Annotated in this window: 109 protein-coding genes, 1 tRNA gene and 3 pseudogenes (1 of these 113 running past the window's edge); 62 read left to right on the forward strand and 51 right to left on the reverse strand. The window is 54.7% G+C overall.

Features of this window, described 5'->3' with window-relative positions:
- A partial coding sequence (locus tag GGR95_RS18815) for an Arm DNA-binding domain-containing protein (protein WP_221384833.1) occupies positions 1-200 on the reverse strand: 200 nt, incomplete at its 3' end.
- A gap of 150 nt (positions 201-350) precedes the next feature.
- A tRNA-Ser gene (locus tag GGR95_RS10160) sits at positions 351-441 on the reverse strand.
- A gap of 146 nt (positions 442-587) precedes the next feature.
- Here GGR95_RS10160 and GGR95_RS10165 point away from each other — a divergent pair.
- From GGR95_RS10165 to GGR95_RS10205, 9 genes and pseudogenes are all read left to right on the forward strand, one after another.
- Positions 588-1,430 (forward strand): DUF2059 domain-containing protein, encoded by an 843-nt coding sequence (locus GGR95_RS10165; protein WP_184565461.1) that lies wholly within the window; start codon positions 588-590, stop codon positions 1,428-1,430.
- Positions 1,431-2,237, forward strand: a complete 807-nt coding sequence (locus GGR95_RS10170; RefSeq protein WP_184565463.1) for a DUF2059 domain-containing protein — start codon at positions 1,431-1,433, stop codon at positions 2,235-2,237.
- 262 nt (positions 2,238-2,499) lie between these two features.
- Positions 2,500-3,207: a 50S ribosomal protein L21 gene (locus GGR95_RS10175; protein WP_184565465.1), complete on the forward strand. Its 708-nt coding sequence runs from the start codon at positions 2,500-2,502 to the stop codon at positions 3,205-3,207.
- Positions 3,208-3,218: 11 nt separating this feature from the next.
- Positions 3,219-3,488: a 50S ribosomal protein L27 gene (gene rpmA / locus GGR95_RS10180; RefSeq protein ID WP_184565467.1), complete on the forward strand. Its 270-nt coding sequence runs from the start codon at positions 3,219-3,221 to the stop codon at positions 3,486-3,488.
- A 258-nt stretch (positions 3,489-3,746) separates the two neighbouring features.
- Positions 3,747-3,878: pseudogene (locus tag GGR95_RS10185) on the forward strand (LysE family translocator); the annotation flags it as partial.
- 1 nt (position 3,879) lies between these two features.
- On the forward strand, positions 3,880-4,413 hold the full coding sequence (locus tag GGR95_RS10190) for a GNAT family N-acetyltransferase (RefSeq protein WP_184565469.1): 534 nt from the start codon (positions 3,880-3,882) through the stop codon (positions 4,411-4,413).
- Positions 4,414-4,429: 16 nt separating this feature from the next.
- A complete protein-coding gene (gene obgE / locus GGR95_RS10195) occupies positions 4,430-5,464 on the forward strand; it encodes a GTPase ObgE (protein ID WP_184565471.1) in 1,035 nt (344 codons plus the stop codon).
- Entirely contained in the window at positions 5,452-6,558 is a 1,107-nt protein-coding gene (proB, locus tag GGR95_RS10200; protein ID WP_184565473.1) for a glutamate 5-kinase, read from the forward strand. The genes obgE and proB overlap by 13 nt, the downstream gene beginning before the upstream one ends.
- Before the next feature lie 10 nt (positions 6,559-6,568).
- On the forward strand, positions 6,569-7,834 hold the full coding sequence (locus tag GGR95_RS10205; RefSeq protein ID WP_184565475.1) for a glutamate-5-semialdehyde dehydrogenase: 1,266 nt from the start codon (positions 6,569-6,571) through the stop codon (positions 7,832-7,834).
- On the opposite strand, the gene GGR95_RS10210 is transcribed toward GGR95_RS10205, so the two are convergent.
- Positions 7,831-8,424, reverse strand: coding sequence for a histidine phosphotransferase family protein (locus tag GGR95_RS10210; protein ID WP_184565477.1), 594 nt, complete (start codon positions 8,422-8,424; stop codon positions 7,831-7,833). The genes GGR95_RS10205 and GGR95_RS10210 overlap by 4 nt on opposite strands.
- 33 nt (positions 8,425-8,457) lie before the next feature.
- Here GGR95_RS10210 and GGR95_RS10215 point away from each other — a divergent pair, with 33 nt between their 5' ends.
- The 5 genes from GGR95_RS10215 to tsf all read left to right on the forward strand — a co-directional run bounded on the left by GGR95_RS10215 (position 8,458) and on the right by tsf (position 12,304).
- Positions 8,458-8,640 (forward strand): DUF3553 domain-containing protein, encoded by a 183-nt coding sequence (locus tag GGR95_RS10215; RefSeq protein ID WP_184565479.1) that lies wholly within the window; start codon positions 8,458-8,460, stop codon positions 8,638-8,640.
- Between the two features lie 146 nt (positions 8,641-8,786).
- Positions 8,787-9,551 (forward strand): L-ornithine N(alpha)-acyltransferase, encoded by a 765-nt coding sequence (olsB, locus tag GGR95_RS10220; protein ID WP_184565481.1) that lies wholly within the window; start codon positions 8,787-8,789, stop codon positions 9,549-9,551.
- Entirely contained in the window at positions 9,548-10,381 is an 834-nt protein-coding gene (gene olsA / locus GGR95_RS10225; protein WP_184565483.1) for a lyso-ornithine lipid O-acyltransferase, read from the forward strand. Before olsB ends, olsA begins: the two co-directional genes overlap by 4 nt.
- 171 nt (positions 10,382-10,552) lie before the next feature.
- Complete coding sequence (gene rpsB / locus GGR95_RS10230; protein ID WP_184565485.1) at positions 10,553-11,338, forward strand: 30S ribosomal protein S2; 786 nt, start codon at positions 10,553-10,555, stop codon at positions 11,336-11,338.
- Between the two features lie 90 nt (positions 11,339-11,428).
- Entirely contained in the window at positions 11,429-12,304 is an 876-nt protein-coding gene (tsf, locus tag GGR95_RS10235; RefSeq protein ID WP_184565487.1) for a translation elongation factor Ts, read from the forward strand.
- 130 nt (positions 12,305-12,434) lie between these two features.
- Here the strand turns inward: tsf and GGR95_RS10240 are convergent, their stop codons facing one another.
- On the reverse strand, positions 12,435-14,057 hold the full coding sequence (locus GGR95_RS10240; protein ID WP_184565489.1) for a thiamine pyrophosphate-binding protein: 1,623 nt from the start codon (positions 14,055-14,057) through the stop codon (positions 12,435-12,437).
- A gap of 471 nt (positions 14,058-14,528) precedes the next feature.
- On the opposite strand from GGR95_RS10240, the gene GGR95_RS10245 reads away from it, so the two are divergent.
- Together GGR95_RS10245 and GGR95_RS10250 are read left to right on the forward strand one after the other, a co-directional pair.
- Positions 14,529-15,719: a TAXI family TRAP transporter solute-binding subunit gene (locus tag GGR95_RS10245; protein ID WP_184565491.1), complete on the forward strand. Its 1,191-nt coding sequence runs from the start codon at positions 14,529-14,531 to the stop codon at positions 15,717-15,719.
- A 77-nt stretch (positions 15,720-15,796) separates the two neighbouring features.
- Entirely contained in the window at positions 15,797-17,755 is a 1,959-nt protein-coding gene (locus GGR95_RS10250) for a TRAP transporter permease (protein ID WP_184565493.1), read from the forward strand.
- Positions 17,756-18,050: 295 nt separating this feature from the next.
- Here the strand turns inward: GGR95_RS10250 and GGR95_RS10255 are convergent, their stop codons facing one another.
- The 10 genes from GGR95_RS10255 to GGR95_RS10300 form a co-directional block, all read right to left on the reverse strand.
- Positions 18,051-18,806: a helix-turn-helix transcriptional regulator gene (locus tag GGR95_RS10255; protein WP_184565495.1), complete on the reverse strand. Its 756-nt coding sequence runs from the start codon at positions 18,804-18,806 to the stop codon at positions 18,051-18,053.
- A complete protein-coding gene (gene aroQ, locus GGR95_RS10260; RefSeq protein WP_184565497.1) occupies positions 18,803-19,243 on the reverse strand; it encodes a type II 3-dehydroquinate dehydratase in 441 nt (146 codons plus the stop codon). Before aroQ ends, GGR95_RS10255 begins: the two co-directional genes overlap by 4 nt.
- A gap of 113 nt (positions 19,244-19,356) precedes the next feature.
- Entirely contained in the window at positions 19,357-20,841 is a 1,485-nt protein-coding gene (locus tag GGR95_RS10265; RefSeq protein ID WP_184565499.1) for an inorganic phosphate transporter, read from the reverse strand.
- A 60-nt stretch (positions 20,842-20,901) separates the two neighbouring features.
- On the reverse strand, positions 20,902-21,363 hold the full coding sequence (locus GGR95_RS10270; RefSeq protein ID WP_184565501.1) for an NUDIX hydrolase: 462 nt from the start codon (positions 21,361-21,363) through the stop codon (positions 20,902-20,904).
- A gap of 166 nt (positions 21,364-21,529) precedes the next feature.
- A complete protein-coding gene (gene phoB / locus GGR95_RS10275; protein ID WP_184565504.1) occupies positions 21,530-22,219 on the reverse strand; it encodes a phosphate regulon transcriptional regulator PhoB in 690 nt (229 codons plus the stop codon).
- Between the two features lie 4 nt (positions 22,220-22,223).
- Positions 22,224-22,934 carry a phosphate signaling complex protein PhoU gene (gene phoU / locus GGR95_RS10280; RefSeq protein ID WP_184565506.1) on the reverse strand — a complete coding sequence of 237 codons (711 nt, stop codon included), beginning with the start codon at positions 22,932-22,934 and terminating at the stop codon, positions 22,224-22,226.
- A 269-nt stretch (positions 22,935-23,203) separates the two neighbouring features.
- On the reverse strand, positions 23,204-24,271 hold the full coding sequence (locus GGR95_RS10285; RefSeq protein WP_184565508.1) for an ATP-binding protein: 1,068 nt from the start codon (positions 24,269-24,271) through the stop codon (positions 23,204-23,206).
- Positions 24,272-24,275: 4 nt separating this feature from the next.
- Positions 24,276-24,797, reverse strand: a complete 522-nt coding sequence (locus GGR95_RS10290) for a gamma carbonic anhydrase family protein (protein ID WP_184565510.1) — start codon at positions 24,795-24,797, stop codon at positions 24,276-24,278.
- Positions 24,794-25,435, reverse strand: a complete 642-nt coding sequence (gene gmk, locus GGR95_RS10295) for a guanylate kinase (protein ID WP_184565512.1) — start codon at positions 25,433-25,435, stop codon at positions 24,794-24,796. Before gmk ends, GGR95_RS10290 begins: the two co-directional genes overlap by 4 nt.
- Positions 25,436-25,438: 3 nt before the next feature.
- Entirely contained in the window at positions 25,439-26,329 is an 891-nt protein-coding gene (locus GGR95_RS10300) for a YicC/YloC family endoribonuclease (RefSeq protein ID WP_184565514.1), read from the reverse strand.
- Between the two features lie 278 nt (positions 26,330-26,607).
- On the opposite strand from GGR95_RS10300, the gene GGR95_RS10305 reads away from it, so the two are divergent.
- Entirely contained in the window at positions 26,608-27,336 is a 729-nt protein-coding gene (locus GGR95_RS10305; protein ID WP_184565516.1) for a PAS domain-containing protein, read from the forward strand.
- A 69-nt stretch (positions 27,337-27,405) separates the two neighbouring features.
- On the opposite strand, the gene GGR95_RS10310 is transcribed toward GGR95_RS10305, so the two are convergent.
- Positions 27,406-28,776: a class II 3-deoxy-7-phosphoheptulonate synthase gene (locus tag GGR95_RS10310; protein WP_184565518.1), complete on the reverse strand. Its 1,371-nt coding sequence runs from the start codon at positions 28,774-28,776 to the stop codon at positions 27,406-27,408.
- 185 nt (positions 28,777-28,961) lie between these two features.
- On the opposite strand from GGR95_RS10310, the gene GGR95_RS10315 reads away from it, so the two are divergent.
- The 8 genes from GGR95_RS10315 to GGR95_RS10350 all read left to right on the forward strand — a co-directional run bounded on the left by GGR95_RS10315 (position 28,962) and on the right by GGR95_RS10350 (position 36,952).
- Positions 28,962-29,966, forward strand: coding sequence for a GlxA family transcriptional regulator (locus tag GGR95_RS10315; RefSeq protein ID WP_184565520.1), 1,005 nt, complete (start codon positions 28,962-28,964; stop codon positions 29,964-29,966).
- Positions 29,963-31,060: a hypothetical protein gene (locus GGR95_RS10320; protein WP_184565522.1), complete on the forward strand. Its 1,098-nt coding sequence runs from the start codon at positions 29,963-29,965 to the stop codon at positions 31,058-31,060. Before GGR95_RS10315 ends, GGR95_RS10320 begins: the two co-directional genes overlap by 4 nt.
- A gap of 180 nt (positions 31,061-31,240) precedes the next feature.
- A complete protein-coding gene (locus tag GGR95_RS10325; protein ID WP_184565524.1) occupies positions 31,241-32,434 on the forward strand; it encodes an ABC transporter substrate-binding protein in 1,194 nt (397 codons plus the stop codon).
- A 110-nt stretch (positions 32,435-32,544) separates the two neighbouring features.
- Positions 32,545-33,327 carry an ABC transporter ATP-binding protein gene (locus GGR95_RS10330; RefSeq protein WP_184565526.1) on the forward strand — a complete coding sequence of 261 codons (783 nt, stop codon included), beginning with the start codon at positions 32,545-32,547 and terminating at the stop codon, positions 33,325-33,327.
- A 68-nt stretch (positions 33,328-33,395) separates the two neighbouring features.
- Entirely contained in the window at positions 33,396-34,142 is a 747-nt protein-coding gene (locus tag GGR95_RS10335; RefSeq protein ID WP_425506396.1) for an ABC transporter ATP-binding protein, read from the forward strand.
- A 4-nt stretch (positions 34,143-34,146) separates the two neighbouring features.
- Positions 34,147-34,605: a GNAT family N-acetyltransferase gene (locus tag GGR95_RS10340; protein ID WP_184565530.1), complete on the forward strand. Its 459-nt coding sequence runs from the start codon at positions 34,147-34,149 to the stop codon at positions 34,603-34,605.
- Positions 34,605-35,615, forward strand: coding sequence for a branched-chain amino acid ABC transporter permease (locus GGR95_RS10345; protein ID WP_184565532.1), 1,011 nt, complete (start codon positions 34,605-34,607; stop codon positions 35,613-35,615). The genes GGR95_RS10340 and GGR95_RS10345 overlap by 1 nt, the downstream gene beginning before the upstream one ends.
- Positions 35,615-36,952 carry a branched-chain amino acid ABC transporter permease gene (locus GGR95_RS10350; RefSeq protein WP_184565533.1) on the forward strand — a complete coding sequence of 446 codons (1,338 nt, stop codon included), beginning with the start codon at positions 35,615-35,617 and terminating at the stop codon, positions 36,950-36,952. Before GGR95_RS10345 ends, GGR95_RS10350 begins: the two co-directional genes overlap by 1 nt.
- Positions 36,953-37,040: 88 nt before the next feature.
- Here the strand turns inward: GGR95_RS10350 and GGR95_RS10355 are convergent, their stop codons facing one another.
- The gene (locus GGR95_RS10355) at positions 37,041-38,627 is read right to left on the reverse strand and encodes a helicase HerA-like domain-containing protein (protein ID WP_184565535.1); all 1,587 of its coding nucleotides are present in this window, start codon (positions 38,625-38,627) and stop codon (positions 37,041-37,043) included.
- 471 nt (positions 38,628-39,098) lie between these two features.
- On the opposite strand from GGR95_RS10355, the gene GGR95_RS10360 reads away from it, so the two are divergent.
- The gene (locus GGR95_RS10360) at positions 39,099-39,734 is read left to right on the forward strand and encodes an invasion associated locus B family protein (RefSeq protein WP_184565537.1); all 636 of its coding nucleotides are present in this window, start codon (positions 39,099-39,101) and stop codon (positions 39,732-39,734) included.
- A 53-nt stretch (positions 39,735-39,787) separates the two neighbouring features.
- On the opposite strand, the gene GGR95_RS10365 is transcribed toward GGR95_RS10360, so the two are convergent.
- Genes GGR95_RS10365 through GGR95_RS10385 form a run of 5 tightly spaced genes read right to left on the reverse strand, consistent with a single transcriptional unit; the run spans position 39,788 to position 44,435 of the window.
- Complete coding sequence (locus GGR95_RS10365; RefSeq protein ID WP_184565539.1) at positions 39,788-40,189, reverse strand: VOC family protein; 402 nt, start codon at positions 40,187-40,189, stop codon at positions 39,788-39,790.
- 1 nt (position 40,190) lies between these two features.
- Positions 40,191-41,399 (reverse strand): beta-ketoacyl-[acyl-carrier-protein] synthase family protein, encoded by a 1,209-nt coding sequence (locus tag GGR95_RS10370; protein ID WP_184565541.1) that lies wholly within the window; start codon positions 41,397-41,399, stop codon positions 40,191-40,193.
- Complete coding sequence (locus GGR95_RS10375; RefSeq protein WP_184565543.1) at positions 41,396-41,659, reverse strand: acyl carrier protein; 264 nt, start codon at positions 41,657-41,659, stop codon at positions 41,396-41,398. Before GGR95_RS10375 ends, GGR95_RS10370 begins: the two co-directional genes overlap by 4 nt.
- 35 nt (positions 41,660-41,694) lie before the next feature.
- Positions 41,695-42,786, reverse strand: a complete 1,092-nt coding sequence (gene lpxD, locus GGR95_RS10380; RefSeq protein WP_184565545.1) for a UDP-3-O-(3-hydroxymyristoyl)glucosamine N-acyltransferase — start codon at positions 42,784-42,786, stop codon at positions 41,695-41,697.
- Positions 42,787-42,815: 29 nt separating this feature from the next.
- Complete coding sequence (locus GGR95_RS10385) at positions 42,816-44,435, reverse strand: L,D-transpeptidase family protein (protein WP_184565547.1); 1,620 nt, start codon at positions 44,433-44,435, stop codon at positions 42,816-42,818.
- A gap of 362 nt (positions 44,436-44,797) precedes the next feature.
- Between GGR95_RS10385 and mepK the strand changes: the two genes are divergently transcribed.
- From mepK to GGR95_RS10400, 3 genes and pseudogenes are all read left to right on the forward strand, one after another.
- Entirely contained in the window at positions 44,798-45,343 is a 546-nt protein-coding gene (gene mepK, locus GGR95_RS10390) for a peptidoglycan L,D-endopeptidase MepK (protein ID WP_184565752.1), read from the forward strand.
- 218 nt (positions 45,344-45,561) lie between these two features.
- Positions 45,562-46,194 carry a LysE family translocator gene (locus GGR95_RS10395; RefSeq protein WP_184565549.1) on the forward strand — a complete coding sequence of 211 codons (633 nt, stop codon included), beginning with the start codon at positions 45,562-45,564 and terminating at the stop codon, positions 46,192-46,194.
- Positions 46,195-46,499: 305 nt separating this feature from the next.
- Positions 46,500-47,755, forward strand: a pseudogene (locus tag GGR95_RS10400) (cation:proton antiporter).
- Between the two features lie 23 nt (positions 47,756-47,778).
- Here GGR95_RS10400 and pgi read toward each other — a convergent pair.
- Genes pgi through zwf form a run of 3 tightly spaced genes read right to left on the reverse strand, consistent with a single transcriptional unit; the run spans position 47,779 to position 51,505 of the window.
- Positions 47,779-49,368, reverse strand: a complete 1,590-nt coding sequence (gene pgi, locus GGR95_RS10405) for a glucose-6-phosphate isomerase (RefSeq protein WP_184565551.1) — start codon at positions 49,366-49,368, stop codon at positions 47,779-47,781.
- Complete coding sequence (gene pgl, locus GGR95_RS10410; protein WP_184565553.1) at positions 49,365-50,039, reverse strand: 6-phosphogluconolactonase; 675 nt, start codon at positions 50,037-50,039, stop codon at positions 49,365-49,367. The genes pgi and pgl overlap by 4 nt, the downstream gene beginning before the upstream one ends.
- Complete coding sequence (gene zwf, locus GGR95_RS10415; protein ID WP_184565555.1) at positions 50,036-51,505, reverse strand: glucose-6-phosphate dehydrogenase; 1,470 nt, start codon at positions 51,503-51,505, stop codon at positions 50,036-50,038. Before zwf ends, pgl begins: the two co-directional genes overlap by 4 nt.
- A gap of 245 nt (positions 51,506-51,750) precedes the next feature.
- Here zwf and GGR95_RS10420 point away from each other — a divergent pair, with 245 nt between their 5' ends.
- The gene (locus GGR95_RS10420) at positions 51,751-52,698 is read left to right on the forward strand and encodes a radical SAM protein (RefSeq protein ID WP_184565557.1); all 948 of its coding nucleotides are present in this window, start codon (positions 51,751-51,753) and stop codon (positions 52,696-52,698) included.
- Positions 52,699-52,924: 226 nt separating this feature from the next.
- Complete coding sequence (gyrA, locus tag GGR95_RS10425) at positions 52,925-55,687, forward strand: DNA gyrase subunit A (RefSeq protein ID WP_184565559.1); 2,763 nt, start codon at positions 52,925-52,927, stop codon at positions 55,685-55,687.
- Between the two features lie 107 nt (positions 55,688-55,794).
- Here the strand turns inward: gyrA and GGR95_RS10430 are convergent, their stop codons facing one another.
- The 4 genes from GGR95_RS10430 to GGR95_RS10445 all read right to left on the reverse strand — a co-directional run bounded on the left by GGR95_RS10430 (position 55,795) and on the right by GGR95_RS10445 (position 60,078).
- Positions 55,795-56,415 carry a YdeI/OmpD-associated family protein gene (locus GGR95_RS10430; protein WP_184565561.1) on the reverse strand — a complete coding sequence of 207 codons (621 nt, stop codon included), beginning with the start codon at positions 56,413-56,415 and terminating at the stop codon, positions 55,795-55,797.
- 237 nt (positions 56,416-56,652) lie between these two features.
- Positions 56,653-58,128 (reverse strand): carboxypeptidase M32, encoded by a 1,476-nt coding sequence (locus GGR95_RS10435; protein ID WP_184565563.1) that lies wholly within the window; start codon positions 58,126-58,128, stop codon positions 56,653-56,655.
- A complete protein-coding gene (gene ctaA, locus GGR95_RS10440; protein ID WP_184565565.1) occupies positions 58,125-59,276 on the reverse strand; it encodes a heme A synthase in 1,152 nt (383 codons plus the stop codon). The genes GGR95_RS10435 and ctaA overlap by 4 nt, the downstream gene beginning before the upstream one ends.
- Positions 59,277-59,331: 55 nt before the next feature.
- A complete protein-coding gene (locus GGR95_RS10445; protein WP_184565567.1) occupies positions 59,332-60,078 on the reverse strand; it encodes an RNA methyltransferase in 747 nt (248 codons plus the stop codon).
- Between the two features lie 132 nt (positions 60,079-60,210).
- Here GGR95_RS10445 and GGR95_RS10450 point away from each other — a divergent pair, with 132 nt between their 5' ends.
- From GGR95_RS10450 to GGR95_RS10465, 4 genes are all read left to right on the forward strand, one after another.
- A complete protein-coding gene (locus GGR95_RS10450) occupies positions 60,211-60,834 on the forward strand; it encodes a thiamine phosphate synthase (RefSeq protein WP_184565569.1) in 624 nt (207 codons plus the stop codon).
- Between the two features lie 167 nt (positions 60,835-61,001).
- Complete coding sequence (locus tag GGR95_RS10455) at positions 61,002-61,886, forward strand: PfkB family carbohydrate kinase (RefSeq protein WP_184565571.1); 885 nt, start codon at positions 61,002-61,004, stop codon at positions 61,884-61,886.
- Positions 61,883-62,794 carry a pseudouridine-5'-phosphate glycosidase gene (locus GGR95_RS10460; protein ID WP_184565573.1) on the forward strand — a complete coding sequence of 304 codons (912 nt, stop codon included), beginning with the start codon at positions 61,883-61,885 and terminating at the stop codon, positions 62,792-62,794. The genes GGR95_RS10455 and GGR95_RS10460 overlap by 4 nt, the downstream gene beginning before the upstream one ends.
- Before the next feature lie 87 nt (positions 62,795-62,881).
- On the forward strand, positions 62,882-63,622 hold the full coding sequence (locus tag GGR95_RS10465; RefSeq protein WP_184565575.1) for a DUF502 domain-containing protein: 741 nt from the start codon (positions 62,882-62,884) through the stop codon (positions 63,620-63,622).
- On the opposite strand, the gene GGR95_RS10470 is transcribed toward GGR95_RS10465, so the two are convergent.
- Both GGR95_RS10470 and GGR95_RS10475 read right to left on the reverse strand, forming a co-directional pair.
- Complete coding sequence (locus GGR95_RS10470; RefSeq protein ID WP_184565577.1) at positions 63,619-64,653, reverse strand: patatin-like phospholipase family protein; 1,035 nt, start codon at positions 64,651-64,653, stop codon at positions 63,619-63,621. The two genes, GGR95_RS10465 and GGR95_RS10470, sit on opposite strands and share 4 nt — an antisense overlap.
- 27 nt (positions 64,654-64,680) lie before the next feature.
- Positions 64,681-65,466, reverse strand: coding sequence for a 3-hydroxybutyrate dehydrogenase (locus GGR95_RS10475; RefSeq protein WP_184565579.1), 786 nt, complete (start codon positions 65,464-65,466; stop codon positions 64,681-64,683).
- Positions 65,467-65,814: 348 nt separating this feature from the next.
- Between GGR95_RS10475 and GGR95_RS10480 the strand changes: the two genes are divergently transcribed.
- Positions 65,815-67,635: an extracellular solute-binding protein gene (locus GGR95_RS10480; protein ID WP_425506391.1), complete on the forward strand. Its 1,821-nt coding sequence runs from the start codon at positions 65,815-65,817 to the stop codon at positions 67,633-67,635.
- A 7-nt stretch (positions 67,636-67,642) separates the two neighbouring features.
- On the opposite strand, the gene GGR95_RS10485 is transcribed toward GGR95_RS10480, so the two are convergent.
- The gene (locus GGR95_RS10485) at positions 67,643-68,266 is read right to left on the reverse strand and encodes a helix-turn-helix domain-containing protein (RefSeq protein ID WP_184565581.1); all 624 of its coding nucleotides are present in this window, start codon (positions 68,264-68,266) and stop codon (positions 67,643-67,645) included.
- A 65-nt stretch (positions 68,267-68,331) separates the two neighbouring features.
- On the opposite strand from GGR95_RS10485, the gene GGR95_RS10490 reads away from it, so the two are divergent.
- From GGR95_RS10490 to GGR95_RS10505, 4 genes are all read left to right on the forward strand, one after another.
- Entirely contained in the window at positions 68,332-69,837 is a 1,506-nt protein-coding gene (locus tag GGR95_RS10490) for a class I adenylate-forming enzyme family protein (RefSeq protein WP_184565583.1), read from the forward strand.
- Positions 69,834-70,472 carry a DsbA family oxidoreductase gene (locus tag GGR95_RS10495; protein ID WP_184565585.1) on the forward strand — a complete coding sequence of 213 codons (639 nt, stop codon included), beginning with the start codon at positions 69,834-69,836 and terminating at the stop codon, positions 70,470-70,472. Before GGR95_RS10490 ends, GGR95_RS10495 begins: the two co-directional genes overlap by 4 nt.
- Before the next feature lie 269 nt (positions 70,473-70,741).
- The gene (locus tag GGR95_RS10500) at positions 70,742-71,161 is read left to right on the forward strand and encodes an adenylyltransferase/cytidyltransferase family protein (RefSeq protein ID WP_184565587.1); all 420 of its coding nucleotides are present in this window, start codon (positions 70,742-70,744) and stop codon (positions 71,159-71,161) included.
- 90 nt (positions 71,162-71,251) lie between these two features.
- Entirely contained in the window at positions 71,252-72,472 is a 1,221-nt protein-coding gene (locus tag GGR95_RS10505; RefSeq protein ID WP_343042204.1) for an MFS transporter, read from the forward strand.
- A 52-nt stretch (positions 72,473-72,524) separates the two neighbouring features.
- On the opposite strand, the gene mfd is transcribed toward GGR95_RS10505, so the two are convergent.
- Together mfd and GGR95_RS10515 are read right to left on the reverse strand one after the other, a co-directional pair.
- On the reverse strand, positions 72,525-76,022 hold the full coding sequence (mfd, locus tag GGR95_RS10510) for a transcription-repair coupling factor (protein ID WP_184565589.1): 3,498 nt from the start codon (positions 76,020-76,022) through the stop codon (positions 72,525-72,527).
- Positions 76,023-76,055: 33 nt separating this feature from the next.
- A complete protein-coding gene (locus GGR95_RS10515) occupies positions 76,056-76,598 on the reverse strand; it encodes a component of SufBCD complex (protein ID WP_425506392.1) in 543 nt (180 codons plus the stop codon).
- A 117-nt stretch (positions 76,599-76,715) separates the two neighbouring features.
- Here GGR95_RS10515 and hemB point away from each other — a divergent pair, with 117 nt between their 5' ends.
- From hemB to GGR95_RS10530, 3 genes are all read left to right on the forward strand, one after another.
- Entirely contained in the window at positions 76,716-77,720 is a 1,005-nt protein-coding gene (gene hemB / locus GGR95_RS10520) for a porphobilinogen synthase (protein WP_184565591.1), read from the forward strand.
- Complete coding sequence (locus tag GGR95_RS10525; protein WP_184565593.1) at positions 77,717-77,926, forward strand: hypothetical protein; 210 nt, start codon at positions 77,717-77,719, stop codon at positions 77,924-77,926. Before hemB ends, GGR95_RS10525 begins: the two co-directional genes overlap by 4 nt.
- A gap of 129 nt (positions 77,927-78,055) precedes the next feature.
- Positions 78,056-78,622 carry a lipid-binding SYLF domain-containing protein gene (locus GGR95_RS10530; RefSeq protein WP_184565595.1) on the forward strand — a complete coding sequence of 189 codons (567 nt, stop codon included), beginning with the start codon at positions 78,056-78,058 and terminating at the stop codon, positions 78,620-78,622.
- 74 nt (positions 78,623-78,696) lie between these two features.
- On the opposite strand, the gene GGR95_RS10535 is transcribed toward GGR95_RS10530, so the two are convergent.
- Positions 78,697-79,581 (reverse strand): NAD(P)-dependent oxidoreductase, encoded by an 885-nt coding sequence (locus tag GGR95_RS10535; RefSeq protein ID WP_184565597.1) that lies wholly within the window; start codon positions 79,579-79,581, stop codon positions 78,697-78,699.
- 101 nt (positions 79,582-79,682) lie between these two features.
- Between GGR95_RS10535 and GGR95_RS10540 the strand changes: the two genes are divergently transcribed.
- Both GGR95_RS10540 and GGR95_RS10545 read left to right on the forward strand, forming a co-directional pair.
- Complete coding sequence (locus GGR95_RS10540) at positions 79,683-82,151, forward strand: penicillin acylase family protein (RefSeq protein WP_184565600.1); 2,469 nt, start codon at positions 79,683-79,685, stop codon at positions 82,149-82,151.
- The gene (locus tag GGR95_RS10545; protein ID WP_184565602.1) at positions 82,148-82,714 is read left to right on the forward strand and encodes a pseudouridine synthase; all 567 of its coding nucleotides are present in this window, start codon (positions 82,148-82,150) and stop codon (positions 82,712-82,714) included. The genes GGR95_RS10540 and GGR95_RS10545 overlap by 4 nt, the downstream gene beginning before the upstream one ends.
- 112 nt (positions 82,715-82,826) lie before the next feature.
- On the opposite strand, the gene hflX is transcribed toward GGR95_RS10545, so the two are convergent.
- The 9 genes from hflX to dusB form a co-directional block, all read right to left on the reverse strand.
- Positions 82,827-84,125, reverse strand: coding sequence for a GTPase HflX (gene hflX / locus GGR95_RS10550; protein ID WP_221384837.1), 1,299 nt, complete (start codon positions 84,123-84,125; stop codon positions 82,827-82,829).
- A complete protein-coding gene (gene hfq / locus GGR95_RS10555) occupies positions 84,122-84,361 on the reverse strand; it encodes an RNA chaperone Hfq (protein WP_007119530.1) in 240 nt (79 codons plus the stop codon). Before hfq ends, hflX begins: the two co-directional genes overlap by 4 nt.
- Before the next feature lie 125 nt (positions 84,362-84,486).
- Positions 84,487-86,022: a TrkH family potassium uptake protein gene (locus GGR95_RS10560; protein WP_425506393.1), complete on the reverse strand. Its 1,536-nt coding sequence runs from the start codon at positions 86,020-86,022 to the stop codon at positions 84,487-84,489.
- A gap of 10 nt (positions 86,023-86,032) precedes the next feature.
- Positions 86,033-87,409 (reverse strand): Trk system potassium transporter TrkA, encoded by a 1,377-nt coding sequence (gene trkA, locus GGR95_RS10565; protein WP_184565604.1) that lies wholly within the window; start codon positions 87,407-87,409, stop codon positions 86,033-86,035.
- Between the two features lie 276 nt (positions 87,410-87,685).
- Positions 87,686-89,086 carry a nitrogen assimilation response regulator NtrX gene (ntrX, locus tag GGR95_RS10570; protein ID WP_184565606.1) on the reverse strand — a complete coding sequence of 467 codons (1,401 nt, stop codon included), beginning with the start codon at positions 89,084-89,086 and terminating at the stop codon, positions 87,686-87,688.
- A complete protein-coding gene (locus GGR95_RS10575) occupies positions 89,083-91,293 on the reverse strand; it encodes a sensor histidine kinase NtrY-like (RefSeq protein WP_184565764.1) in 2,211 nt (736 codons plus the stop codon). Before GGR95_RS10575 ends, ntrX begins: the two co-directional genes overlap by 4 nt.
- 129 nt (positions 91,294-91,422) lie before the next feature.
- The gene (locus tag GGR95_RS10580; RefSeq protein ID WP_184565608.1) at positions 91,423-92,790 is read right to left on the reverse strand and encodes a response regulator; all 1,368 of its coding nucleotides are present in this window, start codon (positions 92,788-92,790) and stop codon (positions 91,423-91,425) included.
- A 3-nt stretch (positions 92,791-92,793) separates the two neighbouring features.
- Positions 92,794-93,933, reverse strand: coding sequence for a two-component system sensor histidine kinase NtrB (locus GGR95_RS10585; RefSeq protein ID WP_184565610.1), 1,140 nt, complete (start codon positions 93,931-93,933; stop codon positions 92,794-92,796).
- Positions 93,930-94,907, reverse strand: coding sequence for a tRNA dihydrouridine synthase DusB (dusB, locus tag GGR95_RS10590; RefSeq protein ID WP_184565612.1), 978 nt, complete (start codon positions 94,905-94,907; stop codon positions 93,930-93,932). The genes GGR95_RS10585 and dusB overlap by 4 nt, the downstream gene beginning before the upstream one ends.
- Before the next feature lie 207 nt (positions 94,908-95,114).
- Between dusB and GGR95_RS10595 the strand changes: the two genes are divergently transcribed.
- The 3 genes from GGR95_RS10595 to GGR95_RS10605 are packed head-to-tail and all read left to right on the forward strand — an operon-like array spanning position 95,115 to position 97,205.
- Positions 95,115-96,245, forward strand: a complete 1,131-nt coding sequence (locus tag GGR95_RS10595; protein ID WP_184565766.1) for a bifunctional 2-C-methyl-D-erythritol 4-phosphate cytidylyltransferase/2-C-methyl-D-erythritol 2,4-cyclodiphosphate synthase — start codon at positions 95,115-95,117, stop codon at positions 96,243-96,245.
- A complete protein-coding gene (locus GGR95_RS10600; RefSeq protein ID WP_184565614.1) occupies positions 96,242-96,739 on the forward strand; it encodes a phosphatidylglycerophosphatase A family protein in 498 nt (165 codons plus the stop codon). The genes GGR95_RS10595 and GGR95_RS10600 overlap by 4 nt, the downstream gene beginning before the upstream one ends.
- On the forward strand, positions 96,729-97,205 hold the full coding sequence (locus GGR95_RS10605; protein WP_221384839.1) for a CinA family protein: 477 nt from the start codon (positions 96,729-96,731) through the stop codon (positions 97,203-97,205). The genes GGR95_RS10600 and GGR95_RS10605 overlap by 11 nt, the downstream gene beginning before the upstream one ends.
- 4 nt (positions 97,206-97,209) lie before the next feature.
- Here GGR95_RS10605 and GGR95_RS10610 read toward each other — a convergent pair whose 3' ends face one another.
- Entirely contained in the window at positions 97,210-98,481 is a 1,272-nt protein-coding gene (locus GGR95_RS10610; RefSeq protein WP_184565616.1) for an MmgE/PrpD family protein, read from the reverse strand.
- 20 nt (positions 98,482-98,501) lie between these two features.
- Positions 98,502-98,945 carry a type II toxin-antitoxin system RatA family toxin gene (locus GGR95_RS10615; protein ID WP_184565618.1) on the reverse strand — a complete coding sequence of 148 codons (444 nt, stop codon included), beginning with the start codon at positions 98,943-98,945 and terminating at the stop codon, positions 98,502-98,504.
- 68 nt (positions 98,946-99,013) lie between these two features.
- On the opposite strand from GGR95_RS10615, the gene hpt reads away from it, so the two are divergent.
- From hpt to GGR95_RS10635, 4 genes are all read left to right on the forward strand, one after another.
- Positions 99,014-99,559, forward strand: coding sequence for a hypoxanthine phosphoribosyltransferase (gene hpt / locus GGR95_RS10620; protein WP_184565620.1), 546 nt, complete (start codon positions 99,014-99,016; stop codon positions 99,557-99,559).
- A gap of 3 nt (positions 99,560-99,562) precedes the next feature.
- On the forward strand, positions 99,563-99,739 hold the full coding sequence (locus tag GGR95_RS10625) for a hypothetical protein (RefSeq protein ID WP_184565622.1): 177 nt from the start codon (positions 99,563-99,565) through the stop codon (positions 99,737-99,739).
- Positions 99,740-99,843: 104 nt separating this feature from the next.
- Positions 99,844-100,320 (forward strand): c-type cytochrome, encoded by a 477-nt coding sequence (locus tag GGR95_RS10630; RefSeq protein WP_184565624.1) that lies wholly within the window; start codon positions 99,844-99,846, stop codon positions 100,318-100,320.
- Between the two features lie 3 nt (positions 100,321-100,323).
- On the forward strand, positions 100,324-101,202 hold the full coding sequence (locus tag GGR95_RS10635; RefSeq protein ID WP_184565626.1) for a c-type cytochrome: 879 nt from the start codon (positions 100,324-100,326) through the stop codon (positions 101,200-101,202).
- A gap of 4 nt (positions 101,203-101,206) precedes the next feature.
- On the opposite strand, the gene lipA is transcribed toward GGR95_RS10635, so the two are convergent.
- The 3 genes and pseudogenes from lipA to GGR95_RS19165 all read right to left on the reverse strand — a co-directional run bounded on the left by lipA (position 101,207) and on the right by GGR95_RS19165 (position 103,371).
- On the reverse strand, positions 101,207-102,160 hold the full coding sequence (gene lipA / locus GGR95_RS10640) for a lipoyl synthase (RefSeq protein WP_184565628.1): 954 nt from the start codon (positions 102,158-102,160) through the stop codon (positions 101,207-101,209).
- Positions 102,161-102,277: 117 nt separating this feature from the next.
- Positions 102,278-102,889: pseudogene (locus GGR95_RS19160) on the reverse strand (DUF6456 domain-containing protein).
- Positions 102,890-102,909: 20 nt separating this feature from the next.
- On the reverse strand, positions 102,910-103,371 hold the full coding sequence (locus tag GGR95_RS19165) for a helix-turn-helix domain-containing protein (protein WP_425506394.1): 462 nt from the start codon (positions 103,369-103,371) through the stop codon (positions 102,910-102,912).
- Positions 103,372-103,607: 236 nt separating this feature from the next.
- On the opposite strand from GGR95_RS19165, the gene GGR95_RS10650 reads away from it, so the two are divergent.
- The gene (locus GGR95_RS10650; RefSeq protein WP_184565630.1) at positions 103,608-103,913 is read left to right on the forward strand and encodes a DUF6477 family protein; all 306 of its coding nucleotides are present in this window, start codon (positions 103,608-103,610) and stop codon (positions 103,911-103,913) included.
- A 24-nt stretch (positions 103,914-103,937) separates the two neighbouring features.
- Here GGR95_RS10650 and GGR95_RS10655 read toward each other — a convergent pair whose 3' ends face one another.
- Positions 103,938-105,476, reverse strand: coding sequence for a trimethylamine methyltransferase family protein (locus GGR95_RS10655; RefSeq protein WP_184565632.1), 1,539 nt, complete (start codon positions 105,474-105,476; stop codon positions 103,938-103,940).
- A 210-nt stretch (positions 105,477-105,686) separates the two neighbouring features.
- Here GGR95_RS10655 and guaA point away from each other — a divergent pair, with 210 nt between their 5' ends.
- The 9 genes from guaA (at position 105,687) to GGR95_RS10700 (ending at position 114,213) form a co-directional block, all read left to right on the forward strand.
- The gene (gene guaA / locus GGR95_RS10660) at positions 105,687-107,264 is read left to right on the forward strand and encodes a glutamine-hydrolyzing GMP synthase (protein WP_184565634.1); all 1,578 of its coding nucleotides are present in this window, start codon (positions 105,687-105,689) and stop codon (positions 107,262-107,264) included.
- A complete protein-coding gene (locus tag GGR95_RS10665) occupies positions 107,255-107,545 on the forward strand; it encodes a putative quinol monooxygenase (RefSeq protein ID WP_184565636.1) in 291 nt (96 codons plus the stop codon). Before guaA ends, GGR95_RS10665 begins: the two co-directional genes overlap by 10 nt.
- Entirely contained in the window at positions 107,542-108,405 is an 864-nt protein-coding gene (locus GGR95_RS10670) for a DMT family transporter (RefSeq protein ID WP_184565638.1), read from the forward strand. Before GGR95_RS10665 ends, GGR95_RS10670 begins: the two co-directional genes overlap by 4 nt.
- Positions 108,406-108,539: 134 nt before the next feature.
- Positions 108,540-109,667 carry an OmpP1/FadL family transporter gene (locus tag GGR95_RS10675; RefSeq protein ID WP_184565640.1) on the forward strand — a complete coding sequence of 376 codons (1,128 nt, stop codon included), beginning with the start codon at positions 108,540-108,542 and terminating at the stop codon, positions 109,665-109,667.
- 173 nt (positions 109,668-109,840) lie between these two features.
- Positions 109,841-110,689: an ATPase gene (locus GGR95_RS10680; RefSeq protein WP_184565642.1), complete on the forward strand. Its 849-nt coding sequence runs from the start codon at positions 109,841-109,843 to the stop codon at positions 110,687-110,689.
- Between the two features lie 117 nt (positions 110,690-110,806).
- Complete coding sequence (locus GGR95_RS10685; protein WP_184565644.1) at positions 110,807-111,724, forward strand: homoserine O-succinyltransferase; 918 nt, start codon at positions 110,807-110,809, stop codon at positions 111,722-111,724.
- Positions 111,699-112,685 (forward strand): alpha/beta fold hydrolase, encoded by a 987-nt coding sequence (locus GGR95_RS10690; protein WP_184565646.1) that lies wholly within the window; start codon positions 111,699-111,701, stop codon positions 112,683-112,685. The genes GGR95_RS10685 and GGR95_RS10690 overlap by 26 nt, the downstream gene beginning before the upstream one ends.
- Before the next feature lie 48 nt (positions 112,686-112,733).
- Complete coding sequence (gene ppk2 / locus GGR95_RS10695; RefSeq protein WP_184565648.1) at positions 112,734-113,603, forward strand: polyphosphate kinase 2; 870 nt, start codon at positions 112,734-112,736, stop codon at positions 113,601-113,603.
- Positions 113,596-114,213, forward strand: a complete 618-nt coding sequence (locus GGR95_RS10700) for a TetR/AcrR family transcriptional regulator (RefSeq protein WP_184565650.1) — start codon at positions 113,596-113,598, stop codon at positions 114,211-114,213. Before ppk2 ends, GGR95_RS10700 begins: the two co-directional genes overlap by 8 nt.
- Positions 114,214-114,225: 12 nt before the next feature.
- On the opposite strand, the gene GGR95_RS10705 is transcribed toward GGR95_RS10700, so the two are convergent.
- Positions 114,226-115,209: an LLM class flavin-dependent oxidoreductase gene (locus GGR95_RS10705; RefSeq protein WP_184565652.1), complete on the reverse strand. Its 984-nt coding sequence runs from the start codon at positions 115,207-115,209 to the stop codon at positions 114,226-114,228.
- A gap of 133 nt (positions 115,210-115,342) precedes the next feature.
- Position 115,343, reverse strand: a 1-nt sliver of a protein-coding gene (locus GGR95_RS10710; RefSeq protein ID WP_184565654.1) for a hypothetical protein. Its footprint extends 386 nt past the window's final position; only 1 of the gene's 387 nt is visible here; its start codon lies off the right edge, out of view; only part of the stop codon is in view: it crosses the right edge, with 1 base visible at position 115,343.

The following is a 115,343-nucleotide window of genomic DNA, read 5'->3' on the forward strand; positions in this document are numbered from 1 at the left end:
ACAATATCTGCACCGCCAAGCCCAAAGTCCGTGCGCAATGGCGCGCCCTTTTTATTCTTCTGGCCTTTCACGACCACGCGTACAATCCAACGGCGCGCACCTGAGGGATCGACTACCAAATATAGACCATTCCCGTCGCCATGTCGCCCAGCGCCAAGATTTTCGACCAGCTTCTTTGTTAGTTTGCCGGATAGCGCCATCTAAAAGTACCACATTCTATACCACTCAAGGAATGATAATAGACACAATTCGAAGAAACTCAAGGTGATCGAAATCTTCCGGTAATCTCATGAAAACAAATTGAAAAGTCGATCTAAGGTAACCTATGCAAACTCAATAAAAAGGTGTGATGGCGGAGAAACAGGGATTCGAACCCTGGGAACCCTTTAGAGGCTCAACGGTTTTCGAAACCGTCCCGTTCGACCACTCCGGCATTTCTCCGCGGGGATCTTGGATGGGTCGTTTAGTCGTGTTTTTGGAGCAGAGCAAGAGCTTGCCTGCGCTTCTTTGCTGGTCACATGAATTTTCTTTGCAGTGCGCAACGGAACGGTTAGTTTGCATTTGAAAAACCAGAAAAAGGATACTCTATGTCGTTGATCCGTCAGGCCCTTATGATACCCGTTGCCGTGGTCATGCTTGGGGTTGGTGCTGTGGCTGTGCAAGCAGAAGCTCCGGCGCGGCAGGATGTTGAGTCATTTTTGGAAGTGACAGGATTTGATGTCGCATTGGAGAGCATTCGTCTCTCGGCTGATGCTGCGCCGCAAATGCTGGGGCTAGAGGCCAAGGATTTTGGGTCGGAATGGCAGCGTTTGGTCGGTGAAGTGTTTGAGAAAGAGCTCATGCATAACATGGCCCTTAACATCCTAGAGAATACACTCACGGATGAATTGCTGACCCATGCAGCGGATTTTTATGCCTCTGATCTGGGGCAGCGTCTGGTTCAGGCTGAAAACAGTTCGCATTTGATCGAAGAAGACGGGGTTAAATCCGAAAGCGGTGGCCAGATTGTTGAAGGGCTTAAGGGCATCAACTCACCGCGCGTGGCGATCTTGGAACGGCTTAATGCGGCCAGCGGTAGCGAAGACAGTTCTTTACGTTCTATTCAGGAGGTGCAGATACGCTTCTTGATGGCGGCGGCTTGGGCTGGCGTTGTTGAGCTGCAAATGGATGAGCCTGATTTGCGAGAAGCGATGCGATCGCAAGAGGCGGATATTCGCAGCAACCTGCGCCAAAGTGCGCTGGAAGGGGCCGCATATACCTATCAGGCGTTTTCTGACGCAGAAATGGAGGATTACGCGGCCGCGTTGGAACATCCTAAAATGAAGAAGGTCTATGAGTTAATGAATGCGGTGCAATACGAAGTGATGGCGGATCGTTTTGAGGTGGTGGCAGGACGTTTGCGTGAAATGCAACCAAGTCAGGACCTATAAATGCGTAAACTACTTGCCGCGCTGATGATTGTTGCGACCGCGCTACCGCTTTGGGCGGGCGCGCGGTTGACGGTTTTGATGGACGTTCTCGACATTCGCGAACTCAGTGGGATTTTACAAGATGAAGGGCTTGAATTCGGGCGCACGCTGAATCGTGACTGGCTTGACGACGAAGGGGGCGCCGTGTGGTCGGGGCAGGTGCAGCGCATTTATGACGCTGAGCGTATCACCGAAAGCATCCGCGCGGGGTTGGAACCTGCTTTGGATGGTGAATTACTGGAAGATGTCATTGCATTTTATGGCTCTGAGCTGGGCGGCAAAATTGTGCAATTGGAAAACTCGGCGCGCCGTGCCATGTCCGACCCCGCGGTAGAAGAGCAAGCCCGTGCCCAATATGCCAGCCAAGACCAAGATGACCCGCGGTTGATCCTAATCGGGCAGATGATCAAGGCGGGGGATCTGGTGAACCGGAACGTTACATCGGCCCTTAATTCGAACTATCAATTCTTGCGGGCCTTGGTGGACGGGGATGTCTACGTGATGAGTGAGGATGAAATCCTTTCCGATGTACTGGCTGAGCGTGACGCGATCACAGCAGATACAACCAACTGGTTGGGCGCATTTTTATCGCTGGCTTACAGCCCTCTCACGCTGGAAGAACTGACATTGTATGCTGAATTTACCAGCAGCCCGGCAGGCAAAGCCCTGAACAGCGGCTTTTTCGCAGGGTTTGATCCACTTTATGAGGATATCTCATATGCGTTGGGGCGTGCTATGGCATTGAACATGGTTGCAGAAGAGCTGTGATCAGGCCGTTTGCTCCGTTACACGTGGTGCATCGCCGATAAATCGGTCTGCTCAACGCGAAAATTGGCTAAACCATGGGCAAAGCACCTTGACTTGTAGGGCTTATACGCCGATAAGCCGCCATCTCGACAGGTGTTACCTGTATCGGGACTATTTTTAATGACGCCCTAAGGGCGCGCTGTTCCAGGTGGATGCGGGCAATGTTCCGATCCAAAACACCCGATACGGGGGCCAAAGAACGCGACCAAGTGAAGGAAGACCTATGTTTGCGGTCCTGAAAACAGGCGGTAAGCAATATAAAGTTCAAGCGGGCGATATGCTCCGTGTGGAACGTATTGCGGCATCTGCCGGTGAGACAGTTCAATTCAACGAAGTGCTGATGCTGGGTGGCGATAACCCAACTGTTGGCGCGCCAATGATCGAAGACGCCGGCGTTCAAGCCGAAGTGGTTGATCAGATCAAAGGCGAAAAAGTCATCCACTTCGTTAAACGTCGTCGGAAGCACTCTTCCAAGCGTACAAAAGGCCACCGTCAGAAGCTGACATTGGTTAAGATCACCGAGATCCTCGCATCTGGCGCAGGTAAATCCGGCGTTGCAGCTGCAATCGGTACAGGTTCCGTTTCTGCGGCAGCCGTTGCTGCGATCACCGGTAAATCCGTTGACACGACACCCGTGAAAAAAGCCAAAGCAGCCAAGCCTGCTAAAGCCGAAGCGCCTAAAGCAGAGAAAGCTGAAAAGCCTGCCAAAGCGAAAAAAGCTGCTAAAGCTGAAGGCGATGATCTGTCCGAAATCTCTGGCGTTGGTCCAGTTATCGTGGGCAAACTGAACGATGCGGGTATCACCACATTCGCTCAGATCGCTGCATGGACTGATGCAGACGTAGAAGAGATCGAAGAGAAACTGTCGTTCAAAGGTCGTGTCGGTCGTGAAGACTGGATTGCACAGGCCAAAGTTCTGGCAAAAGGCTAAGGAGAGACCTAATGGCACACAAAAAAGCAGGCGGCTCATCCCGTAACGGACGCGACTCAGCTGGTCGTCGTCTTGGCGTTAAAAAATACGGCGGCGAAGTTGTCGTTCCCGGCAACATCATCGTGCGTCAGCGCGGCACTACATTCTGGCCAGGCCAGAACGTAGGCATGGGCAAAGATCACACGATCTTCGCAACTGTTGACGGCAATGTTCAGTTCCACAAGGGCCTGAAAAACCGCACGTTCATCTCCATCGTACCGGCGGCAGAAGCTGCTGAATAAGCCGTACCTGTAAGATGACAAAAAAACAGGGATCGGTGGAAACGCCGGTCCCTTTTTCACGTGTGTTGGTCTTTAAATCCAGAAGGAGTGGTAAATGATTTATGCTAAAGCCACCCATCTGGCGGTTCAACGCTGGAGTGTCCCGTGAGCATTGCCTTTTGTCGTTGGTATAGCACTGGCAACAGTGGCATGGATGATATTTATGGCGGGAAATACGTTTCGACGGCGTATATTCTCTGGCTCGCGTGGACCGTCGCGATCTTGCACCTTTTGTGGGCCTTGGGTGGTCAGACTGTTGCAGGGACCCGCGCAGAACTCTATCTAATGTGGATGCTCGCCGCGCTGATTGTGGCATCCGTTCTTTTTGTACTTTTCGCGGGAGGCGCGTAATATGGACGTATCTTTGCAGCAAAAAACTCTGATGACAGAGCGGTTTTCGCTCCGTCCAGTACGTGTTTCAGATCTGACGCGGATCGAGCATTACGCAAGCGACAAACGTCTGGCGATGAACACGCCGCGCCTGCCACATCCTTTGCCGCCGGGCCTGATTGCAGGCTTCATCGAACGCGCCATGGCGCCTGACCGCGACGAAGACGTCTGGGTGATGGATGAAGGCGGCGAACACGGCGGCGAGGTCATGGGCGTGATCACACTGACGCGTTTGGACCGCAATCAATCCGAAGTGGCCTATTGGGTTGCGCCGCCATTCTGGAACACGCATCTGGCTTCGGATGCGGTTCAGGCATTGGTGTCGGGCAATCCGTTGGATAACGACGCAATGTTCGCATCGGTCTTCCATGATAACCCTGCTTCTGCCAAAGTGCTCACCAATGCGGGCTTTGCCTATTTGGGTGATGCCGAAACCTTCTGCCTTGCGCGCAACGCAACTGTGCCGACTTGGACCTATAGTCTCAAGCTGCGGTAAACCCTTAGGATATAATATGAAGTTCCTCGATCTCGCCAAAGTTTACATCCGCTCCGGTGCCGGTGGCGGCGGCTGTATCTCGTTTCGGCGGGAAAAATACATCGAATACGGCGGCCCTGATGGCGGTGATGGCGGCGGCGGCGGCACAGTTTGGGCTGTGGCTGTGGACGGTCTGAACACCTTGATCGATTTTCGTTACCAACAGCACTTTTTTGCCAAAAACGGTCAGCCGGGCATGGGTAAGCAGCGTACAGGTAAAGATGGCGATGACATCATCTTGCGTGTTCCTGTAGGCACCGAAATTCTGGACGAAGACCAAGAAACCGTTCTTGCCGATATGACCGAACTGGGCCAGCGCGTAGAGTTGGCACGTGGAGGCAACGGTGGTTGGGGTAACCTGCACTTTAAATCCGCCACCAACCAAGCGCCACGCCGTTCTAACCCCGGTCAAGACGGGGTCGAGCGGACGTTGTGGCTGCGGCTCAAGCTGATTGCGGATGTGGGCCTGTTGGGCCTACCCAATGCCGGTAAATCAACCTTTTTGGCAGCGACTTCAAATGCACGGCCTAAAATTGCGGATTATCCGTTTACCACACTTCACCCGAACTTGGGCGTGGTAGGTGTTGATAACACTGAATTTGTTGTTGCCGACATCCCCGGTTTGATTGAGGGAGCCCATGACGGGCGTGGACTGGGTCATCGCTTTTTGGGCCATGTTGAGCGGTGCGCCGTGCTGTTGCATTTGGTCGATGGAACATCCGAGACGATCACCGAGGATTACCAGACCATCATCGGTGAACTGGAAGCCTATGGCGGAGAGTTGGCCGACAGGCCCCGTGTGACGGTCTTGAACAAGATTGATGCTCTGGATGAGGAGACGCTGGCAAGTGCTTCTGCTGAATTGAGAAAAGCGTGTTCTGGAGAAGTGATGTTGATGTCGGGCGTGGCCAAGACAAACACCGTCGAAGTCCTGCGTGCCCTGCGTGCCGAGATCGACGACAACCGTCTTCGCCAGACCAAAGGCGAGGAGGAAGCGCCTTGGCAACCTTAACCGACGCCAAACGGATCGTCATTAAAATCGGCTCTGCATTGCTGGTGGATCGCGCCACCGGCAACTTGCGGGCCGATTGGCTGGGCTCATTGGCGCAGGATGTTGCATGGCTCAAGCAGAATGGTACGGATGTTGTGTTGGTCTCGTCGGGGTCCATCGCATTGGGGCGCGGAGTGCTGGGGCTTGGCTATAATACCTTGGCGTTAGAACAGTCACAGGCCGCTGCCGCTGTGGGGCAAATTCGTCTGGCACGCGCCTATGAAGAGGTGCTTGCGCCGCATGGGATCACAACAGCGCAGGTTTTGGTGACGCTGGAAGACAGCGCCAACCGCCGCCGTTATCTTAACAGCCGCGCTACCTTGGAAACCTTGTTGGGGCTTGGCGCAGTTCCTATCGTCAACGAAAACGACACGGTGGCGACCGATGAAATCCGTTTCGGCGATAACGACAGGTTAGCCGCACAGATTGCAGTGACCGTTGGCGCGGATCAATTGATCCTTTTGTCTGATGTTGACGGGCTCTATACGGCCAATCCAAACGAAGACCCAAGTGCGACGCGGTTTGATGTCATCGACCACATCACACCTGAAATCGAAGCTATGGCGGGAGATGCGGGGTCGGGTCTGAGCAAAGGCGGCATGAAAACCAAAGTGATGGCGGCAAAAACCGCTGTGTCCGCAGGCTGTGCCATGGCCATTACTGAAGGCTCGGTTATGCGGCCGCTGACGGCGTTGGAGCAAGGCGCCAATGCCACATGGTTCACCGCGCAAACCGATCCGCAAGCCGCGCGCAAAGGCTGGATTGCGGCAATGAAGCCGATGGGCACCGTGATGTTAGATGCAGGAGCTGTTGCAGCCCTGAAGCGTGGGAAAAGCCTGCTTCCCGCTGGTATCACTGCCGTTTCTGGGGATTTTGAGCGTGGCGATGCCGTGGCACTTGTCGGGCCAGAGGGGGCTGGTATCGGCTCGGGGCTTGCGCGCTATTCCGCGGCTGAATCCGACTTGATCAAAGGCCACCAAAGCGCTGAAATAGAAGCGCTTTTAGGGTATCCGGGGCGAGCAGCCCTCATTCACCGTGACGATATGGCGCTTTAAGGAAAACATGATGACTGATCTGACTGACATTCCCGCAGTGATGGCTGATATTGGCGCACGTGCCAAAGCGGCTGCTGCAACTTTGGCGACGGCCACAGCCGAGCGTAAACATGCTGCGCTCATCTCCGCTGCAGATGCTGTGTGGAGCCGCCGTGAAGAAATTTACACCGCCAACGCCCAAGACATGGCCTATGGCACCGACAAGGGCCTGAGCCCCGCCATGCTGGACCGCCTGAAGCTTGATGATGCGCGTTTGCAAAGCATCGTGGATGGGCTGCGTGCGATTGCCGAACAACCTGATCCCGTTGGTGAGGTTATGGCCGAATGGGACCAGTCCAGCGGCATTCACATCGCTCGCGTGCGCACGCCTTTGGGTGTCATTGGTGTGATCTATGAATCGCGTCCGAATGTGACGGCGGATGCGGGCGCGCTCTGTCTGAAGGCGGGCAATGCTGTGATCTTGCGCGGCGGCTCTGAGAGTTTTCACAGCAGCCGTGCGTTACATGCCTGTTTGCAGCAAGGTCTGCGCGATGCCGGTTTGCCCGAAGATGCGATCCAGCTGGTGCCGACCCGTGACCGTGCCGCAGTGCAGGCAATGCTAACCATGACTGATACAATTGATGTGATTGTGCCGCGTGGGGGCAAGGGCTTGGTCGGGTTGGTGCAGCGTGAAGCGCGTGTGCCTGTATTTGCCCACCTTGAAGGCATTGTGCATATCTACATCGATAAAGAAGCCGACCCTGAAAAAGTGCTGAAGGTCGTACTTAACGCCAAGACGCGGCGCACAGGTGTTTGCGGCGCTGCTGAATGTTTGTTGATCCACAAGGATGTAAGCCAGACAATCGGCAAAGGCGTGATCAACGCGCTGATGGCCGCAGGTGTCGAAGTACGTGCCGATGGGGGATTGCAGCGGATTGAAGGTGTGGTTGCCGCGCAGGATGATGATTGGGGCCGCGAATACCTTGATATGATCATTGCCGCGCGTGAAGTGGACAGCCTTGAGGATGCAATTGCGCATATCAGCCAATATGGTTCCAACCACACGGATTGTATCCTGACCGAAGATTTGGCTGCCGCTGAGACCTTCATGAATAGGCTCGACAGTGCAATTGTGATGCACAATGCTTCTACCCAGTTCGCCGACGGCGGAGAATTCGGCATGGGTGCGGAAATCGGCATTGCCACGGGCAAGATGCATGCACGCGGCCCCGTCGGGGCGGCGCAGCTGACCAGCTTTAAGTATAAGGTAACTGGCAACGGCACGATACGCAGTTAAAAGCGGATGATGACGGGGGTGGCGTTGGTGGATGTATGAACGCTGCGCCCGTCTTCTGCTGCGAATGTCGGAAGCAAGCCGAACTGTACATGCGACGGGCTCAGGTCTGTTGGGTGGTTTCCGTTGACCAGCTGTGACCAAAGCAGGTCGTCAACGATATATTTGTCTGCGTGACCTGTAAGGGTGATTTGGTCATCATCCTCCGAAACCTCAATACGCCCGCCAAAAGGCATCGATGTTTCCATACATAGCAAAGCCAGAAATGTGAGCCGAACAATATTGCGCGGCTGGCTGTCTGTGATGTTCCATGTGACAGAAACACGTGAAGTGCTGTAATAGCCATCTAGGATTGTAGATACCTCGGTCTGGCCAATCATTTGGTCGCTGGCTGCGCCAAAAGCGATGCGAAACAAACGGATACGGGCGCTGGCGCTGGCCACGCTGTCGGCAATCAGCGCCATCTCTGGACTTGTTGAGGCGCTGCTCATCGCGACGAGTTCAAGACCATTGTTGATCGCGCCTATGGGCGATATTAAGTCATGACAAATGCGGCTGCCGATGAGCGAAGCAAAATTGGGGGTTTCGGGCATTATAGCGGGATCCTCATAAAAATAGGGTAAAGAATGGACGATTTGAATGCAATTCTGACGCCGGGTATGTTGGTGCGGCATCCGGGGATGCCTGATTGGGGGGTAGGGCAGGTGCAAAGCAACATCGGCGGCAAACTCACTGTGAATTTCAGAGAAGCAGGTAAAATTGTGATCGACAGTTCACGCATCGGTTTGCTTCCTGTATTTGATGGTTAATGGTGGCGACTTATACTTAACAATTGGTAACTATTTGCTCATTCGTTAAGAAATAGAAGATTTGGCTTGTCACTTGTAACAGGTCGATACGTTGCTAATTTGCATCGGAGCACGTATCCAAGCACAGGTTCAGGGTAGGAAGTGGCATGAGTAAAATGGGCAGGCCAGAGTTCACAGTGAAATTGGCCGAGACTGACGCAGAGCTACGCGCGGCTCAGCGCTTGCGCTATGATGTATTTGTACGCGAATTGGGCGGCGGTGGTGAATTGGTTGATCATGTCGCGGGGTTGGAGCGTGACCGGTTTGATCCCTATTTTGATCACATGATCCTGACCGAAACGGGGTGTGATGAAGTCATTGGTGTTTACCGCTTGCTACGGTCAACAGCAGCCCAAGCTGCGGGCGGTTTTTACTCCGAAGGAGAGTATGACCTGAGCGTGCTCAAAGCATCTGAGCGCCGGTTGCTGGAGTTGGGACGGTCGTGTCTGCACCCTGATTACCGTGGCGGAACGGCCATGCACCGACTTTGGCAGGGACTGGCTGATTATGTCCTAGAGCACCGGATCGAAATTCTCTTTGGTGTGGCCAGTTTTCATGGCACCGATATTGACGTGTTGGCTCAGCCGCTTTCACTTTTGCATGAACGCCATCTTGCGCCGCCTGAACTTAGGGTGAAGGCCCATCCTGCAGCTTTCCAGAGAATGGATATGATCGCGCCAGAGAACCTCGATCGGCGCCAAGCAATGGTGCAAGTGCCAAGCCTGATCAAAGCCTATCTGCGGTTGGGCGGCTGTGTGGGCGAGGGGGCTTATGTGGACCACGTCTTTAATACGACCGATGTGTTTTTGATCATGGATACGGCGCAAATGAACGAAAGACAGGCCCGAATATACGGGGGAAATCGTCAGTGAGGGCAGGCTGGGACAATGGAGAGGAACCTAATCTGCCACAAGTAGCGGGCCTTGGTTGGGTACGTGTTGCGCTGCGGGGGCTGATCCTCGCTGGGTTGGTTTTTGGCGGTTTGGTTGTGCTACTGCTGTGTCGTCTGATTGAGCGCCCCTTGTACGGCCAGCACAGGCCCGCCACGCCCTATATTACACAGTTTGTCTGTCGTAATGCGCTGCGGGTGATTGGCTTGCGGTTGCGGGTGACGGGCACGCCGATGACTGCACGTGGGGTTGTTGTGGCCAACCATTCCAGTTGGCTGGATATATTTGTGCTGAATGCGGCAAAACGGGTCTATTTTGTCTCCAAATCCGAAGTCGCATCTTGGCCGGGTATTGGTTGGTTGGCGCGGGCAACTGGCACGGTCTTTATTGAGCGCACCCCAGCCCTTGCGCGGATGCAGACGGAATTGTTCAAAGAACGGCTGTTGGCAGGGCACAAGCTGCTGTTTTTCCCTGAAGGAACCAGCACAGATGGGCTGCAAGTCATTCCCTTTAAAACAACATTGTTTCAGGCTTTTCTGGACCCCGACCTAAAGGAAGAGATTTACGTCCAGCCTGTCGCGCTAAATTATCATGCCCCTGCGGGTGTGGATGCACGGTTTTATGGCTGGTGGGGGGATATGGAGTTTGCGACGCATCTACTTGCTACATTGGCGCCCAAACGATCGGGCGCGGTTAATGTGACCTATTGCCCCCCTTTGCGCGTGGCAGATTATGACAGCCGAAAAGCACTTGCCGCGGCCTGTGAAAGCGCCGTGAGGCAGGCACATGGTGCGAACTTGTCCATAAAATAGGGATATGCGGTATTTTCGCTTGCGATACCCGTAATCCTGATGTACCTGCGCCCTACTTAATCCCGCAGTCGGGGATGGGACCAATGGGGAGAAATCCCAAAGGTTCCGCCGGTTGGTACACATTCTGTGTATCATTCCCCCGATGAGGCTAAACCGGAAAGGTATAAAGACATGGCTCTTCCTGAGTTCTCCATGCGCCAATTGCTCGAAGCAGGCGTACACTTTGGTCACCAGACACAGCGCTGGAACCCACGCATGGGCCCGTACATCTACGGCGCGCGTAACGGCATTCACATCATGGATTTGACACAGACCGTCCCAATGTTGGAAGACGCTCTAAAAATCATCCGTGATACAGTCGCCAAAGGCGGCAGCGTTCTTTTCGTTGGTACCAAGCGTCAGGCTGCACAGCCGATCGCCGAAGCCGCCGAAAAATGCGCACAGTATTACATGAACCACCGTTGGTTGGGCGGCACGCTCACAAACTGGCAGACTGTTTCTAAATCCATCCAGCGTCTGAAGCACATCGATGAGCAATCTGAAATGGGTTTCTCTGGCCTGACGAAAAAAGAACGTCTGGGCATGGAACGTGACCAAGGCAAGCTTGAAGCTTCCCTCGGTGGTATCCGCGAAATGGGCGGCCGTCCTGACTTGATCTTTGTCATCGACGTTCGCAAAGAGCAGCTGGCAATCGCAGAAGCCAACAAGCTGGGTATTCCAGTTGTGGCCGTGGTTGACACAAACTGCTCACCAGACGGCATCGATTACATCATTCCGGGCAACGATGACGCGGCACGCGCTATCGCACTCTACACCGATCTGGCAGCACGTGCTGCTCTTGACGGTATGTCCGCACAGCTGGGCGCCGCTGGCGTTGATCTGGGCGCGATGGAAGAAGCGCCAATGGAAGAAGCACTCGCTGAAGAAGCGGCTGCAGAAGCTCCTGCCGCAAGCTAAGCGCACTGTCGCTGTCATAGGCTTGTAACACGGGGCAGGGATAACCTGCCCCGAACGCATATAAAACTTCAGAATGGGAGACCCATAGCGATGGCAATTACAGCATCCATGGTCAAAGAACTCCGCGACACGACCGGCGCGGGCATGATGGACGCCAAAAAGGCACTGACAGAAAACAATGGTGACATGGAAGCCTCTGTTGACTGGCTGCGCACCAAAGGTTTGGCAAAAGCCGCCAAGAAATCCGGCCGTACAGCGGCAGAGGGTCTTGTAGCTGTTCAAGTTGAAGGCGGTCGCGGTGTTGCGGTTGAAGTTAACTCTGAAACCGACTTTGTTGGTAAAAACGCTGACTTCCAGAAAATGGTTGCTGGCATTGCCAAAGTTGCTGTTTCCGCAGCAGATATCGACGCGTTGAAAGCAGCAGACATGGGCGGCAAAACTGTCGAACAGACTGTTACAGATGCCGTAGCCGTTATCGGTGAAAACATGTCCGTACGTCGTATGAACTCTATCGAAGGTGACTTGGTTGTGTCTTACGTTCACAACGCAGCGGCACCTGGCATGGGCAACATCGGTGTTCTGGTCGCAATGACCGGCGGCGACGAAGCCTTTGGTAAACAGATTGCGATGCACATTGCTGCAACCAACCCTGCTTCCTTGTCCGAGGAAGATCTTGATCCAGCCGTGATCGAGAAAGAAAAGCAGGTCCAGATCGATATCGCTAAGGAATCAGGCAAGCCTGACGCCGTGATCGAAAAAATGATCGTTGGCCGTATGCAAAAGTACATGTCCGAAGTGACACTGGTAAACCAAGCATTTGTGATCAACCCTGACCTGACAGTTGCAGCAGCAGCCAAAGAAGCAGGCGCGACAATCACTGGGTTTGTACGCCTTGAAGTCGGCGAAGGCATTGAAGTTGTGAAAGAAGATTTCGCAGCTGAAGTTGCAAAAGTTTCTCAAGGCTAAACCGTCTTAGGTTTAGATGTGAAAAAGGCGAGGAGCTTCCCTCGCCTTTTTTGTTTTTATAGAATGGGTTAGGTTGCGTCCTTGATGTCGGGTGTCGAGTTGAGGCGCGGGGCGTGCACGCCCCTTGCTGTCAGATGCGCATGCGCGGCACATCCATCGGATCAAGCCGAAGTTCAATCAGGATCGGGCCCTTGCGGCCCCCAAGTGCCTCTATAGCTGTTTCAAGCTCTGCGTTTGAGCGTACCTCAATCCCTTGACCACCCAGCGACGTTGCGATCTCGGCAAATGAGGGCCAGTGAAATTCCGTCAGGCTGGGGTCCATCTTGCGGTCGATAAACTGGATGTGTTCGGCACCATAAGCGGAATCGTTTGCGATGATGACGATAAGGTCTAGGTTCAGGCGGACGGCTGTGTTGAACTCGTTGATCCCCCCCATCATGAACCCACCATCACCACTGAATAAAACAACGGGTCTATCCGGCGCAGCCACACCTGCACCCACGGCTTCTTGTAGGCCCAGTCCAATGGCGCCAAAGTTGACCGTGCCGACAAAGCTCTTTGGATCAGGCACAGAGAGGCGGCACCAAACCTCTGTCATAAAGCGCCCACCATCGGTGACCAGAATGCGGTCTTGGGGCAGGGCGTCTTCCAACCGTTCCAGCGCATGCACGTAGCTTACAAACCCTTCTGTCGTTTTCTCGGGGCCAACGGGATGGGCCGTTAGCGTGGGGATATCCAATTCCCGGGTAAAGCCGCTTGCGGGGATTTCGGCTTCATCCAACCAATAGACAATGGTCTCAGCAGTCAGCCCCGCGTCCGCAACAAGTGCTGCATCGGGATGAAGGCCGCCACCAATGGCGGTGGGATCTACATCAATCTGCACGATCCGCTTGTCTTTCATCAATTTGCCACGGTCGGTCGTAAAATCATGCAAGGCAGTGCCAAAGCAGATGATGCAATCAGACTGGGCGATCAGATCATAGGCCGCAGGAGTGGAGAGCGTACCGAATATATCAATGTTATAAGGGTGATCTTTGAACAGACCTTTGGCTTTTAGAGTCGTCGCAAGGGGGGCTTCCAGACGGTCCGCAAGGCGGATCAATTGATCACGCGCTTCAACAGCGCCACCACCTGCCAGAATGAGAGGACGGCGGGCAGAGGCGATCATGCCGATTGCGTTGTCCAGAATATCGCCTTGTGCAACACCTCCCGGCGCAGTGAAGACATCCAGCACGTCGATGTCATAGTCAGCTTCTTGCCACATGAAATCTGCTGGCATGTTCAAAACAATGGGCCGCCGTTCCACCTGAGCGCGGTAATAGGCGCGGGCCACGTCTTTGCCGACGGTGGCAGGGGTACGCAGTTGTTCAAAACCGGCACCAGTAGCCTTGACCAGCTCGCGTTGGTCGATGCCTTGCAAGTGACGGGGGTTGTCTGTTGGCGTGTCACCAGCAAGAACAACCATAGGCATGTGGCCGCGTGCAGCCTCTGTCAGGGCTGTCATGCAATTGGTGAGGGCTGGGCCGTGTGTAACCGTCGCAACGCCAACCTTGCCAGAGACATGACCGTAGGCAAAAGCCATCAAGATTGAGCTGCCTTCATGCGCGGCAGGAACAAACCGACCGCCAAAATCGCGCACAAAGCTATCGACCATAAACAGATTTGCATCGCCCATCAGACCAAACATGGTGGTTGTGCCGTGATCATGGGCCGCGCGGGCTATGGATTGATATACGAGGTTTTGGCTGCTCATTTGCGTAAGTCCTGTGATTGTTTGATCATAAATAACAGGAAAGACATGCGCGATTGTCGCAAACTTACGGTGTATTCCTTAAAATAGGCTTGAGTTTTCACCTAATGCGGGAAACTGTGCGGAAAAACCGCATGCTTTTACAGTTCAGCTGTCGGGTAACCCGTCATTGATCAAGTTCCACTATGCGGAACAAATTTCCGATATGCGGTATTGGCACAGGTATCTTTTTCAATTAGGCTGGAAAAGAAGCGGCTTTTTACAACCCCGGGAGGGGGCTGGGGCATGGACGTTTTTGGGAGGTTTCTTCAGGTTTTTTTGTTTTGTAGTTTCTACATGAATTGAAGGAATTTGAATTCCTTTCAGCATGTTACTGAACGCAATGCGCCTCCTTTAGAACCCAAACACATCAGTCCTTTGTCGTTTTACAGGCATGTTTAAGGACATGGGAGATATTCAAAAATGGAGGAAACTATGAATAAATTCACGACCTTTACGAAGGCCGCTGTCGGCTCTTTGGTGATGGCACTGGGGCTTTCTACTGCTGCTGGGGCTCAGGATTTCGATTGGCCACGTTTGCTGGTGATCGGCACGCCGGGAACCTCAACAGGAAGCTTCGCGTCAACAAACGGCTGGGGCCCGACACTTCAAAATGAAACGGGAACAACGGTTCGCATCGTACCAGAAGACAGCGAACCAATGCGCTACAAGCGCCTGACAGACCGCGAAGACATTGCCATTTCCTCTGTGTCGGCCTCTGAAATTGCGGTGCAGACCGAAGGTGGCGGTGGCTATGCAGCAACCAAACCAATGGCGCAGCGCATTTTGTGGCACCACAATGATACCCCATGGGGCTTTGTCGTCGCGGGCGCCTCAGATATCAAAACGCTTCAGGATATTGGCAAAGGCGGCGTGCGCGTCACATCCGGTATTTTCTCACCTGCGATTGTGACCGCCGTTACGCAAGCGCTCCCTGCTTTCATCGGCTTGACCCCTGAAGAAGCGCAAGAGAAAATCACCTACGTTCCAGCGTCCAGCTATTCTGAAAACTGCCGCTCTGTCGTCGAAGGCAAATCTGATGTTGCATATTGTGCGCCGATTTCTTCCGTTCTGTCAGAAATGGAAGGCTCACCAGGTGGCATTCGCTGGCTAGAAATGGATCCGGCTGACAAAGAAGGCTGGAATGCCTATCTGGGTTTCCGCCCTATGACGATCCCGTCAAAGCTGTCTTTGGGTGTGAAAACCGCTCAGGGCGTCAACTCAATGACATCCAACTTTGTCTATAGCGTACCTGCCACTGCAGACGTCGACTTTGCTTATAACATGGCAAAGTGGTTTGATCAGTCATTTGATGCTTACAAGGGCTCTCATGGGTTGGCGACACGCATGTCTACCGAGCTGTTCCGTGGATATTTGGACAGCAATCCGATTCCAGTTCACGAAGGCACTGTAAAGTATCTGCGTGAAATCGGTCAATGGACGGATGCAGATGACGTGTGGAACAACGCGGCAATCGAAAACATGGACAACTGGATTGCAGCGCGTCAAGCGGGCATGAAAGAGGCCATGGAGCAGGGTGTCGAGATCAACTTTGAGAACCAAGAGTTTCTGGACATCGTTGCCAAGCACACCAAAGGTCTGCCTGTCTTCCGTTCACGTCTGTAACCACGGGCAAATGATACTACCGGCGCGCTTTGGGCGCGCCGGTAGGCTTTGAAACTCAAAAAATTTTGGATTGCATCATGTCAGAAACCCACACCCAATCCGTCCATGACGGGGATGGGGCGCCTCAGCAGGATATTGAGCCCAGCTCAGAAATTACCCGTCTGGGGTCTCTCTATTCTAAAACGAGCATCATTTTTGTTATTCTGTGTACGGCTGGTCTCGGGATGGGGCTTGCCTATACATTTGGTATTCCGATCGGGGGCAAACGTCTCCTTGAGGGGCAGTACTATTGGTTCTTCATTGGGATTTTCAGCGCGGCAGCGTTTATCGCTATGCCCGGTCGTAAATCACAGCGGACAGTTCCCTTTTACGACATCATTGCCGCTTGTCTGGCCTTTGGGATCAGCATGTGGTTCTCAACCCATGCGTGGGACATCGTACAAGCAGGCTGGACCAATATTCCAGCCGGTGTCATTTTCTGGCTGTTGATGCTTGAGATTGCCCGCAGGGCAGGCGGCACGCCCTTCTTGCTGGTGGTGCTGATCCTTGGTCTCTACCCGATTGTGGCCGATTATTTCCCGGGCCTTTTGATGGGCATTCCATACGATTTTGACCGGATGATCGAAGCGCATGTTTTCCGCACAGAAGGCATGATGGGGATCACCACCAAAATTGTTGCCGAAATTGTCTTTGGCTTTCTGGTTTTTGCCGGTGTTTTGATTGCTACGGGTGCGGGCGAGTTTTTTATTGATCTCGCGAATGCCGGTTTTGGTAAATACCGTGGTGGACCTGCCAAAGTGGCGATTGTGGCCAGCGGATTTTTCGGATCGTTGTCAGGCTCAATTTTTTCCAACATCGCAGGTACAGGCTCTATCACCATCCCGACCATGAAAAAGGTCGGCTATCCCGCGCATTATGCCGCCGCGATTGAGGCCTGTGCGTCAACAGGTGGGGTTGTTATGCCGCCCGTTATGGGCGCTATTGCCTTTGTTATGGCCATCACAATCGGTGTGGATTACGCAACAATCATGGTGGCTGCGATCTTGCCCTCCTTGTTGTTCTATTTCGGATTGATCCTTCAGGTGGATGCCTATGCCGCCCGCAAGGGATTGGTGGGCATGGCACCAGACAAGCTTCCTAACGCCCGTGAAGTGCTCAAGCGCGGCTGGCCATTCTTGTCGGTGATGGTCTTCCTTGTGTGGGGCTTGCTCTACATGCGGTGGGAGTATTACGCGCCGTGGTACGCATGCTTGATGATGATAGCGCTGAGCTTTTTGCAGCGCGATACGATGATGACACCGCACCGCTTGTTTGGCACATTGCGTCAGATTGGGGTGTTGGTCACGCAAACTGCCGCCATAATCCTGCCCATCGCCTTTGTAGTCAGTGCGTTGACCATCACAGGGGTGACGGGTTCTATGACCTCGGGTCTGATCGCTCTGGGTGGGGATAACGTCTATCTGATCATCGCACTTGGTATCTTGGCCTGTTTCATCATGGGGATGGCTGGGCTGGCGATTGTTGCCTACATCTTTCTGGCTGTCACACTGGCACCTGCGATCATCGAGATCGGCGGATTGAATACGGTCGCTGTGCACTTCTTCATTATCTACTATGCAATGCTGTCGGTGATCACGCCGCCAGTTGGCGCGGCGGCATTCCTTGCGGCGACAATTGCAGGGGCCAAGCCGATGCAGACGTCCTTCACTGCGATGCGGCTGGGGATTGTGATTTACTTTGTACCGTTGTTCTTCCTTTTCCAGCCTGCGCTGGTATTGCAAGGCGATCTGACGCCGCTGATCTATGTGCTGCCGTCGATTATTATTGGCATCACATTGCTTTCTGGCGGTCTTGAGGGCTACTTGCTGGGCTTTGGCATGGTTAAACCTTTGCTTCGCTTGCCACTGGCTGCTGCAGGCTTTGCGTTCAGCTTTCCAGGGCTGATGACCACTGCCATCGGTGGTGTGCTGTCGGCACTTCTGGTTGCGTGGGTCTGGTGGGACAACAAGGACACGGATTCTAAAACCGTGGCGTGACCCTTAGAGGCAACGCCATTGGCACTGTCCATAAAACTACTAAAGCCCCCCTTGCTTCAGAAGTAAGGGGGGCTCTTTCGTCTCAGAGAGACAGGGAGGACGTCGGGTCCGGCCAGCGAAGCATTAAATAAGCCCCACTGAAACCGGCGACCCAATAGAGCTTTGAAATCACAAAGGTTTTTGAGCCGTTTGCCAAACCGCGGCGTAAATCGTAAAGGCCTGACAAGGTGAATGTGAAGCTAAATTTCCCCTAGGGAAAGTGGGGGATACCTTACCTTTTGGTAAAAAAAGATTTTCAGCTATCTATAACAAACATCTGGTTTGCAAAGGCTGCCTTCAACACGGCCTGGGCGGTTGTATCAACAGCCAAAGATTCCCGCGCTAGGCGCAGGTGCTTTTCGACAGTTGCCGCCGTTAGACCCATGATCAGACCGATGTCTTGGGCTGTTTTCCCATCGCCAACCCATTCTAACACTTCGCGCTGGCGCGGTGTTAGTATCCGGTTTGGGGCAGTGTAGGGCAGGGTGAGGATCTTGAGGTGAACAATGTTGTTCATAAGCGTGATATCAGCCCCATGTACGGCCCAAATCGCGTCTATCTCGGCCTGATCCATGCCTCGCCGAGCCGTCAATGCAATGGCCCCTTTGGACCGTGCAGAGATCGACTTGAAGCTGACCGAATATCCAGCCGTTACACCCATGTCGCGGTTGAATTCCAGCACACGGCGTTCCGGAGCGCTAAGCGTTTTGCTCCGCTCCATTTCCGCCAGCAACCTCCAACTTTTGGCACCCTCGTTTTCCAAAGCCCAATGCACCATTGGGGCATGAAAGAAGTGACCTTCGTCGATAAATACACTGGTGTAGTCTTTTGAATGGTTGGTCAGGATGATGAAATCGCTAGGGTCGCCCAGTGAATTGGCCGTACGGTAGCGTGTAAAGCCGTAAATCAGCCGATCAAAACCGAATTCCGCCATCTTGGCGACATGGCCTTCCCACAGCTCTTCCATGGTTTGGCAGTCAGCTACTCTTAGAAGATAGGCACGCAGGTTCATGTGCTGACCAACCTCTCTGCCAGCGCATCAAGCGCCATCAAATAGCCGCGCGGCCCAAAGCCACAAATTTGGCCAACCGCGACTTTTGCAAGATAGGAGGTATGGCGAAACTCTTCGCGCGCATGGATGTTGCTAAGATGGACTTCGACCATCGGCAGTTCAACCGAGGCAACAGCATCCATCAGCGCAATCGACGTGTGTGTATATGCACCCGCGTTGATCACCAGACCACTGTGGGTGCCTTTGGCCGCATGAATTGCGTCAATCAACGCGCCCTCGTGGTTTGACTGATAGAAAGCGACATCAATCGATAGCGTTTTAGCATGCGCAAGGCACAGGGCCTCGACATCGGCAAGGGTTGTCCTGCCGTACACTTCTGGTTGGCGTTGGCCCAACAGATTAAGGTTTGGACCGTTTAGGATAAGGACCGAAGCCATGTTTATTTCCGATGCGTCAGATTTCGTTAACTTTGTCAGCCAATGCTGCGGCTGTCTAGCCACAAGTCCGATTTCAAACAGTTCATTGTCGGGATTAGACAGGGCAGGGGCGTTTACCCCACTGACAGGTTAATGAGAACGAATATAAGACCAGATAAAAGTGCCGCCGCAGGAACGGTGATCACCCATGCCGCGATGATCGTCATAAAGTGTGACCGCCTGACCAGCTTGCGACGGCGGCGTTCTTCTGGTGCGTATGTTTTGCGTTCGGGCATATTGGTACGCGCATTTCGAATGCGCCGTTCTGCATCCCATTCACGAAAGAACCCAACGCCAAACACGCCGCCAACAGCGATATGAGTGGAGCTGACAGGCAGGCCCAGCCAGCTGGCAATGATGACAGTAAAGGCGGCCGATAGCGCAACACAATAGGCACGCATCGGGTTGAGTTTGGTAATTTGCCCGCCAACCATACGGATCAGTTTTGGTCCAAATAGGAACAGGCCGAATGATATGCCGAACGCGCCGATGACCATCACCCAAACCGGAATGGTGATTGCATCCAGAAAATCACCAGTATCGGAGGCATGCACAATTGCAGCCAACGGGCCAACTGCATTGGCAACATCGTTGGCACCATGTGCAAAGCTGAGTAGGGCGGCGGATACCACAAGTGGGATTCCGAACATCACCTTGAGGGATTTGTTCCTGTTCTCAAGGCCTTCCGACTGCTTCTTGATGACGGGGATCATCACCATCCAAGACAGAATACCCACAGCGCCGCCTAACAATATAGCCATGGGAAGGTTGACTGAGATCAGTTGTTTTAACCCTTTGAGTGTCAGATATGTCGCAAATGTACCCGCCATGATACCGACCAATATCGGCACCCAGACCCGCGCGGCTGCGATTTTATCTTCCTGATAGATGATCCGGGATTTAATGAGCCACAAGAAACCTGCTGCAATGCCGCCGCCCAAAATGGGTGAAATCACCCAACTGGCTGCGATCGCGCTCATCGTGGGCCAGTTTACAGCGCCAAATCCAGCAGCCGCGATACCCGCGCCCATGACACCACCCACAACCGAGTGTGTCGTAGAGACTGGCGCGCCGACCCATGTTGCAAGGTTGACCCAAAGAGCAGCCGAAAACAACGCGGCCATCATGGCCCATATAAACGTAGTTGCGTTGCCCATGCTTTCAGGAGCGATGATACCTTTGGCGATTGTGGAGACAACATCGCCACCGGCCAGTAACGCGCCAGCACTTTCAAAAATCACCGCAATTGCAATAGCACCGCCCATAGAAAGCGCATTTGCGCCCACGGCAGGGCCCATATTGTTGGCCACATCATTGGCCCCAATGTTCAACGCCATATAGGCGCCGAGGCAGGCCGCGATCACAACAATGGCGGAATTGCTGGAGTGACCCAGAAACAGCATGGCTGAAACACCCGCGAGAAGCACAAAAACCAGCGCGATTCCCATACCCACAATTGGACGGGACGCATAGGCAGTGCCCATCTCGAGTTTGGAGTATCGGTCAAGGTCACGGTCGAGCGTTTCAAGGTGACGCAGGTCACTTTTTGGATCAGTCATGGCAATTCTCCCCACTAGTGGGGCAATTACCCTTGCGAGGGCCGAAGGGCAACCATGCAATTAGGACCGATCTCTGAAGATCGCCTTTAGTTCTGGTTCCGCAACCATATCAGCGGCTTCGACGGCTGTTACCCATTTTCGAGTGCGCTGGTGAGATTCAGGGAAATCTGCAGATAGTTCTTCAACTTCAACGGCGTAGACCAAGGTCTCAACAGGAATTTCAAATCCGGTGGATTGACGTTTGTTGTAAGTATAGGAGCCGATGGGATCAGTTGTGGCGCAGCTATTGCGCACGCCAGCTTCTTCCCATGCTTCTTGCAAAGCGGCTTCGTTGGATTTGAGGCCGCGTATAGGCCAGCCTTTGGGTATGATCCAACGGCCTGTGTCACGGCTTGTAACCAGCAAAAATTCGCGTTTGTCGGCATCGCCACGATGGCACAAGGCCGCAACCTGAAGCCTTTTGGGCCGTTGTAATATGGGACCTAGGAATGAATCCCAGATAGTTCTCAATGCTATATTCATCGTAAGCCACTCGTGTTTTTATTTTTGTTTTGTTCAATGTATCCTGCAATATGCCGTTCAAGGCTACAATTTTCAAGTAGTTACGCGTGGTATGTAATGTGTACCGTGGCGTTATTTAACATAATCATGATTATACATCTAATATGTATCCCCAAATATGCCCGGTCTAACCCAAAGCATACCCAGTTCCGCGTACCGTGCGGATCGGATCTGTGCCACCTTGTTTGGTCAGCGCCTTGCGTAACCGTGCAATGTGGACATCTACGGTTCGCGTGTCGACGTAGATGTCACGCCCCCACACCATATCCAGAAGTTGGTCGCGACTGAAAACGCGGCTTGGTTTTTCCATGAAGGTCACCAGCAAGCGATATTCTGTTGGTCCCAGTTTTATTTCCTGCTCACCGCGCATTACGCGATGGGTTTCAGCATTCAGCGCGATGTCATCAAACGTGAGTGCTTCGCCGGATGCTGCTGGACGTACACGGCGCACCTGATTACGTACGCGCGCCATCAGTTCACGCAGGTTGTAAGGTTTGATCACATAGTCGTCGGCCCCCGTATCCAGCCCACGCACCGCGTCTACTTCCTCTGAACGCGCACTTAACATAATCACAGGGATTTCGCGTGTCTCAGGGCGAGTTTTGACGCGGCGGCAGACTTCTATTCCAGACAGCAGCGGCATCATCCAATCGAGGATGATGATATCGGGAGCGGCCTCGTCAATCAGCATCATGGCTTCTTCACCGTTTTCAGCACGCCGCACGGCATAGCCTTCGGCTTCTAGATTATAGGCCAGTAGTTCGCGCTGTGCGGGTTCGTCTTCAACCAGCAGGACTTGGATTTGAGATACGGTCATTCAATTATACCTTGGTTGCCAGCGATGTGGTGTCGGCTTTGGGGCGTGCTTCGTCTGGTCGAATGCCACTCACCAGATAGATCACCTGTTCGGCAATCGAGGTGCAGTGATCGCCCATGCGCTCCACGTTTTTTGCGATAAAATGCAAATGCATACATGCAGTAATGTTGCGCGGATCTTCCATCATGAAAGTTAGAAATTCGCGGAACAATGTATTGTACATCTGATCCAGTTCTTCGTCACGGGCGATGACATCGGCAGCCAGATTGGCATCGCGGCGGATATAAGCATCCAATGCGTCCATCAACATTTCATCCGCCAGTCGGGCCATGCGGCGGATCGCACCTGTGCTGTCTTTAACGGGCGGCATCTGTGACAAAACGGCTGTGCGCTTGGCCATGTTCTTGGCATAGTCTCCGATCCGCTCCAGATTGCCCGAGATTTTCACAACACTTAAGATCAGGCGCAGGTCAGTTGATGTTGGCGCTTGTTGTGCGATTACACGTGCGGCGTTTTCATTGATTTGGGCTTCAAGTGCATCAATGACTTTGTCAGCGGCACGGACTTGTGCGGCCAGCGGTTCGTCGCGTGTTTCAAGACTGGTTACAGCCTGACGGATTGAATCCTCAACCAGCCCGCCCATTTTCATGATCTGGGCCTGAACCATTTCGAGATCGCGGTCAAAATCAGATGCAATGTGGTCTTGAGTTTCCATATGAGTATCCGATCCTTCCGGTAGCGATGTTCTAATCTCTGGCCTGAGAATTATACCAGTGTTGAGGGCAACCTGCGCTGTGGCTGTGTGCGGGATGCATCCGCAGTGTCCTTGACTGGTATTTACGCTTGTCATGGTCACTCCTCAATGCAGGCACTATAGCCCTTTATACGGGCCGTTACCTCCGAGTAACCCTAGGTTGCTGTCCTTTTGTGACAGTTATGTTACAGTTTTGTGACGGCATGGATGGCGAGTAATCAAGAAGTCGGTCAGCCTGCTTCGTCCAGCGTAGTGGTATCTTGTTCTAGGGGAAGAATTACTTTGAATTCAGACCCCTGCCCCAGTTCGGACGTGATTTTCAAACGCCCTTTGTGGCGGTTCAGGATGTGCTTTACAATCGCCAGCCCGAGGCCGGTTCCGCCCAACGCACGGTTGCGGTGGCTGTCGGCACGGTAGAATCGCTCGGTCAGTCGCGGAATATGAAGCGGATCAATGCCCGGTCCTTCATCGCGCACCGCAATGGACACACCAGGGCCGCGTAGCGCATTCATTTGGGCTTCAAAATTCATCCGCACGATGACACGCTTACCTGATCCGCCGTATTTAATCGCGTTCTCGACGAGGTTGGTGAAAACCTGCATCAACTGATCTGCGTCTCCGGCCATCATCACAGTGCCTTTGGGCAGTTCTGGGATAAGGTTTACATCGGCTTCAATTGCCAACGGATTGAGGTTACGTAGGGTACTGCGCATCACGGCACAGATGTCCACCTGTCCCGTCGGGCGCACACGTTCGTCGGCCTCTACGCGGCTGAGGGACAATAGATCCCCGACCAAACGGTTCATGCGTTCGGTTTCGTTTTGCATGATCTCCAGAAACCGTTCACGGGCGGGCGCATCGTCACGCGCAGGGCCGCGCAGGGTTTCGATGAATCCCATCAATGCGGTCAAAGGTGTGCGTAACTCATGGCTGACGTTTGCCACAAAATCACGGCGCATTTCCCCTGCGGTGGTCAGGGCTGTGATGTCCTGAAAGGACAGCAGCGCAATGCCCGCTTCCCCCACATGGCGTATCGCAACTGTGTAGGTAATGTCATTGCTACCATCGCGGGTGAAAAATGACGCGGTGGCACTGCGTGTACCAGCTAGGCATTTCTCAACGGCTTCTACCACCGAAGGCTGACGTAAAACGGTGATGAAATGCCTGCCGATTGCGGGCATGCCCAACAGGTCTTGTGCCGCGCCGTTCAGGGCGATGATCTGTTCATCAGGGCCAATCGCAAGCGCTGGTTGCGGCAGCGCTGCGATGACGTCTGATACGGGCAAAGACAAGGACATTACGTTAGACTTCTTTCAAATCCACAGCAAACCGTGCGGCGTTCTGCTGATAATGCAGCGCGCTCATGGTCAGGCTTTGGATCGCGGCCTCATCCAATGTGCGCACAACTTTGCCCGGCGCGCCCATCACAAGGCTACCATCAGGGATGACTTTGTTTTCGGTAATCAACGCCCCTGCCCCGATCAGGCAATTTTTGCCGATCTTGGCACCATTCAAGATTGTAGCGCCCATACCCACCAATGAGTTTTCGCCAATGGTGCAGCCATGCAGCATGACTTTATGCCCGATTGTGCAGTTGATCCCAAGGGTTAACGGAAACCCCATATCCGTATGAAAAACACAGTTTTCTTGCACGTTTGATCCGGCACCGATGGTGATGCGTTCGTTGTCTCCGCGCAGAGTGCAGCCAAACCAGACTGATGTCTTTTCTTCTAATGTGACCTTCCCTATGACATTGGCATCAGGTGCAACCCATGCTGTCGGGTCTACTTGCGGTGCGGCATCGGCTAGGGCGTAAAGGGTCATTTCAAATCCTCGAATTGTGATTGCAGACGCCGTGCGATGTCACTCAGCTGGGGCTGCTGGGTGCGTTTCAGCCGCTCGGCGGATATAATGGTCTTAAGTTTCAGTTCTGTGACATCCAGATCATCGTTTACCAGAACATAATCATACCCGTCCCAATGGCTGATCTCATCCCAGCTTTTTTGCATCCGCTTGGAAATTGTCGCTTCGTCGTCTTGGCCGCGGCTGATCAACCTGCGGTGTAGCTCGGCGATAGAGGGTGGAAGCAGGAAAATCGACAGCGTATAAAGCCCCAGAGGAGAGTTGCGGATTTGCTGTGCACCCTGCCAATCGATGTCGAACAGCACGTCATTACCAGCATTAATGGCTTCTTCGACAGGCGCCTTTGGTGAGCCGTAGAAATTACCAAAGACATGTGCGTGCTCCAACATTTCGCCCTCTCCCACCCATTGGCGGAAAGTATCTTCTTGCACAAAGCGATAGTCCTTGCCGTCCACCTCACCTTCGCGGGGCGCGCGGGTGGTGGCGGACACGGAAAAACTCAGGGTTTCATCCCAAACCATCAGCCGCTTGGCGAGTGTGGATTTACCTGCACCGGAAGGTGAGGAAAGGATGATCAAAAGGCCGCGTCGGTCGTTCATAGGTTACTCCACATTCTGTACTTGTTCGCGCAGTTGGTCGATCACCGCTTTTAGCGCCAGCCCGATTTTGGTCAGGTCACTGCTTTGCGCTTTGGCGCATAGGGTGTTGGCCTCTCGGTTGAATTCTTGCATCAGGAAATCCAGTTTGCGCCCGATGGGGCCAGCAACATCCAACAGCTCGTTCGCCGCTGTGACATGGGCATCCAAACGGTCGATTTCTTCGGTGATGTCGGATTTGACAGCGATCAGTGCCAGTTCTGCTGCAATGCGGTCTGGTTCGATCCCGTCTACATTGTCCATCACGCGGCCCAGATTGCGTTTAAGCGTATCTGCCACATGGGCACCACGGGCTTGTGCCAAAGTTGCGGCCTGCGCAGTGAGTGCTTTAATTTGGTCCAGTTGATCGCGCGTGACCCGTTCAAGCGCGGCCCCCTCGGCGCTACGCATTGCGTTGAAATCCGCTAATACTGCGGGGAACTCGGCCAAAAGCGCAGCGGATAGGGCATCGTTATCGTCTTCGATCACAGCCTGTTCCAGAACGCCGCGCATGGTGACAATGTCCGTCGCTTTGGAAGGCGCAAGCGAGACCCCCGCATCCATCGCCGCCGTTTCAATCTGGCCAAGGGCCTCCAGCACCGTTGCTAATTGGCGCTCATTCACTGCCAGCCCGCCATTCCCGTCTTCACGGTTCAACCGCAGGCCCAGCGTGACATTACCACGGGCAATGCCTGCGGTCAGTGCGCTGCGCAGTCCGGCTTCCAATGCAGGCACCCAATCAGGCACACGGATACGCAGGTCTAGACCTTTGCCGTTGACGGCACGCATTTCCCAGCTCCAGTTGTGAGGCCCCAAAGCGCCACTTTTTGTGGCAAAGCCCGTCATAGAGTTGATCATGCCTGTGCTCCCGTCGAATTTACTGTCGTCGACTGGTCTAGGGGTTTTGCCCCCCGTGCTGCAAGCCCTCTTGGCGCAATTGGGACAGCAAGTGGCGGATGAATGATTAACCACTATGAATCAATTATAAACAAAATGGTAAGTTCTCTGATATGTACCATGTTGTCTTGTACTGCCACATAGAACGCCAAAACGGCTTGTGACCCCACTTTTAAGCGGCAAACCCCTGAAACGGCGTCGGGACACTATATATAAATTGCGACGAACGAGAGCTTCAAATGGACAACCCGCACGAAAATCAGGACAATATCTTCACAATGACTGACCCACAGCACCACCGTGAATATGCACCTCTTTCGCTTGTCCAATCCTATTGGATGGCGTCCCGGAAAGGGCGCGAAATGCCCAGACGGGCGGATATCGACCCACGAGGGATCGAAACCGCGTTGGAATTTGCGTTTATTCTGGAACGTGTCTCAGCTGGTGTCACCCGTATGCGCGTTGCAGGCAGTCATCTGCACGATATTTTGGGTATGGAAACCCGTGGTATGGCGCTTTCACGCTTGTTCGAAGACGATGAACGCCTGCGCGTTGCGCGATTGGTAGAACAGATTTGCCAAACGCCCGCTACTGCCGAAGTTGAGATGTGCGCAGAAGCGACCTCGGGACTGCCAAAGCAGGAAGCGCGGATGGTGCTGCTGCCTCTGACCAGCGATTTAGGAGATGTCAGCCGTATTTTGGGATGTCTTATTGCACCGGGTCATGTTGGCCCAACGCCGCGTAAATTCGGCATTCGCGATGTGGCACTTGTTCCGTTAGAAATGTCCGAAGACGCGAAACCAAGGGAGCCTGATCTACCGCCCATGCTACGCGGGCTGGCCGAGCGACGTGAACAGTTCATCGGGGCGCAGCGCAAAGCCGACAAAACCATCGGCGCACCTATTGGAGAAGCTTTAACCAATCCCAAACGTCCGCATTATCTGCGTCTGGTCGCCACAAATGACTGAAGCACTGTTGTAGTAATAGGGCCTTGGGACAAGGCGATGATCGCCCTGCCCCAAGCGCTTACTTTTGACTTAACCTGCTGCTTGGAGTGCCGCTTTTTCACGGCGCGCAGACAGTTCTTCCGAGACGAGGAACGCAAGCTCAAGCGACTGGCTGGCGTTCAGACGCGGATCGCAGGCTGTGTGATAGCGGGCGGATAGATCTTCATCAGATACTTCGCGCACACCACCCGTACATTCAGTCACGTCTTGGCCTGTCATCTCAAAATGCACGCCCGCAGGCACTGTGCCTTCGGCAGCATGTACACCAAAGAATTCACGCACTTCGCGCAGAACACTCTCGAAGGGTCGTGTTTTAAACCCTGTTGAGGATTTGATGGTGTTGCCGTGCATCGCGTCGCAGGTCCAGACCACATTGGCCCCTTCTTCCTGCACCGCTTTGATCAGGCGTGGCAGGTGATCCCCTACCGCCCCTGCCCCAAAGCGTGCAATCAGCGTCAGGCGGCCTTCTTCGTTTTTCGGGTTCAGCTTGGCCATCAGCTTTTTCAGATCATCGGCTTCCATGCTGGGGCCGCATTTCAACCCAATCGGGTTTTGCACACCCGAAGCGAACTCTACATGTGCGCCGTCGGGTTGGCGTGTCCGGTCGCCGATCCAGATCATGTGACCCGATCCCGCCAGCCACTGGCCTGTTTCGGCTTCTTGGCGGCACAATGCCTCTTCGTATTCCAACAGCAGGGATTCGTGGCTGGTGTAGAATTCGACGGATTGCAGCGTATGGGCCGTGTCTGACGTCACCCCTGCCGCGGCCATAAAGTCCAGCGTGTCAGAAATACGCGCGGCGACATCGCGGTATTTCGCGGCCTTTTCGCCATCGGTAAAACCCAACGTCCAGCCATGGACCTTATGCACATCCGCATAGCCACCTGTTGAAAACGCACGCAGCAGGTTCAGCGTTGCGGCCGCCTGCGTGTAGGCGCGCATCATGTTCTGCGGGTTCGGGATTCGCGATTCCGGCGTGAAAGCCAGATCATTGATGATGTCGCCACGGTAGCTGGGCAGCTCAATGCCGTCGATTGTTTCGGTGTTGGCCGAGCGTGGTTTGGCGAATTGCCCCGCCATGCGGCCTACTTTGATCACAGGCACTTTGGCGCCATATGTCAAAACCACAGCCATTTGCAGCATCACCTTAAAAGTGTCACGGATCATGTCACTGCTGAATTGTTCAAAGCTTTCAGCGCAATCGCCGCCCTGCAACAAAAACGCCTCGCCGCGACCTGCGGCTGCCAGATGTTTACGCAGGCGGCGTGCTTCTCCGGCAAAAACCAGAACTGGATAGCGTGAAAGCTGTGCCTCTACTGCGTCGAGTGCATCCTGATCAGGATAATCGGGCATTTGAATCCGTGGCAGGGTGCGCCAGCTTGATTTGCTCCAGTTCGTCATGTCTTTGCTCCGGTCTTGGGCGTTTGCGCATAAATTCTATGCACAAAGGCAATCTAGATGACCTGTATACGAAACCAGATACAGGGTGACCACAACCCATTTGTATCCTTGACCTCGGTTTTATCCTCGTGCCCTAGTGGTACACTAAAAATGTCGCCGCCTTAACAATTGTGGATTCTGCATTAATGGCCCAAGCTCTCCCTGCACAGCGTGTGCCAACAAACCCCGACAAGCCCCGCCGCTTTGTTTTTACACTTTTGGACAATTTCAGCCTGCTGTGCTTTTCCACCGCAATCGAAAGCCTGCGTATTGCCAACCGTATGGCCGAGCGCCCGCTGTATGAATGGACACTCATTGGTGAAGGAGGTGTTTCGGCGACTTGCTCTGCTGGCACGGTGTTTCAACTGGATCAGGATTTGGTAGAACTGAGCCGCGACGACATTGTTTTGGTGTGCTCAGGGATCGATGTGCAAAAGGCCACGACAAAAAAGGTATTGTCGTGGATGCGCCGCGAAGCCCGTAAGGGGATGGTGTTCGGGGGGCTGTGCACCGCTGCCTATGCGCTGGCCAAGGCAGGTCTGTTGGACGGTAAACGTGCGACCATCCATTGGGAAAACCACGACAGCTTTGAAGAAGACTTTGAAGACGTCAGCCTGACGAAATCTGTGTTTGTCGTTGATGGCAACCGCATGACAACCGCTGGGGGGACGTCCTCCATTGATCTGATGCTCAAGATCATTGCCGATGACCACGGTGAAGATCTGGCGAATGCAGTTGCGGACCAACTGATCTATAGCTCGATCCGCACGGATCGGGACACGCAACGCCTGTCTGTTCCGACTCGCATCGGGGTGCGCCATCCGAAACTGTCACAGGTCATCCAGATCATGGAATCCAACATTGAGGAGCCGATAAGCCCCGCGATCCTTGCTCAGGATGTTGGTATGTCCACACGCCAGCTAGAGCGGCTGTTCCGGCGGTACCTCAATCGGTCGCCCAAACGCTATTATATGGAATTGCGCCTGCAAAAGGCCCGTAATCTCCTGATGCAGACGGATATGAGCGTGATTAACGTGGCCCTCGCCTGCGGCTTTGCCTCGCCGTCGCATTTTTCTAAATGCTACCGTGCGCATTACGGCACAACCCCTTATCGCGAGCGGGGCAGCCATGCCGCCCGTCTGACCGTATGAAAACGGTATTACACGTAGGGTTGGTGCTCATGGCGTTGTTTGTAGGGGCCATATTGGCGCTGTTGGTGTTGTTCTCGGGCCCTACCCTTTATGGTTTGCGGCCCCATGCGGTGCGCAGCGATCTGGACCGTCATACTGTCGGCGCGCTGGTATCGCTGAAACGAGACGGGCCTGTGTCTGCGGTTATAACCTATGATGGCTGGTATCGTGGCCGTGACGGGCAGTCAGGTTGGTTTGTGTCCACCCCAGAAGATATTGAAAACATAGAATTTGCTGTCAACGGTGAGCTTGATCCATTGCTGGCGCGTAATTTTGGCAGCAATCCGCGCAGATGTAGCGGCAAAGATAAATCGCGCAAAGTTATCCGCGCGATTGAGCCAGAGCGCAGGTCCGGTGGGTTTTTGGGGCGTTCGACATGTGACCGCAAAGATATGGACCTAAGCGCAGTCATCGCGGCCAGTGCGCCAGCTACGCGCACCGTCGGCTCCATGAGCTATACAGAGTTAGAGGCCTTTGATCGTCAGACCACAAAGCCGCGCTGGCGCGAATATGTGCAAGGTTGGCCAACACCTTATGCCTATCAACGTACCATTAGCCTGCCTTTGATCTGGCAATCCCCCAATGCGCCTTGGCCTGCCCCCTTTAGGAAAGTGACAACCGCCGCGCGTGAGTTGGCTGATGGATTACAGATTGAGGGTAAGATCGAGATCAGTATTGGTGGCAGCACGTGGTTGCCACAAACCTATTTAGATGACCCGATTGAACGGCTGCCCATCCGTCTTGGGACAAAAACGACGACGGTCACCGGAATAGAGGTGAAGAGGATAGATATTGTGATACTTTGTGCACCTGACATGCGGGCAGCCTGTGATGCCGTTGATGTGGAGGCTCTCTCTTCTCTTGTGGCCGAGTCCCGCGATGATGCGCATTTGGCAAAGGCCATCGCAAACGCCACACCGTTTGAAGGTGAAACTCCTGCGTTACGGGATATTCTAAATGTCGAAGCACTAACGCGCACTGCGCCTTTAACGCCTGTCAGCAAAGAGCGGCAATTTTCAGTAACATGGTTTGAACGCAATTTGCCTAAAAATTAAGCGCTCTTAACATCGCTAAATTCGGAGCGATGTAAATGCACTGTCAAATACGACATCTCTGTGCGGTTAGCTCTGAAAATATCAATCAAACAGTCAATCGGCCTCATAATTCTGCTTCTCTTTTTGGAAACCCGCGCATAGTCTATCGGTCGAACACTATGTTCCAATAGGGAGATCAATATGAAAAAGATGCTTATGGCCACAACGGCTGCGGCACTGGTAGCGACGGGCGCTTACGCCGACAGCAACTCAAAAGAAATCAAACTGGGCGTTCTGCTGGGCTTTACTGGTCCGATTGAATCGCTTGCTGGCCCGATGGCTTCTGGCGCCGAATTGGCGATGGCCGAAGTCTCCGCCAGCGGTAAATTGCTGGATGGCTCCACTGTAACCCCGGTCCGCGCTGACACTGGCTGTATCGACAACGGTCTGGCCACATCCAGCGGCGAGCGTCTGATTGCAGATGGCATCAGCGGTCTGATCGGCGCTGCTTGTTCCGGTGTTACGGGCGCTGTTTTGCAAAACGTTGCGGTGCCAAACGGCATGGTGATGATTTCGCCCTCCGCTACATCGCCTGGTCTAACAACAATGGAAGACAACGGTTTGTTCTTCCGTACCTCCCCATCTGACGCCCGTGAAGGCGAAGTGATGGCGGAAGTTCTGATGGAACGCGGCGTAAAATCCATTGCGATGACCTACACCAACAACGACTTCGGCAAAGGTCTGTCCGACGCAATCAGCTCTTCCTTCAAGGCTTTGGGTGGTGAAGTGACCATCGTTGCGGCCCATGAAGATGGCAAAGCAGATTATTCTGCCGAGGTAGGCGCACTGGCTTCTGCTGGTGGTGATATTCTGGTTGTTGCAGGCTATCTTGACCAAGGTGGTGCAGGCATTATCAAAGCGGCGCTGGATGCAGGCGCATGGGATGTATTTGGCCTGCCAAACGGCATGGTTGGACCCAGCTTGCCAGTCGCAATCGGTCCTGATCTGAACGGTTCTTACGGTCAGCTTCCCGGTGCTCAAGGTAAAGGCATCGAAGATTTCGGCGTGATGGCGAAAGAAGCTGGTTTTGACGGTGGCGCATCCTACGTTGCAGAATCTTACGACGCTGCTGCATTGTTCATGCTTGCCATGCAAGCTGCTGGTTCTACTGATCCATCCGTTTACGGTGCCAAAGTTATGGACATTGCAAACGCACCTGGTGAGAAGATCTATCCCGGTGAATTGGCGAAAGCACTTGAGCTTCTGGCAGCTGGCACAGACATCGACTATGTCGGTGCATCTGCGGTTGAACTGATCGGCCCGGGTGAATCCGCTGGATCCTACCGCCTGATCGAGATCATCGACGGCGAAGTCGCAACTGTCGGTTACAAATAAGCATTTTGCCCGTAAAAGGGCACTGTACCTGAACAGCCCGGCGCATCCGCTGGGCTGTTTGCATAAGAAGTAAGAGCTGTACGTTAGATACAGCCTACGGGGATGGACATATGATCGTAGTAAACGATTTACACAAACATTTTTCGGGTTTCCACGCCGTCGATGGTGCAAGCCTGACGATTGAGGAAGGCTCAATTACCGGCCTGATCGGTCCGAATGGTGCTGGAAAAACCACTCTTTTCAACGTGATCGCAGGTGTTCTTCCACCTACGTCTGGCACTGTGACGATGGCGGGTGAAGACATCACTGGTCTGCCGCCGCATACGCTGTTCCACAAAGGACTGCTGCGGACCTTCCAGATTGCACATGAATTTCACTCCATGACCTGCCGTGAAAACCTGATGATGGTGCCTGGTGGTCAATCGGGCGAAAAGCTGTGGAATACATGGTTTGGCCGCAAGCGCATCGCCAATGAGGAACGCGCCCTGCGTGCCAAAGCGGATGAGGTGCTAGAATTCCTGACGGTTGAGCATTTGGCCGATCAAAAGGCGGGACAAATTTCAGGTGGTCAGAAAAAGCTGCTGGAACTGGGCCGCACCATGATGGTGGATGCCAAAATTGTTTTCCTTGATGAGGTTGGCGCAGGTGTGAACCGCACACTGCTGAACACCATCGGCGATGCCATCCTGCGTCTGAACCAAGAGCGCGGCTATACTTTTGTCGTGATCGAACACGATATGGAATTTATTGGCCGCCTGTGTGATCCGGTGATCTGCATGGCCGAAGGCCGCGTGTTGGCCACAGGCACCCTGCCCGAGATCAAAGCAAACGAACAAGTGATCGAAGCCTATCTGGGCACGGGTCTGAAGAACAAAGAGAAGGTGGGCGCATGACCGACGCATATGGCGACCGCGGGAACAACGACAAGTCGGTTGGAAACGCAAAGGGGCTTGGCTCCATCATGCCGAAATCCAGCGGCAAAAGCCACGCCTCCCCCGGCGGGCCGTTCCTGATCGGGGATACGATGACAGGCGGTTATGGCAAAGGGCCTGATATTTTGCACGGCTGCACTATTGCCGTCGAAAAAGGCGAGATTGCTGTGATTGTCGGCCCGAATGGCGCTGGTAAATCCACCGCGATGAAAGCTGTGTTCGGGATGTTGGATGTGCGCTCTGGTTCGGTTAAACTGGACGGTGAAGACATCACGGGCCTATCGCCGCAGGCCCGTGTGGCCAAGGGCATGGGATTTGTGCCGCAAACATCGAACATTTTCACCACGATGACCGTGGAAGAAAACCTAGAGATGGGCGCGTTTATCCGCCGTGACGATTTCCGCGATACCATGGCGCAGATTTACGATCTTTTCCCGATCCTCAAAGAAAAACGTCACCAGCACGCGGGTGAGCTTTCTGGTGGGCAGCGTCAACAGGTGGCCGTGGGCCGTGCGTTGATGACACAACCCAAAGTCTTGATGCTGGATGAGCCAACGGCGGGGGTTTCCCCGATTGTGATGGATGAATTGTTTGACCGGATCATTGAGGTTGCCCGTACAGGCATTCCGATCCTGATGGTGGAACAAAACGCCAGACAAGCGCTTGAGATCGCGGATAAAGGCTATGTTCTGGTGCAGGGTGCAAATGCGTTTACTGGCACCGGCAAAGAACTGCTGGCCGATCCAGAAGTCCGCAAATCGTTTTTGGGGGGCTGAGGTTATGACGCAAGTTACAATCGAAACCGGCACCCCAACCGCACCCGATGCGCGGGCATTGCTACAAGCCAGCCATGATCTGATGGGCAGCCTATTCCCGCAAGAAGCAAACCACTTTTTGTCGGTGGAGGCTTTGGAAGCCCCGCATATCAAATTCTTTTTGGCAAAAGACGGAAATGCCAGCCTCGGCTGTGCGGCTTTGGCCAATCACACAACCTTCGGCGAAGTAAAATCCATGTATGTCGACGCAACAGCGCGTAATCGCGGTGTTGCGGATCGTTTGATGCAGCAGCTTGTCCAAGAGGCCAAGGCACAGTCCCTGCCCTGTATGAAGCTGGAAACGGGAACCGGCCTTGATGCTGCGCACCGTCTTTACGAACGGCATGGATTTTCGGATTGCGATGCTTTTGGTGACTACCAAGCAGACGCCCCCTACAGCCGCTATATGGAGCTGACCCTATAATGGATTTTCTCAACGCAATTGTCGCTTTGGCAAATTACGTCCTCATTCCCGGTATCACCTACGGTAGCCAACTGGCCATCGGGGCGCTGGGTGTCACGTTGGTGTACGGTATCTTGCGGTTTTCGAATTTCGCTCATGGCGATACGATGGCCTTTGGCACCATGATCACCATTCTTGCCACATGGTGGCTGCAATCCATGGGGGTGAGCCTCGGACCACTGCCCACTGCCCTGCTTGCGCTGCCTATTGGTATTCTCGGCTGTATCGTCTTGGTCCTTGTGATTGACCGATCGGTGTACCGTTTCTACCGCGAGCAGAAGGCAAAACCTGTGATCCTTGTCATCGTCTCGATGGGGGTGATGTTTGTGATGAACGGGATCATTCGTTTCATCATCGGGCCTGATGATCAAAGCTTCTCTGACGGGCCGCGCTTCATCATTTCTGCACGTGATTTCAAAACAATGACGGGTCTGGATGAAGGTCTAGGCATTCGCACGACGCAGGTGATTACGGTTGTGACCGCGATCATCGTTGTAGCGCTGCTGTTTTGGTTCTTGAACAAAACACGTTCAGGTAAATCCATGCGGGCCTATTCTGATAACGAAGACCTTGCGCTGCTGTCGGGCATCAACCCTGAACGGGTTGTGATGCTGACATGGATCATTGTGGCCGCTTTGGCGACCATCGCAGGTACGCTGTATGGTCTGGATAAGTCATTCAAGCCTTTTACATACTTCCAACTGCTGCTGCCGATCTTTGCCTCCGCTGTTGTTGGTGGCATCGGCAGTCCCTTGGGTGCCATCGCGGGTGGTTTTGTGATCGCCTTTTCCGAGGTCACAATTACCTATGCGTGGAAAAAAGTGTTGGTCTATCTGATGCCAGATAGTCTTGAGCCGTCTGGCCTCGTACAGCTGATGTCCACCGACTATAAATTCGCCGTTAGCTTCGTGATCTTGCTGATCGTGTTGCTGTTCAAGCCTACGGGCCTCTTTAAAGGGCAGTCAATATAATGAGTGATACAGTCAAAAACAGCCTGCTCTTTGCGCTGGTCTTCACCCTGATCATCCTCTCCGGTTTCTTCCAAGGCTGGAACAATGCGATGTTCATTCTCAACATGGGCATTATCTCGGCCATCATGGCGCTGGGGGTTAACCTGCAATGGGGCTTTGCTGGCCTGTTTAACGTCGGCGTCATGGGCTTCGTTGCTCTGGGTGGCCTTGCGGCGGTGCTGCTGGGGATGCCTGCAACACCGGGCGCCTTTGCTGCTGGCGGCGCGGGTGTGGTTCTGGCGCTTTTGTTGGGCATTGGTACTTTGGTTGCGGCCTCCTTCACCTACAAACGTATGCCTTCTGGCCGTAACCGCAATCTGGCGATGATGGCCATTCTGGTGTTCGGTTTCTTTGCGTTCCGTGGCATTCTGGACCCGAACGTGGCCCTGATCGAGGCGGTGAACCCCGCCGCAACAGGCTATCTGGGCGGGCTGAACCCCGGCACGGATGAGACCTACCGCGACAATGGCTGGATCATGTTGCTTGCATGGCCCGTGGGCGGTTTGTTTGCCGCGGGTGCTGCTTGGCTGATTGGTAAAGCGGCACTTGGGCTTCGCTCGGATTATCTGGCAATTGCAACGCTGGGTATCGCCGAGATCGTCATCGCAATGATGAAAAACGAGGACTGGCTGACGCGCGGTGTGAAAAACGTGATCGGTGTGCCCCGCCCTGTACCCTATGAGCTGGACTTGCAGAACTCTGCCGCCTTTGTTGAACGTGCGGCCAGCTTGGGTTTTGATCCGGTAGAGGCCTCCACCTTATGGGTAAAGCTGCTGTATGCGTTGCTCTTTGCGGTTGTTCTAGGCATCATCTTCTGGCTGAGCCAGCGTGCGCTGAACTCGCCTTGGGGCCGGATGCTGCGTGCGATCCGTGACAACGAAGTGGCCGCCGAAGCGATGGGCAAAGACATCACGGCGCGCCGTTTGCAGGTCTTTATCATCGGCTCTGCGATCTGCGGGATTGCGGGCGCGATGATGACAACGCTGGACGGTCAGTTGACGCCCGGCACCTATCAGCCGCTGCGCTTTACCTTCCTTGTTTGGGTGATGGTGATTGTCGGTGGATCAGGCAGCAATCTGGGCGCGATCTTGGGCGGTTTTCTGGTCTGGTTCCTTTGGGTCCAAGTTGAACCGATTGGTCTGTTTGTGATGAACATCCTGACGTCGGGCATGGCCGAAGACAATTGGCTGCGTCTGCACCTGATTGAGAGCGCGGCACAAATGCGCTTGATGACCATGGGTGTGATCATGATCCTTGTCCTGCGGTTCAGCCCGCGTGGATTGATCCCTGAAAAGTAACGTCTGAAGGGACAGACGGGACCGAGTTGTTAAAAAACGGGCGCTTTGTGTAATGCAAAGCGCCCGTTTTCATTTGTGGGATATGGGGTCAGCGCCCTTTGAAAAGCCCACCCAGAATGCCCCGTACGATGCGGCGGCCTGTGGTGCCTTTCAGCTCTTTGATGACCACATTTGCAATGGCCCCGCCGATGCCTTCGTTCTGTGTTGATCGGCTGGAGGTGCTGCGGCGGGCTGTGCTGCCTTTGGCGGAATAGCGGCGCGCATTTTTGAAATCACGCAACGAGGGCGTTTGCTCTGGCGCGGCTTTTGCCGCTTTGGCCTGCTCTTCTGCTTTGCCAATGGCGGCCTCTGCAGCTTCCGCCTCGGCTGCGGCGGTTGCAGCGCGTGTTTTGAGGATTTCAAAGGCACTTTCACGGTCCAAAAGCGTGTCGTATTTCCCTGCCATGGCAGAGGCCGCCATTATTGCGCTGCGCTGTTCCACTGTGATCGGGCCCAGTTGTGAGGATGGCGGGCGGATCAATGTACGCTCTACGATACCGGGGACACCTTTGGGTTGCAGCATGGATGTTACAGCTTCGCCAACGCCCACTTCGCGGATCGCTTCTTCGGTGCTGAAGGCGGGGTTGTCACGGTAGGTTTGCGCGGCAAGGCGCAGTTCTTTTTGGTCTTTGGCGGTAAAGGCCCGCAATGCGTGTTGGACGCGGTTACCCAATTGACCCAGAATGTCTTCGGGCACATCGGCGGGGTTTTGTGTGATGAAATAGACTCCCACCCCTTTGGACCGGATCAGCCGCGCCACTTGTTCTACTTTATCAACCAGTGCTTTGGGCGCGTCATCAAACAGCAGATGCGCTTCGTCAAAGAAGAAAACCAGTTTTGGTTTGTCTGGGTCGCCGACCTCGGGCAGTTCTTCAAAAAGCTCGGAGAGCAACCAGAGCAGGAAAGTGGCATAGAGCTTCGGAGCGCCCATCAACTTGTCTGACGCCAGAATATTGATCATGCCGCGCCCGTCAGCGTCCGTGCGCATCAGGTCCGAAAGTGCCAGCGCAGGTTCGCCGAACAGTTTGGTCCCCCCCTGATTTTCCAGTACCAGCAGGCGGCGTTGGATTGCGCCAATTGAGGCGCTGGAAACATTGCCATAGCGTAGGGACAGGTCTTTGGCGTTTTCGCCGATCCAGACCAGCATCGCTTGCAGGTCTTTTAGATCAAGCAGCGGCATGCCTTCTTCGTCAGCGACGCGGAAGGCGATGTTAATGATCCCCTCTTGGGCTTCGGTCAGGTCAAGAAGCTGTGCCAGCAGCAAAGGCCCCATTTCAGAAACGGTGGTACGGACAGGGTGGCCCTGTTCGCCAAAAAGATCCCAGAATGTCACGGGAAAGGCTTCGTATTTGAAATCGGTAAACCCGATTTTCGCGGCGCGTTCCGTGAAAGGGGTGTGGAGCTTGTGAGTAGGATCACCGGCCCTCGCAAGGCCGCTCAGATCGCCTTTTACATCGGATAAAAACACGGGCACACCTGCATTGGCAAAACCTTCGGCCATGATCTGTAATGTGACGGTTTTACCTGTTCCCGTTGCCCCTGCCACCAGCCCATGACGGTTGGCATATTTCAGCGACATATACTGTTGCGTACTGTAATCAGGCCCCGCGCCACCGACAAATAAATCCGAATTCACAGTAATAATCTCCACTTTAGCAAAAAGTTTCGACACATATCGCACATGACTGGCCGCCACGCACATACTAACTTAACAGATTGTCGCCATAGTTTAGATGTCTGCGGTTCAAATGTCCTTTGACCGCAGTCACTTCCTCCCTGTCAGACTGGCCGTACCTTCGGGTACGGCACTTTTTAGCAAATGTTTGAATTTGCCTGATTAATAACGCGCTATTTCTAGTTGACGGTATCGTTACCATTGATTATTCTGATCGTCATAAGTCGGCTCAGTCCGGCAGGGAGCGACAATAAGACAAAAAGAGGGCAATATATGCCCTCTTTTTTTATGCCCAAAAGGGCCGCCACACGCCTGCTTACGTCGATCAGCAAAAAAGCGCTTGGTCTTGTTTCGGCTGGTGCTCTTCCCCCCCTGACATCTGCTGCGTAGGGTGCTATGGCGAGGTGACTGTAAACAAACTACGGATTTCAAATGAACAAGTATTCAACTGCCCTGACGCTTTGCGCAGCACTTGCGGTTACTATGCCTGCGGTGGCCTTTGCACAAACAGCAGCACCTGAAACGGTTGCACCAGAAACAGCTCCTGCAGCGGAGCCAACTGCACCTGCGGCATCGAATTCAATTGATGAACAGCTGAGTTTTGCCGAAACAGAAGTGGGTAAGCCTTACACACGTGAAACGATTGGCGCGTGGGAAATGCGCTGCCTGAAAGTTGAACAAGGCGAAGAGCCTTGCCAGATGTACCAGCTTTTGGATGATGGCGAAGGCGCACCGATTGCCGAAGTTTCAATGTTCCGTTTGCCCGACGGCGGCAAAGCTGTTGCTGGGGCAACGATCATTGTGCCACTGGAAACTGCCCTAAACGCACAGTTCTCTGTTCAGGTAGATGGTGATAAAGCCCGCCGTTATCCGTATTCCTTCTGTAATCCAGTGGGATGTTATGTACGTTTGGGCCTGACTGCTGCGGATGTTGCGGCTTTCAAACGTGGCAAAGAGGCGACAATGGTGATTGTACCAGCAATGGCGCCTGATCAGAAAATTGACCTGAAACTGTCTTTGGCTGGCTTTACAGCTTCTTACGACAAGGTTTCTGTGCTCGAACAGTAAAACTGTTCACACGATAGAGCAAACCAAGCCGCCCCTTCTTTGGGGCGGCTTTTCTATTGCGGTTTGGTGAATTGGATCAGATCCCATTTATTGCCGTATAGATCGACAAAGACAGCAACGGTTCCATAGGGTTGCGCGGCTGGCGCACGAATGAATTTCACACCACGTTCCGAATAGGCTGCGTAATCGCGGGCAAAATCATCTGTCTCAAGAAATAGAAAGACACGCCCGCCAGCCTGATCACCAATAAATCCATCCTGCTTGGATGTTGAGGCTTGGGCCAGCAACAGAGATGTGCCTGTCCCGCCCTTGGGTCGGACCAAGACCCAGCGTTTGTCTTGTTCGGGCTGATATTCATCCGCAATCAGGTCAAAGCCGAGCGTGTCGCAATAAAATGCAATCGCGTCGTCATAGTTGCGGACCACAAGTGCAATATGGGCGATGTTCTGTACCATCTCAGATGTTACGCAGAGCGATCACTGCGTTCATACCGCCAAAGGCAAAGGCATTGCTCAGCACTACATCCACTTTGGCATCACGCGCTTCATTAGGGACCACGTCCAGCGCGCATTCGGGATCAGGTTCCTGATAGCCAATTGTCGGTGCGATGACCCCGTCACGCAGCGCCATGATACAGGCCAAAAGCTCTACCGCGCCTGTACCGCCAATCAAATGACCATGCATGGATTTGGTGGAGCTAATCATCAGACGGTCAGCATGCGCACCAAATACATCCGCCACGGCGGCACATTCGGTTTTGTCATTTGCGGCTGTGCCTGTGCCATGGGCGTTAATATATCCCACATCCGACCCCGCGATGCGGGCATCGGCCAATGCACCTGAAATCGCCCGTGCCGCCCCGTTTTTCGACGGCATCACAATATCAGAAGCATCTGAGGTCATTGAGAAACCAGCCACTTCACACAGGATTTCCGCACCCCGTGCGCGCGCGTGCTCATATTCTTCAAAAACAAATATCCCTGCCCCTTCGCCCTGAACCATACCATTGCGGTTGGCCGAAAACGGACGGCAGGCATCGCGTGACATAACACGCAGACCTTCCCATGCTTTGACACCGCCAAAGCACAACATCGATTCAGACCCGCCTGTGATCATCGCGGGGGCCATGCCCGAACGGACCATTGCAAAGGCTTGTGCCATCGCATGGTTAGACGAAGCGCAAGCGGTTGAGACCGTATAAGACGGGCCCTTCAGATTCCATTCCATACTAACATGGCTGGCGGCCGCATTGTTCATCAGTTTGGGCACCACAAAAGGATGCACGCGGTTTTTACCTTCTTCATAGACAGCACGGTAATTGTCGTCCCATGTGCTGACGCCGCCGCCAGCCGTGCCCAGCACCACGCCAGATCGCACAGCAAGTTCGCCATTGAACACCAGTCCTGATTGCTCAATCGCTTCACGTGCAGCGGCTAAGGTGAATTGGGTGAAACGGTCATACAACGACATTTGCTGGCGGTTATAGCGGCCCTCGGCTTCAAAGCCTTTGACCTGTCCGCCGATTTTGATTTGTAAACGATCTACATCGCGCACATCCAGTGGGCCTATGCCACACACACCTTCACGCATGGCGGCAAAGGTTTCGCTAACAGAGTGACCCAGCGCATTAATTGTACCAGCGCCTGTAATGACAACACGCTTCATGCGGCTGTTTGCTCTGCGCGCAGCCTCTCGATGCCTGCAATGATGCTGGCAACGCTGCTGATGTCGAAATCAGTTTCGGACGGGTTATTGGCGTTGAAAGGCACGGTGATGTCAAAGGCCTCCTCAATCGCAAAGATGCTCTCAACCAGCCCCAGACTATCAATGCCTAGGCTTTCCAACGTGCTGTCAACAGATACGTCTTCAGGATCCAATACGGCCTGCTCGGCGATGATGGCGATAACCTGTTCTTTGACGTTCATAGCTTTTGCTCCTCTAAGCAGCTGATACCTCTTATCTAGGTATCAGAATTGCTTTTAAAAACTATCCGTTTCAGTTCTGTGACATCCCGCATCAGACGGGGCAAACGGCGTAGCGCTTTATAGCCTTCGACCTGTTTGTCCATCTGTGTGGCGGGATACCCCAGCATCGTGCGGCCCGCAGGGACGTTCGACATAAGTTTTGTACCGCCGCCCGCAATCACACCGTCCCCGACAAAAATATTGTCATTCACGCCGCATTGTCCGGCCAGCACGACGTTGTCACCAATGGTGGCGGAACCCGCGATACCCACCTGCCCGCAGATCAGGGAATTGCGGCCAATCACTACATTATGGCCCATATGCACTTGGTTATCGAGCTTGGTTCCATCACCGATCACCGTATCGCGGATGGTGCCGCAATCAATGGTCGACCCCATGCCAATCTCGACATCGTCGCCGATGCTCACCGATCCCAGCGAATGAATACGGGTCCAATCCTGTGCTTTGGCGTCCCCCTGATCACCTAAGGTTTTGCGCACCGATTCAACATTGCTCGGTTCTGCGGTGACAAAGGAAAAACCGTCCCCGCCGATCCGCGCGCCGGGTTGGCCGATAAAACGTGCGCCGATGGTCACTCGTGCGCCGATGCTCACTGCTTCGCGCAGGTAGGCCCCCTCGCCCAGAGTTGCGTTCCAGCCGATGAAACATTGCGGCCCGATCACGCTGCCTGCGCCGATTTTGGCCCCTTTGGAGATCACTGCCAGTGGACCGACGCTGACGCCTTCCCCCAATTCGGCCTCGGGGTCCACAAATGCGGTGGGGTGAATACCTGCGGCAAAGCCCTGCCCCGCATCCAACATGCGCGTTAGCCCCGCCATGGCGTAGCGCGGGCGCGGTGCGATGATCGCAGCCTCAAGGCCAAGGGCTTCCCAATCCGCTCCATCCCAAAGCATGGCCACACGTGCGTGTCCTTCACTCAGGCTGTCGGCGTATTTGGGGTTCATGGCCAGCGCCAAATCATCCGGTCCTGCACTGGCAGGTTCGGCGGCGCGGGTGATTACAATATCAATGGCGCCAAAGGCTTGAGCCCCTAGCGCCATTGCAATCTGTTCTACTGTATGGGTCATGTCGTGCTTCCCTAAGGTTGCACAGAGACTTAACCCTGAATGGGGTTCAATTCCACCCCTGCCTTTTGAAGAGCATCCCAAATGCGCGCATCCCTGCCATAGACATCACGGCGGAAGTTCAAGTTACCTTTCGAGTCCGTGTAAGCCGTGCGGTAAACAATATGCACCGGCACTGGTTCATCCAGATTGACCCGCGTTTCGCGACCTGTGCGCAGTTGCGACTGGAAAAACGCCTTTGGGTCTTCCTCTTGGCGTGCAAGCAGCGCGTAGCCAAAATCAAACGGGTCCTGAAGGCGGATACAGCCATGGCTAAAGGCACGCGATTCACGGTTAAAGAGGGATTTGGCAGGCGTGTCATGCAGGTAGATATTATATTTGTTCGGGAACATATACTTTACCAAACCCAAGGCGTTTGATTTGCTGGGGGGTTGGCGCATCGCATAAGGAAATGTACGCGCTGTATATTTTGCAAAATTCGCGGAGCTACGGTTTACCACACGGCCACGGCTATCTGTGATTTCCATATAGCTGAGCGCGTTCGGGTTGTTACGCAGCGCTGGCAGGTATTCCCCTACAATGATCGAGCGCGGTACATACCAGCTTGGATTGATAACCATATGGTTCATCTTATCAGAGAATTCAGGTGTTTCACGGTCACTGCCATTGGCCCCGATAACCGAGCGCGTTTCAAAGGTAATGCGGCCCTTATCAACGATTTTGGCTGTAAAGTCTGTGAGGTTCACCAGAATGTGACGATCTCCAAGGGAACGTTGCAACCAGCGCTCCCGTTCCATTGAAACCAAAATAGATTTCAGGCGTGTGTCGATGCTTTGGTTCATCTCTTTGATCGTGCCGCCGCCTGCAACGCCGTCAGCCTCAAGCCCATGTGCGTTTTGAAAACGCTCAACAGCATCTTGGATCGTCTTGTCGTAGGTTTTCGCGTTTGAACGCTCAAGATAACCCATCGCCATCAAGCGGTTGCGCAACGAAATGACAGCAGGACCAGACTCACCCGGTTTCAGCGCAGATGCGTTGACTGCTGGCCCCCAGCCCCCTTGGCGTGACTGATCTTGCAAGAGCATCTTTTGCTTTAGTAAAGCCGCATATTCAACAGTACGCGGCGCAAGGGCGCGCAGATAGGCCGCTGGCTTGGCTTTGGCAAACTCTGAAATAAGCACAGCGCGGTCCGTGTATTCGACCTCGCGTTTGATCTCGTTGATTGTTTTCTTCGGGTTCAGCGCGCCACTCTGGATATCGCGTGCATATTGCAAGAACACCCGTGTCATTTCGACTTCGATGTTACCCAGATCACGAGGTGAGCGGGCATTCTGCATCTGCCGCTCAAGTTCTTGCACATTATATCGTGCAACGGGCAATCCGTGATCGCCCGCATTGCGTAGTGCATTCATCAGGGCCGCGCGGCGTGCAACATGGATTTCGTCGGAGCCTGTCCAAATCCCTTCAAAGTTTTGGGCACGGTAGAATTGGGCGATGTCCTCGTCGCGCGATCCTGTTTCTGCAACGGCTTGTTTGAAGGCTGTGGTAACCTGTGCGGATGCCTGTTGGGGCGGTGCAATAAACAAGGCGCCCAGAGCGAGCGCAAAAACAATTGACTTGGGCGCAGAACGGAAACACTTCGACGATAACATTAAAAATCCCCTGAAAATTTTGATTTTCTTAGGAAAACGTATGACCATCACATTGTTGTGCTGTCCATTCACAATTTGGTCAAATCACTAAAATAATGCCACTGGTTGATAAATAAACAGCAGGTCACTCCATATATAGCCCTATGCATGCCAAGTTGTGCGCAAAAAATCGCCTAAAATCGTCGCTAATACACAACGCAGGGATTCACCTCTTGGTTCCCTTTTTTCCATATGCAATAGAGAAGATGCATCTGGGGAGATGATAATAATGTTTGCGTAACATTGCAGACACATTGGCACGATCCACAGGCAAGCCTCACTTTGGCACAAGAAACGGGACAGACACTATGACAGCTACAGGCATGACACGGCGCGGACTCCTCGGTGCATTTGCAGCAACTGCAGTTACCGCGGCCCCTACATTCGCGAACGCAGCAGGCTTTCTGCGCGGCGCTGGCGATATCCGCCGGATCAAGATGTACTCTGGTCGCACGGGCGAACGGATTGACATGATCTATTGGATCGAAGGCAAGTACATTGGCGATGCTGTCAAAGAAGTGAACCACTTTATGCGCGACTGGCGTACAAATGACGTCGTGAAAATCGATCTGCGCACTGTAGATATTATGGCAGCGGCGCATAACCTGCTGGACGTGGATGAACCCTACATGCTGTTGTCGGGCTACCGCAGTCCTAAAACCAACGCGATGTTGCGCTCTCGCTCTGGTGGTGTGGCTAAAAACTCGCTGCATATGCGGGGTCAGGCCGCTGACCTGCGCCTTGCTTCGCGCTCGGTCAATCAGATGGCAAAAGCTGCAGTTGTGTGTCGTGGTGGCGGTGTTGGTCGCTATTCGGGTTCCAACTTTGTTCACATGGATTGCGGCACAGTTCGAAGCTGGGGTGGCTAAAGGCCACACAGATACTCTCGCTTAGAGAGCGCCCTTTGTGTTGAGTGTCAAATTGCTTTGACCTGTACGTCAATACTCGCTCCATAATGAGACACGCGGCATAGTGACCGTTCGATGAGACTGCTGCTAACGGCAGGTTTGAGCCCAAAGTTGCAATTCAGTTGGCCATGGTGCAACTATTGAAGAAGACCTGCCATGCCCCTTGAAAGTTGCCTTCCATGCCATCAACCGAACTATTAGTCGCTTTCATTATAGCAACGAGCATCTTCGCCTATATGCCCGGACCCTCAACCCTCTATGCGGCGGCGCAAACAATAGCACGGGGACAGCGAGCCGGTTGGTTTGCTGCACTGGGCATTCACATCGGCGGTTACGTCCACGTCTTAGCCGCAGCATTTGGTTTGGCCATCTTGTTCAAGGCCGTTCCCATTCTGTATTTGGGACTGAAGTTCGGAGGTGCGGCATACCTAATTTGGCTGGGCTATAAGATGTTTACGTCGAAAGCATCATTAACCAGCACCAACCTCAATGTAGACCTGAAAAGCCCGCGCAAGGCCTTCTGGGAAAGTGTCACCGTTGAGGTTTTGAACCCTAAAACGGCGATTTTCTATCTGGCATTCTTGCCTCAGTTCACCGATCCAAATGCAGCTTTGGCTATCTGGATACAGCTTCTCGTCCTTGGCACTATTGTGAACGTGATGTTTTCTAGTGCCGACGTCTTGTGTGTTGTCTTGGCCCACAAAGTGACCGCATATTTCAAGGGGTCAGGTTCAGCTAACCGTATAGCGCAGCGCTTCGGCGGCGGCGTTCTGATCGCACTTGGCCTGAATGTCGCGCTCAATCGCCAATGACCACAAAGTTCCGCATGGCGCACCTTGGCATAGATCATGGCGATGGTGCGCTTTAGGTCAGAAACGCTTGCCATTTCGGGCAATATTACATGGCGCAGCCTTCTGATCGGACTCAGCAAATCTGGTTCATCGTGTCAGAGGAGAGTGACGCTCCACACTTCGGAGCGTTTTTCGTTTTGTCATGGCCGGTGACATGCGTGCATCAGCACCCCTAACAGTGACTTTCCCTTACAAGCCACTAGCAAACGTTTGCTAACACGCCAAAGTCATGCGAGGCAGGACGCAACCCAAGCTGGAGCGCTGCGATGACCTTTTTGCAAATTACATCCCTTCTCATCGTCTTGTCGGGCGCATTTGGTGCGATTAACTATTTCTACCTACGCTTACCTTCGGCGATCGGGATACTTGTTGTGTCGCTGCTTGCGTCGTTTGTGTTGCTGGGCGTGGATTTGCTGATGCCTGACCTCGGGATCGCAGACACGGTTCGGGGTCTTGTCACGGGCATCGATTTTTCCGAAGCGTTGCTGGAGGGGATGTTGGGCTTACTTTTGTTTGCGGGGGCCCTGCACGTAAAGCTGGGTGATTTACGTGCGCAATCGCGTGTGGTGTTTTTGATGGCGACATTGGGCATAGGTCTGTCCACGGCGATCGTCGGCTTTGGGTTTTCATGGCTCACGGGGATGCCTTTGCTGACCGCACTGGTGTTCGGGGCCTTGATTTCTCCTACAGATCCGGTTGCCGTCTTGGGCGTTCTACGCGAAGCGGATTTACCAAAAGCGCTTGAAACCAAGATCGCAGGAGAAAGCCTGTTTAACGATGGTGTCGGATATGTTGTGTTTCTTGTTTTGGTCGGCCTCGCCTATCCTGACACGGCAGGTCACGGTCCAGCCGGAAACCCGATTGCCGGTGCCGCGTTGTTATTTTTCCAAGAAGCCGTTGGCGGTGTGGTGCTGGGATTAGTCTTGGGCTGGATTACCTTTCGGGTCATGCGCCGGATTGATGACTATCCGCTTGAGGTTCTCCTTACGTTGGGATTGGCGTTTGGTGGGTATGAACTGGCCGTTTGGCTTCAGGTTTCTGCGCCAATCATGGCTGTTTGCGCTGGCCTGCTGATCGGCGATGTCGGAACCAGTCAAGGGATGTCAAAGCAGACCCGCGACTATGTTGCGAGTTTTTGGGAGTTGATTGATGAAATCCTGAACGCGGTTTTGTTCCTTCTGATCGGCTTTGAAGTCTTTGCGATCGTTTTCGACGATGATATTTTGCTGACCTCTGTTGTGACGATTGCGCTGGCGTTGCTGGCGCGTCTGGCGGCCGTTGCCATCCCCGTCACATTGCTCAGACCTTTCCGCACCTTTAATGTTGGCGTCATCCCGATCATGACATGGGTGGGTTGAAAGGCGGTATATCTGTTGCGCTGGCCCTGTCCCTGCCCGACGGAGAGTGGAAGCCGCTGATCCTGACGTGTACTTACGTCGTGGTGGTCTTTTCAATCATTGTCCAAGGGCTGACCGTGGCCAAACTGGCCAACCGCGTCGGTCGCGCCCCTGATATGATGTGATTGCTCGCGGCTGATGCTTTGCGCTAGGCGCGGTGGCGCAGAACAAAATCGACCAAGGCCGCGGTGGACGGGTCCTCATTTGATGCATCTTTGCTGCCGTCAATGACGGGCGCCAAGGACGTGGCCAGCTCCTTGCCCAACTCGACCCCCCATTGGTCAAACGAGATGATATCAAGAATGACCCCTTCCACAAAAACGCGGTGTTCATAAAGTGCGATGATCTGGCCGAGGGTGAACGGGTCAAGCAATCGATACAGCAGTGTTGTCGAGGGACGATTGCCGGGAAAAACGCGGTGGCGGGCCTGACGGTCCAGCTCTGTATCGGTAAAGCCTTTGCTCGCCGCGATTTCCCGCGCTTCTTTAAACGTGCGCCCCTGCATCAAAGCTTTGGATTGCGCAAGGCAATTGGCCACCAACAGCTGGTGATGGTGGGGTAATTCTGCCTCATGACCAGTGGCCGCTAGCAGGAATTCGCACGGCACAACGCGGGTGCCTTGGTGGATCAGTTGGTAGAATGCATGCTGCCCGTTGGTGCCTGCCGCGCCCCAGACAACGGGGCCTGTGTGGCGCGGGCTATCGGCACCACTGCGCTGGACACCTTTACCGTTAGACTCCATCTCAAGTTGCTGCAGATAGCTTGGCAGCAGGTTCAAACGTTCGTCATAAGGCAGGACCGCACGGGTGGCGTAATCGCAAATCTGATTGTGCCAGATTCCGACAAGCGCCAGTAGCACAGGCATGTTTTCATGCAGGTCTGCGACGCGGAAATGGGTGTCCATATCCTGTGCACCGCGTAAAAATGCGTCAAAGGCCTTTGGCCCGATGGCGATCATCAGCGACAGGCCAATTGGCCCCCAAACGGAATAACGCCCGCCGACCCAACTTTCGAACCCGAACACATGAAGAGGGTTGATCCCGAATTCTTCGGTTTTATCCTCGGCGGTGCTGAGCGCCGCAAACTGCTGTTTCGGGTCGCCGCCATGGTCAATCATCCATGCGCGCGCGGTGCGGGCATTGGTCATCGTTTCCGTGGTGGTGAATGTTTTTGACGCCACGATCACAAGGGTGGTTTTAGCATCCAACCCTTGCAGCGTATCGGCAATGTCGGCACCATCGACATTGGAAACGAAATGGCATCGGGGGCCGTCGTGATAAGGCGCAAGCGCCTGCACTGCCATCGCAGGCCCCAGATCAGAACCGCCGATCCCGATGTTAATGACATCGGTAAACGCCCCGTTGCGCACGTCTCTTGCATAGCTGCGCATGGCAGCAAGCGTATCCAACACATCGGGCATCACGTCGGCACCCTCGTCCATGACGGGGCCGCCATCCAGATTGCGCAACGCAGTGTGCAAGACGGCACGGTCTTCGGTCTCGTTAATGTGCGCGCCCGCAAACATGGCGTCACGTTGCCTCTCGACATCTGCATCACGGGCCAATGCCAGAAGCGTATTGCGGGTTGTGACGTCTATGTTGGTTTTTGAGTAATCGAAATACATGTCGCCCACTTGCACGGCAAAGTCGGTGGCCCGTGCTGGATCATCAAACAGCGCAGTGATTTTGCGATCGGCGTGGGTCTTTTGCTGTGCGCTCAGGCTGTCCCAGTGGTTCATGAAGCGCTCCAGTGCACGTTGGCATTTGGCAGGACAATCTGAACGGGGGCTTGTTCGGGCGGTAAGGAGGCAGCGCGGCTCAGTGCTGCGCGCTTGTCGGAGCCTGTGATCAGCAAATGGGTCTTGGCCGCATTGCGCAAGACAGGCGCAGTCAGCGAGAAACGCATGCTTTTTTGCCCTTCGACAGTGACGGGCAGCAACATCGGTGCAGCCTCGGCCAAAGCCGCTTGCAAACCCTCTGCGTGTGGGAACAATGACGCCGTATGCATGTCTGCCCCCATGCCCAGCAGCAAAACGTCAACAGGCAGAATCGGCTCTAGCTGGGCTGACAGGTTCTGTGCCGCTGAAGCGATGTCCGTGCCCTCGGTGAAATAGGGTGTAAACTTTGCCGCTGCCGCCTGCCCTATGAGCAGCCGCTTGCGCAACAAGGCCGCGTTTGATTCTGCGTCGCTTTCGGGGACCCAACGCTCATCCGTCAAGATGACGTGCACCCGCGCCCAATCCAGCGTCGTGGCGCTCAGAATGTCAAATACAGGGCCGGGTGTGGTGCCACCCGGAACCGCCAATACAACTTCGTCGCGCTGTTCCAATGCGATGGTCAGATCATCAGCAATCGCCTGCGCTGTTTTGCGCATCAATGTATCACGATCAGGATATTCAATCAGGTTCATTGGGTAATCTTTCGCCATTTTCGCCCGTCGCGGCGTATCATGTCTTCTGCATCTGTCGGTCCGGTTGTGCCGTGATCATAGGGTTTGGGAACATCGTTGCGTGTCACCCAGCCGTTGATGATGGGGTCTGTCCACGCCCATGCTGCCTCTACCTCGTCACCGCGCATAAATAATGTCTGATTGCCACGGATCACATCCATAATCAAACGCTCATAGGCGTCTACATGCTCGATATCTTCAGGATCCAGCGTTTCGGCAAAGGACATATCCAAAGGCACATCAATCAGGCGCATGCCGCCCGGACCTGGTTCTTTGATTGTCACGCCCAGTGTGATGCCCTCATTCGGCTGAAGGCGGATTGATAGGACGTTACGGTGGCTCCCTGCCTCATCGCCGAAAATGCTGTGCGGCGTGTCTTTGAACACAACGGTAATTTCCGATGACCGCGCCGCCATACGTTTACCCGTCCGCAGGTAAAACGGGGTCCCTGCCCACCGCCAGTTGCTGATTTCCGTGCGCAGTGCGATGAAGGATTCGGTGCGTGAACGGGGGTTGTCTACTGCAGTGCGATAGCCGGGGTTTTCGGCTTCGTTACAGGGCTCGGCCTGATATTGGCCGCGCACGATGTGATGGGCCAGAACAGGATCAAGGGCGCGGATGACCTTTAGCTTTTCATCGCGTACAGCGTCGGGATCAAAACGCGCGGGCGGTTCCATTGCAATCAGGCACAACAATTGCATTAAGTGATTTTGCACCATGTCGCGCATCGCACCTGATTTATCGTAATACTCTCCACGGCCACCAACCCCTACAGTTTCGGCAACCGTGATCTGGATGTGATCGACATACTGACTGTTCCACAAAGGCTCAAACAGCATGTTGCCAAAGCGCACAGCCATGAGGTTTTGCACAGTCTCTTTTCCCAGATAATGATCAATGCGATAAATCTGGTCTTCGTTGAAATAGGTCGCAAGTGTCTTGTTCAAAGCGCGCGCAGTTTCCAGATCACGGCCAAAGGGCTTTTCAACCACGATACGGGCCCGCGTATCGGCCATACCCCACTTCTGCAAACGCTCGGCGATGTCGCCAAACAAGGAAGGTGCCACCGAAAAATAATAGGCTTCAATCCGGTCACTGCCTTCCATCAGCTTTTGCAGCTCGGACCATCCGGCTTCTCCCAGCGCGTCAATTGTCACATACTCTAACTGCGCCAGAAAAGCGTCTAGCTGTTCGTCACCGCAGGCTTGCTCGCCGCCAAACTCGGCAATCGCCTCGCGGATCATCTGGCGGTATCCGGCGGAGTCTAAATCACTGCGCGCCGCGCCAATGATGCGCGCATCTGGCGGCATCTGCCCTGCGCAAAAACGGCGAAACAGCCCCGGCAGAATCTTACGCCGTGCCAGATCTCCGGTGCCGCCAAAAATAACCAGATCGAATTGATCAACGGGAATAACGCGAGAAACCATGGGGTCTGCCTTTTAAGTCGCCACCTCCGGCGCGGTGCCGATCGATAGGGGAAGCTGTGTTAACGAGATGCCAGCGCTTGCGCTACAATGTAGAGCGTACTGGCAAAATGTGAATCATGTTAGGGAAACCATATTGCGATTTGGGTAGATCACGACAGTGTGCACTTTGCTTCGTGGTCTTTTCTTGCCTTTATGTTGCCCCTGCCCCACTTTAAGGACCAGACATTGAATAAAAGGCCCACCGCATGAAAGATATCGCATTGGCAAATCAGGGGAAATTCTCTGATCCAAAAACAACCGCCAAGGGCGAACCACGTGCAACGGTGGCTTTGAACGACCCGCAAACTCTGTGGTTCAATACGGGAACCCTGTGCAATATCCAATGCGTCAATTGCTATATCCTCTCAAGTCCCACCAATGATTCCTTGGTCTATATCACGGCCGATGAGGTGCGCGATTATCTGGATCAGCTGGAAGATCGCAAATGGAATGTAAGCGAGATCGCCTTTACGGGCGGCGAGCCATTTATGAACCCCGAGATGATCGAGATCACCGAAGCATCATTGGAGCGTGGCTATGAGGTGTTGATCCTTACCAATGCCATGTTGCCCATGATGCGTAAGAAAATGCGTGAAGGTCTGTTGCGTTTGCAAGCCGCCTACCCTGACAAACTGACCATGCGGATTTCCGTTGATCACTACAGACGTGAATTGCATGATGCTGAACGAGGCAAAGGTGCGTTGGACAAAACCATTACAGGTATGAAATGGCTAACAGAAAACGGTTTTAAGTTGGCCGTGGCTGGCCGTTCGGTGTTTGAGGATACAGACACCGACAGCCGCGCAGGATACGCAGCCTTTTATGCCGAGAATGGGTTCACCATTGATGCGCAAGACCCTGCCATGACCGTGCTATTTCCAGAAATGGACGAGAGCATAGAAGTGCCGGAAATCACTACGGCATGTTGGGGGATTTTAAATAAATCCCCTGATGCCATCATGTGCGCTTCGTCGCGTATGGTGGTCAAACGCCATGGCGCAGACCGTTTGGCCGTATTGGCCTGCACCCTGCTGCCCTATGCGCCCGAATTTGAATTGGGTGAAACACTGGAAGAAGCAGAGCGTGATGTTGCGCTGAACCATCCGCATTGCGCTAAGTTCTGTGTGCTGGGCGGAGCCAGCTGTTCTGGTTGATCGCGCATGAAACCTTACGAAGACATCAACTAAGATTCACTTGTGGGATGAATGCCCCCTCTTAGCGCACCATTGATCTTCTAACGATCACCATTCCCCAGATAAAGTATCAGAGAAGTTTCACCTTGTTTCACGGTCAAATAGCACAAGGGATTGCACCTCATATGGGCTTCGCGCTATACTAAAGCCCAATATATAGAATACATCAGCCAAGCTGGGATAGACTTTGACCGACACGCCGGAAACACCTGAAAACGAAGACGAAAACCGCCCCGTGCGCCCTGTATATGAAGGGCCATCGGTAACGATCGAGCATGAGATGCGCACAAGCTATCTCGACTATGCGATGTCGGTCATCGTAAGCCGCGCGATTCCCGATCTGCGCGACGGTCTGAAACCTGTGCACCGGCGCATTCTTTATGCGATGCATGAGGCTGGAAACAGTCACGATAAAGCCTACCGTAAATCAGCGCGTGCCGTTGGCGATGTCATGGGTAAATACCACCCCCACGGCGACAGCGCGATCTATGATGCTTTGGTGCGTATGGCGCAGGATTTCTCGATGTCCTTGCCGCTGCTGGATGGGCAAGGTAACTTTGGCTCCATGGACGGCGATAACGCCGCTGCGATGCGGTATACCGAAGTCCGCATGGACAAACCTGCCGCCTATCTGCTGACGGATATCGACAAAGAAACCGTTGATTTTCAGGACAACTACGATGGCAAAGACCGTGAGCCGACAGTCCTGCCTGCCCGTTTCCCGAACATGCTGGTCAATGGTGCGGGTGGTATTGCTGTGGGTATGGCCACAAACATCCCGCCCCATAACCTTGGCGAAGTGATTGATGCCTGTCTGGCGCTGATCGAAGAACCTGACCTGACCTCGGAACAGTTGATTGATTATGTGCCGGGTCCCGACTTCCCGACTGGCGGTATTATGTTGGGCCGTACCGGCGCACGCAAAGCCTATCTTGAAGGCCGTGGTTCGGTCATTGTCCGGTCAAAAACGCGGATTGAAGAAATCCGCAAAGACCGCTGGGCGATTGTGATCGATGAAATCCCCTATCAGGTGAACAAAGCCACCATGATCGAGCGGATCGCCGAAGCCGCCCGCGATAAAAAGATCGAAGGCATCGCCCACGTTCAAGACGAATCCGACCGTAACGGCGTGCGGGTTGTGGTTGAGCTGAAGCGCGATGCAACTGCCGAGGTTGTGCTGAACCAATTGTTCCGATTCACACCGATGCAGACCTATTTCGGCTGTAACATGCTGGCGCTGAACGGGGGCCGTCCTGAAACGCTGACCCTGCGCCGCTTCCTCACTTGCTTTATCGACTTCCGCGAAGAAGTTGTGGCCCGCCGCACGGCCTTTTTGCTGCGCAAAGCCCGTGAACGCAGCCATATCCTATGTGGTTTGGCCGTGGCTGTTACCAACATTGACGAAATCGTTGCCACCATCCGCGCTTCGGCAGATGCATCCGAGGCACGTGAAAAGCTGATGACGCGCCGCTGGCCCGCAGAAAGCATCTTGCAATATATCGCGTTGATTGACGATCCAACACATACCGCCAACGATGATGGCACCTATAACCTGTCGGAAACTCAGGCCCGTGCCATTCTGGAGCTGCGTTTGCAGCGCCTGACACAGATCGGCGTGAACGAAGTCACCACCGAGCTGGAAGAACTGGCCGCCAAGATCAAGGAGTACCTTGAAATTCTGGGTAGCCGTGACCGCATCATGTCGATCATCCGTGATGAACTGGCCGAGACCAGAGACTTGTTCGCCGTGCCGCGCCGCACCGAGATTGTCGATTGGTCCGGTGATATGGACGACGAAGACCTGATCGAACGTGAAGACATGGTCGTGACAGTGACTTCTGGCGGCTACATCAAACGTACCCCGCTGGCCGATTTCCGCAGCCAACGCCGTGGCGGTAAAGGTGTGTCTGGTATGGCGACCAAAGAAGAAGACGTGGTGACCACCCTCTTCGTTGCCAACACCCACACGCAACTGCTGTTCTTCACCACGGATGGTATGGTTTACAAGCTCAAGACATGGCGTTTGCCACAAGGCAGCCGGACCTCCAAAGGTAAGGCGATTGTGAACATTCTGCCGATCCCTGTGGGTGTGTCGATTGCGGCGATTATGCCAGTGGACCGCGATGAGAAAGAATGGGACGACTTGCAGGTGGTCTTTGCCACTTCCGCAGGCACCGTACGCCGCAACAAACTGTCTGATTTCACCAACGTCATGCGTAACGGCAAGATCGCGATGAAGTTCGAGGAAGAACACGAAGGCACCACCCTGATCAATGCACGCATCGCCAGCAATGATGATGACGTGATGTTGGTCACCAACTCGGGCCGTGCGATACGCTTCCGTGCAACCGACGTGCGGGTGTTCAACAGCCGTAATTCGGTTGGTGTACGCGGGATCAAACTGGATGGGGAAGACAAGGTCGTCTCCATGTCGATCATCCGTCACTTTGATGCGGCCTCGGAAGAGCGTACAGCCTATCTCAAAATGCGCCGCGCAATGGCGGGACTGGCCGATGATGCGTCTGAGGAAGACGAGGACGCCCCCGCCGATCCGAACTTCTCAAACGAGCGTTACGTTGAGATGTCTGCCGCAGAAAACCTGATCCTGACCATCACGGCAGGTGGTGCAGGCAAACTCTCTTCCAGCCATGATTATCCACTGCGTGGCCGTGGTGGTATGGGTGTCACAGCATGGACCAAAGGCTTGGCCTTGGGAGAGATCGTCGCCTCCTTCCCTGTTGAGATGGATGACCAGATCATGCTTGCCACCTCCAAAGGCCAGTCGATCCGCGTTCCGGTTGAAGGCATTTCCTTCCGCTCACGCTCTGCGGGTGGCGTGAAGGTCTTTACCACAGGCAAAGGCGAAGAGGTTGTGTCGGTCGCATGGATCGCTGATCAAGGTGACGAGGCCGAGGCGATTGAGGGTGATGCAACGGATACTGCAGAGTAACCACACCACCTAATTGATACAAAAAAGGGAGCCGCTTCATAACGATGCGGCTCCTTTTTCGTAACTGGGGTAACGTCGGCGCTTGGGGGCATCGAGCAAATACCTGCTCAGCGCTCCATCGCTCCTTTGCCCGCTATGATCTTTTCACGGAATTTTGAGATGCGCTTGATACGTGTCTCAGATTGCTTCGCGCCGTTGAGGTTAATTACATAACTGCGTTGGCGGCTCAACGTGAGGGCATGGAATGCCTCTGCAAGTTCGACATCAGCAACAAGCACGGCCTCAAGTTCATTCGGCAGGTCTGGCATGGAAGTATTTTTGGGCGGCAATATACCCTTTTCAGCATATCCCTTCGCCTCGTCGATGTAAGCGCTGAGCGTCTTTTCCATCTTCGTCACCTGCGAGTGGTCAGTAAAACAGATCCTATTGGCATCTTGAGAGTTCGGCCCCGATTTCTCCAAAACGCCTTGCGGGTCTTGCATCAAGGCAGCGTTGAAGAATCCGATCACAAACTTGTCCTGAAACGCGCCCAATATAGCGATGTTGCGACCCGCATGCATGTAGCAGGCTTGGCCCCATTTAACAGTTTCTTCGAGACCAGAAAACAGGCAGATGACGCGCAACTTTTGCAAACCACTGTTCCAGATTATTGCTGAACATGCCTCTGTATCAAAGCGGCCACAGCGCCCGCATCCCTTGGTGAAATAGTCCTCAACCTCGACGATCATACGTTACCCATCCCTGTATCAAGGTGAAAAACAGATATAGAATAGTGCGGCCGGAAAAATACTAACGTTGGAAGGTGGCTGTAAAAGGCCAACCCTAGGGATGGCGATTAGGCGTTTTCGATGAAGGAAACGATCACCAAGGCGGAAAATGAACGATAACGATAGAACCGCGCGGTATAATCTCATTCAACCAACTGCAAAGCGGATGTGATACGCGCTACCACATCCGCCCCCATCTCAAAGCTTGTAAATGCCGCTGAATTTCTCTTTTAGATAGGCCAGCAACGGCGCTTCGGTCGGGGTTTGACCAGCGGCGCGGGTGATCACATCGCGCGGTTCATACAAACCGCCATGGGTTTGCACATTGTCACGTAGCCAAGTCGTGGCCGAGGAAGTATCGCCTTTGGCCAGCTCCGCGTCCAGATTTGGCAAGGCGGCGCGCATTGCCTCGTTCAGGCAGCCTGCATAGACATTGCCAAGGCTGTATGTCGGGAAGTAACCGAACAGCCCAACCGACCAATGCACATCCTGCAACACCCCATTTGACGGCTTGTCCACCGCATAGCCAAAGTCAGCCTCAAAGCGGTCATTCCATGCGGCCTCCAGATCGCTGACTTGCAGATCACCTGTCATCAAGGCGCGTTCCAGATCAAAGCGCATAAGCACGTGTAGGTTATACTGCAGTTCATCCGCTTCGGTGCGGATATAGCCTGCGTTCACGCGGTTTACAGTGCCGTAAAATGCCTCTTCATCTTGGATGCCAAAATCGCCAAAGGCGTCTTTCATCTGGCCAAACAACCACCCCGTAAAGGCGCGGCTGCGGCCAATCTGGTTTTCATAGATTCGGCTCTGGCTTTCATGCACGCCCATGCTCACGCCGCCGCCCAGTGGGGTCAACAGATAGGCCTGATCAATGTTCTGCTCATAGGTGGCATGGCCGACCTCATGGATGGTGGAGTAGAAGCAATTGAACGGATCGGCAGGGTTGGTGCGGGTGGTGATGCGCACATCAAGACCCGAGCCCGAAGAAAACGGATGCACGGCCTTATCCACGCGGCCCCGGGCCATGTCATAGCCGAATGTTTTCGCCAATTGGCGCGTCAACTTCATTTGGGCGCCTTCATCGAAGGTGCCAGTCAGTTGCGCAGGCGCAGGTGCGGCACGCACAGCGGCGCGTAGATCCGATAACACAGGCCGCATCGCGCCAAACATCGCATCCAGATCAGCAGCGGTTGTTCCCGGTTCGTAATCTGCCAGCATCGCGTCATAGACGTCACCACCAGCGGCCAGTGCTTGGCCCTCTTCGCGTTTCAGCATGATCACTTCGGCCAATGTCGGCGCAAAGGCTTTGAAATCATCAGCGCTGCGGGCTTCAGCCCAAATGCCCTGAGCCGCGGATGTCAGTTTTGCCAAACGCGTGGCAAGCGCCGCTGGCACCTTGCTGGTCCGCTCATAGCTGCGGCGGATGTGGCGCATTTGGGCGGCGGCAACTGCGGGTAAGGTGCTATCGTCAATTTCAGCCAGCCACCCCGCCACACGCGGATCAATGCGCCGCGCGTGCAGCACGGTTTCCATGGCGGCCATTTCCTCGGACCGCTGCGGCGCAGCACCGCGCGGCATGACAGTTTCTTGATCCCAGCCAAGGCGGCCTGCCACCTGCCCTAATGCTTGGGTGTCACGAGTGTAGGCCATTAAGTCATCATATGCGGTCATTTGGAAGCTCCTCTGAGGGATGTGGTGATTGGATATTGTGACAAGTGGCGTGCACGCAGGATTAGAACCCAGCACAGAACCGCAACACCTTGGTGCGTGAGCGCTATGGGCAGGATTGCCGCATAAAGAACAGTGGTGATGCCCAGTACAACTTGCACAAGGATCACAGCAAACACAGCATTAAAGGCCGTGCGCGTTTTAGGATGTGCCGATTTGCGCCCCCGCAGCCAAACCACCACGGCAAAGGCAAATAGCGCATAGCCCGTCATGCGGTGGATGAATTGCACCAATCCGGGGTTTTCAATGAAATTGCGCAGCATCGGTTCCAGGACAAAGGCTTGGGGCGGGAAAAACGTGCCGGCCATCATCGGCCAATCCGTATAGGTGCGCCCTGCGTCAATACCAGCGACCAAAGCGCCAATAATGATTTGCAGAAAAGCAAAATGCAGCAACCCTGTCGAAAGGCCGAACAGTTTAGTTTCTTTTGCGCGGCGGGCCTGCATCAGGTCACGCTCGGGGCGTCCAAGGCTGAGGGCAAACCATGTGATGAAACCCATGATGATAAATGCCAGCCCCAAATGAGTGGCAAGTCGGGTGCTGGCTACTGTGGTGATGGAAGTACCTGTAGTCATGCCAGAGGACACCATCCACCAGCCAATCACGCCCTGAAGACCGCCCAATGCTCCCAGCAGAAGCAACCGTGGCGTCCAGCCTGTAGGAATTTGGCGGCGTAGCAAAAACCAGAAGAACCCGAGAGCCCAAACAAGGCCGATCACGCGGCCCAATTGGCGATGGCCCCATTCCCACCAGTAAATCTGTTTGAAATCAGCCAGTGTCATCCACTGATGTTGCAGGCGGAATTGGTCAATGGCTTGGTATTTGGCAAACTCGGCCTCCCAATCCGCTGTATTTAACGGCGGAATGGACCCTGTCAGGGGCCGCCATTCAGTGATGCTCAGGCCGCTATCTGTCAAACGGGTGGCTCCGCCCACAAGGATCATCGCAAAGACCAGCGCAAAGAGGATCATCAGCCAGATGCGAATGGCACCACGTGCGCCACCGCGCCCTGCGTCAATCACGCCTTTGGTGGCGACGGGCTTTGCCGTTGTCTCGCCTACTTCTTCGAACAGCTTGCGTTTGGTGGCCATGATATCGCTCCGTAGAATTGGTGTCTCATGAGGTAATATGTTGCGGCTGTGGCGTCTAGCCGCGTTCCTTCCAGCGGACCATCTGCCGCAAGGTGCCATGCAGCATTTGCACATCCGCACGGGTCAGCGGCAGGCGGCTCCACATGTTGCGCAGATTGGTTTTCATCGAGGCAGCTTTATGCTCGGGATAGAAGAAACCCGCGTCTTCCATCCGCTCTTCGTAATGTTTAGCCAGATGCTCAATCTCGGAATGCTGCGCCCAGTCGGTGCCAGCCATCTCTTGCACTACAGGAGTGAAGTTGCCTTGCTGGCGCATCCACTCATAGCCCATCAACAGGACACATTGCGCCAGATTAAGCGAGGCAAATTCAGGATTAACAGGCACGGATACAATCGCATTGGCGCGGCTGATGTCGTCATTCTCCAGCCCCGCACGCTCTGGCCCGAACAACACCGCCACACGCTGGCCCGCTGCGATCTTTTGCGCGGCCAGTTCCATCGCAGCTTCGGGGGTATAGACGGGTTTTGTCAGGTCACGGTCACGGGCGGTTGTAGCAAAGACAAAGCTGCAATCCGCCAACGCATCGGGCAAGTCAGGGGACACACGAGCAGCATCCAGAACCCGCCCCGCACCAGAGGCCATAGCAACAGCCGCAGGGTTGGGCCAGCCGTCACGCGGCGCGACAATGCGCATGTGCTCCAGGCCGAAATTCAGCATCGCACGGGCGGCAGCGCCGATGTTTTCGCCCATCTGGGGGCGGACAAGGACAAAGCTCGGGGCGGTTGGGGGTGTAACACTCATAGGGCCTCATACCCTGCGCCCCTGCCCTTGCCAATATGAGGTTTAGCAATATTACCACTGCATATGGATTACAGTTTCCATCCGCTTGCGGTTTGGGGTAATCACACCAGCAAGCACCAAAGGACCGGACCCATGACAAAAGCACCAGACCACCCACAGCTATACCTTATCACCCCACCCGAGCTGGAGATTGCCAGCTTTGCCGATACGCTTGCCGCGGTTCTGGATGTCCACGCAACTGCCTGCGTGCGCCTTGCGCTGTCCACCAAGGATGAGGACAAGTTGTCTCGTGCGGCCGATACGCTGCGTGTGGTCACAGATGCACGCGAAGTTGCGCTGGTAATCGCGGATCACACATTGCTGGCAGAGCGCCTTGGGTTGGACGGCGTGCATCTGTCGGATGCAGCGCGTTCCGTGCGCCATGCGCGCAAAACACTGGGCGCTGATGCGATTGTCGGCAGCTTTTGCGCCGGATCGCGCCATGACGGGATGAGCGCAGGCGAAGCTGGTGCGGATTACGTCGCCTTTGGCCCTGTTCAGCAAACAGCCCTGAATGACGGCGAAATCGCCGAAGCAGACATGTTCAAGTGGTGGTCTGAAGTGATCGAAGTGCCTTGTGTGGCCGAAGGCCAGTTGGACGCAGCGATGATCGCCAAACTGGCCCCGATGACTGATTTCTTCGGTATCGGTGACGAGATTTGGGGCGAAGACGATCCTGTTGCTGCCCTCACCACACTTTGGTCCGCAATTGGCTGACCTATTTGGCGGACGCTTATAGCAGCGTCCGCTTCCTCACTCAAAAGATCTCGATCAGCACAAAAGCGATAGAGATCACCGTCAGGTGTCCCAGCCCGACACCGAGGCAAAGCCAATAATTCGAAACCCGCTTGCACGGCGGCGCGCATCGGGTCACAACCGCAGATATGAATGATACACCAGACATCCTATGCATCGGTTCCGTCCTTTGGGACGTGATTGGCCGCTGCGATAACCCCATGCGTCAAGGCGGCGATATGCCGGGCCGGATCACCCGCCTGCCCGGTGGCGTTGCAATGAACATCGCCATGGCCCTGCGCCGCTTTGGTTTAAACCCTGCTTTGCTAAGCGCGGTTGGCCGTGATGTTCAGGGCGATGCATTGATTGAAGCCTGTGCCGCCCGCGGTTTGATGACGCATCTGATTTATCGCTCTGATGATCTGCCGACGGATCAATATATGGCTGTTGAGGCCACAAACGGTCTAATCGCCGCCATCGCGGATGCCCATTCCCTAGAGGCTGCAGGAGACAAGATTTTGCAGCCGCTATGGGATAGCGCCTTGCCGTTTCCCTATACGGGTGCTGTGGCGTTGGATGGCAACCTGACGTTGGACCTGTTGTCTGAAATTGCGCGAAGCCCGCTGTTGGCCGAAGCCGATCTACGGGTCGCCCCTGCCTCCCCCGGCAAGGCGCTGCGGCTGAGTCCGTTTTTGCAAGCTAAACGTGGCACGCTTTATGTGAACCTCGAAGAGGCAGGGCTGCTGTGCCAATGCGAATTTGACAATTCAACCACTGCCGCCGCCGGACTGTTGGCACGCGGCGCAGCGCGGGCCGTTGTCACTGATGGCGGCAACCCCGCCACTGTGGCCAGCCCCGATACTGTTGTTACCCAAACACCACCGCCTGTATCTGTGACGCGCGTCACCGGCGCTGGCGATACCTTTATGGCCGCCCATATAGCGGCCGAATTGCGCGGGTTGTTACCCGACGCCGCCCTTGATGCCGCGCTATCTGCTGCTGCCCTCTATGTTTCTGGAGAAACCAAAATATGATCCCACTGACCTATTCCGCCGAAGTTGCCGCCGCCCGTGACACAGGCGCTGCCATTGTGGCGCTCGAAAGCACAATCATTACCCACGGCATGCCCTATCCGCAAAACGTCGAAGTCGCCCGTCAGGTTGAGGCAGACATCCGCGAAGCTGGCGCCGTGCCTGCCACAATCGCGGTGATTGATGGAACGCTGCACATCGGTCTGGAAGACGATCAACTGGCCGCGCTGGGCCAAGCCAAAGGTGTCGCAAAGCTGAGCCGTGCAGATATGGCCGCTTGCATCGCCACAGGTGGCACTGGCGCCACCACAGTTGCGGCGACAATGATCGCGGCGCAATTGGCTGGAATTGAAGTATTCGCGACCGGCGGCATTGGCGGCGTGCATAAAGGCGCGGAAGACAGCTTTGACATCTCTGCTGACCTGATGGAGCTGGCGCAGACGGCTGTGACCGTCGTTGCAGCGGGCGCAAAGGCAATTTTGGACGTGGATAAAACGTTGGAAGTGCTGGAAACCCAAGGGGTTCCAGTGATTACCTATGGTCAGGACGCTTTTCCGGCCTTCTGGTCACGCGGTTCAAAACTGAAGTCGCCCCTGCGTATGGATAGCGCCGAACAGATCGCCAAAGCCCATAAAATGCGCGGTGCAATGGGGCTGCCTGGTGGTCAGTTGATTGCAAACCCGATCCCAGAGAGCGCTGAAATCCCGACCACACAAATGGCCCCGATCATTGCCACCGCACAGGCCGATGCCAACCAAGCAGGCATCAGCGGCAAAGGCGTCACACCTTATCTGCTACAACGCATTTTTGAGCTGACCGAGGGCAAGTCACTGGAGGCCAATATCGCGCTGGTGCGTAATAATGCGCGTCTGGCGTCGGAAATTGCCCTGCAATTGCGCAGCTTGGCCTAAATTCCACCCTGTAGGGTCATTGTTACTGTGGGCGTGTATACATATTTGTAAGATATATACACGCCACCAACGGACGCACTTAAAAGCATGAACAAGCCTTTTGATCCCGATCCAATTTCACCGCCCAAACGCGGCTTACTTTCGCGTATCCGCGGGAACTTCCTGACAGGCCTTGTTGTGATCGCCCCTGTGGGCCTCACCATCTGGCTGATCTGGAGCGTGATTGGCTGGATCGACGGCTTTGTTCTGCCGCTTGTTCCTGTGAAATACCACCCTGACCGCCTGATACAGGATTTGCTGGGTCTTGATCCGACGCTGCAAATCAACGTGCGCGGTATTGGCGTGGTGATTTTCTTGTTGTTCACCATATTTGTGGGGTTTGCGGCCAAAGGCATCATCGGACGGTCGTTCATTCGCTTTGCCGAAAGTCTGGTCGAGAGGACACCGGTTGTGCGCTCCATCTATTCCGGGCTGAAACAAATTTCTGAAACGATCTTTGCCCAAAGCGAAAGCAGCTTTGAGAAGGCGTGTCTGATCCAATACCCTCGCAAAGGTATCTGGGCCATTGGCTTTATTTCCACCCAAGCCAAAGGTGAAATTGCTTCAAAATCAGATGCAAGCAGTGAAATGCTGTCGGTGTTTTTACCAACCACCCCCAATCCGACCTCGGGGTTTTTGCTGTTTTTGCCGAAACAAGACGTGATCGAATTGGAAATGACAGTCGAAGATTCCGCCAAACTGGTGATTTCGGCGGGGCTTGTCTATCCTAACGCCAAAGCGCTGGAAGACGGCACACCGCCGATTGCAGATTTACGGGACCGCGATTAACTGAACATTGCAGGTAAATCGATGCTGCTGCGTTTGCCGATGTTGTCCACATCGCCTTGTAAAAACGTCTCGCCTGCGGCGCGGCCTGCGTCTTTGAGGCGGGAAATGATCGTAGCATTTGGCACTGCTTTGGTGACAGCAGACAGTTGCGCCATCAGATTATCATCTGCGATCATGTGAATACGCACCCGGCTCATCTGGTCCGATGCGACATTCCCTTTCTCAATCAGCCGCTGCACAAATTCAATCGCACGCAATTCGCGCAACAAGCTCGAGTTAAAGCTGATTTCGTTGACGCGGTTTTGGATGTCTTGGGGCGTGGTGGGGATATCATCGCGCTCAAGTGGGTTGATGTTGATGATCACAATGTCATCCGGCAGTGCTGGATTAAACAACGGGAACAATGCGGGGTTACCCGTGTATCCGCCATCCCAAAAGGCTTCCATGCGATCCGTCGTTTTGTCAAAAATCTCGACCGCTTGAAACATGGTGGGCAGGCAGGCCGAGGCCATCAGCGCATCCGGGCCAATTTCATCGCCTTCGAAAATCCTGATTTTGCCATTCCTGACACGTGTCGCCCCGACGTAGAACATCGGTTTGTCAGTGTCCGAGATGTGCTCATAATCGAACTTGGCTACGATATCTTTCAGCGGGTTTTTGTAGAACGGTCCATAGCTGTAGGGGGACATGACCTGCATCATTGCAGACCCGATTGTATAAGGCAGGCTGTTGGCCAGTTGCTGACCTAAAACTTCAAGGCCAAAGGGCGCCATCCAATCGGACATGCGCAGGTCTTTAACCCCCGCCACCTGCATCCAGAGCCAATCCAGATTGTCACGGGCACCTTGACGGCCCCCGGTGATCATACCGGATTTCAACGCAGCCCCGTTCAATGCCCCCGCAGAAGTGCCGGACATGCCGGAAATCTCAAGGTCTTCTTCCTCTAGCAACCTGTCCAGCACGCCCCATGTAAAAGCCCCATGTGCGCCGCCGCCCTGAAGGGCGAGATTGATTTTCTTGGTCTTCGTCATTTCATCTCGCCCTTTGGGTGTGTCGTATCAAAGTGCCGTCCAGCCGCCATCGACACTGATTGTCGTGCCAGTGATCTGATCACCCGCTGTTGAACACAAGAAGGCAGCCGTGCCGCCCATCTGTTCAACCGTGGCAAATTCTTTGCTGGGCTGGCGTTTAAGCATGACGTTCTTAATCACGTCTTCACGGCTCATGTCGTATTCTTTCATCGTATCAGGGATCTGGCTTTCGACCAATGGCGTCAGCACATAGCCGGGACAAATCGCATTTGCGGTGATCGGCTCTTCTGCTGTTTCCAATGCGGTTGTTTTGGTCAGACCAACAATGCCGTGTTTCGCAGCAATATAGGCTGACTTATAGGGGGATGCTGTCAAACCATGGGCCGAAGCAATGTTGATCACCCTGCCCCAGCCCGCCTTGCGCATCATCGGCAGAGCCACAGCCGTTGTGTGAAACGCCGAGCTGAGGTTGATCGCGATGATCGCGTCCCATTTCGCAGCGGGGAAATCAGGGATCGGGGCAACGTGTTGGATGCCCGCATTGTTGATCAGGATATCACAAACGCCTGCGTCTTCGATTAGCTGGCGGCATTCATCCCCTTTGGACATATCCGCCTGAATATAACGGGCCTTCACGCCCGAGGCTTTTGCGATCTCTTCGGCAAGCGCGTGATCTTCGTCATTATTAGTGAAAGAGTTCAGCACCACATTTGCACCCGCCTTTGCAAGCTGCTGTGCAATCCCCAGACCGATGCCAGAGTTGGAGCCGGTGATGACGGCGGTTTTACCAGAGAGATCATAGATAAGGGCCATGGGAATATTCCTGAAAATTATGGGTTCAGCGTGTTTATGGCGCTGGATGATGTAATTGAAAATGCACGAAGCCGCGGCAAGGTTCAAACAGTCGTGCTTTTCCCCGCCCCCCACAGGCCAAACACCGCCGCAATTTGTATTGTAAGTGTATAGGGTAAAAAAAAACGCCCGCGCAAGGCGGGCGTCAAGTTATTGAGGCAGGTTTCATACAGGCAAGAAACCTATCGAGCAGTGAGACCTTTATAGGGAATTACTGCTCAAACGCCAAGCTAAAAGTTTGCGCCTGCCGACAGAGCCAGATAGAGGTTTAAGTAATAAAAAAAAGGGCAGAGCAGGATTGTTTCGAAAATGGCTTTAGATTTATTCCCAAAGCTGCGGGAGTTTGTGGCCGCTTCTTCACTGATTCTTGGGGGAATCGGTGCGCATGCGGAACCGCAGCACGCAATTTCAATGTATGGCGTGCCAGCACTGCCTGCTGATTTTAGCAACCTGCCCTATGTAAACCCTGATGCGCCCAAAGGTGGCGCAATCACTTTGGGCAATACGGGCGGCTTTGACAGCCTCAATCCCTTCACGCTCAAAGGCACGTCGCCGTGGCAATTGCCGTTTTTCACCCATGAAACGCTCATGGGCCGTTCTTGGGATGAACCCTTCACGCTCTATGGTCTTTTGGCCGAAACCGTTGAAACAGATGAGGCACGCAGTTGGGTTGAGTTCACTTTGCGCAAAGGCACGAAGTTTTCTGATGGCAGCCCCCTCACCATCGAGGATGTGATTTTCAGTTTTGAACTGCTCGGCACGCAAGGACATCCGCGGTATCTGAGCCTCTATAACCAGATTGAAAGCATTGAACAGACTGGCCCGCGCAAAGTGCGGATCACCTTCAACGATGAAAACCGTGAATTGGCGCTGCTGGCTGGATTACGACCCATCATTTCCAAAGCCCAATGGGAAGGCCGCAACTTTAAAGACGCAAGCGTGCAGGAAATCCCGTTGGGGTCTGGCCCTTATACAGTCACCGCCTATGAAACCAGTCGCTACGTCACCCTGACACGCAATCCCGACTATTGGGGCGCGGATTTGGCCTTTCGCAAGGGCACGCATAACTATGACACCATTGATCTGGACTTTTACGGTGACGGGAAGGTTTTGTTTGAAGGGTTCAAAGCGGGCGAGATTTCTGCTGTGCGTGAATTCAATGCGGAAAGTTGGAACACGCAATATGATTTCCCTGCGATCACCCGTGGCGATATCGTAAAATCGGTGATCCCCCATAGTAAACCCTCTGGCATGACCGGGTTTGTGATGAACACCCGCCGCGCGCCCTTTGACGATTGGCGTGTTCGTGATGCTCTGATCAAAGCGTTCAATTTTGAATATATCAACGACACGTTGACAGGAAATTCCCAGCCTCGGATCACCTCGTATTTCTCGAACTCGATTTTGGGGATGGTTGAAGGGGCCGCCAGTGGCCGTGTCGCAGAATTTCTTCTGCCTTATCAAGATACATTGCCTGTCGGCGCATTGGAGGGCTATGCCCTGCCCGTCGCCGATGGATCGGCCCGTAACCGTGCCGGCATCCATGCCGCGATGGCGCAGTTCGAGGCCGCAGGTTACATAGTCCAAGAAGGCATCCTGCGCCGTGGCGATGGCACGCCTGTGACGTTTAATATTCTGATCGCCAAAGGCAGCACAGAAGACATCGCCATCGCTGACCTATATCTGCGTGGACTTGAGCGGTTGGGTATCAAAGCCACCATCGAAACCGTGGATGATGCCCAATATTTTTCCCGCACAGGGAACTTTGATTTCGACATTACCACATTCAGGCGTGCTCTTTCGCTTAGCCCTGGCAATGAACAAAAGTTCTACTGGGGCTCTGAAGCCGCTAACCAACCCGGATCGAGCAACCTTATGGGGGCCAGCAATCTGGTCATTGATGCGATGATTGAGGAAATGTTAAACGCCCGCGACAGCGCTGATTTTGTGGCGGCGACACGTGCGCTGGACCGCGTTTTGACGGCTGGACGCTATGTGATCCCCTTCTGGTCTTACACTGAAGGCCGCATTGCGCACCGCAGCGAAATGAAATTCCCTGACACGATTCCGATTTACGGCGACGGATCGCAGTGGATGCCCGAAGTCTGGTGGTGGGAAGACGCCCCTTGATCAAAGGTTAAACGAGTGACGTGACCCAAAGAATGGTCGCGTCCTCGTCGGAGACGGAAATCACGTTATGCCCCATAGAGGCATCGTAATAGGCGCTATCGCCGCGCCGCATCTCGATCGGTTCGTAGAATTCGGTGAACAGTTTAATCACCCCCGTCAGGACAAAGAGGAATTCCTCGCCGTCATGGCGCACCCAGCCGTCAAATTCTTCCATCTGGCGCGCACGAATACGCGCACGGTAAGGCAGCATGTTCTTTTTACGCAGCGTGTCGGCCAGCAATTCATGTTCATAAGTGGCCGTGGCTTGGGCCGCGCCCTCGCCCGACTTGGTCATGGCCATCCGGCCATTGATCTGGCCCGATGCAGGTGGCGTAAACAGCTGCGGTACGGAAATTTCCAGCCCGACAGCCAGTTTTTTTAACGCATCATATGTCGGTGACATCTGCGCGTTTTCAATTTTAGACAGGGTCGAACGGGCAAGCCCTGCCTGAGAAGCCGCCTGCTCCAACGTCCAACCGCGCGCCTTGCGTAACTCGCGCACGCGCACGCCCAAATCAACAGGCGGCACCGTATGGGCAGCGCCGTCTTCGCGGGCAATCTGGATCATGGATTTTGCAGCATCGTCATTCATAAACACTCCTATAGGCTGTCGCCGAGGACCTTGCAACGCGCCCGCCTGCACGGTAGCCAAGTTCTATGACATCTCTTTTTGACTTTGGTCCACCGCCCGCTTGTCCCGCTCCGTTTAACATGGCCGCACATGTGTTGGCCCGTGGTGCGCTGACACCTGACAAAATCGCGTTGCGGGCGCTGGGGGAGCAGGACCTCACCTATGATGATCTGCGTGCCGCTGTTTTGGGAACGGCCACAGGCTTGTTGCAATCGGGTGCTGTAGCGGGTGACCGTGTGCTAATGCGTTTGGGGAATACCGTTGATTTCCCGCTGGCCTATCTGGGCGCGTTGGCTGCCGGGTTGGTGCCTGTGCCCACGGCCTCGGCGTTGACGGAACGCGAAGTCGCGCCGATCATTGCAACGATTGATCCCGTGCTCATCTTGCGTGATCCCGATGTCGATTGCCCGCCTGATGCGCGCATTGTGCCATTGGGGCGTTTGCGCGCCATGCGAGGCTTGCCTGCGGCTGACTTCCACATGGGCGATCCTGACCGTGCGGGGTATATCATCTATACCTCTGGCACATCGGGCAGCCCCCGTGCCGTCGTTCATGCGCACCGTGCCATATGGGCGCGGCAGATGATGTTTGACGGTTGGTATGGTCTAACCCGTGATGACCGCGTGCTACATGCAGGCGCGTTCAACTGGACCTATACATTGGGCACGGGCCTGATGGACCCTTGGACCATGGGGGCGACGGCCTTGATCCCTGCCGCTGGCACCCCCGCCACTGAACTGCCGGGCTTGATTGAGCAACATGAGGCAACGATATTCGCCGCCGCACCTGGGGTTTACCGACAGCTCCTCAATCAGCCAAAGGTGGCGGAAATGCCCAGCCTGCGCCATGGCCTGAGCGCGGGAGAAAAGCTGCCCCCTGCTGTGCGCGCCCGTTGGGAAGCGACAACGGGGACCTCAGTGTATGAGGCCTATGGCATGTCAGAATGCTCGACCTTCATCTCCGCTGCGCCCGCACAGCCTGTTGGCCCCACGATCTTGGGCCGCCCGCAAAAAGGCCGTAAAATTGCGCTGTTGGGGCCTGACGGGCCTGTGCCGTTGGGCCGCGAGGGCACGATTGCAGTACATAACAGCGACGCTGGCCTGATGTTGGGGTATCTGGACGCCCCAGACGAGACGGCTGCGAAAATGCAAGGCGAGTGGTTTCTCACAGGCGACCAAGGCAGCATGGATGCTGATTTCCAAATCACCTATCTGGGGCGCAATGACGATATGATGAACGCAGGTGGGTTTCGTGTCTCGCCTGTTGAGGTGGAGAGCTGTCTGGCCAAGTTTGACGGGATCACCGCTGTAGGCGCTGCCGAAGTCACGTTGAAACAAGACGTCACAGGCATTGCCGCCTTTTATACATCCGCCACGCCCCTAGACGAAGCCGCCTTGCGCAGCTATGCCGAAGCCAATCTGGCGCGCTACAAACAACCGCGCGTCTATATCCATTTGCCGGCCCTTCCCATGGGCGCAAACGGCAAGCTCCTGCGCCGTGCGCTGCGCCAGCAATTCGAGGCCACCAGATGACCGAAACAATCAAGCTTGATATCATGTCCGATCCGATTTGCCCTTGGTGCTATATCGGCAAGGCACATCTGGACCGCGCCCTGACAGCGCATCCTGATCACCCGTTTGAAATCGAATGGCATCCCTTCCAACTGAACCCCGACATGCCCGCCGAGGGCATGGACCGCCGTGCCTATCTGGAAGGCAAATTTGGCGGCAAGGAGGGTGCAGTGAAAGCCTATGCGCCCGTTGTGGAAAGTGCCGAAAAGGCAGGTCTCAAGATCAATTTTGAGGGCATGCAACGCACCCCTAACACGCTGAACGCGCACCGGCTGATCCATTGGGCAGGGATCGAGGGCCGTCAAACAGCGGCTGTTTCGGCGCTGTTCAAAGCATATTTTGTGGATACCCGTGACATTGGCGCGGCTGACGTCTTGGCCGACATCGCCGATAGCATCGAAATGGACGCCTCTGTTGTGACGCGGCTGTTGGCAACGGAATCGGACATGCAAGACATCCAAGACCGTGACGCGCATAGCCGCAAGATGGGGATCAACTCGGTTCCGACCTTTATCATCGGCGGTCGCCACGCTGTTCCGGGCGCACAACCGCCAGAGCTGTGGGCGAAAGTGATTGCAGAGATTACAGGCGCTTAGACCTGTTGCAATTCCGCCGCGTAAAGCGATATGGATGTAAAAACTACTAGGCGGCGGCGCGGCTGTGGCCTAGATTCGACCATAAGAGACAAAAGTCTCATCTAATAAAAATAATACCTTTGAGCAGGTGTGTAGGCAGTGAACTGGATAACGTCCCATTTGGACGATTCCCTTTTTATTGAGATTTCGGATTTTCCGTATTCGCACAACTGTGCGCGCTTTGGCGCAGAGGTAGGGCAGTGAAAAGGGCAATTTGAATGATAACCTCCATGTCGTCGCGTATCGTGCTAACCTATGGCTCGTTCGATCTGTTCCATCAGGGACATGCGCGTTTGTTGCAGCGGCTTTCCATGATGGGCAGTGAACTGATCGTTGGGTGTTCAACTGATGCCTATAACGAACGGATGGGCGTGCCTGCTGTCACCTCTTATGCGCAGCGCCGTTTGACATTGGAAAGCTGCCGCTTTGTCAGCCGTGTCATTGCCGAACAAGACATGGAGCAGAAATACACCGACATCATCAACTACAACATCTCTGTTTTTGCGATGGGCGACGAGTGGAAAGGCCAGTTCGATCATCTGGAGGACATCACCCAAGTCGTTTATGTGCCGCGCGATGAGATGATTGGCCAACGCCGTCCCTTCCACGCAATGCCGCAGACCAAATTACGTGCAGTCGCAGCGGGCTAACCCGCGAACCTGTGCTTTCCCATTGCCAATACCAAAGCCAGCATCTACCCACGCCGTAAGTATCCCAATCACTTATGCAGGGAGCAGGCTTTGACCTCTCAAACCGATAATTTCCCCATGAGCCGCGCCGAATTTGTAGCGCTCATGGCCATGATGATGGCAGCAGTGGCGTTTTCCATTGATGCCATGTTACCCGCCCTGCCCCAAATCGGCGTAGAACTATCTCCGGATGCGCCTAACAAAGCGCCGCTGATCCTAAGCTTGTTTCTGCTGGGGCTGGGTGTCGGCACGTTTTTTGCGGGCCCCTTGTCTGACGCTTTCGGGCGCAAACAGGTCATTCTTGGCGCGAGCGTACTTTATGCCTTCGGGGCTGGGCTGGTTGTGGTCAGCACATCGTTTGAAATGGTTCTGCTGGGCCGTATTTTGCAGGGATTAGGCGCTGCGGGACCACGTGTTGTTGCATTGGCTGTGGTGCGTGACAGATATGCGGGCCGTCAAATGGCGCAGATTGCTTCGATTGTAATGCTCGTCTTTTCGCTGGTGCCTGCTGTTGCCCCATTGTTGGGCACGTTCATTATCCACTTCAGCAGTTGGCGCGGCATCTTTGTCGCTTTCATTCTGTTTATCGTCCTGCTTTGCGTGTGGATGGGGATCCGCCTGCCAGAAACCCTGCCCAAAGAAGCCAGACGCCCGATGCGCTTGCCCCTTATGCTGGACGCATTAAAAGAAATCGCGGCGCACCGTGTGGTGCGCGTGTCTATCATCGTGCAAACACTGGTGGTTGGGATGCTTTTCTCAACACTGATGCTTGTCCAACCCATCTATGATATCGCTTATGATCGCGGCACTGAATTCCCCTATTGGTTCTTTGTGGTTGCCTTGATTTCCGCCAGTGCCAGCATGTTGAACGCCCTTTTGGTTGTGCGTATCGGCATGTTCCGGATGATCACGCTTGCCCTTGCCGTTCAGGTACTTCTGTCTGCAATCTTCCTGATCTTTGACCTGAGTGGCGGCACATATGGGTTCTACTTCTTTGTCGCATGGCAGACCTATATCTTCTTCCAAGCGGGCCTGACCTTGGGCAACTTGAATGCTTTGGCGATGGAGCCTTTGGGCCATATTGCAGGCATGGCTTCCTCTGTGATCGGTGCATTTGCGACGGTCGGGGGCGTTTTGATTTCCGGCCCTATTGGTTTGATGTTCAAGGGCAGCGAGACGTTGTTAATCGTCTCGGTGTTTTTCCTCGCCCTGGTTTCCTTTGGGGGAATGATGATGATGGGGCGCCGATTGCGCCCTGAACCCGAAGCATAAATCAACGCTGTTTGCGGCCCCTACACCACTGATTTGCGGTGGTGTAGGGTAATCAAGAGGCCGCTTTGGCCTTTTTTGCGGCTTTTTGTTTCGCCACAACATGTTCGGCCAGATCACGGGCAATGGCAAACCCGCCTTTGATCTTGTCAGCGTCGGTTTTCCAATCGCGCTGTACAACGACCTTATTGTCTTTGACCTTGGCCAATCCGCGCTGATCCTGAATAAATTGTACCAGCCCTTCGGGAGAGGCGAATTTATTGTTGTGGAATTGGATTGTCGCGCCCTTTGGCCCCGCATCCAGCTTGGCGATCCCTGCCCGTTTACACATGGCCTTGATCCGTATCACCAGCATCAGCGTGTTCACTTCGCGCGGCAGCTTGCCAAAACGGTCGATCAACTCGGCGGCAAAGCCTTCCAATTCAACCTTGGTCGTCAGTTCGGACAAGCGGCGGTATAGGCCCAGACGCACGTCCAGATCAGGTACGAATTTTTCGGGGATCAGCACGGGCACACCCAGATTGATTTGCGGTGCCCATTGGCCGTCGTCATCATCCACAATGCCTTCCAGTTCGCCTGTGCGAATTTTGGCAATCGCGTCTTCCAACATGGATTGATAAAGCTCAAACCCAACATCGCGCATCTGGCCTGATTGTTCTTCGCCCAGCAGATTACCAGCCCCGCGAATATCCATATCCTGTGACGCCAACGTGAAACCCGCTCCCAAAGTATCAAGCGATCCAATCACACGCAGACGCTTTTCAGCGGTTGAGGTCAGTTTCTCACGCGGCTTGGTGGTCAGATAGGCATAGGCGCGGGTTTTGGAACGGCCCACACGGCCCCTGATCTGATACAGTTGCGCCAGACCAAACATATCGGCGCGGTGGATGATCATCGTGTTCGCCGTCGGGATATCCAGACCGCTCTCTACAATCGTTGTCGCCAACAAAATGTCGTAACTGCCATCGTAAAAGGCATTCATCCTGTCATCCAACTCACCCGCAGCCATTTGGCCATGGGCGACAACATAGGTCAGTTCGGGCAGTTGTTCCTTTAGGAATGCCTCAATCTCGGGCAGATCACTGATGCGCGGAACAACGTAGAAAGATTGCCCGCCGCGATAGCGTTCGCGCAGCAAGGCTTCGCGCAGGGTGATTTTATCAAATTCGCTCACATAGGTGCGGATGCTCAGGCGGTCCACAGGCGGTGTGCCGATGATGCTCAGATCGCGGACGCCTGTCAGCGATAGCTGCAAGGTGCGCGGGATCGGCGTGGCGGTTAGCGTCAGCACATGCACATCGGTGCGCATGGCTTTGAGGCGCTCTTTGTGACCCACGCCAAAGTGTTGCTCCTCATCAATCACCAGCAGGCCCAGATCGCGAAACTTAATGGTTTTTGCCAGCAATGCATGGGTGCCGATCACGATATCCACAGTGCCCTTTGCCATTCCGTCACGGGTGGCTGCGGCGTCTTTGGCGCTGACAAAACGGCTCAGTTGGCGCACTTCAATCGGGAAGCCGCGAAACCGCTCTGCAAAGGATTTAAAGTGCTGACGGGCCAGCAATGTGGTTGGCGCAATCACCGCGACTTGGGAGCCCGACATCGCCGCCACAAAGGCCGCACGCATGGCAACCTCGGTTTTACCAAAGCCAACATCGCCCACCACCAGACGGTCCATTGGGCTGCCGGATGTCAGATCGTCGATCACATCGCCAATCGCGCTGAGCTGGTCATCGGTTTCCTGATACGGGAAACGCGCTGCAAAAGCATCCCACATGCCAGCGGGTGGTTCCATGACGGGCGCTTTGCGCAAGGCACGTTCCGCTGCAATGCGTATCAGCTTATCCGCCATTTCGCGGATGCGTTCTTTGAGCTTCGCTTTCTTAGACTGCCATGCACCACCGCCCAGACGGTCCAACAGCCCCTCTTCATGGCCGTATTTGCTTAGCAGCTCGATGTTTTCAACGGGCAGATAGAGTTTCGAAGTCTCGGCATATTCCAACACCAGACATTCATGCGCTGCCGCCGCAGCGGTTACCACTTCCATACCCAGATAACGGCCAATGCCGTGATCCACATGCACCACCAGATCGTTCGGCGTGAGGCTTTGGACTTCGGAGAGGAAGTTCTCGGCGCGGCGTTTGCGTTTCGGGCGGCGGATCAGGCGGTCACCTAACACGTCCTGTTCTGAAATAACGGTAATGTGGCTCTTGCTATTGCCAATGGTCCAAGGTGCCTCAAACCCGTGTTCCAGCGCCCAAACCGCCAGATGCAGCCCGCTTTTGCCGATGCGTGTGGCATTTGGCACGGGGATCGCTTCGGCCAGTCCTTCTTCTTCAATCAGTCCCGTCAGGCGTTCACGCGCACCCTCAGAGTAGCTGGCGATCAGGACAGGACCGTCTTGAAGTTTCGTTTTAATATGCGCAGCCAAGGCCCCGAAAAGGCTGACAGATTCCTGCTGTCGCTCAGGTGAGAAATTACGCCCGATGCGGCCTGACGCGTCTACAACACCCATCCCCGTCGGCTGTGGCAGAGGTCCCAATTGCAAGACACGTCTGTCACCAATGGCTGCTTCCCACGCGGCATCATCCAGATACAGACCCGTTGCAGGCGCAGGTTTATAAACGCTGTCCATCTTGCTGCGTGTGGCCATTGCTATTTTGCGGGTTTCATATTGATCCGCAACACTGTCCCAACGGGCCAGCCGTGTTGGTGTGAACTGGTCATCCAACGTGACAGTGGCCTTTGGCAGATAATCAAACAGCGTTTCCAGATCATCATAGTAAAACGCCAGCCAATGTTCGGCCCCTTGGTGTTTGCGCCCCGCACTAATGGCCTCGTACAGCGGATCATCCGTTCCCGCAGCGCCAAATTCTATGCGATAGTTCTGACGAAACCGCGTGATCGCTGCCTCATCAAGGATCACTTCGGAAACAGGCGCAAGCTCAACAAGGTCCAGCTTCTCGGTGGTTCGCTGGGTGGCGGGATCAAAGCGGCGTGCGCCGTCCAACACATCGCCAAACAGATCCAGACGCACTGGCCCCATATCACCGGGGGGATAGATATCAATGATGCCGCCGCGCACGGCGTAATCACCCGGCTCCATCACAGTCGGGCTTTGCACAAAGCCCATACGCACCAGAAATTGACGCAACGCCTTTTCATCCACACGCCCACCGACGGATGCGCTCCATGCAGCGGTACGCAGCACGTCACGCGACGGCACACGCTGCGTGGCAGCGCCCAGTGTTGTCAGTAAAATGAACTGCGCTGGCATCTCATGCACCAGCCCCGCCAATGTCGCCATGCGCTGCGCCGAGATATCGGCATTGGGCGACACACGGTCATACGGCAGACAGTCCCAACCCGGAAAGGTGATCACGGGCATGTCCGGCGCGAAAAAGCGCAGCGCCTCGCGCATCGCGGTCATGCGTTTGTCGTCACGCGCAACATGGATCAAGGGCGATCCTGATTTGGCGACCTCGTCCAGCAACAGTTTGGCGTCAAACCCTTCGGGCGCACCAGAAAGCGTGATGTGTGTAGTGGGTTTCATAGACGATGTGTTCTGCCGCAAAGGGCGCAGTTGTTAACCCGCAAGAGGGCCAACGCTGAGGTTTTGGTACATGCCCCAAAGCGCGGTGATAAATATGGAAATCATTCCAATGATCTGTGTATAGATCCGGTGCCGCATGAGCCGTTTGCGCAGTGTCTCGCCGCGTGCATCTTCTTCTTGTATCAGACGTGCCGTAGAAATGGACAGCATCCCGACCAATGAAAGAGGAAAACCTAAAAGGATCAAGGCTTGGGCAAACTCGACGCCATAAACAAAACCCAACAGGGATAGCATTGTGAGAAAGAAACACGCAAATCCCGCAATCCAAAGGCCCGACATTTGGGTGATAAAAAGCAAACGATTGGTGTTGATACGCACAAGGTCTTCTAAATCGGTCTCGGCTTGGCCGCCCTGACGTTTGGCGCGCAGCACCATATCAAAGGGAACACCCAAACCATAGTGGCTGGTCGTGGACCATACGACCGCCAATGCGATCCAGAACCACAGGTTCGAAAAAGAGCGCATGTCGATAAATTCAAAAAGTGTCTGATACCAGTCCAAATCAAAACCTGTCATGTCTGTTCACTGTCTCATAGCTGGCGCAACGAACAATTCCTACCCCCAGAGTACCTCTTGAGGCTGGTAAAAAATCGTGACAGCATTTAGTCAACCGATTTCCAGAGGATGCCCCTTATGACCCCGATACATGCTCCCTTCCCAGCAACCCGTTTACGCCGTGTCCGTCAAAACGCAGGCATTCGGGGTTTGGTGCGTGAAAATTACCTTTCGGCGGCAGATTTTATTTGGCCAATTTTTGTGCGTTCAGGCGAGGGTATTGTTGAGGATATCCCCTCCATGCCCGGTGTCGCGCGTCGCTCGGTTGACAAAATCGTGGATGCGGCGATTGAAGCACATGATTTGGGCATCGGGGCGATCTGCCTCTTTCCCTATACAGGGATTGAGGAACGAACGGAAGATTGCGCAGGGGCATGGGACCCTGACAACCACGTCAACCGCGCCATTCGTGCGATAAAAGCGGCGGTTCCTGACATGGTGATCATGACAGACGTTGCGCTGGATACCTACAACATCAATGGCCATGACGGGTTTGTTGTGGACGGTGAAATCATCAATGACACCACCGTTACCGCGCTGGTGAAAATGGCGCTGGAACAAGCCCGCGCTGGCGCTGATATTATTGGCCCGTCAGATATGATGGACGGCCGCATCGGGGCTATCCGCGCGGCGCTAGAGGCCGAGGGCCACCAGAATGTGATGATACTCAGCTATGCAGCGAAATACGCCAGTGCGTTTTATGGTCCTTTCCGCGATGCGGTGGGCGCATCCGGCGCGCTGACGGGCGATAAAAAGACATATCAAATGGACCCCGCAAACAGCGATGAAGCGCTGCGCCTTGCGGCGCGTGATCTGTCCGAAGGGGCCGATATGGTCATGGTTAAACCTGGCTTGCCCTATCTGGACATTTGCCGCCGCGTCAAAGACGCTTTTGGCGCACCAACCTTCGCCTATCAGGTGTCGGGTGAATACAGCATGATCAAAGCTGCCTCTACTGCTGGCATGATTGATGAGGAACGCGTGATGATGGAAAGCCTGATGGCCTTTAAACGTGCAGGCTGTGACGGCATCCTGACTTATTTTGCACCTGCGGCTGCGCGCCTGTTGAAAGCGCAGCCATGAACACGCCGCATGGAGCTGTCCTGATCAGCGTTGTTGCGCTACCGGTCCTTTTCATATTGCTGGCTGTCAGCTTTTGGTTGGGACGTGTGTTTGAGGCAAATCGCTATGAAGATACCTGTCTTGATCTCGGCGGCGGGCGCAATCCCGGCGGGTATTCCATTTGCGTTATCTCCCCAGACTCTCAAGCCCCAGAAACTCAAGACTGAAGTATATTCACAGCATGTTTTCGCCAATAGGTCGAAAACCCATGACAATGCTCAAGAATTCGCATAGGTTGCACCCAAGCTGGACGATACCAGCACAAAAAGCAGTGACATAATTTACAGGCAAAACACATGACACATTCACTTCTTACACGCCGCGCATTTGCGTTGGGCGCGGTTGCTGGCACTAGCGCATTGGCAGCGTGCGGTAATGGCGTCGGGTCCAGAGGATCTGGCACCATTGATGCCCGCGTCAACGCCACACTATCGGAAATGTACCGCACCTTCCCCAACACACGCGTCTTGGCTGAAAAATCAAACGGCATGTTGGTCATGCCATTGGTGACCGAAGCAGGGCTTGGCTTGGGGGGGGCATTTGGCCGCGGAGCGCTGCGGGTGAATGACACGACCGTTGATTATTACTCGGTGACCAAAGCATCCGGCGGCTTGCAAATCGGGGCACAGCAATATGCACATGTCTTGTTTTTCATGACCCCAAGTTCACTAGAATCTTTCCGCCGCTCTCCGGGTTGGGCCGCAGGGGCCAACATTGAATATGTGATTTCTGACAACGGTGATAGCGTCAACGCCGACACCACAACGGCCCTTTCGCCTGTACTGGCGGTTGTGTTTGGCCGCGCCGGTCTGCGCCTTGGCGCGACACTTGAGGGTAGCAAATATACGCGGATCATTCCCTAAACGCGAATGATGTTGCGGCGCAGGTTTAAGATTGCGCCGCAACGTGTTGATATAAATAACATCTGCGGTAAGATTTAGCCCATTTTACGCAAGCGCTGGATCAGGCTAGACGTGTCCCAACGTCCGCCGCCCAATTTTTGCACATCCTTATAGAATTGATCGACCAATGCCGTCAGCGGCAGGCTCGCGCCGATTTCATCGCTGGTGTCCAGACAAATACCCAAATCCTTGCGCATCCAATCCACGGCAAACCCGTGTTCAAATTCATCATCCAGCATGGTTTCATAGCGGTTCGCCATTTGCCAACTTCCCGCGGCCCCCTGAGAGATGACCTCAACAACGGCACGGCCATCAAGCCCCGCCTTTTCCGCGAAATGCAGCGCCTCCGATAGACCTTGCACCACACCCGCAATGGCAATCTGATTGCACATCTTGGTCATCTGGCCTGCACCGCTGTCACCGATCCGGCGGCAAATCTTTGAATAAATCTCCATCACAGGCAAAGCACGGGCAAACGCGCCTCCATCGCCGCCACACATAATGGACAGCTGGCCGTTTTCTGCCCCCGCTTGACCGCCCGAAATTGGCGCATCAACAAAGCTGATTTGCGCTGCACCTGCGGCAGCTGCAAGTTCTCGGGTGACGGCGGCTGAAACTGTGGTGTGATCCACAAAGACCGCGCCTGCTGACATACCTGCAAACGCACCGTCATTGCCCAGCGTGACAGACCGCAAATCATCATCATTTCCGACGCAGGCAAACACAAAGTCAGCGCCTGTTGCAGCTTCGCGCGGGGTCGCGGCATGGCTACCGCCATATGTGTCTGCCCAATCCGCTGCTTTGGTGGCTGTGCGGTTGTACACGGTCACATCATGACCCGCTTTTTGCAAATGGCCCGCCATCGGCGCCCCCATTACGCCCAAACCTAAAAATGCCAGCTTGGTACCTTGCTTTTGCATCTGCTTTTCCTTGCTTCAAAGTTGCGCTATTGCTTTGGCAAACCTAACACCATGGCCCGCAGGGTCAAATGCGGGTTCAGGTCTTTTATAAGAGGTGTTGCATGGCTTTGTTATTTCGTTGGCTTGTCCGTCTGGCAGGGGCCATGCTGGTGTTATCCGTGCTGGTTGTGGGTAGTGTCTATTGGCTCGCATCCCGTTCCCTGCCCGATTACAACGCCGACGTCGTTGTGCCGAACCTTAAACGTCCGGTTGAGATTGTCCGCGACAATGCCAATGTCCCCCATATTCTAGGCACCAAAGACGAGGACGTGTTCTTTGGGCTTGGGTTTGCCCATGCACAGGACCGCCTGTGGCAGATGACCACGTTGCGCCGCACGGCACAGGGGCGTTTATCGGAGGTATTTGGTGCCCAGACGTTGGACGTGGATAAATTGATGCGGCGGTTTGATATCTACGCGCTGTCTGTTGCGTCATTCGAGGCACTGGACGAAAATACGCAACTGGCTTTGACCTCTTATGCGGCAGGCGTGAATGCGCGGTTGGATCAGATCAATTCGGAGGCCTTGGGGCGCGGCGCGCCGGAAATGTTCCTGTTCAACGCGCCCATGGCACCGTGGCGTCCCGCCGATAGTATTGCCATCGTCAAACTGATGGCCATGCAAATGTCTGGGCACCTTGATGCAGAAGTGATCCGTGCGCGGACCTCGCTGGCCTTGCCTGATGCGGACCGTCTACGTGATATTCTGCCCGATGCCCCCGGAACAGGTGTGGCGGCCCTGCCCCGATATGCCGCACTTTTCCCAGATGTGCCGAAGTTTGCCCAAACCGAACCTTACACATCCCATCCGCTTTCCCCCTTTAAACGCATCGCCTTTGCGGGTGCGTCTAATGCTTGGGCAGCCGCGCCCTCGCGTTCCGCGTCGGGCGGTACTTTGCTGGCGAATGATCCACATCTGAGCTTCACCGCGCCCACAATCTGGTATCTGGCGCGACTTGAACTGGAGGCTGGCGGCGTTATCGGTGCCACAATCCCCGGTGTGCCCGCGATCCTGAGTGGTCGATCCAATGATCTGGGCTGGGGGATAACCTCTTCTTATCTGGATGATCAGGACGTTTATATTGAAGAGCTGAACCCCGCAAACCGAGAAGAATACCGCACGCCTGACGGGTTTAAAAAGTTCCGCACACGCGCGTCGATCATCACCGTAAAAGATCAAGATCCTGTCACGCTTACCCTGCGTTGGACTGATAACGGCCCGGTCTTGCCCGGCAGTCACTACAACCTTGCATCGATCACGCCACCGGGCACGGTTGCGGCTGTCAACTGGACCGTGCTGAGCCAACGCGACACGACCATGCAAGCCGCTATCGACTTGATGAATGCCAAAACCGTTGCGGCAGGGATCGAGGCGACATCCCTTTTCATCGCCCCCTCACAAAACCTGACATTGGTGGACCGTCAAAACATTGCCATGAAAACCATTGGCGCTGCGCCGAAACGTGATCCGAAACACCAAAGCCAAGGCCGCCTGCCTAGCCCCGGATGGATTCAGACAAACCGTTGGCAAGGCATGCTGCCTTATTCCTCCAATCCTGGCTTTGTCGCACCTGCTGGTGGCATCCTTGGCAACACCAATAACAAAATGATTGACCGCCCCTTTCCCAACCATATTTCTTTTGAATGGGGCGATACCCAGCGTGTTCAACGGTGGCAGCGCCTGATGCAAAGCAGGCAAGTCCACACGCGCGATAGCTTCATCGAAGCGCAACTGGACACGGTGAGCTTTACTGCGCGCTCCTTACTGCCCTTGGTGGGAGCAGAGCTGTGGTTCACAGGTGAAGCTGCGCCAGCTAACACCCCTGAAGCGCTACGCCAACAGGCGCTTGAGCTGCTGGCGGGCTGGTCTGGCGAAATGAACGAACACCTGCCAGAGCCGTTGATCTACGCCTCATGGATACGTGCCTTGCAATCCCGCCTGATCCAAGACGAACTTGGCCCCTTGGCCGAAGAGTTCACACAAGTTGAACCGCTGTTCATTGAACGCGTTTTCCGCGATGTCGAAGGTGCCAGTGCGTGGTGTGATGTGTTTCAGTCAGCACCTATAGAAACATGCGCAGATATGGCCCGTCTGGCGCTGGATGATGCCTTGTTGGAAATCAGCCAGAAATACGGATCAGGCCTTGAAACCCTGCGTTGGGGCGATGCGCATCAGGCCACCCAAGATCATCCAGTTTTGGGCGATGTCCCGTTGTTACGCTACTTCGTCAACATCCGCCAAAGCACATCTGGCGGCGATAACACACTGATGCGTGGCAGGACCAAAGGCACGGGCCCTGACCCGTTCCAGAACGTGCATGGTGCAGGGTATCGCGGTGTTTATGACTTTGCCGACCCTGACAGTTCTGTTTTTGTCAGCTCAACTGGACAATCCGGCCATTTCCTATCGCGTCACTATGATGATCTGGCGCAGTTGTGGCGGCGAGGTGAGTATATTCCAATGTCGTTGGATCAAGAACTGGCGCGCGCAGCATCGGTGGGGGTCACGCTTTTGATCCCGCAAGCCCAATGAGCGGCCGCGTCATCTTGTTCAACAAGCCTTTTGGCGTGTTGTCCCAATTCACCGACAAAGGCACCGAAGGCTCACCGCGCCCGACCTTGTCAGGGTTTATTGACGAAAAGGGATTCTATCCTGCGGGCCGTCTGGACCGTGACAGCGAAGGCTTGATGGTCCTGACGGATCATGGCCCTTTGCAGGCGCGTATTTCCGATCCGAAATACAAGTTGGAAAAAACCTATCTGGTTCAGGTTGAGGGCACTCCCTCGGAGGAAGCGCTTGAGGCATTGCGGCGCGGTGTGACGCTGAAAGACGGGAAAACACGCCCTGCCCGCGCAGAACAAATCGACCCACCCGAAGACCTGTGGCCGCGTAATCCGCCTGTTCGGTTTCGTAAATCCGTGCCCGACGCGTGGCTACGTATCACCATTTCCGAAGGGCGTAACCGTCAGGTGCGGCGTATGACGGCGCATGTGGAATTACCCACCCTACGGCTGATCCGTGCGCAAGTGGGCGATTGGCAGTTAAACCAATTGCGCCCCGGCGCATGGCGATTTGCCTCTGCCACAGGCGCCTGAACAGAAAAAGGGGCGCATGATGCGCCCCTTTGAATTATTCTTGTACCCGCCTGTCACTACACGTCTGCCAGTTTCACGAACCAGTCACTTTCATGAACAGTCCCAGTGCGTGTTATTGACGCTGATACGCGGCCTCGACATCGGCAGGCCAGCGCACGGTGATGTCAAATCCCGTTTCAGTCTGGGTTTCTGATACAACGATATCTTGCGCAAAAAGCCACGCCCGCTTGCGTCCCTCTGCGAAAGTCAGGGTCAAATCGGTGGTGCGCAAAGCACCCTGAAGCGCCTCTGCAACAGTGGTTTGCAATAGCTCCAGACCTTCGCCCGTGATCGCAGAAATAGCAATGACACCATCATCGCGTGCGGCCCGTTCGCGCATGGCATCGGCGCGGTCCTGTGGCAGCAGATCCAGCTTGTTCCACACCTCAAACGAGCGGGTATCATCAGGCACCCCAAGGGATGTCAGGATATCGCGCACATCTTTGGCTTGCTCTTCTGTCTCGGCGTGAGAGACGTCGCGCACATGCAAAATGATGTCGGCGGCCAGTACTTCTTCCAATGTCGCGCGGAAGGCCGCCACCAGTTCTGTCGGCAGATCAGAGATGAAACCAACCGTATCACTCATGATGATCTCTGGGCCATCCAGCAATTCTAGGCTGCGCATTGTCGGGTCCAACGTGGCAAAGAGCATGTCTTTGACCAGCACATCAGCCCCTGTCAGGCGATTGAACAGCGTGGATTTCCCCGCGTTGGTATAACCCACGAGCGCCACAATAGGGTAAGGAATTTTTGCCCGTGCTGCACGGTGCAGCGCACGGGTTTTCACCACTTTTTCCAACTGGCGTTTCAGGCGTACCAATTGATCATCAATGGCACGGCGGTCAGCCTCGATCTGGGTTTCACCCGGACCACCAACAAAACCAAGCCCGCCCCGCTGGCGCTCCAAGTGGGTCCAAGCACGCACCAGACGTGTGCGTTGGTAATTCAAGGCTGCCATCTCGACTTGCAGCACACCTTCACGGGTGGCGGCACGGTCGCTGAAAATCTCAAGGATCAGGCCGGTACGGTCCAGCAGTTTGACCTTCCAGGCTTTCTCAAGGTTGCGCTGTTGCACGGGGCTGACAGGGCCATCGACCAACACCAATTCAACTTCGGCCTCTTCCAGCATCAGCCGGATTTCTTCGATCTTGCCCGAACCGAACAAGTGGCCTGCATTGATGGTGCGCAGTTGCACAATCCCTGATCCCACAACTTCTAAATTTGGTAAGGCTTCGGCCAAAGCAACAGCTTCGGCCAAGGCGGGGCCAGCGGTGCGCCGGCTGTTGTCATTTTTGATATCAGGATGCAGCACCCAAGCACGCGTCAGCGCGGGGCCATCTGTCTCATCTATCTGGAACTGAGTTTTACTCAAGAAGCGTCTTCACCCTCATACAAGCTGATTGGCTGGCTTGGCATGATGGTGGAAATCGCGTGCTTGTAGACCAATTGGGATTGGCCGTCGCGGCGCAACAGAACACAAAAATTGTCAAACCAAGTGATCACGCCTTGCAGCTTGACCCCGTTAATCAGGAAAATTGTGACCGGTACTTTGGTCTTGCGTACGTGGTTCAGGAACGCATCCTGAAGGTTTTGTCTGTCAGACGCCATAGTTTGTTCTTCCATTTATTCTTATCGTTTGCCGCAATCGGCGGGTGGTTATCTAACTATGGATTGCGGTTAGGGAAGTTTCCACCCCCAATTTCAAGCATTTGTGAGCGGCACATGTCGCCGTGTCAGCTTCGCCACAGGTCAGGTGTGAGCAATGCGATGATTGCAAGCGTTTCCAGACGTCCTAAAACCATTGAGGCGGCCAATATCGCTTTGGCTGTATCGCTAAGCGCCAGCAAGTCAATTGGGGCCTCGCCGCCCACTACGGTCAACGGCCCTGTGGTTGAAAGCGTGGCAATGGCCAGTACCATGGCGTCTTCGAATGTGACCCCTACCAAAGTCAGGGCCAGCGTCACGGCAGCCACCGACAGGGCAAACAGCATGAAAAATATCCACGCGATAAACGCCCCGCCTGATTGCAAACGGCGGCCCGCCACCCCTGCCCCTGATACCGAATTGGGATGCACCAGCTTTTCCATTTCGCGCACGCCATTACGGTACAGGGCATAGACCCGCAACAGTTTCGCGCCCCCCGCTGTGGTCGCAACGCCGCCGCCGATAACCGAAAGACCCATCAGGATCAAACCGGGTGTGCCCAACCCCGACCAGCTTTGGGCCTCGCTCCAATAGCCGGACACAAATCCGGTGGTGGAGAGGAAGGACAGAACAGTAAACACAGCGCCCCAGAGCGCACGCAGTGCGGTACCGAAAGTAGACGTGCTTTCCAGATCAATGGCTCCCAGAAAGTGACGGGCGAACAAAGCCAGCGGTACAACCAACACGATGGCCAAACCGATGCGAAATTCGGGATCGGTACGCAGGCCACCTTGGGTCGCAATGATCGTGTCTCTTGTGAAAGTCAGACGTGACAGAGCGAGCAACATAAAGGCGGCCATGACGACTTCGCCAACAAATCCTATCTGGCTAAAACCTGATGCCCCCAAAGCTGAAATGCCCGATGTGGCCAATACAGACATAGCATGACACCACGCGTTAAAGGCGTCCTGCCCAGAGATCATCAGCAGGATCCACAAAACAACAGTTAGCCCGATATAAAGCGGCGCAAGGCTGCGAGCGGCGCGGCCTATGCGCTGGCGCGGGCTAAGCCGTGTCATGGCATGCATCGGGTTTCCTTGACGGCCCGGCTCGGCTTGGGCGGTGATCTCAAATCCACCAAGATTAAGCGGTGCAAGGATCGCCACAGCAGAAACCCACATCAGCAATCCGCCCATCCACCCCACCTGAGCACGCCAAAGATGCAACGACGGTCCCAGCCGTACCGGATTATCGAACAGAGTCGCACCTGTTGTTGTCAGGGCGCTGAGCATCTCAAAATAGGCGTTGAAAAAACGTGTAGTTGGCAAGGCTTCGACAAAAGGAATGGCAAAGACCACGGGCAGAAAAACAAAGGCCGAAAAAAGGGATAGCAACGGCCCCAATGCCCCGTGCCTAGGTGCACGGCCCGCATGGGCCACACCGATCAGCAAAAAGGTGATCGTCCCAAGTAAACCTGCATAGAAAAATGCCTGACTGGCGCTGTGTTTATCCGCCACCAATGCAAAAGCAGCAGGAATAAACATCGAAAAGACACCCACGCCGAACATCAGCAAAAACAGCGGCAGCTGGGTCAGGTTATGTCTTATGCTGGTGTTACGGTACACAGGCTGCTTTCTAGAAAAAGTCGATTGAAACCTGCATCAGCTGTTCCAGCTGTGCAACATCTTTGGTCAGAACGAAGACAGCAATCACATCCCCTTCTTCGATACGTGTATCGCCCATCGGGCGGATCACCTTGTCACCTTTACGCACGGCTCCCAGCAATGCCCCTTCGGGGAAATCGATTTCATTCAGCTTTTTACCTGCGATAGGTGATGTCGATAGCACTTCTGCTTCGATCACTTCCGCTTCGGCATCCCCGATAGAATAAACGGATCGCACGCGGCCATGCCGGATGTGCCTCAGGATCGAACTGACCGTGGTAGAGCGCGGGTTGATATAGGCATCAATGCCGAGCGGTTGCATCAACGGAACCAATGTCGGATCGTTGATAAGCGCAATCACATAAGGACAACCTTCCGCTTTGGCACGCACACAGGCCAACATATTTGTTTTGTCATCATCGGTCACCGCCAGCATGGCATCAGCACGGTTGATGCCCGCTTCGGCCAGCAGCGCAGCATCCAGCCCGTCCCCGTTCAAAACAATGGTCCGCTCCAGCGCCTCTGCGGCGCGCTCTGCACAGACGCGGCTTTTCTCGATGACTTTGGCGCGCACGCGCTTGGCTCGTTTCTCAAGGGTCAGCGCAACGGACAGACCTACATTCCCACCGCCGACAAGCACAACGCGCTCTTGGGTGGTTGATTTTTTGCCGAATATCTCCATCGCACGCGAGATATCATCGCGGTGTACAAACAGATAACAATCATCGTTGCTAAAGAGCTGATCTTTGGCCCCGGGAACAAACAAACGTCCCTCGCGGCGCACCCCAACAACAACCGCCCGCAGGGTCGAAAACAAATCGGTGAGCTGGCGCAGCGGTGTGTTCAGAACGGGGCAATCTTCATCCAAGGTGATGCCCAGCAATTGGGCATGGCCATCCATGAAAACTTCGGTATCAAAAGCAGCCGGCGCAGCAAGGCGCTGTAAAGCGGCAGTGGCCACTTCACGCTCGGGGCTGATGACAACGTCAATCGGCAGGTGATCACGGCGATAAAGATCGGAATAAATTGCATCAAGGTAGGATTGCGAGCGCAGACGGGCGATCTTGCGGTTGATGCCGAAAACCGAATGGGCAACCTGACAGGTGACCATATTCACCTCATCCGAATGGGTCGCCGCGATGATCATATCCGCATCCCGCGCGCCTGCACGGTCCAATACATCGGGATAGCTGGCAAAACCGGCAACCCCCTGCACGTCCAGTGAATCCGTGGCGCGGCGCACAAGGTCAGCATTGTTATCCACAACCGTCACATCGTTACGCTCCCCTGAGAGATGCCGTGCGATTTGCCAGCCAACTTGACCTGCGCCGCAAATGATAACTTTCATGATTAGGAGATCCCTTGCTGGGTCAGGCAGTGCGAAACACACTGCCGACATGGCCATGCCTGAATGCCGCAACAAATGTCAGAACGGGCCAGCGGGGTCAATTCAAATGTAGAAACGTTCGTGAACCGTGGGCCGGTACGATTTTTGTGTCAAAACTGCCCCAAACGCCTAGCGGCGCCAATGTATGACCTGCACTCCTAGCCAGCGCCGGTCCTACGTACCCGCCCAAATTGGATAGATAGGACCAGCAATTGCCTAGGAAATTAGCCGAATGCCCTACTCTTCATCGTCCACATGGGCGACACGGGTGCCTGACTTGGCCGATGTGACCACGCCGAGGCTTTTGAGTTTGCGGTGCAGCGCCGAACGTTCCATCCCGACAAAATTCGCTGTGCGGCTGATATTGCCCCCGAAACGGTTGATCTGGGTCAGCAAGTACTCACGCTCGAATGCCTCGCGGGCTTCGCGCAGCGGCAGGCTGGCCATAGCACCCGAAAGTACAACACGGCCTTCTTCTTCGCTGTGATCTTCCTCACCGGGCAATTCACGGGCCTCAATCGGGCTTGAATCCTCGCCAAGGATCAGAACGCGTTCCACAAGGTTCTTGAGCTGCCTCACGTTGCCCGGCCACAACATGGTTTGCATCAACGCCTGTGCGTCATCCGTGATTTCGCGCAGTGGTAGCCCCTGACCGCTGTTAAATTTCTCAATGAAATGCGCTGCCAGCAACGGAATATCCTCACGCCGCTCGGACAATGACGGCACCGCAATCGGGACAACATTCAAGCGATGATAGAGTTCTTCACGGAAGGTATCCGCCGCAATTTCTACTTCTAAGTCTTTGTTTGTGCTTGAAATAACCCGCAGGTCAACACGTACTTTGTCATTGCCACCTACACGAGTGAACTGTTGGTCTACCAATACGCGCAAAATTTTGGATTGCGTGCCCAGCGGCATGTCGGCCACTTCGTCAAAATAGACAACACCGCCATGACCTTGCTCTAACAGGCCCTGTTCGATACCGCGCTCGGGTGTTTCACGACCAAAGAGAACTTCTTCCATCCGTTCGGGTGCCACGCCCGCGCAATTCACCGTGACAAACGGTGCAGAAGCACGGTTTGAGTTGGCATGAATATAACGTGCAGCCACTTCTTTGCCCGCGCCTGCAGGACCGGTTAGCATCACACGGCCATTGGATTTTGTGACCTTGTCCAACTGGCTGACCAGCGTTTTAAACGCCGTCGAATTACCGACCATTTCTGAGGGACTACCGTCTTTACGCTTGAGGCTGACATTCTCGCGGCGCAGGCGGGAGGTTTCCATGGCGCGGCGGATCACCACCATTAACTGATCGATGTTGAAAGGCTTTTCGATAAAATCATAGGCGCCTTGTTTGATCGCAGCGACAGCGATTTCAACATTGCCGTGCCCAGAAATAATCACAACAGGAACATCAGGATTATCCCGTTTGACGGACTTGAGGATATCAATGCCGTCCATCTTGCTGTCTTTCAGCCAGATATCGAGGATCATCAGCGCAGGTGCCTCAGCGTTCACTGCCGCCATGGCATCATCGGAATTACCAGCAAGACGCGTGGCAAAGCCTTCGTCCTCAAGGATATCAGAGATCAACTCGCGGATGTCGCGCTCGTCATCTACAATCAGAATGTCGCTCATAATGGGTGCTCCTCAAAGTCTGTTTGTCGCTCGGTGCCAAGAGGTAGAGTGATCTCTGCCATGGCACCAAAATGGGTTTGCCCCTCAAATACTGGGGCATCGGAAAGGATCAGGCTCCCGCCGTGTTCCTCGATTATCTTTTTAACGATCGGCAAGCCAAGGCCCGTGCCTTCGCTGCGCGTTGTCACATAGGGCTCAAACAGGCGCGCGCGATCCTCGGGCAGCCCGATGCCATTATCAGCTATTGTAATATGGGCCGCTCCGTCGTTGACGCTGAGGTGCACATGCACCTGTGGTAGCAGATTTTCGGGTGCCCCGTCTTGTTTAAGAGTGTCGATGGCTTCGCCTGCGTTTTTAATCAGATTTGTTAGAGCCTGTGTAATCATTGTCGCGTCAATCAGCGCGGGGAGTTCTGCCTTTTGCACATCAGATATGAGCTTTATGTCAGGTCTGCCGGTTTTTTGTAGCAGAACCGCGTCCCGCACAAGCTGCGCAAGGTCTTGCGCCGTGCGCTCTGGCTCGGGCATACGGGCGAATTTTGAAAACTCGTCTACAATCCGGCGCAGATCGCCTGTCTGACGGATGATGACACCTGTCAGTTGATCCAGACTGTCCGCATCCTCCCCCAGCTTAGGAGAAAACTTGCGTTTAATCCGCTCGGCAGAGAGCTGAATCGGCGTGAGCGGGTTTTTGATTTCATGAGCAATGCGCCGTGCCACATCACCCCAAGCGGCCATACGTTGTGCACTGACCAAATCTGTCACATCATCAAAGGCCACAACGTAGCCCTCGAGCCGCCCGTCGTCGGTGCGCCGCGTCGCCATACGAACCAAAAGGTTCTCCATCTGGCCCTGCCGCGATACTTTGATTTCCTGCTGCGTGGATTCAGTGCCCGTGGCCGTCACAGTTTCATAGAGCGGGCCAAATTCGGGTATCGCCACAGTCAGAGCCAGTGATTGCTGGTCCTCTTCCCAGTTCAACAGGCGCATCGCAGAGCGGTTTACAAAGGTCACACGCCCCTCGGGGTCCAACCCGACAACGCCTGACGTGACTGAACTCAGCACAGAATCAAATAGCCTGCGCCGCCGCTCAATCTGGCGTGTATTGTCGAGCAACGTGTTCCGCTGTCCTTTGAGTTGCTTGGTCATCTGGTTAAAGTACCGACCCAATTCAGCGATTTCGTCGTCGCCATCATCGTCGCGGACTTGCATGTCCAGATTGCCTTCACCAACGCGCTGCGCGGCCCCCGTCAAGCGGCCAATCGGGCCAGAGAGACGTTCGGCAAACCACAGACCCAACCAAACGGCAGCCAGAATGATGATCACGGCAAAGGCCAGATACAACAGTCCGAATTCAAACAGCATCCGCCCCCGCTCGCTCTCTAGCTGTTGATAGAGGCGTATGGTTTCCTGAGTTTCATCAAGCAGGCTGAGGATTTCACCGTCCACGTCACGGCTGACATACAAGAAACGATCTACAAAAGAATTAAGGCGCACCAATGCGCGGAACTCACTGTGCTCCCAATCTTCGATCAGGTGCACTTCTGCGCCATCCGCTGCTTTGATTTGTGCAGGTGTCACTGCATCAAAGTTAAACAGATACGAGCGATCCCCACGGGCGCGAATTTCACCTGTTGCATCAATCATATAGGCTTCACGCAGACCGCGTTGAATTTGGCGCTGCGCCTCGCCCAACAATTCGCTATCGCTTAAATCAATCCCACCGCGCCGTGCACGGTCAATGCTGCGTGCAAGGCCTACCGCATCATCCGTGAGTGCTGTGCGTTCTTCGTCTGCATAAGCTTGGGCGGCAAGCAGCGAATTACCCACCACAACGCGGACCCGCTCCGAGAACCAGCCCTCGATACCGATGTTGATTGTTAGAACAGCAAATACCGCGACCGAAACTGTGGGGATCAACGCCATCAGCGCAAAAACGCCTGTGAGCCGCAAATGAAGGCGCGATCCTGCAGATTTGGCGCGCCGCGCCATCACCAGTCGCGCCACCTGAGACAGCACCAATGCCGCAACGACAAGAATATATATCAAGTCCAACAACAGAATCAGCCGCAATGTGCTGGTGCTGCCTTTGTCCAACGGACCAAGGGCCAGATAGGTCCCTAACGCCAGCAGCGGGCCCAAAACCACCAACCCGAAGGTCATCGCATTGCGCACACGCTTCATCCGCCGCAGGTGCGACAGCTGCATGAGCCAATAATTGCGTGTTCTGGGTGCCACGCGGAGAACCTCACCTGATGTGGTGCATTTGCACCGGACCGCCATATTATGTGATCCTAACCAAGACTGTTTCTCGGTGGCCACGTTTATGTGACGATTTTACATCATTTTTCGACCGCGTGTAACCTCTATTTCGAGGTCAGTGATCTTCTTTCGCAAAGTATTTCGATTTATCCCCAAAAGCTCGGCACATTTCGCCTGATTTCCCGAGGTCGCGGCCAAAGCTACTTCAATCAGCGGCGCTTCGATCTCACGCAATATGCGTTGGTATAACCCTGGAGGGGGCAACATATTGCCGTGCAACTCAAAGTATCGGCGGATGTGCCGATCGACACTGGCGCCCAGCTTCTCTCCTGTGCCCGCTGCGCGTGTGGGTTCGGGCCCTGCTTGTGCGCCAACAATTTGCCCGGCTTCTGCGGCGGTGATTTCAGCTGTGCGACTGGTCAGTGCCAATTGGCGCATCGCGTGCTCAAGTTGCCGCACATTTCCGGGCCATGTATAATTTTCGAAAATCTTGATGGCTCCCTCAGACAAGGCATGTGGCGCGCCCGCTGCGGCATCCGCTTTTTCCAAAAAATGCGCGGCCAATAACGGAATATCCTCAACCCTGTCGCGCAAGGCAGGCACCTGTAGTGTTGCCCCTGTCAGGCGGTAATAGAGATCGCGGCGCAGGCTGCTATTGCTGGGATCATGTGCGGGGTCAACTTGCGACGTCGCAATAAAGCGAGGTCGGTCATCTGTTTCGGCATCCATCATACGGGCAATACGCGCCTGAACTTCAGAAGAAATGTCACCGATTTCATCAATCAACAATGTACCGCCGCGTACCCGCGCCAGAACCCGTGCTGGCCCCTCTATGTCGCGCAGATCAGCCTCGGTTACCGTGACAAACGGCAAAGAGCGGCGATCAGACAGATCATGGATGGCGCGGCCAATCAATGATTTACCCGTGCCACTTTCGCCCCAGATCAAAACAGGCAGATCGGTATTCATCACCCTTGCAATCACACGGTACAGCGATTGCATCACGGCGGTTTTACCCACCATTGGCAAATCGTCTTCGTCTTTTTCCTGCACTGCTGCGCTGGGTTTACGCGGCGTGCCTGTGCGCTCTAATGCACGGGCAGTGCGTTTCATGAGGTCAGGCAGGTCAAACGGCTTGGGCAAATAATCATAGGCCTGTGCCTCTGCGGCCTTGATCGCTGTCATGATGGTGTTTTGGGCAGAAATCACGATAACCGGCAAATCAGGGCGGTCTTGCGCAATTTTCGGCAGCATTTCCAAACCATTGCCATCAGGCATGACAACATCGGTGATGACCACATCGCCTTTGCCCTCCGCCACCCATCGCATCAACGTGGTCAGGCTGGAGGTCGCATGTACTTTACACCCTGCACGGGTCAATGCTTGTGTAAGAACCGTGCGAATGGTGCGATCATCATCGGCGACCAGAACTGTGCCATCCATAACCTAAGTCTCCTTTGCAGGCGGTTTGCCCACGTTTTTATGTTGTTCATGTGCATCCGCGCGCGGCAGTGAAATACGAAACACCGTGCGCCCCGGTACGGACGTCACGGAAATCCAGCCTTCGTGTTCGGATACGATCTTGTTCACCAGCGCCAACCCCAGACCTGTGCCGTTTTCACGGCCCGATACAAAGGGATCAAACACTTCCCCTGCGATATTATCGGGCAACCCCGGACCATCGTCGATCACTTCGATCTGCAAAGGAAGCGCATCACCATGCCCGTCCGAGCGGCGCAGGCGGAAAGAATGCTCATAATAGCTGTGCAGGCGGATTGTCCCGCCGCCCTCGCCCGCCGCCTCAGATGCATTTTTGATGAGGTTGAGGACAACTTGCAAAAGCTGATCTTTATCCCCCCATGCCAGCGGCAATGAGGGATCGTAATCCTCAATGATCTTCATTTGAGCACCAAAGCCCAGCAACGCCGAACGGCGGGCACGGTCCAACACATCATGCAGATTTACGGGGCTGCGTTCTGGAATGGTGTGATTGCCGAATTGCTCCACCTGCTCCAGAAGCTTCACAATGCGGCGGCTTTCGCCGACAATCAGATCGGTCAATTCCTGATCCTCAGCGCTCAGGCTCATGCTGAGCAATTGCGCCGCCCCTGTGATCCCTGCCAAAGGGTTTTTAATCTCATGAGCCAGCATTTCCGCCATACCAATGGCTGATTTGGCAGAAGACTTGACCGACCCATTTTGTGTCAACCGCCCTGCCAGCTCCCGAGGAGAGATCATCAGGATCATGGTGCCGTCCGACCCTGATAGCGGCGCAATTTGCAATTGAGATTGCAGTGGCGCGCGCTGCCCGCTGCCCACATCCACATCATTAACAAACAACGTGGTGTCGGTTGTACGCGCCCGTTCAAAGGCCTCTTCCAGCGGTGAATCCACTGCGATGACATCCCAAACAGGCAAGTCAAATACCGCTTTTGCCGAGACATTCAGGAAACCTTCGGCGGCGGCATTAATATCAATGATTTTATCGTCGATCCCGACCAAAATCGCAGGCACAGGCAAAGAAGACCAAAGAGTGCGTTCAGCCAGTGCCAAAGCGCTAGGGCGGGTTTCTGGTGTGTCATTCATGCTGCGGCTCCCCACATTGACGGATCTAAGGCCGCTCGCAAGACGATCATCGTTTCTTCCGGGCTGCGGGCTGTGAGTACGGCGCGGCGCTCAGCGCTTGGGGTGCCGACGTGATCCATATACCAGCCCAGATGTTTACGCGCTGTGCGCAAGCCCAGCTTGGTCCCGTAGAATCCCAGAATGGCATCGTAATGCCCTAGAACCATATCGGTGAAACCGTCGCCTTGCGGGATGGTTGGTGCGGCCGTGCCATATAATTCATGTGCGATCTGTGCCAACAGCCAAGGCCGTCCTTGTATCCCGCGCCCGATCATCACTCCTTGTGCGCCCGATTGCGCCAAAGCCTGCCGCGCGGTGGTGGCATCCACAATGTCGCCATTTGCCACAACGGGGATATCCACCACATCCACGACGCCGCGAATGGCGGCCCAATCAGCACTGCCTTTATAGAACTGGCACCGCGTGCGCCCGTGGATGGTGATCATCTTGATCCCTGCCGCCTCGGCGCGCTGTGCGATCTGCGGCGCGTTGAGCATATCATCATCCCAGCCCAACCGAGTTTTAAGCGTGACGGGAATGTCCACCGCAGCCACCACAGCCTCAATCAACCGCAACGCATGGTCAGGGGTTTTCATCAAGGCAGACCCTGAAGCGCCCTGTGTCACCTTCTTGGCGGGGCAGCCCATGTTGATATCAATGATCCGCGCTCCTTGTGCGGCGATCATTTTGGCGGCTTCAACCATCGGCGCGGCTTCGCGCCCGGCGATTTGCACAGAAGTGCCTTCAACGCCCAGTCCCAGCTCAGCTTTTTCGCGGGTCCCGGGGCGTGAAGTGATCCATTCACCCGACGCAATCATCTCGGACACAACCAATCCCGCCCCAAACTGCGCCACAAGAGTGCGGTAAGGTAAGTCGGTGATGCCGGCCATAGGGGCCAGAAAAACAGGTGGGGTGAGGTCCAGTGGAAATGTCATTGGAGGTTGCTTAATCCTTGGGCGGTTGCATTGAAATTAGAACAAAGAAAACGAAGTTGCAATGAATGCCGTAGGATAACTGATGACACAATGTGCCGCTGTGCCTATTTTTTAATCATACGGCCTCCGCGTGTTTCCCCCTGCATGCATTGCACCAGCCCCCTAGATTTCCTAATATAGACGCCAACCCAAGTGAAAGTAGACCTAATGCGTGTCTGTGCCCTGATTGTAGCCGCTGGCCGAGGAACCCGCGCTGGTGGCCTTCGCCCAAAACAGTGGCAATTTCTGGGGGAAATGCGGGTAATTGATCATTCGGTTGCGGGTTTTGAGAGACATCCAAAAATCAGCGACATCGCCATTGTCCTTCATGCCGGTGATATGGCCGAGGCCGCCGCCTTTGAGGCACGAGGCATCACAGTGGTGCGTGGCGGAGCCGAGCGGAGCGCATCCGTGCAGGCGGGCCTTGCCGCCCTGCCCGACTGCGACGTCGTTCTCATTCATGATGCGGCACGCCCCTGTGTAAATGCCACAGTGATTGATGGCGTGATTGAGGCGCTTCACTCCCATGAAGGCGCGGCCCCGGGTCTGGCTGTGACTGACGCATTGTGGACGGGAAACACCGACACGGTGACAGGCACCCAAGACCGCGCAGGGCTTTTCGCGGCGCAAACACCGCAGGGCTTCCACCGCGCTGCCATTATCGCAGCGCATGTACAGTACAATGGCATCGCAGCCGATGATGTAGCTGTGGCGCGGGCTGCGGGTATGACGGTTGCCATTACGGCGGGTGACGCCGATAACATCAAAATCACCACGCCGCAGGATTTCGCCCGCGCTGCACGGATATTGGAGAAGACAATGGACATACGTACTGGCAACGGCTTTGACGTGCATGCTTTTGGTGCAGGAGATCACGTGATGCTCTGCGGTGTGAAGATCCCGCATGATCAGGGGCTTGTCGGCCACTCTGATGCAGATGTGGGCCTGCACACCCTCACCGACGCGATCTATGGTGCGCTGGCGGCGGGTGACATTGGCACGCATTTCCCGCCCTCTGACCCGCAATGGAAAGGGGCGCAAAGCCATATTTTCCTGCGCCATGCCGCCGAAATGGCCCGTGCCCAAGGATTTACCCTGACCCATGTGGATTGCACCTTAATCTGCGAACACCCCAAAGTTGGCCCCCACGCCCAAGCCATGCGTGATGCCGTCGCCGAGATGATCGGGATTGAGGTGGGCCGTGTTTCGGTCAAGGCAACAACATCCGAGCGGCTGGGCTTTACCGGACGCGGTGAAGGCATCGCCTGTATGGCCACCGCCACATTGGTGAAATCATGAGCGCCCCCCTGCTGCCGCGTATGATCGGGACTGTTTTTGGCGTGGGCTATCTGCGTCCTGCATCTGGAACGTGGGGTTCACTGGTGGCCCTGCCTTGGGGCTGGCTCCTGCATGTGCTGGGGGGCTTTCCCTTGTTGGCGCTGGGCATAGCCGTCGCATTTCTTGCAGGGTGTTGGGCAACACAGCAGATGACGGCGGGATCAGAGGATCATGACCCGTCCGAAATTGTCATTGATGAAGTTGTGGGCCAATGGATCGCGCTTCTGCCTCTCTCTATCGCAAGCTGGCGCATGGGGATCGACATTACCGTCATGTGGCCGGGCTGGATCGCGGCATTTGCGCTGTTTCGCCTGTTTGACATCACCAAGCCATGGATCATCGGCTGGGCAGATCGGCGCGGCGATCCTCTGGGCGTCATGCTGGACGATGTGATCGCTGGCGTTTTTGCTGCAATCGGTGTGGTTGCGCTGGCGGGTGCCTATCATGCGTTCTGAAATCCTGATGCTTGCACAGGCGCGCGGTGTGATGATTGCCACCGCCGAAAGCTGCACCGCAGGTATGGTGGCGGCTGCGCTGACCGATCTGGCGGGATCATCGGCTGTGTTTGAACGCGGGTTTGTCACCTATTCCAACGCTGCCAAGATCGAGATGTTGGGCGTCTGGCCCACGACGTTGGACGCTGTCGGTGCCGTATCGGAAGACGTAGCGCGTGAAATGGCACAAGGCGCGCTGAACCGCAGCCAAGCGCAGCTTGCTATTTCCCTCACAGGGATCGCAGGGCCTGGCGGGTCCGAGCGCAAGCCCGAGGGGCGTGTGTGTTTTGGTATAGCCAGCGCAGACCGCGTTGATAGCGAAACGGTCGAGTTCGGCCCATTGGGCCGTGACGCCGTGCGTGCTGCAGCGCGGGATCATGCATTGACGATGCTCTGCACCACTCTACGCGGCATGCCCACCACCTAAGGTTTCACTCAGCGGCAAAGCACTCGGTAACCGCATCAAGATCATTGCCAATCACCGCCTGCCAAAGCGCATCAGAAGCGCTATCGCCCAACAAAGCCTGCACTTTCACCCGCAGCTTTTCACTGCGCGTTTCTAGTGACATAGGCTCCAAAAGGTCATGGCGCAGGCGGCGCACTTCGCCAGAGGTCAATGTCAACGTGATCAGCGACTGGGTTTCGGTCAGGCTGTCATCCTCAACAACTTCGATCTTTTCACGCCATTCAACGATGTCTGCATCTTTCGCCATCGCATTGCTGAAATTCGCCGCCGTAGCCGTGGAATGGCCCAGTAACGTCATCGCCGCAGTGTGACGGTAGCTGAATTTAACTTCCAGCCCCTTTTTGGGTTCAAGGATATTGCACACACTCATCCAACGCGGATGGGTGCGGATTTTGAGGCCCGCAATCCGATCCGTGTCCAGATCGGCCTCACCCAATGCTTCTAGCATCGCGTGCAACCCGTGGCAGCAGGCATGGAATTTGTGACTGATCGAGTTGATCTGCCAGTCTTTGCGCGGCATTTTAACGGCAAGCGCTTCGCCATGATGTGTCTCGCCAAAGCCAAGCGGACCTTCCAGCCCTTCTTTGGCAGCACTCATGCCTGACTGCGCCCAAAGCGCGGCTTCAACACCGGTTCGGGCCGCCAGCCCCGCGTTCAAAGGTTTGGCCATCGTGCCAAATTGCGATTTAAGCCCCGATGCCATGGAGGCACATAACCCCAAAGCATTGCGGATTTGCCGCTTGTCCAACTCTAACAAACGCGCAGCTGCCAATGTGGCGCCAAAAGCACCCGAAGTCGCAGTCTGGTGATAGCCGATTTGATAGTGATCACGCCCCAGCCAAAGTCCAACCATGATCGAGGCTTCAACACCGATGGTGGCCGCATCAATGGCTTCGGTCAAAGGGGTGTCCAGCGTTTCAGCCAATGCCATAACCGCAGGCAGCACCGCAACGGACGGATGCCCGATATGTGCAAAATGGGTATCGTCATAATCCAGCGCATGGCTCAAGGTGCCATTCACAAGCGCGGCAGTCGCGGCCCCCGCTTCGTCACCGCCAAAAACATGCGCGGGGCCTTCATCCACCATCAAAGCACGGCGAAACGCCGCAAACTCGGGCTCTTTCGCGCCCGCGATACCGCAAGCGGCCCAATCATAGAGCGACAGGCGCATCATCGCAGCGGCGATTTCGGGCACCTCTGCGGTACAGAATTTAACAAGCTGTTGTGTGAGTCCCATTGTGCCCTCCGCTGACTGGATCAGCCATAAAGCGCTTCGGCGCGCTTCTCAAATGCTTTGACGACCCGTTGCATGGCCTCATTAAAGACCACGCCGATGATGGTTTGCAAAATCGCGTTCTTGAACTCAAAATCCACAAAGAAAGTCACCTCGCAACCGCCCTCCACATCCGCGAAAGCCCAGTTTGATTTCATATACTTAAACGGACCGTCCAGATATTCGGTGTCGATTTTCATGGCCTCAGGCCAAAGCACCACACGCGACGTGAACCTTTCGCGGAAAACTTTGAACGAAATCACCAGATCCGCATCCATCACACTGTGATCGCCTTTGTCATCGACGGATTTAATCCGTGCGGCAGCGGTCCAAGGCAGGAACTTGGGATAGTTGCCTACATCAGCCACAAGATCATACATTTGCTGGGCGCTGTAAGGCAGCGTGCGGGTTTCCGAGTGTGTGGGCATTGATTTCCTGCGTCTGTTTGCGTAGCGCTGTATCAAAGCCCGGCTGGGTGTTCAATCAAGAGGTGCTTATGCAACCCCGTCCCTATGTCATAGACGAGATGATCTCGGCCAAATCCATTGCCGCACGTATTGAAGAGCTATGCCGCGAAATCCAAAAGGAATTTGCGGATACTGATAAGTTGGTTGTCGTGGGCCTGCTGCGCGGTAGCTTTGTGTTTATCGCTGATCTGGTACGCGAATTGGACTTGCCGATCGAAGTCGACTTCCTAGAAGCCTCCAGCTATGGGGACGGTATGGAAAGCACCAGAGAAGTGCGGATTCTCAAAGACCTGCGTGGCGGCATTGAGGGACGTGATGTATTGCTGGTCGAAGACATCGTGGATACAGGTCACACGTTGTTCCACGTCACAGGCATGTTGCGCGCCCGTGAGCCAGCACGCCTGAAAACAGTGGCCCTATTAGACAAACCAACACGTCGCGAAGTTGATCTGCGCGCGGATCATACAGGGTTTGTGATCCCTGATGAATTTGTCGTGGGGTACGGTATTGATTTTGCTCAACGCAACCGCAACCTGCCCTATATCGGCAAGGTCCGCTTTACTGACGAGGCTTAGGCGATGCTGGACCTCAGACAACTGATGCGCGCCAAACGGTGGGTCCAGAATCCGCCTTCGGCCAAGCGGGTGAAGCTGGTGTTTGCGGCCGTAGCCATCGCATTGATCATTGTCGGGCTTGAGTATTTTGGTTTCTGGCCAGAATGGGCCAAAGCCGAGCGGATGCCGCGCAAGTTTTAGTCAAATTGTATCCGTAACACGGTCAGCAGTTGACCAAACTTCAATCTGTGCGAAACTAGGAACAACACCTCTAGCTACTTCCCTTCAGCCACAGGAAACTCACCATGACATTATTCACAAAAACCGCAATCACCGCCGTGCTGAGCGCCGGCATCATCGCAACCGCGGCTTTCGCGGAAAGCCACTCGGATAAAGCGCTGGAAGACGCTGTGAAAGCACGTCATGCGCAAATGCAGATGATCTCTTATCACATGGGCATATTGGGGGGCATTGCCAAAGGCGAAACCCCGTACGACAGCGCCATGGTTGATGCGGCTGCCCAAAACATGGCAGCGCTTGCTGGTATGGCACCGGCGTCGATGTGGCTAGAAGGTTCTGAGCAAGGTTTTACCGAAGGCTCTCGCGCCAAAACTGAAATCTGGTCCGATGCGGCAGGGTTTGAAGCCCAATTCGAAAAACTGGGTGCCGGTGCGCTGGCGATGGTTGGCGCTGCCGATGCAGCCGCGGTTGGAGCAGGTATGGGCGCGATGGGCGCCGCGTGCAAAGCCTGCCATGAAGCCTACCGCGGCCCAAAGAACTAAATCGTGAAACGGGGCATTAAAATATTGCTGGCCTGTGCTGTGGTTGCGGCGGGCGGGGCGTGGGTGCTAACGGCCCCCGCGCCTGAGCCTGTATTGGTAGCACAGGGCCATACGGCTGATCCTGCCAATGGCGAATTGATTTTCACGGCTGCGGGCTGCGCCTCATGCCACGCCGCCCCGAATTCGCAGGATAAAACAATCCTCGCGGGCGGTTATGCAATTGAGAGCCCCTTTGGCACGTTCTATGCCCCGAATATTTCATCTGGCCCCGAAGGCATCGGCGGATGGAGCTTGCCCGAATTTTACAATGCCTTGCGCAACGGCGTGTCCCCCTACGGGCAGCATTATTACCCCGCCTTCCCCTATACGGCATATTCAGGCATGACCGAGCTGGATATCGCAGATCTCTATGCCTACATGCGCAGCCTACCCGGCGATTCCACGCCGTTACGTGCCCATGATGTAGGATTTCCCTTCAATATCCGGCGCGGAATTGGCGCGTGGAAATTGCTTTATCTCAAGCAAGATGCAGTCGTTTCTGGTGAGCTAAATGCCGAGATGCAGCGTGGCCGCTATCTGGTTGAAAACATGTCCCATTGCGGCGAATGCCATACGCCCCGTGACGCATTGGGCGGCTTGGACCGTGATCAGTGGCTCAAAGGGGCACCTAATCCTTCAGGCAAAGGACAAATCCCCGATATTACCCCTGCGGGATTGGGTTGGTCCGAATCTGAATTGGTTGAGTATTTCACCAGCGGCTTTACGCCAGATTATGACAGCGTTGGCGGCTCTATGGCCGCCGTTGTCGATAATCTGGCGAAACTGCCCGCCTCTGACCGCGAAGCAATTGCCGCCTATTTATTGGCACTGCCTGCGGGATAATCCCTCAGGCGATGCCCAGCTTTTTGTTCCGTGCTTCGCGTAGGCGGGCAAAGTCATCCCCCGCATGATAGCTTGAGCGCGTCAGAGGCGTTGCCGAAACCATGAGAAAGCCTTTGCCATAGGCCGCTTTTTCATAAGCTGCGAATTCATCAGGATGTACAAAACGGTCCACACGGTGGTGCTTTGGGGTCGGTTGCAGATACTGGCCAATGGTCAGGAAATCGATATCCGCCGCACGCATATCTTCCATGACCTGCATCACCGCCTGCCGATCTTCGCCCAAACCCACCATGATGCCAGATTTGGTAAACATCGACGGGTCCAGTTCCTTGACCCGCTGCAACAGGCGCAAGCTATGGAAATACCGGGCACCCGGGCGAACCTCGGGATAAAGGCCGGGCACGGTTTCCAGATTGTGATTAAACACGTCTGGACGTGCTTCCACAACCTTTTCAAGGGCTTCTGGAGCGCAGCGAATGAAGTCTGGTGTTAGAATTTCGATTGTGGTGTTGGGAGAGCGGTGGCGAATGGCGCGAATGGTTTGGGCAAAATGCTCGGCACCCCCATCCTCTACATCATCGCGGTCCACCGATGTAACCACCACATGGTTTAGCCCCAGCTTTTGCACCGCATCCGCCACACGGCCCGGTTCAAAGGCATCCAATGCTTCTGGCGGCTTGCCCGTCGCGATATTGCAGAAACTACAGGCGCGGGTACAAACCTCGCCCATGATCATCATGGTGGCGTGACCTTGCGACCAGCATTCGCCTACGTTAGGACAGCCCGCCTCTTCGCAAACTGTCACCAGTTTATGCTCGCGCATGATGCTGGCCGTTTTCTTGTATCCCTCACCGCCGGGGGCACGGACACGAATCCAATCCGGCTTTTTCGGCTGGGCATTATCAGGGCGGCGGGCCTTTTCAGGGTGGCGCAGTTCGGGAACTTTTAGATCACGCATAGGAACCTCGTGTGACGACTACCTGCTATCTAACACATGCGGCGTCAAACAAAAGCCAATCCTCATACATTCCCGTTATGTGCTGTGTGCAAACTGGCCCAGAATTGATGACTATTCCTACCCGATCAGTGCGGCACTGGTGTTTGCCTGTGCAATATAGCCTTGCTGCAAGCGGATTAATGCGATGCGCAACACGATCTTGCCCGAACGCGCAGACCAGCCCAGAAACTTCTCGGCGGTCTCTAACCCTTCTAGCAAACAGCAACAGCGCAGCACGATATCAGCCAAACCCGGACCTAAATCTTACAAGGCTGCTATCGCGCGTGCACGTGCCAGTTGCTGACCACGCGCAGAACGGATGGGCGCAGCCGCATTTCCCTCCAATATCCCTGTCAGGAATACAGGCCAGCCCTGCCCGACCTCATCCCCCAAACCTGCGATTTCAAAATCCTCTCGCAACCGCTCGCCCGCGCGAACCATATCCTTATCCAGAAAGAATGTGCCGTCCCGATCACGGCGACGGGCCAGCGCGGCCAAAGGGCTTTCTGCCAAGCCATATCGGATGCGGTGCGGTATGGCACATATATCGGCCTCGGCCTCTGGCACGCCTGCGCGGCGGCTTTCGGCCCGTGCCATCAATCCCGTCAATGCGGTGCGGCCTGCTGCGGTGATGTGATAGCGCGTGATCCGCCCGCCTTGTGGTGCGGAAATCCACCCCTGTAGCGCCATCGCTTCTGCGAAGGCGCGGTCTACAACGGCTGTTTTCGTGTTATCGCCATGGGCACGATCACAGCTTTTTCCATATCCGCGCCCACGGCCAATACTGCACCTGTCTCACATAATCTGCGCAGCACCCGCAAAGCCTGCTCTCCTAATTGGCTGGCATCTGGCAAAATCGGGCTAGGCATTTGCAACGCAGTGACACGCGCTGGCTGCGGTACGTTTGGGGGCTGCGCAATGCTTCCCCCGCCTAGTGTTTTGAGCACGCCGTCGACCAACGGATCGTCGCGCAGAGTCTCGACACGCCTGATCTGTCGCAGGATCGTAGACGCATGACACCCTTGCTGCCGCGCTAATGCGCGGATCGGCACGCCCATTTCTGTATGATCAATGTAGTTTTGTACCGATCGCGGCACCCAACTGGGTACAAAGCCCGTTTCGCCTCGGCCTCCATGTTCGTTTTGTTCAACTTCCAATACCATTTGTCCCATATCTGAGTGTCCCTCCTCAGCGCTATTAACAACAGGTAAACACAACCTATGAGAGATTGGGTTACCTATTCGTTAAATTCATCATGCCAAAGCCAGCATTGTTTCCAAATCGTAAACAATGCTGAAGGCTACGCACGCTTCTATGGGCCAACACGCAACAGCACTAAAACCATAGCATGATACTGACATCGGAGCGGGCAATGTTGCTGCTCCACCTGTGTTAGGAGCATCAAAACATGAAAGATATCCACAGCCTTTTGGCCAACCTACATCGGCCCCGCCTCTTGATCCGCGCAGCCCGTATAGGTGCCGAGAACTATCGCCGTGACGGCCATCTGCCGCGTCTTTTGGGGTATGGAGAATTACCACGCCATGGCCCTGCTCTCATCCGATTGATGGAAATTGAAGCAGAACACGAACAATCGCGCTGCAACACAGGTGCAGGTTACAGCGTTGCCGCCCATGTAGATGTGTTAATCGCGATTATCGGTGAAGCAGATCAGTTGCGGGCCCAAGAACACGTCCCGCAACCGATCCTTTAGATCGTCGGTTTTAGTGAGGTCAGATCACATGAAGCTATCAGGCTCTGCTGCTTTACGTTCAGCCACAAAGGCATCCAGCGCCTCACGTGTTGCAGGGTCCATTGCAGGCTGCTGATAATCGTTCAGCATCTTTTCGACCCGTAGGCTGGCAAGGGTTTGCGTATCGCGCGCGCCCTCGTCTTCCCATGTCTCAAAAGGCTTGTAATCCAACAGATCGGATTTCCAGAATGCTTCCTTAAAGTTCGCCTGCGTATGCGCACAGCCCAGATAATGACCGCCCGGACCAACCTCACGGATGGCGTCCATCGCTTGGGCGTTTTCATCAATCTCAATACCGCGCGCCAAATGGTGCAACGTACCCAGTTGATCAGCATCCATCACAAACTTCTCAAAGGAAGACACAAGCCCCCCTTCCAGCCAGCCACAGGCATGCAGCATAAAGTTCACCCCCGAGAGCAGCCCCATATTCAGGCTATTCGACGTCTCATAGGCGGCTTGCGCATCAGGCAGTTTCGACCCACAAAACGCGCCTGCCGAGCGGTATGGCAGGTTCAAACGCCGCGCCAATTGGCCTGCGCCATAAGTGATATGCGCAGCTTCGGGTGTTCCAAATGTCGGCGCACCTGAATTCATGTCAATCGAGGTTACAAAAGCACCGAAAATCACGGGCGCACCGGGGTTACACAGCTGGCTATAAGCAATCCCCACCAGCCCTTCGGCCAACACTTGGGTCAGTGTCCCTGCCACCGACACAGGCGCCATTGCCCCGCCAACGATAAAGGGAGAGATGATGCAGGCCTGATTGTTTTGCGCATAAACCTCTAGTGCCCCCATCATCACATCATCGAATGTCATGGGAGAGTTGATGTTAATGAGCGACGTCATGACCGTGTTTTGCTGCACAAATTCTTTGCCAAACAAAACACCACACATATCCACCGAATCCTGTGCGCGGCTTGGTTCGGTCACCGAGCCCATAAACGGCTTGTCGCTCAGGGTCATATGGGCGTGCAGCATGTCCAGATGACGTTTGTTTACAGCCACATCCGTGGGTTCACAAACCGTGCCGCCCGAATGATGCAGCCATTTAGACATATAGCCCAGTTTCACAAATTTGCGAAAATCCTCCATCGTGGCATAGCGACGGCCACCAGCGGCATCACGCACAAAGGGCGGCCCATACACAGGCGCCAGCACAAGGCTATTGCCGCCCACAACCACATTCCGATCTGGATTGCGGGCATGCTGGGTATAGCTAGCGGGGGCCGTTTTGATCAATTCCCGCGCCAACCCACGCGGCAGGCGCACGCGTTCGCCCTGAACATCGGCCCCAGCATCCCGCCAACGTTGCAATGCCACGGGGTTATCAGGAAAGTTTACACCGATCTCTTCCAGAATCGTTTCCGCATTCCGCTCGATGATCTCCAAGGCTTCTTCATTCAAAACTTCGAAGTTGGGGATGTTGCGTTCAATGTATTTTGCTGTCTCAAAAGAAACGGCTGAACGTTGCGCGCGCCGCGCTGCTCCGCCGCCACCGCGTGTCCGACGTACTGGTTCTGCCATGATAAATTCCCCAAATCTCTGTATTTAGAATTCAGATACCCTTAATCCGCTGTCACGCTCACGCGGATTGCGGCGATGTAGGTAGAAAAGCGACATCTATACCAACTGTACCGGTTATTTTAACAACCTTACCGCCCTCGGAACGATGATATGCTGTGCTGGGCTCAAATCTACCTTGCCACCCTGCCCCTGCGCGCATAATCAGTGGGCATGACACAACATACCCATGACCGCCTCCTTATCATCGACTTCGGCAGCCAAGTGACCCAGCTGATTGCCCGCCGCCTGCGCGAGCTGAATGTCTATTGTGAAATCCATCCGTTCAACACGGTTGATGATGCTTTTTTGGATGCTTTTGCACCCAAAGCGATCATTCTATCGGGCGGCCCTGCCAGCGTTGTAAACGCCGATGCGCCGCGCCCGCCGTCATCGGTGTTTGAACGCAATGTACCTGTTTTGGGCATTTGCTATGGCCAGCAGCTGATGATGGATATGCTGGGCGGCAAAGTTGAGGGTGGTAAAATCTCGGGCGGTGGCGGCACTGCCGAATTTGGCCGCGCCTATGTGACGCCTGCGGTTGAAAAGTCCGATCTGTTGATGGGATGGTTCGCCACAGATCGCGAACAAGTCTGGATGAGCCACGGCGACCACGTCAGCGCCATTGCGCCGGGGTTCGAAGTGCTGGGCACTTCACCTCACGCGCCCTTTGCAATCACAGCGGATCAAAGCCGCAACTTCTATGCAGTGCAGTTCCACCCCGAAGTCCACCACACACCTAACGGCTTGAAGTTCTTTGAGAACTTCATCCGCATCGCAGGATTTTCAGGTGATTGGACCATGAACGCCTACCGCGAAGAAGCTATTGAGAAAATCCGCGCCACTGTCGGCGACAGCCATGTCATCTGTGGCCTGTCCGGCGGTGTTGATTCCTCTGTTGCTGCGGCGCTGATCCACGAAGCGGTTGGTGATCAACTGACCTGCGTTTTTGTTGACCATGGTTTACTGCGCAAAAACGAGGCCGAAGAAGTCGTGACCATGTTCCGCGACAACATGAACCTCAAAGTCATCTACGCGGATGAACGTGAATTGTTCCTAGGAGAGCTGGAAGGCCAGTCCGATCCAGAGACCAAGCGCAAAATCATCGGCCGTCTGTTCATCGACGTGTTCCAGAAATACGCCAACCAAATCGATGATGCCAAGTTTCTAGCCCAAGGAACGCTGTATCCTGATGTGATCGAATCGGTTTCCTTCTCTGGCGGCCCTTCCGTGACCATCAAAAGCCACCACAATGTGGGCGGCTTGCCCGAAAAAATGGGTCTGAAATTGGTAGAGCCATTGCGCGAATTGTTCAAAGACGAGGTCCGCGTGTTGGGCCGCGAATTGGGCCTGCCGCCGTCCTTTATTGGCCGCCACCCCTTCCCTGGTCCGGGTCTGGCAATCCGCTGCCCCGGTGAAATCACCCGCGCCAAGCTGGATATCCTGCGTGAAGCCGATGCCGTCTATATCGACCAAATCCGCAAACATGGTCTCTATGATGATATTTGGCAGGCGTTCGTGGCGATCTTGCCTGTGCGCACCGTGGGTGTGATGGGCGATGGTCGCACTTATGACTTCGCCTGCGCCTTGCGTGCGGTGACCTCGGTGGATGGTATGACTGCTGATTATTATCCGTTCAGCCACGAGTTCTTGGGCGAAACGGCGACACGGATCATCAACGAAGTACCGGGCATCAACCGTGTGACCTATGACATCACCTCAAAACCTCCAGGCACCATCGAGTGGGAATAAACACCGAAGTCAGCCTGACAGGCACGTTTACTTGCGTAACACAGGACGATGCCGCGCGCGTGCGTGCATCGCTTCCTCTGCATATCGCCCTGACGCGTGCCGAAACGGGCTGTCTTTCGTTTGAGGTTTTGCAAACCGCTGATCCGATGGTTTGGAGCGTAGCAGAGAGATTTATCGATTCTGCTGCATTCGATGCACATCAAACCCGTGCTGCTGCGTCGGTCTGGGCGCGTGAAACCGTTGGTATTGCGCGGGATTACAAGATTACTGGCCGCAAATGAACGTGATCTTGAAAGCTGCGTTGTGGATGTCAGGATCAATCGCGTCATTTTCCGTCATGGCGGTGGCGGGTCGCGAATTATCGGCGGACTACGACACATTCGAGATCATGCTCTACCGTAGTTTAATCGGCGTGATCATCGTATTATCTATCGTTGCTGCTTCAAACCGCTGGCATGAAATCCGCACCGATCAATTTGGTCGCCATCTGGTCCGCAACCTGTTTCACTTTACAGGCCAGAACCTGTGGTTTTTCGCAGTTGCCATCATCCCACTGGCACAGGTTTTTGCGCTCGAGTTCACATCACCTCTCTGGGTCGCAATTCTCGCGCCACTGCTGTTGGGAGAGCGGATGACGCGCTTGCGTGCTTTTGCTGCGGTGGCGGGTTTTGTTGGCATCTTGGTCGTCACACGCCCCAGCGTCGAGACCTTGAACCTCGGGGTTTTGACGGCTGCGGCTGCCGCGTTTTTCTTTGCCCTCACAAATATTCTCACCAAACGTCTCACGCACGACAACTCGGTCACGTCGATCTTGTTCTTTCTAACGACGATCCAATTGGGTCTTGGTCTGATCACCGCAGGGTATGACGGCAGCATCGCATTACCCACAGCCGCAAGCCTGCCCTATCTCGTGTTGGTCGGCTGCGCTGGATTGATAGCCCATTTCTGCCTGACCAACGCATTGGCAATCGCCCCCGCCACCGTTGTTGTGCCCTTTGATTTTGCCCGCCTGCCAGTAATCGCGATTGTTGCAATGTTTCTTTACGATGAACCGCTGGAAGTCTGGGTTTTTGTGGGCGCTGTGATGATATTTGCCGCAAATTACCTGAACATCTGGGCTGAGACGAAAAAACAGGCTTAAAAGTCACGTTTCCACTAGAAAGCCAACCTTACCCTAGGTAGTGCTAGGCATTCCCTTAATCCATGCGCTAGCATCCCTAAAGCCCTCATGTTTGAACATACAGAAGGGCTGAACACCACGTTTGGGAGGACGTTATGAAAAAAATTCTACTTGGCACTGCTGCCGTAATCGGCACCGCTGTAACTGCGCAGGCAGGTGGCTTGGACCGTTCTGGTCAGGACATCGGCATCATCTTTGAGAGCGGCAACCGTTTGGAACTGTCATACGGCAACGCACGTCCTGACCTTACGGGCCGCGATTTCCTCGGCAATAATGTCGATAACGTCGCTAAAAGCTTCGGCAACACAAGTGCGGGTCTACGCTATGAATTGAGCCCAAAAGTCTCGGTTGCGGTTGTGGTCGATGAACCCTACGGCTCCGATATTGTCTATGAAGGCAATCCCGCATCAACAATGCTCGGCGGGACCACGGCGACTGTCGACAGCTTTGCGGTGACCGCATTGGCACGTTACAAATTCAACGATTCGTTCAGCCTGCATGGCGGCATGCGCTACCAAGAATTGTCCGCATCGGTTGATCTGCGTGGTCTTGCTTATGGTGGCCTCAGCGGCTACCGCGCTGAATTCGACAAAGATGGGGCTGTTGGCTTTGTCGTAGGTGCCGCATTTGAGCGCCCTGAAATCGGGATGCGCGTAGCCCTGACCTACAACTCAAAAATCACCCATGATCTGGCAACCCGTGAATCCATGAATGGTACTTTGATCTCACAAGGCACCACCGAAATTGTGACACCAGAGACCCTCAACCTTGAGGCGCAAACAGGTATTGCTGCGGACACGCTGCTGTTTGGTTCGATCCGCTATGCCCGTCACGAAGACACGCAAGTCTCGCCGACGCTCTTTGATGCAAGTGTTGACCCAACAGTTTCAGGCTCCAGCATCACAGACATCGAAAACACAACCGATATTGAAATCGGCATCGGCCGTCGTTTCAGCGACAAATTCGCCGCGCAAGTCGCCATCGGCTATTTGGCAAGCAGCAGCGATTCACTTGTATCACCGCTTACCCCCACAAACGGGTCGCGTTATATCTCTGTCGGCGGATCCTACACGCTGAACGAGAGCGTCACGTTGAGCGGCGGCATCCGCTATACCAAATTTGGCGATGCCTACGCGGAAACAGGGACACCCGATGTAGCACGTGCACAGTTCAACGATAATTCGGCTGTCTCTGCCGGATTCAAAGTCGCTTACACGTTCTAAACCTACGCCAAAAACGGATCACAGCGGGCCTGACCAAGTGTTAGGCCCGTTTGCATACGACATCAGCCTTTACACGGACCATCATGACCCTTGGGCTGGCGATAGAGAACGGGCGCTGATTGACCCCTTGCTGCGCGCAGGCTAGGGAAGGTTAACCCAAAGCCGGAGGCACAATGCTCTATCCCGATGCAAAAAGCTGGAACGCAGCACCCCATAAATCGGTCATGTTTTTTGGCATGTCCGGTCTGGGTAAAACCCATGTTTCCAAGATGTTGGTACAACAAGGCGGGTGGTTTCACTATTCTATAGATTACCGCATTGGCACCTCTGGCATGCACGGCCATATCAAAGATAACCTAATCAAACATGCCATGCGCGATCCTTTTCTAGCAGAGATGCTGCGCGCCGATGCCATGTATATTGAACCGAACATCCATGATCATGATCTAAGCGCTGTCGCCGCCTATCTAGGCAAACCGGGGAACCCCACCAAAGGGGGGCTGCCGATGGAAGATTATAAAATCCGCCAGAGCCAGTTCCGCGAAGCAGAGATCACAGCCCTTTTGGATACGCAGACCTTCATCGCCCGTGCGCAAAACCTCTATGGTTATCCGCATTTTATCTGCGACACAGGCGGGTCCATCTGCGAATGGATTGACCCCGAGGATGAGAATGATCCGCTTTTGGCCAAACTTGGTGAACTTTGCCTGCCTGTCTGGATCAAAGGAGACGAAGCCCACTCCCAAGAATTGATCCGCCGCTTTGACCGCGCGCCCAAGCCAATGGCCTATCATCCAGACTTTATTGCCCGTGTCTGGGCGGAGTATCTGGATGAAAACAAACTGCATGCTGACGACGTCGATCCCGATACCTTCATTCGCTGGACCTATGCGCAAGCCCTAGCCCACCGTCAGCCCCGTTATGCGGCAATGGCGAAATCTGGCGTCACGGTAACCGCCGAGGAAATGCACGCCGCCACAGATGCCGAGGCGTTTAACGCCCTGATCGCATCCAAGCTGTGAACACAAAGCTGTGCGCGCCCTTGAGAGTAGACACCGTGCGATTTATCTATGATGTCCTATTCCATCGATGCCTGCCATTTTACTGTGATGTACGTTTGACAAAAAAGAAGCTGTCCCATGCCTATTAAAATCCCGTCTGCCCTGCCCGCCTACGACGTCCTCACCCGTGAAGGCGTTAGTGTCATGGACGAAGATCAGGCCGCTCTCCAAGACATCCGCCCGTTGCGCATTGCACTGCTCAACCTGATGCCTAAGAAAATTCAAACGGAAAACCAGTTCGCCCGATTGATCGGTGCCACGCCTCTACAGATTGAGCTGACCCTGCTGCGCATGTCAGATCACCAGACCCGCAACACTGCCGCCGAACATATGGAAAGCTTCTATCGCCCTGTGTCCGAGGTATGGGACGAGAAGTTTGACGGGCTGATCATCACAGGTGCGCCCGTTGAATTATTGGATTTCCAAGACGTGGACTATTACGCCGAACTCAAGCGTGTGATGGATTGGACACAGACCAATGTGCAATCTACCTTTGGTGTTTGCTGGGGCGCGATGGCGATGATCAACCACTTCCACGGCATCAAGAAGCACACACTGGAGGCCAAGGCCTTTGGGTGTTTCCGGCATAAGAACCTTGCGCCCGCTTCGCCCTACTTGAACGGGTTCTCGGATGATTGCGTGATCCCCGTGTCACGTTGGACGGAAACACGACAAGAAGAAGTAGACCAATGCCCGAGCTTAACCACCTTGTTGGGCAGTGACCAAGTGGGCCCCGCCCTGATCGAAGATCCGGCACACCGCGCTCTCTATATTTTCAACCACTTTGAGTATGATCGCGACACGCTCAAACAGGAATATGACCGTGACATCGAATCCGGCACGCCCATCAATGTGCCCGAAAACTATTATACCGATGATGATCCCTCTTTGCCGCCTGTGAACCGCTGGCGCAGTCATGCACATTTACTTTACGGGAATTGGATTCAGGAAATCTATCAAGCAACGCCATATGACATTGAACAAATCGGCACGTAGGATGGTGCTGCTCGCGGCTCTGCTATTGGGGTTTATCGCTGTGGTGCAATGGCGTGCCTTTGCCCGCGAAGCGAGTGCGAACAAGGGCTACCCTGCGCAAGGCCGCATCATCGACGTTGATGGTACGCCAATCCATGTGCTGGTGGCGGGCAGCGGTCCTGATCTGGTTTTGATCCACGGTGCCAACGGCAATGTGCGCGACTGGACGTTTGATTTTGTGGATCGTATCTCGGATCGTTACCGCGTTATCATGGTTGATCGTCCTGGGCTGGGATGGACGGGGCGTTTACCGGGCAAAGGTGGCGCATGGAACATCGCCTATGAAACACCGCAAGAGCAGGCCGCTGTGCTGCAAAAAGCCGTTTCAATTATTGGTGTTAACCAGCCTATTATCGCGGGGCACTCATTGGGCGGTGCCGTCGCCATGGCTTGGGCGCTGAGCGATCCTGAAAACACCGCTGCGGTTGTCATGCTATCCGCCGTATCCAACCCTTGGCCGGGCGGCCTTGGCTGGGTTTACTCTGCTACGTCCTCCGCATGGGGGGGCGCGCTTGTAGTGCCTATTGCCTCGGCCTTTGTGTCAGAATCCTACATCGCCAACAGCATTGAGTCGATTTTTGCGCCACAACTTGCCCCTGAAGGATATGCCCAGCATGTTGGCACAAGTCTGGTGCTGCGCCGCGAAACCATGCGCGCCAATGCCCAACAGGTGAATTACCTGCGGCCGTCGATTGTCAAAATGGCTGCACGCTATAACGAGCTGACGATGCCAATCGAGATTGTGCACGGTGATGCCGATACCATTGTACCACTTGATATCCACGCGCTGCCCTTGTCACAGAAGGCCCCCAATTCTGCCCTTACGGTTCTGCAAGGGATCGGCCACATGCCCCATCACGTCGCGCCCGACGCGGTTATACAAGCGATAGACCGCGCTAGCATGCGTGTGGGTTTGCGTTAACCGCATTAACATCGCATATTGATCCAAATCTTACTCAGGAGATCCCATATGGACCTGCCTTTTGACGGCGCAATTAGCGCTTATTATCAAGATGATGCACCTAAATCCGTGCATAATGCCATCAAATCTGCTGACAAGGATGATGTCCTGTCAGACACCTACCCGCATGATGAGCGGATGGACAAAAACGACTATGAGCGCGAGATGGATGCGCTTCAGATTGAGCTGGTCAAATTGCAAGCATGGGTGCGCGAAACGGGTACGCGTATTGCGATTGTGTTTGAAGGCCGTGACGCTGCAGGAAAAGGCGGCACAATCCGTCGTTTCCTCCTCAACCTTAATCCACGTAAAGCCCGTGTTGTTGCCCTGAGCAAACCCACAGAAACCGAACAGTCCCAGTGGTATTTTCAACGCTATATCAGCCACTTGCCTGCCGCAGGTGATATGGTTTTGTTTGACCGTTCATGGTATAATCGCGGTGTAGTAGAGCCAGTGTTTGGCTTTTGCACCCCCGACGAAAACGCGCAGTTTTTCATGCAAGTACAACCCTTTGAGCAAATGCTGGTCGAGGATGGTGTACATCTGTTTAAATTTTGGCTTAACGTGGGCCGCGCAGAACAATTGCAACGCATGCTGGCACGTGAGAGTGACCCTTTAAAGCACTGGAAATTATCTGGAATTGACGTCAAAGGGCTGCACCTATGGAACGAATATTCCGCAGCAATCCAAGACACGCTGACACGTAGCCATACGATTCACGCGCCGTGGACTGTTGTGCGCTCTGATGACAAACGCCGCGCACGTTTGAACGCCATCCGTACAGTGCTGCATCATTTTAATTATGACCGAAAAGACACTGACGCCATTGGAGAAATTGACACGTCGATCTGTGGCGGACCCGAGATTTGGGATGTCTAAACGCGGCTATCACCACGGCAACCTGCGCCAAGCACTGGTAGATGCAGCACTGATGCTGATTGAACAGCGCGGACCAACGGGGTTTACCCTATCCGAGGCAGCAAAGCAGGCAGGTGTGACCCCTGCGGCTGTCTACCGTCATTTTGACGGGCGTGAGGCGCTGATCGCCGAGGCTGCGTTACAAGGATACGAGATTTTTGGCGACCTGATGCAATACGCTTATGAGAGCCGCCAACCCTCGGCCCTGAAAGCATTTGAGGCCACTGGCCGCGCCTATCTGGCCTTTGCCCGCAAATATCCGGGCCATTACATCGCGATGTTCGAAAGCGGCGTGCAAATCAACCGTTCGGCAGCGCTGGCGTCGATTGCGAACCGTGCCAATGCGGTGCTGGAGCAAGCTGCCAGTGATCTCAGCCAACATATTCCGCCAGAAAAACGCCCCCCCGCCAGCATGGTGTCCGCCCATATCTGGGCGATGAGCCATGGCGTGGTTGAGCTATTCGCCCGCAACTCCCCCGGCCGCGCATCGCCATTCCCGCCCGAAGATCTACTTGAATCGGGGATTGGCATTTACCTGCGCGGCCTTGGCCTGATTGCACCAGACGCGTAAAATACGGCTACGCTAGAGGCTCTGCATCACTTGGGCTGCAATCTCAAACGAGCGCAGTCGCGCAGTGTGATCGTGGATTTGCCCCGTCAGGATCACTTCGTCAGGTTTGTATTTGGCGACCAGTTCTGCGAGTTGCCGCTGCACGGTTTCAGCGCTGCCTGTGGCCGTTATCCGCAAAGCTTGATCCACACCGCGCCGCAAAGCTGGCCCGATCTCGGCGTCAATATCTTGTACGGGCGCAGGCAGTTTCCCTGGCATACCGCTACGCAACCGCGCAAATGCTTGCTGGACCGAGGTCCGCAGATAGGCTGCCTCCTCATCTGTTTCCGCCCCGATCACATTCACGGCCAACATAAACTTGGGCGCAACGAGTGACTTCGAGGGTTTGAAATCACGGCGGTAGATATGGCTGGCGTCCTCCAGCGCGTCAGGTGCGAAATGCGATGCAAATGCATAAGGCAACCCGAAATGCGCCGCCAATTGCGCACCATAGAGTGACGACCCTAAAATCCACAAAGGCACATGGGTGCCTTGTCCCGGATGGGCCTGAACCGCTGCTTTGGGGTCAGCATCCCCAAGATAACGCATCAATTCGTCCACTTCGGCGGGGAAGTTGTCTTCTCCACTGCGGCCACGGCGCAGCGCCTGCCATACCGCGTGATCGCCCCCGGGTGCACGGCCCAGACCCAAATCAATCCGGTCCCCGTATAGGGTGGCCAAGGTCCCGAATTGCTCGGCTATTGTCAGCGGCGCATGGTTGGGCAGCATGATGCCACCTGCCCCCACACGGATCGTCTTGGTCTGACTGGCCACATGCCCCAGCAGCACGGCTGTCGCAGCCGAGGCAATACCGGGCATATTGTGATGCTCTGCCATCCAGAAACGGTGATAACCAAGGCGCTCGGCCTGTTGTGCCAAATCAGCCGTATTGCGCATGGCCTGCGCGGCAGTGCTGCCCTCGGGGACAGGACATAGATCAAGGATGGAATATTTCATGAGAGGTTCCTTTTCGCTTGATACAACTATAAGTACGCGCCGTTCGCCTTAAAAGGCCACGCGCCGAAAAACGCCACGTCTTTCGGCATGGCATTTATTTCGCGCTGCAATTTTAAAATTTCGTGACGCCTGAT

Source organism: Sulfitobacter undariae (assembly GCF_014196805.1).
In the GTDB taxonomy this organism is placed as follows: domain Bacteria; phylum Pseudomonadota; class Alphaproteobacteria; order Rhodobacterales; family Rhodobacteraceae; genus Sulfitobacter; species Sulfitobacter undariae.

Coding starts and splice junctions, on each gene's coding strand:
- GGR95_RS10615 (WP_184565618.1), bottom strand. CDS start 98,945: ATGCCCACACACTCGGAAACCCGCACGCTGCCTTACAGCGCCCAGCAA.
- pgl (WP_184565553.1), bottom strand. CDS start 50,039: ATGAACCTGATTGAATATCCTGATCGTGATACATTGATGCGCAAAACA.
- GGR95_RS10655 (WP_184565632.1), bottom strand. CDS start 105,476: ATGGCAGAACCAGTACGTCGGACACGCGGTGGCGGCGGAGCAGCGCGG.
- GGR95_RS10215 (WP_184565479.1), top strand. CDS start 8,458: ATGGACGATTTGAATGCAATTCTGACGCCGGGTATGTTGGTGCGGCAT.
- GGR95_RS10530 (WP_184565595.1), top strand. CDS start 78,056: ATGACACATTCACTTCTTACACGCCGCGCATTTGCGTTGGGCGCGGTT.
- GGR95_RS10465 (WP_184565575.1), top strand. CDS start 62,882: ATGAACAAGCCTTTTGATCCCGATCCAATTTCACCGCCCAAACGCGGC.
- GGR95_RS10190 (WP_184565469.1), top strand. CDS start 3,880: ATGGACGTATCTTTGCAGCAAAAAACTCTGATGACAGAGCGGTTTTCG.
- GGR95_RS10690 (WP_184565646.1), top strand. CDS start 111,699: ATGACATTGAACAAATCGGCACGTAGGATGGTGCTGCTCGCGGCTCTG.
- hpt (WP_184565620.1), top strand. CDS start 99,014: ATGCAACCCCGTCCCTATGTCATAGACGAGATGATCTCGGCCAAATCC.
- GGR95_RS10580 (WP_184565608.1), bottom strand. CDS start 92,790: ATGGATGGCACAGTTCTGGTCGCCGATGATGATCGCACCATTCGCACG.
- GGR95_RS10495 (WP_184565585.1), top strand. CDS start 69,834: ATGACCGAAACAATCAAGCTTGATATCATGTCCGATCCGATTTGCCCT.
- GGR95_RS10575 (WP_184565764.1), bottom strand. CDS start 91,293: ATGCAGCTGTCGCACCTGCGGCGGATGAAGCGTGTGCGCAATGCGATG.
- lpxD (WP_184565545.1), bottom strand. CDS start 42,786: ATGACCCATACAGTAGAACAGATTGCAATGGCGCTAGGGGCTCAAGCC.
- zwf (WP_184565555.1), bottom strand. CDS start 51,505: ATGGTTTCTCGCGTTATTCCCGTTGATCAATTCGATCTGGTTATTTTT.
- GGR95_RS10490 (WP_184565583.1), top strand. CDS start 68,332: ATGACATCTCTTTTTGACTTTGGTCCACCGCCCGCTTGTCCCGCTCCG.
- pgi (WP_184565551.1), bottom strand. CDS start 49,368: ATGAACCACTGGGACAGCCTGAGCGCACAGCAAAAGACCCACGCCGAT.
- rpsB (WP_184565485.1), top strand. CDS start 10,553: ATGGCTCTTCCTGAGTTCTCCATGCGCCAATTGCTCGAAGCAGGCGTA.
- GGR95_RS10165 (WP_184565461.1), top strand. CDS start 588: ATGTCGTTGATCCGTCAGGCCCTTATGATACCCGTTGCCGTGGTCATG.
- GGR95_RS10375 (WP_184565543.1), bottom strand. CDS start 41,659: ATGAACGTCAAAGAACAGGTTATCGCCATCATCGCCGAGCAGGCCGTA.
- GGR95_RS10310 (WP_184565518.1), bottom strand. CDS start 28,776: ATGACGAACTGGAGCAAATCAAGCTGGCGCACCCTGCCACGGATTCAA.
- tsf (WP_184565487.1), top strand. CDS start 11,429: ATGGCAATTACAGCATCCATGGTCAAAGAACTCCGCGACACGACCGGC.
- GGR95_RS10525 (WP_184565593.1), top strand. CDS start 77,717: ATGAACACGCCGCATGGAGCTGTCCTGATCAGCGTTGTTGCGCTACCG.
- gmk (WP_184565512.1), bottom strand. CDS start 25,435: ATGAACGACCGACGCGGCCTTTTGATCATCCTTTCCTCACCTTCCGGT.
- GGR95_RS10170 (WP_184565463.1), top strand. CDS start 1,431: ATGCGTAAACTACTTGCCGCGCTGATGATTGTTGCGACCGCGCTACCG.
- GGR95_RS10485 (WP_184565581.1), bottom strand. CDS start 68,266: ATGAATGACGATGCTGCAAAATCCATGATCCAGATTGCCCGCGAAGAC.
- hfq (WP_007119530.1), bottom strand. CDS start 84,361: ATGGCGTCTGACAGACAAAACCTTCAGGATGCGTTCCTGAACCACGTA.
- GGR95_RS10545 (WP_184565602.1), top strand. CDS start 82,148: ATGAGCGGCCGCGTCATCTTGTTCAACAAGCCTTTTGGCGTGTTGTCC.
- GGR95_RS10365 (WP_184565539.1), bottom strand. CDS start 40,189: ATGGTACAGAACATCGCCCATATTGCACTTGTGGTCCGCAACTATGAC.
- GGR95_RS10420 (WP_184565557.1), top strand. CDS start 51,751: ATGAAAGATATCGCATTGGCAAATCAGGGGAAATTCTCTGATCCAAAA.
- GGR95_RS10700 (WP_184565650.1), top strand. CDS start 113,596: ATGTCTAAACGCGGCTATCACCACGGCAACCTGCGCCAAGCACTGGTA.
- GGR95_RS10535 (WP_184565597.1), bottom strand. CDS start 79,581: ATGCAAAAGCAAGGTACCAAGCTGGCATTTTTAGGTTTGGGCGTAATG.
- mepK (WP_184565752.1), top strand. CDS start 44,798: ATGACACGGCGCGGACTCCTCGGTGCATTTGCAGCAACTGCAGTTACC.
- GGR95_RS10705 (WP_184565652.1), bottom strand. CDS start 115,209: ATGAAATATTCCATCCTTGATCTATGTCCTGTCCCCGAGGGCAGCACT.
- GGR95_RS10210 (WP_184565477.1), bottom strand. CDS start 8,424: ATGCCCGAAACCCCCAATTTTGCTTCGCTCATCGGCAGCCGCATTTGT.
- lipA (WP_184565628.1), bottom strand. CDS start 102,160: ATGCGTGATCTAAAAGTTCCCGAACTGCGCCACCCTGAAAAGGCCCGC.
- GGR95_RS10650 (WP_184565630.1), top strand. CDS start 103,608: ATGAAAGATATCCACAGCCTTTTGGCCAACCTACATCGGCCCCGCCTC.
- GGR95_RS10605 (WP_221384839.1), top strand. CDS start 96,729: ATGCGTTCTGAAATCCTGATGCTTGCACAGGCGCGCGGTGTGATGATT.
- GGR95_RS10330 (WP_184565526.1), top strand. CDS start 32,545: ATGATCGTAGTAAACGATTTACACAAACATTTTTCGGGTTTCCACGCC.
- phoB (WP_184565504.1), bottom strand. CDS start 22,219: ATGACCGTATCTCAAATCCAAGTCCTGCTGGTTGAAGACGAACCCGCA.
- GGR95_RS10430 (WP_184565561.1), bottom strand. CDS start 56,415: ATGATCGTCGAGGTTGAGGACTATTTCACCAAGGGATGCGGGCGCTGT.
- GGR95_RS10320 (WP_184565522.1), top strand. CDS start 29,963: ATGAAAACGGTATTACACGTAGGGTTGGTGCTCATGGCGTTGTTTGTA.
- GGR95_RS10345 (WP_184565532.1), top strand. CDS start 34,605: ATGGATTTTCTCAACGCAATTGTCGCTTTGGCAAATTACGTCCTCATT.
- GGR95_RS10540 (WP_184565600.1), top strand. CDS start 79,683: ATGGCTTTGTTATTTCGTTGGCTTGTCCGTCTGGCAGGGGCCATGCTG.
- GGR95_RS10240 (WP_184565489.1), bottom strand. CDS start 14,057: ATGAGCAGCCAAAACCTCGTATATCAATCCATAGCCCGCGCGGCCCAT.
- dusB (WP_184565612.1), bottom strand. CDS start 94,907: ATGACATTTCCACTGGACCTCACCCCACCTGTTTTTCTGGCCCCTATG.
- GGR95_RS10480 (WP_425506391.1), top strand. CDS start 65,815: ATGGCTTTAGATTTATTCCCAAAGCTGCGGGAGTTTGTGGCCGCTTCT.
- aroQ (WP_184565497.1), bottom strand. CDS start 19,243: ATGGCTTCGGTCCTTATCCTAAACGGTCCAAACCTTAATCTGTTGGGC.
- GGR95_RS10360 (WP_184565537.1), top strand. CDS start 39,099: ATGAACAAGTATTCAACTGCCCTGACGCTTTGCGCAGCACTTGCGGTT.
- GGR95_RS10300 (WP_184565514.1), bottom strand. CDS start 26,329: ATGATCAACTCTATGACGGGCTTTGCCACAAAAAGTGGCGCTTTGGGG.
- GGR95_RS10610 (WP_184565616.1), bottom strand. CDS start 98,481: ATGGGACTCACACAACAGCTTGTTAAATTCTGTACCGCAGAGGTGCCC.
- GGR95_RS10385 (WP_184565547.1), bottom strand. CDS start 44,435: ATGTTATCGTCGAAGTGTTTCCGTTCTGCGCCCAAGTCAATTGTTTTT.
- obgE (WP_184565471.1), top strand. CDS start 4,430: ATGAAGTTCCTCGATCTCGCCAAAGTTTACATCCGCTCCGGTGCCGGT.
- GGR95_RS10265 (WP_184565499.1), bottom strand. CDS start 20,841: ATGACTGATCCAAAAAGTGACCTGCGTCACCTTGAAACGCTCGACCGT.
- GGR95_RS10305 (WP_184565516.1), top strand. CDS start 26,608: ATGGACAACCCGCACGAAAATCAGGACAATATCTTCACAATGACTGAC.
- ppk2 (WP_184565648.1), top strand. CDS start 112,734: ATGGACCTGCCTTTTGACGGCGCAATTAGCGCTTATTATCAAGATGAT.
- trkA (WP_184565604.1), bottom strand. CDS start 87,409: ATGAAAGTTATCATTTGCGGCGCAGGTCAAGTTGGCTGGCAAATCGCA.
- GGR95_RS10255 (WP_184565495.1), bottom strand. CDS start 18,806: ATGAACCTGCGTGCCTATCTTCTAAGAGTAGCTGACTGCCAAACCATG.
- GGR95_RS10315 (WP_184565520.1), top strand. CDS start 28,962: ATGGCCCAAGCTCTCCCTGCACAGCGTGTGCCAACAAACCCCGACAAG.
- GGR95_RS10670 (WP_184565638.1), top strand. CDS start 107,542: ATGAACGTGATCTTGAAAGCTGCGTTGTGGATGTCAGGATCAATCGCG.
- GGR95_RS10470 (WP_184565577.1), bottom strand. CDS start 64,653: ATGACGAAGACCAAGAAAATCAATCTCGCCCTTCAGGGCGGCGGCGCA.
- GGR95_RS10600 (WP_184565614.1), top strand. CDS start 96,242: ATGAGCGCCCCCCTGCTGCCGCGTATGATCGGGACTGTTTTTGGCGTG.
- GGR95_RS10595 (WP_184565766.1), top strand. CDS start 95,115: ATGCGTGTCTGTGCCCTGATTGTAGCCGCTGGCCGAGGAACCCGCGCT.
- GGR95_RS10450 (WP_184565569.1), top strand. CDS start 60,211: ATGACAAAAGCACCAGACCACCCACAGCTATACCTTATCACCCCACCC.
- GGR95_RS10395 (WP_184565549.1), top strand. CDS start 45,562: ATGCCATCAACCGAACTATTAGTCGCTTTCATTATAGCAACGAGCATC.
- GGR95_RS10445 (WP_184565567.1), bottom strand. CDS start 60,078: ATGAGTGTTACACCCCCAACCGCCCCGAGCTTTGTCCTTGTCCGCCCC.
- GGR95_RS10325 (WP_184565524.1), top strand. CDS start 31,241: ATGAAAAAGATGCTTATGGCCACAACGGCTGCGGCACTGGTAGCGACG.
- GGR95_RS10625 (WP_184565622.1), top strand. CDS start 99,563: ATGCTGGACCTCAGACAACTGATGCGCGCCAAACGGTGGGTCCAGAAT.
- GGR95_RS10685 (WP_184565644.1), top strand. CDS start 110,807: ATGCCTATTAAAATCCCGTCTGCCCTGCCCGCCTACGACGTCCTCACC.
- GGR95_RS10435 (WP_184565563.1), bottom strand. CDS start 58,128: ATGACCGCATATGATGACTTAATGGCCTACACTCGTGACACCCAAGCA.
- rpmA (WP_184565467.1), top strand. CDS start 3,219: ATGGCACACAAAAAAGCAGGCGGCTCATCCCGTAACGGACGCGACTCA.
- olsB (WP_184565481.1), top strand. CDS start 8,787: ATGAGTAAAATGGGCAGGCCAGAGTTCACAGTGAAATTGGCCGAGACT.
- GGR95_RS10285 (WP_184565508.1), bottom strand. CDS start 24,271: ATGTCCTTGTCTTTGCCCGTATCAGACGTCATCGCAGCGCTGCCGCAA.
- ntrX (WP_184565606.1), bottom strand. CDS start 89,086: ATGAGCGACATTCTGATTGTAGATGACGAGCGCGACATCCGCGAGTTG.
- GGR95_RS10585 (WP_184565610.1), bottom strand. CDS start 93,933: ATGAATGACACACCAGAAACCCGCCCTAGCGCTTTGGCACTGGCTGAA.
- GGR95_RS10350 (WP_184565533.1), top strand. CDS start 35,615: ATGAGTGATACAGTCAAAAACAGCCTGCTCTTTGCGCTGGTCTTCACC.
- phoU (WP_184565506.1), bottom strand. CDS start 22,934: ATGGAAACTCAAGACCACATTGCATCTGATTTTGACCGCGATCTCGAA.
- GGR95_RS10680 (WP_184565642.1), top strand. CDS start 109,841: ATGCTCTATCCCGATGCAAAAAGCTGGAACGCAGCACCCCATAAATCG.
- GGR95_RS10250 (WP_184565493.1), top strand. CDS start 15,797: ATGTCAGAAACCCACACCCAATCCGTCCATGACGGGGATGGGGCGCCT.
- GGR95_RS10455 (WP_184565571.1), top strand. CDS start 61,002: ATGAATGATACACCAGACATCCTATGCATCGGTTCCGTCCTTTGGGAC.
- GGR95_RS10500 (WP_184565587.1), top strand. CDS start 70,742: ATGTCGTCGCGTATCGTGCTAACCTATGGCTCGTTCGATCTGTTCCAT.
- hemB (WP_184565591.1), top strand. CDS start 76,716: ATGACCCCGATACATGCTCCCTTCCCAGCAACCCGTTTACGCCGTGTC.
- GGR95_RS10675 (WP_184565640.1), top strand. CDS start 108,540: ATGAAAAAAATTCTACTTGGCACTGCTGCCGTAATCGGCACCGCTGTA.
- GGR95_RS10475 (WP_184565579.1), bottom strand. CDS start 65,466: ATGGCCCTTATCTATGATCTCTCTGGTAAAACCGCCGTCATCACCGGC.
- GGR95_RS10245 (WP_184565491.1), top strand. CDS start 14,529: ATGAATAAATTCACGACCTTTACGAAGGCCGCTGTCGGCTCTTTGGTG.
- guaA (WP_184565634.1), top strand. CDS start 105,687: ATGACACAACATACCCATGACCGCCTCCTTATCATCGACTTCGGCAGC.
- ctaA (WP_184565565.1), bottom strand. CDS start 59,276: ATGGCCACCAAACGCAAGCTGTTCGAAGAAGTAGGCGAGACAACGGCA.
- GGR95_RS19165 (WP_425506394.1), bottom strand. CDS start 103,371: ATGGGACAAATGGTATTGGAAGTTGAACAAAACGAACATGGAGGCCGA.
- GGR95_RS10205 (WP_184565475.1), top strand. CDS start 6,569: ATGACTGATCTGACTGACATTCCCGCAGTGATGGCTGATATTGGCGCA.
- GGR95_RS10290 (WP_184565510.1), bottom strand. CDS start 24,797: ATGACCCTTTACGCCCTAGCCGATGCCGCACCGCAAGTAGACCCGACA.
- GGR95_RS10175 (WP_184565465.1), top strand. CDS start 2,500: ATGTTTGCGGTCCTGAAAACAGGCGGTAAGCAATATAAAGTTCAAGCG.
- GGR95_RS10335 (WP_425506396.1), top strand. CDS start 33,396: ATGCCGAAATCCAGCGGCAAAAGCCACGCCTCCCCCGGCGGGCCGTTC.
- GGR95_RS10370 (WP_184565541.1), bottom strand. CDS start 41,399: ATGAAGCGTGTTGTCATTACAGGCGCTGGTACAATTAATGCGCTGGGT.
- GGR95_RS10460 (WP_184565573.1), top strand. CDS start 61,883: ATGATCCCACTGACCTATTCCGCCGAAGTTGCCGCCGCCCGTGACACA.
- GGR95_RS10630 (WP_184565624.1), top strand. CDS start 99,844: ATGACATTATTCACAAAAACCGCAATCACCGCCGTGCTGAGCGCCGGC.
- GGR95_RS10340 (WP_184565530.1), top strand. CDS start 34,147: ATGACGCAAGTTACAATCGAAACCGGCACCCCAACCGCACCCGATGCG.
- mfd (WP_184565589.1), bottom strand. CDS start 76,022: ATGAAACCCACTACACACATCACGCTTTCTGGTGCGCCCGAAGGGTTT.
- GGR95_RS10270 (WP_184565501.1), bottom strand. CDS start 21,363: ATGAATATAGCATTGAGAACTATCTGGGATTCATTCCTAGGTCCCATA.
- GGR95_RS10515 (WP_425506392.1), bottom strand. CDS start 76,598: ATGACAGGTTTTGATTTGGACTGGTATCAGACACTTTTTGAATTTATC.